This is a genomic window from Pontibacter sp. FD36, from assembly GCF_015686655.1.
Taxonomy (GTDB): Bacteria; Bacteroidota; Bacteroidia; order Cytophagales; family Hymenobacteraceae; genus Pontibacter.
In genome coordinates, this window is sequence record NZ_JADPMP010000003.1 from 115,344 (window position 1) to 230,686 (window position 115,343).

Annotated in this window: 94 protein-coding genes and 1 tRNA gene (2 of these 95 cut by a window edge); 48 read left to right on the forward strand and 47 right to left on the reverse strand. The window is 50.3% G+C overall.

All coding sequences use genetic code 11. The features are described 5' to 3' along the window. Positions 1–913: the 5' portion of an efflux RND transporter periplasmic adaptor subunit gene (locus I0P70_RS05210; protein WP_196115177.1), read on the reverse strand. The gene continues 341 nt to the left of window position 1, outside the view; 913 of the gene's 1,254 nt are visible here — the first part of the coding sequence; it begins with the start codon at positions 911–913; the stop codon falls past the left edge of the window. Positions 914–1,203: 290 nt separating this feature from the next. Here I0P70_RS05210 and I0P70_RS05215 point away from each other — a divergent pair, with 290 nt between their 5' ends. Together I0P70_RS05215 and I0P70_RS05220 are read left to right on the forward strand one after the other, a co-directional pair. After that, positions 1,204–2,583 carry a sigma-54 dependent transcriptional regulator gene (locus I0P70_RS05215; protein WP_196115178.1) on the forward strand — a complete coding sequence of 460 codons (1,380 nt, stop codon included), beginning with the start codon at positions 1,204–1,206 and terminating at the stop codon, positions 2,581–2,583. Beyond that, positions 2,573–3,952: a PAS domain-containing sensor histidine kinase gene (locus I0P70_RS05220; RefSeq protein ID WP_230392011.1), complete on the forward strand. Its 1,380-nt coding sequence runs from the start codon at positions 2,573–2,575 to the stop codon at positions 3,950–3,952. Before I0P70_RS05215 ends, I0P70_RS05220 begins: the two co-directional genes overlap by 11 nt. 124 nt (positions 3,953–4,076) lie before the next feature. On the opposite strand, the gene trxA is transcribed toward I0P70_RS05220, so the two are convergent. Beyond that, the gene (gene trxA / locus I0P70_RS05225; RefSeq protein ID WP_196115180.1) at positions 4,077–4,382 is read right to left on the reverse strand and encodes a thioredoxin; all 306 of its coding nucleotides are present in this window, start codon (positions 4,380–4,382) and stop codon (positions 4,077–4,079) included. A 244-nt stretch (positions 4,383–4,626) separates the two neighbouring features. On the opposite strand from trxA, the gene I0P70_RS05230 reads away from it, so the two are divergent. Next, the gene (locus I0P70_RS05230) at positions 4,627–5,862 is read left to right on the forward strand and encodes a lipase family protein (RefSeq protein WP_196115182.1); all 1,236 of its coding nucleotides are present in this window, start codon (positions 4,627–4,629) and stop codon (positions 5,860–5,862) included. A 794-nt stretch (positions 5,863–6,656) separates the two neighbouring features. Here I0P70_RS05230 and I0P70_RS05235 read toward each other — a convergent pair. Next, the gene (locus tag I0P70_RS05235) at positions 6,657–7,454 is read right to left on the reverse strand and encodes a bifunctional 2-polyprenyl-6-hydroxyphenol methylase/3-demethylubiquinol 3-O-methyltransferase UbiG (RefSeq protein WP_196115184.1); all 798 of its coding nucleotides are present in this window, start codon (positions 7,452–7,454) and stop codon (positions 6,657–6,659) included. Positions 7,455–7,565: 111 nt separating this feature from the next. On the opposite strand from I0P70_RS05235, the gene I0P70_RS05240 reads away from it, so the two are divergent. From I0P70_RS05240 to I0P70_RS05255, 4 genes are read left to right on the forward strand one after another with little or no spacing between them, the layout of a single operon-like run. Next, a complete protein-coding gene (locus tag I0P70_RS05240; protein WP_196115187.1) occupies positions 7,566–7,877 on the forward strand; it encodes a hypothetical protein in 312 nt (103 codons plus the stop codon). Then, a complete protein-coding gene (locus I0P70_RS05245) occupies positions 7,877–8,536 on the forward strand; it encodes a hypothetical protein (RefSeq protein WP_196115189.1) in 660 nt (219 codons plus the stop codon). The genes I0P70_RS05240 and I0P70_RS05245 overlap by 1 nt, the downstream gene beginning before the upstream one ends. Further along, a complete protein-coding gene (locus I0P70_RS05250; protein ID WP_196115191.1) occupies positions 8,533–9,363 on the forward strand; it encodes a sensor histidine kinase in 831 nt (276 codons plus the stop codon). The genes I0P70_RS05245 and I0P70_RS05250 overlap by 4 nt, the downstream gene beginning before the upstream one ends. Positions 9,364–9,373: 10 nt before the next feature. Beyond that, on the forward strand, positions 9,374–9,799 hold the full coding sequence (locus tag I0P70_RS05255; RefSeq protein WP_196115193.1) for a response regulator transcription factor: 426 nt from the start codon (positions 9,374–9,376) through the stop codon (positions 9,797–9,799). Positions 9,800–9,837: 38 nt separating this feature from the next. Here I0P70_RS05255 and I0P70_RS05260 read toward each other — a convergent pair whose 3' ends face one another. Further along, complete coding sequence (locus tag I0P70_RS05260) at positions 9,838–11,094, reverse strand: MFS transporter (RefSeq protein WP_196115195.1); 1,257 nt, start codon at positions 11,092–11,094, stop codon at positions 9,838–9,840. Between the two features lie 582 nt (positions 11,095–11,676). On the opposite strand from I0P70_RS05260, the gene I0P70_RS05265 reads away from it, so the two are divergent. Beyond that, positions 11,677–11,967 carry an HNH endonuclease gene (locus I0P70_RS05265; protein WP_196115199.1) on the forward strand — a complete coding sequence of 97 codons (291 nt, stop codon included), beginning with the start codon at positions 11,677–11,679 and terminating at the stop codon, positions 11,965–11,967. On the opposite strand, the gene I0P70_RS05270 is transcribed toward I0P70_RS05265, so the two are convergent. Beyond that, positions 11,964–13,481 carry a nicotinate phosphoribosyltransferase gene (locus I0P70_RS05270; RefSeq protein ID WP_196115201.1) on the reverse strand — a complete coding sequence of 506 codons (1,518 nt, stop codon included), beginning with the start codon at positions 13,479–13,481 and terminating at the stop codon, positions 11,964–11,966. The genes I0P70_RS05265 and I0P70_RS05270 overlap by 4 nt on opposite strands. Positions 13,482–13,678: 197 nt before the next feature. Here I0P70_RS05270 and I0P70_RS05275 point away from each other — a divergent pair, with 197 nt between their 5' ends. Then, positions 13,679–14,746 carry a DUF6687 family protein gene (locus I0P70_RS05275; protein ID WP_196115203.1) on the forward strand — a complete coding sequence of 356 codons (1,068 nt, stop codon included), beginning with the start codon at positions 13,679–13,681 and terminating at the stop codon, positions 14,744–14,746. A 245-nt stretch (positions 14,747–14,991) separates the two neighbouring features. After that, the gene (locus I0P70_RS05280; protein ID WP_196115205.1) at positions 14,992–15,840 is read left to right on the forward strand and encodes a universal stress protein; all 849 of its coding nucleotides are present in this window, start codon (positions 14,992–14,994) and stop codon (positions 15,838–15,840) included. 72 nt (positions 15,841–15,912) lie between these two features. On the opposite strand, the gene I0P70_RS05285 is transcribed toward I0P70_RS05280, so the two are convergent. From I0P70_RS05285 to I0P70_RS05345, 13 genes are all read right to left on the reverse strand, one after another. Further along, on the reverse strand, positions 15,913–16,311 hold the full coding sequence (locus tag I0P70_RS05285; protein ID WP_196115208.1) for a hypothetical protein: 399 nt from the start codon (positions 16,309–16,311) through the stop codon (positions 15,913–15,915). Positions 16,312–16,355: 44 nt separating this feature from the next. After that, a complete protein-coding gene (locus I0P70_RS05290) occupies positions 16,356–17,192 on the reverse strand; it encodes a thermonuclease family protein (protein ID WP_196115210.1) in 837 nt (278 codons plus the stop codon). A gap of 123 nt (positions 17,193–17,315) precedes the next feature. Beyond that, positions 17,316–19,358: a tetratricopeptide repeat-containing sensor histidine kinase gene (locus I0P70_RS05295; RefSeq protein ID WP_196115212.1), complete on the reverse strand. Its 2,043-nt coding sequence runs from the start codon at positions 19,356–19,358 to the stop codon at positions 17,316–17,318. 223 nt (positions 19,359–19,581) lie between these two features. Next, positions 19,582–23,232, reverse strand: a complete 3,651-nt coding sequence (locus tag I0P70_RS05300) for an SbcC/MukB-like Walker B domain-containing protein (protein ID WP_196115215.1) — start codon at positions 23,230–23,232, stop codon at positions 19,582–19,584. 61 nt (positions 23,233–23,293) lie between these two features. Further along, entirely contained in the window at positions 23,294–24,265 is a 972-nt protein-coding gene (locus I0P70_RS05305) for a hypothetical protein (RefSeq protein ID WP_196115217.1), read from the reverse strand. 70 nt (positions 24,266–24,335) lie between these two features. After that, positions 24,336–25,562, reverse strand: a complete 1,227-nt coding sequence (locus I0P70_RS05310) for an exonuclease SbcCD subunit D C-terminal domain-containing protein (RefSeq protein ID WP_196115219.1) — start codon at positions 25,560–25,562, stop codon at positions 24,336–24,338. Between the two features lie 270 nt (positions 25,563–25,832). Continuing rightward, the gene (locus I0P70_RS05315) at positions 25,833–26,255 is read right to left on the reverse strand and encodes a hypothetical protein (RefSeq protein WP_196115221.1); all 423 of its coding nucleotides are present in this window, start codon (positions 26,253–26,255) and stop codon (positions 25,833–25,835) included. A gap of 77 nt (positions 26,256–26,332) precedes the next feature. Further along, positions 26,333–26,728, reverse strand: coding sequence for a rhodanese-like domain-containing protein (locus tag I0P70_RS05320; protein ID WP_230392012.1), 396 nt, complete (start codon positions 26,726–26,728; stop codon positions 26,333–26,335). Between the two features lie 123 nt (positions 26,729–26,851). Further along, positions 26,852–27,160, reverse strand: a complete 309-nt coding sequence (locus I0P70_RS05325) for a helix-turn-helix transcriptional regulator (RefSeq protein ID WP_196115223.1) — start codon at positions 27,158–27,160, stop codon at positions 26,852–26,854. 152 nt (positions 27,161–27,312) lie between these two features. Next, complete coding sequence (locus I0P70_RS05330) at positions 27,313–28,821, reverse strand: catalase (RefSeq protein ID WP_196115225.1); 1,509 nt, start codon at positions 28,819–28,821, stop codon at positions 27,313–27,315. A gap of 119 nt (positions 28,822–28,940) precedes the next feature. Next, a complete protein-coding gene (locus tag I0P70_RS05335) occupies positions 28,941–29,891 on the reverse strand; it encodes a YeiH family protein (protein WP_196115227.1) in 951 nt (316 codons plus the stop codon). Positions 29,892–29,968: 77 nt separating this feature from the next. Then, positions 29,969–31,117, reverse strand: a complete 1,149-nt coding sequence (locus I0P70_RS05340) for a BamA/TamA family outer membrane protein (protein ID WP_230392013.1) — start codon at positions 31,115–31,117, stop codon at positions 29,969–29,971. A gap of 639 nt (positions 31,118–31,756) precedes the next feature. Next, positions 31,757–32,890 (reverse strand): BamA/TamA family outer membrane protein, encoded by a 1,134-nt coding sequence (locus I0P70_RS05345; protein ID WP_196115229.1) that lies wholly within the window; start codon positions 32,888–32,890, stop codon positions 31,757–31,759. A gap of 229 nt (positions 32,891–33,119) precedes the next feature. Between I0P70_RS05345 and I0P70_RS05350 the strand changes: the two genes are divergently transcribed. Beyond that, a complete protein-coding gene (locus I0P70_RS05350) occupies positions 33,120–36,149 on the forward strand; it encodes an amidohydrolase family protein (protein ID WP_196115231.1) in 3,030 nt (1,009 codons plus the stop codon). Positions 36,150–36,240: 91 nt separating this feature from the next. Then, entirely contained in the window at positions 36,241–37,572 is a 1,332-nt protein-coding gene (locus tag I0P70_RS05355; protein WP_196115243.1) for an amidohydrolase family protein, read from the forward strand. A 62-nt stretch (positions 37,573–37,634) separates the two neighbouring features. Here the strand turns inward: I0P70_RS05355 and I0P70_RS05360 are convergent, their stop codons facing one another. The 3 genes from I0P70_RS05360 to I0P70_RS05370 are packed head-to-tail and all read right to left on the reverse strand — an operon-like array spanning position 37,635 to position 41,218. Then, complete coding sequence (locus I0P70_RS05360) at positions 37,635–39,740, reverse strand: ComEC/Rec2 family competence protein (RefSeq protein WP_230392014.1); 2,106 nt, start codon at positions 39,738–39,740, stop codon at positions 37,635–37,637. Continuing rightward, positions 39,740–40,168 (reverse strand): GNAT family N-acetyltransferase, encoded by a 429-nt coding sequence (locus I0P70_RS05365; protein ID WP_196115246.1) that lies wholly within the window; start codon positions 40,166–40,168, stop codon positions 39,740–39,742. The genes I0P70_RS05360 and I0P70_RS05365 overlap by 1 nt, the downstream gene beginning before the upstream one ends. Positions 40,169–40,189: 21 nt before the next feature. Then, the gene (locus I0P70_RS05370) at positions 40,190–41,218 is read right to left on the reverse strand and encodes a PhoH family protein (RefSeq protein ID WP_076422318.1); all 1,029 of its coding nucleotides are present in this window, start codon (positions 41,216–41,218) and stop codon (positions 40,190–40,192) included. 98 nt (positions 41,219–41,316) lie between these two features. Here I0P70_RS05370 and I0P70_RS05375 point away from each other — a divergent pair, with 98 nt between their 5' ends. The 4 genes from I0P70_RS05375 (at position 41,317) to I0P70_RS05390 (ending at position 43,333) form a co-directional block, all read left to right on the forward strand. Next, positions 41,317–42,093 carry an S-adenosyl-l-methionine hydroxide adenosyltransferase family protein gene (locus I0P70_RS05375; protein WP_196115249.1) on the forward strand — a complete coding sequence of 259 codons (777 nt, stop codon included), beginning with the start codon at positions 41,317–41,319 and terminating at the stop codon, positions 42,091–42,093. A gap of 164 nt (positions 42,094–42,257) precedes the next feature. Beyond that, complete coding sequence (locus I0P70_RS05380) at positions 42,258–42,548, forward strand: putative quinol monooxygenase (protein ID WP_196115252.1); 291 nt, start codon at positions 42,258–42,260, stop codon at positions 42,546–42,548. Between the two features lie 148 nt (positions 42,549–42,696). Next, positions 42,697–43,227, forward strand: a complete 531-nt coding sequence (gene hscB, locus I0P70_RS05385) for a Fe-S protein assembly co-chaperone HscB (RefSeq protein ID WP_196115254.1) — start codon at positions 42,697–42,699, stop codon at positions 43,225–43,227. Between the two features lie 22 nt (positions 43,228–43,249). Further along, positions 43,250–43,333: transfer RNA gene (locus tag I0P70_RS05390), tRNA-Leu, on the forward strand. A 111-nt stretch (positions 43,334–43,444) separates the two neighbouring features. Here I0P70_RS05390 and I0P70_RS05395 read toward each other — a convergent pair. After that, a complete protein-coding gene (locus I0P70_RS05395; RefSeq protein WP_196115257.1) occupies positions 43,445–44,851 on the reverse strand; it encodes a P-loop NTPase fold protein in 1,407 nt (468 codons plus the stop codon). Between the two features lie 570 nt (positions 44,852–45,421). Here I0P70_RS05395 and I0P70_RS05400 point away from each other — a divergent pair. The 10 genes from I0P70_RS05400 (at position 45,422) to I0P70_RS05445 (ending at position 69,187) form a co-directional block, all read left to right on the forward strand. Beyond that, positions 45,422–46,477, forward strand: a complete 1,056-nt coding sequence (locus I0P70_RS05400) for an acyloxyacyl hydrolase (protein WP_196115260.1) — start codon at positions 45,422–45,424, stop codon at positions 46,475–46,477. Between the two features lie 341 nt (positions 46,478–46,818). Then, the gene (locus I0P70_RS05405) at positions 46,819–47,271 is read left to right on the forward strand and encodes a hypothetical protein (protein WP_196115262.1); all 453 of its coding nucleotides are present in this window, start codon (positions 46,819–46,821) and stop codon (positions 47,269–47,271) included. A 46-nt stretch (positions 47,272–47,317) separates the two neighbouring features. Next, a complete protein-coding gene (locus I0P70_RS21445; RefSeq protein ID WP_196115264.1) occupies positions 47,318–47,704 on the forward strand; it encodes a LytTR family DNA-binding domain-containing protein in 387 nt (128 codons plus the stop codon). A 120-nt stretch (positions 47,705–47,824) separates the two neighbouring features. Further along, entirely contained in the window at positions 47,825–48,499 is a 675-nt protein-coding gene (locus I0P70_RS05415; RefSeq protein WP_196115267.1) for a type II CAAX prenyl endopeptidase Rce1 family protein, read from the forward strand. A gap of 301 nt (positions 48,500–48,800) precedes the next feature. Further along, positions 48,801–49,394 carry a PAS domain-containing protein gene (locus I0P70_RS05420; protein WP_196115270.1) on the forward strand — a complete coding sequence of 198 codons (594 nt, stop codon included), beginning with the start codon at positions 48,801–48,803 and terminating at the stop codon, positions 49,392–49,394. Positions 49,395–50,130: 736 nt separating this feature from the next. After that, positions 50,131–57,399 (forward strand): T9SS type A sorting domain-containing protein, encoded by a 7,269-nt coding sequence (locus I0P70_RS05425; protein WP_230392015.1) that lies wholly within the window; start codon positions 50,131–50,133, stop codon positions 57,397–57,399. 968 nt (positions 57,400–58,367) lie between these two features. Next, the gene (locus tag I0P70_RS05430) at positions 58,368–65,789 is read left to right on the forward strand and encodes an Ig-like domain-containing protein (RefSeq protein WP_196115275.1); all 7,422 of its coding nucleotides are present in this window, start codon (positions 58,368–58,370) and stop codon (positions 65,787–65,789) included. A gap of 5 nt (positions 65,790–65,794) precedes the next feature. Further along, the gene (locus I0P70_RS05435; protein WP_196115278.1) at positions 65,795–66,790 is read left to right on the forward strand and encodes a PorP/SprF family type IX secretion system membrane protein; all 996 of its coding nucleotides are present in this window, start codon (positions 65,795–65,797) and stop codon (positions 66,788–66,790) included. Between the two features lie 12 nt (positions 66,791–66,802). Continuing rightward, positions 66,803–68,041: an OmpA family protein gene (locus I0P70_RS05440; protein WP_196115280.1), complete on the forward strand. Its 1,239-nt coding sequence runs from the start codon at positions 66,803–66,805 to the stop codon at positions 68,039–68,041. A 204-nt stretch (positions 68,042–68,245) separates the two neighbouring features. Next, positions 68,246–69,187: a DUF808 domain-containing protein gene (locus I0P70_RS05445; RefSeq protein WP_196115284.1), complete on the forward strand. Its 942-nt coding sequence runs from the start codon at positions 68,246–68,248 to the stop codon at positions 69,185–69,187. A 78-nt stretch (positions 69,188–69,265) separates the two neighbouring features. Here the strand turns inward: I0P70_RS05445 and I0P70_RS05450 are convergent, their stop codons facing one another. From I0P70_RS05450 to I0P70_RS05465, 4 genes are all read right to left on the reverse strand, one after another. Beyond that, the gene (locus I0P70_RS05450; RefSeq protein ID WP_196115286.1) at positions 69,266–70,483 is read right to left on the reverse strand and encodes a PepSY domain-containing protein; all 1,218 of its coding nucleotides are present in this window, start codon (positions 70,481–70,483) and stop codon (positions 69,266–69,268) included. A 79-nt stretch (positions 70,484–70,562) separates the two neighbouring features. Beyond that, positions 70,563–71,780: a DUF4374 domain-containing protein gene (locus I0P70_RS05455; RefSeq protein ID WP_196115288.1), complete on the reverse strand. Its 1,218-nt coding sequence runs from the start codon at positions 71,778–71,780 to the stop codon at positions 70,563–70,565. Between the two features lie 26 nt (positions 71,781–71,806). Next, positions 71,807–74,212, reverse strand: coding sequence for a TonB-dependent receptor (locus tag I0P70_RS05460; RefSeq protein ID WP_196115290.1), 2,406 nt, complete (start codon positions 74,210–74,212; stop codon positions 71,807–71,809). A gap of 349 nt (positions 74,213–74,561) precedes the next feature. After that, positions 74,562–75,455 carry a LysR family transcriptional regulator gene (locus tag I0P70_RS05465; protein WP_196115292.1) on the reverse strand — a complete coding sequence of 298 codons (894 nt, stop codon included), beginning with the start codon at positions 75,453–75,455 and terminating at the stop codon, positions 74,562–74,564. 102 nt (positions 75,456–75,557) lie between these two features. Between I0P70_RS05465 and I0P70_RS05470 the strand changes: the two genes are divergently transcribed. Further along, positions 75,558–75,815 (forward strand): hypothetical protein, encoded by a 258-nt coding sequence (locus I0P70_RS05470; RefSeq protein WP_196115294.1) that lies wholly within the window; start codon positions 75,558–75,560, stop codon positions 75,813–75,815. 491 nt (positions 75,816–76,306) lie between these two features. Continuing rightward, the gene (locus I0P70_RS05475) at positions 76,307–77,521 is read left to right on the forward strand and encodes an ATP-binding protein (protein WP_196115296.1); all 1,215 of its coding nucleotides are present in this window, start codon (positions 76,307–76,309) and stop codon (positions 77,519–77,521) included. A 66-nt stretch (positions 77,522–77,587) separates the two neighbouring features. Here the strand turns inward: I0P70_RS05475 and I0P70_RS05480 are convergent, their stop codons facing one another. From I0P70_RS05480 to I0P70_RS05495, 4 genes are all read right to left on the reverse strand, one after another. Further along, positions 77,588–78,364, reverse strand: a complete 777-nt coding sequence (locus I0P70_RS05480) for a metallophosphoesterase (RefSeq protein WP_196115298.1) — start codon at positions 78,362–78,364, stop codon at positions 77,588–77,590. A gap of 91 nt (positions 78,365–78,455) precedes the next feature. After that, entirely contained in the window at positions 78,456–78,758 is a 303-nt protein-coding gene (locus tag I0P70_RS05485) for a hypothetical protein (protein ID WP_196115301.1), read from the reverse strand. A 24-nt stretch (positions 78,759–78,782) separates the two neighbouring features. Beyond that, positions 78,783–79,034 (reverse strand): hypothetical protein, encoded by a 252-nt coding sequence (locus I0P70_RS05490; RefSeq protein ID WP_196115303.1) that lies wholly within the window; start codon positions 79,032–79,034, stop codon positions 78,783–78,785. Positions 79,035–79,068: 34 nt separating this feature from the next. Next, positions 79,069–79,308: a hypothetical protein gene (locus I0P70_RS05495; protein ID WP_196115305.1), complete on the reverse strand. Its 240-nt coding sequence runs from the start codon at positions 79,306–79,308 to the stop codon at positions 79,069–79,071. An 85-nt stretch (positions 79,309–79,393) separates the two neighbouring features. Here I0P70_RS05495 and I0P70_RS05500 point away from each other — a divergent pair, with 85 nt between their 5' ends. Continuing rightward, complete coding sequence (locus tag I0P70_RS05500; protein ID WP_196115307.1) at positions 79,394–79,687, forward strand: T9SS type A sorting domain-containing protein; 294 nt, start codon at positions 79,394–79,396, stop codon at positions 79,685–79,687. 35 nt (positions 79,688–79,722) lie between these two features. Here I0P70_RS05500 and I0P70_RS05505 read toward each other — a convergent pair whose 3' ends face one another. Next, positions 79,723–80,493 carry a class I SAM-dependent methyltransferase gene (locus I0P70_RS05505; protein WP_196115310.1) on the reverse strand — a complete coding sequence of 257 codons (771 nt, stop codon included), beginning with the start codon at positions 80,491–80,493 and terminating at the stop codon, positions 79,723–79,725. After that, entirely contained in the window at positions 80,490–80,948 is a 459-nt protein-coding gene (locus I0P70_RS05510; RefSeq protein WP_196115312.1) for a hypothetical protein, read from the reverse strand. Before I0P70_RS05510 ends, I0P70_RS05505 begins: the two co-directional genes overlap by 4 nt. Positions 80,949–81,136: 188 nt before the next feature. On the opposite strand from I0P70_RS05510, the gene I0P70_RS05515 reads away from it, so the two are divergent. From I0P70_RS05515 to I0P70_RS05535, 5 genes are all read left to right on the forward strand, one after another. Then, entirely contained in the window at positions 81,137–83,335 is a 2,199-nt protein-coding gene (locus I0P70_RS05515; protein WP_196115314.1) for a M3 family metallopeptidase, read from the forward strand. A gap of 214 nt (positions 83,336–83,549) precedes the next feature. Next, positions 83,550–84,683, forward strand: coding sequence for a hypothetical protein (locus I0P70_RS05520; RefSeq protein ID WP_230392016.1), 1,134 nt, complete (start codon positions 83,550–83,552; stop codon positions 84,681–84,683). A gap of 17 nt (positions 84,684–84,700) precedes the next feature. After that, a complete protein-coding gene (locus I0P70_RS05525; protein WP_196115316.1) occupies positions 84,701–86,356 on the forward strand; it encodes a BCCT family transporter in 1,656 nt (551 codons plus the stop codon). Positions 86,357–86,365: 9 nt separating this feature from the next. Next, positions 86,366–87,241, forward strand: coding sequence for a universal stress protein (locus I0P70_RS05530; RefSeq protein WP_196115319.1), 876 nt, complete (start codon positions 86,366–86,368; stop codon positions 87,239–87,241). Between the two features lie 122 nt (positions 87,242–87,363). Next, positions 87,364–87,714 carry a hypothetical protein gene (locus tag I0P70_RS05535; protein ID WP_196115322.1) on the forward strand — a complete coding sequence of 117 codons (351 nt, stop codon included), beginning with the start codon at positions 87,364–87,366 and terminating at the stop codon, positions 87,712–87,714. A 368-nt stretch (positions 87,715–88,082) separates the two neighbouring features. Here I0P70_RS05535 and I0P70_RS05540 read toward each other — a convergent pair whose 3' ends face one another. Then, complete coding sequence (locus I0P70_RS05540; protein WP_007655342.1) at positions 88,083–88,376, reverse strand: hypothetical protein; 294 nt, start codon at positions 88,374–88,376, stop codon at positions 88,083–88,085. A 212-nt stretch (positions 88,377–88,588) separates the two neighbouring features. Between I0P70_RS05540 and nuoL the strand changes: the two genes are divergently transcribed. From nuoL to I0P70_RS05565, 5 genes are all read left to right on the forward strand, one after another. Then, on the forward strand, positions 88,589–90,772 hold the full coding sequence (nuoL, locus tag I0P70_RS05545; protein ID WP_196115324.1) for an NADH-quinone oxidoreductase subunit L: 2,184 nt from the start codon (positions 88,589–88,591) through the stop codon (positions 90,770–90,772). Positions 90,773–91,021: 249 nt separating this feature from the next. Next, positions 91,022–92,767: a NuoM family protein gene (locus tag I0P70_RS05550; RefSeq protein WP_196115327.1), complete on the forward strand. Its 1,746-nt coding sequence runs from the start codon at positions 91,022–91,024 to the stop codon at positions 92,765–92,767. 59 nt (positions 92,768–92,826) lie between these two features. Then, positions 92,827–94,335 (forward strand): NADH-quinone oxidoreductase subunit N, encoded by a 1,509-nt coding sequence (locus I0P70_RS05555; RefSeq protein ID WP_196115330.1) that lies wholly within the window; start codon positions 92,827–92,829, stop codon positions 94,333–94,335. Between the two features lie 16 nt (positions 94,336–94,351). After that, positions 94,352–96,244: an amidophosphoribosyltransferase gene (locus I0P70_RS05560; RefSeq protein ID WP_196115333.1), complete on the forward strand. Its 1,893-nt coding sequence runs from the start codon at positions 94,352–94,354 to the stop codon at positions 96,242–96,244. Positions 96,245–96,429: 185 nt separating this feature from the next. Continuing rightward, a complete protein-coding gene (locus tag I0P70_RS05565) occupies positions 96,430–97,344 on the forward strand; it encodes a YihY/virulence factor BrkB family protein (protein ID WP_196115336.1) in 915 nt (304 codons plus the stop codon). A gap of 8 nt (positions 97,345–97,352) precedes the next feature. Here the strand turns inward: I0P70_RS05565 and I0P70_RS05570 are convergent, their stop codons facing one another. Beyond that, positions 97,353–97,553, reverse strand: coding sequence for a hypothetical protein (locus tag I0P70_RS05570; RefSeq protein ID WP_196115338.1), 201 nt, complete (start codon positions 97,551–97,553; stop codon positions 97,353–97,355). Between the two features lie 106 nt (positions 97,554–97,659). Here I0P70_RS05570 and I0P70_RS05575 point away from each other — a divergent pair, with 106 nt between their 5' ends. The 3 genes from I0P70_RS05575 to I0P70_RS05585 are packed head-to-tail and all read left to right on the forward strand — an operon-like array spanning position 97,660 to position 99,313. After that, a complete protein-coding gene (locus tag I0P70_RS05575; RefSeq protein WP_196115341.1) occupies positions 97,660–98,115 on the forward strand; it encodes a GNAT family N-acetyltransferase in 456 nt (151 codons plus the stop codon). Positions 98,116–98,171: 56 nt separating this feature from the next. Continuing rightward, entirely contained in the window at positions 98,172–98,600 is a 429-nt protein-coding gene (locus I0P70_RS05580; protein WP_196115344.1) for a carboxypeptidase regulatory-like domain-containing protein, read from the forward strand. A gap of 44 nt (positions 98,601–98,644) precedes the next feature. Continuing rightward, positions 98,645–99,313: a hypothetical protein gene (locus I0P70_RS05585; protein WP_196115347.1), complete on the forward strand. Its 669-nt coding sequence runs from the start codon at positions 98,645–98,647 to the stop codon at positions 99,311–99,313. Between the two features lie 62 nt (positions 99,314–99,375). On the opposite strand, the gene I0P70_RS05590 is transcribed toward I0P70_RS05585, so the two are convergent. The 7 genes from I0P70_RS05590 to I0P70_RS05620 form a co-directional block, all read right to left on the reverse strand. Then, positions 99,376–99,624 carry a hypothetical protein gene (locus I0P70_RS05590; protein WP_196115350.1) on the reverse strand — a complete coding sequence of 83 codons (249 nt, stop codon included), beginning with the start codon at positions 99,622–99,624 and terminating at the stop codon, positions 99,376–99,378. 12 nt (positions 99,625–99,636) lie between these two features. Further along, positions 99,637–100,380 carry a hypothetical protein gene (locus tag I0P70_RS05595; protein ID WP_196115352.1) on the reverse strand — a complete coding sequence of 248 codons (744 nt, stop codon included), beginning with the start codon at positions 100,378–100,380 and terminating at the stop codon, positions 99,637–99,639. Next, on the reverse strand, positions 100,377–100,769 hold the full coding sequence (locus I0P70_RS05600) for a GntR family transcriptional regulator (RefSeq protein WP_196115355.1): 393 nt from the start codon (positions 100,767–100,769) through the stop codon (positions 100,377–100,379). Before I0P70_RS05600 ends, I0P70_RS05595 begins: the two co-directional genes overlap by 4 nt. Positions 100,770–100,784: 15 nt before the next feature. Continuing rightward, positions 100,785–101,561, reverse strand: a complete 777-nt coding sequence (locus I0P70_RS05605; protein ID WP_196115358.1) for a hypothetical protein — start codon at positions 101,559–101,561, stop codon at positions 100,785–100,787. After that, positions 101,545–102,399 carry an ATP-binding cassette domain-containing protein gene (locus I0P70_RS05610; RefSeq protein WP_196115360.1) on the reverse strand — a complete coding sequence of 285 codons (855 nt, stop codon included), beginning with the start codon at positions 102,397–102,399 and terminating at the stop codon, positions 101,545–101,547. The genes I0P70_RS05605 and I0P70_RS05610 overlap by 17 nt, the downstream gene beginning before the upstream one ends. Before the next feature lie 222 nt (positions 102,400–102,621). Then, complete coding sequence (locus I0P70_RS05615; protein WP_196115363.1) at positions 102,622–102,852, reverse strand: hypothetical protein; 231 nt, start codon at positions 102,850–102,852, stop codon at positions 102,622–102,624. Positions 102,853–102,881: 29 nt separating this feature from the next. Continuing rightward, positions 102,882–103,838, reverse strand: coding sequence for a CvpA family protein (locus tag I0P70_RS05620; protein ID WP_196115366.1), 957 nt, complete (start codon positions 103,836–103,838; stop codon positions 102,882–102,884). A gap of 176 nt (positions 103,839–104,014) precedes the next feature. On the opposite strand from I0P70_RS05620, the gene glgX reads away from it, so the two are divergent. Both glgX and I0P70_RS05630 read left to right on the forward strand, forming a co-directional pair. After that, positions 104,015–106,156, forward strand: a complete 2,142-nt coding sequence (gene glgX, locus I0P70_RS05625) for a glycogen debranching protein GlgX (RefSeq protein WP_196115369.1) — start codon at positions 104,015–104,017, stop codon at positions 106,154–106,156. A 25-nt stretch (positions 106,157–106,181) separates the two neighbouring features. Further along, positions 106,182–106,463, forward strand: coding sequence for a GNAT family N-acetyltransferase (locus tag I0P70_RS05630; RefSeq protein ID WP_196115372.1), 282 nt, complete (start codon positions 106,182–106,184; stop codon positions 106,461–106,463). A 68-nt stretch (positions 106,464–106,531) separates the two neighbouring features. On the opposite strand, the gene I0P70_RS05635 is transcribed toward I0P70_RS05630, so the two are convergent. The 5 genes from I0P70_RS05635 to I0P70_RS05655 form a co-directional block, all read right to left on the reverse strand. Further along, positions 106,532–106,813, reverse strand: coding sequence for a hypothetical protein (locus I0P70_RS05635; protein WP_196115374.1), 282 nt, complete (start codon positions 106,811–106,813; stop codon positions 106,532–106,534). 212 nt (positions 106,814–107,025) lie between these two features. Next, complete coding sequence (locus I0P70_RS05640; RefSeq protein ID WP_196115377.1) at positions 107,026–107,559, reverse strand: YceI family protein; 534 nt, start codon at positions 107,557–107,559, stop codon at positions 107,026–107,028. A gap of 99 nt (positions 107,560–107,658) precedes the next feature. Beyond that, on the reverse strand, positions 107,659–108,144 hold the full coding sequence (locus I0P70_RS05645; RefSeq protein ID WP_196115380.1) for an META domain-containing protein: 486 nt from the start codon (positions 108,142–108,144) through the stop codon (positions 107,659–107,661). Positions 108,145–108,260: 116 nt separating this feature from the next. Further along, positions 108,261–109,142, reverse strand: coding sequence for a hypothetical protein (locus I0P70_RS05650; RefSeq protein WP_230392017.1), 882 nt, complete (start codon positions 109,140–109,142; stop codon positions 108,261–108,263). Between the two features lie 145 nt (positions 109,143–109,287). After that, positions 109,288–109,974 (reverse strand): VOC family protein, encoded by a 687-nt coding sequence (locus I0P70_RS05655; protein WP_196115383.1) that lies wholly within the window; start codon positions 109,972–109,974, stop codon positions 109,288–109,290. Positions 109,975–110,131: 157 nt separating this feature from the next. Between I0P70_RS05655 and I0P70_RS05660 the strand changes: the two genes are divergently transcribed. The 3 genes from I0P70_RS05660 (at position 110,132) to I0P70_RS05670 (ending at position 113,690) form a co-directional block, all read left to right on the forward strand. Beyond that, positions 110,132–111,799, forward strand: a complete 1,668-nt coding sequence (locus I0P70_RS05660; protein ID WP_196115386.1) for a catalase — start codon at positions 110,132–110,134, stop codon at positions 111,797–111,799. A gap of 100 nt (positions 111,800–111,899) precedes the next feature. After that, positions 111,900–113,312, forward strand: coding sequence for a 23S rRNA (uracil(1939)-C(5))-methyltransferase RlmD (rlmD, locus tag I0P70_RS05665; protein WP_370583178.1), 1,413 nt, complete (start codon positions 111,900–111,902; stop codon positions 113,310–113,312). 6 nt (positions 113,313–113,318) lie between these two features. Continuing rightward, positions 113,319–113,690 carry a hypothetical protein gene (locus I0P70_RS05670; RefSeq protein ID WP_196115389.1) on the forward strand — a complete coding sequence of 124 codons (372 nt, stop codon included), beginning with the start codon at positions 113,319–113,321 and terminating at the stop codon, positions 113,688–113,690. A gap of 182 nt (positions 113,691–113,872) precedes the next feature. On the opposite strand, the gene thiL is transcribed toward I0P70_RS05670, so the two are convergent. After that, a complete protein-coding gene (gene thiL / locus I0P70_RS05675) occupies positions 113,873–114,898 on the reverse strand; it encodes a thiamine-phosphate kinase (RefSeq protein ID WP_196115392.1) in 1,026 nt (341 codons plus the stop codon). A gap of 192 nt (positions 114,899–115,090) precedes the next feature. On the opposite strand from thiL, the gene I0P70_RS05680 reads away from it, so the two are divergent. Next, on the forward strand, positions 115,091–115,343 hold the 5' portion of the coding sequence (locus tag I0P70_RS05680) for an SDR family oxidoreductase (RefSeq protein WP_196115395.1). 557 nt of this gene lie beyond the right edge of the window; only the first 253 of its 810 coding nucleotides appear in the window; it begins with the start codon at positions 115,091–115,093; the stop codon falls past the right edge of the window.

The following is a 115,343-nucleotide window of genomic DNA, read 5'->3' on the forward strand; positions in this document are numbered from 1 at the left end:
ACACCTTAGCCACTTTTAGTTTATAGTTCTGTCCGTTGAAGTCGAAGTTGCCCTCCAATCCAGGATATATGCGGGAGATGTAGTGCTCATCAATAGAGGCTCTCACCTTGTAGCCGCTCATGTCGTCTACCTGTCCAATGTTCTCGCCGGCGCCTTTAGACTCACCAACCTGGGCTTTCAGCGTAGAAAGCTGGCCGGATATAGGGGCTGTCACATACAAGCTGTTCAGCGTGTTGCGGGCCATGTTAATATTGGCCTGCATTCTTCTGATGGATTCATCCAGCTGGCGCAGGCGGTCATCCAAAAGTTTTGCGTCCTGCTTCACAGAGCGGTCACCAAGGATCTTGCGTTTTTTGAGGTACTCGTACTCTTCTTTCGATGCCTGGAATTCCTCCTGCGAGATCACCTTTTCCTCAAACAGTACTTTGTTCCGGTTGTAGGCCCGCTCAGCTGTTGCCAGGTTGTATTCAATCTCGGCCAACTGGTTCAGCTGCCTGATCTGCTCCTGCTTCATGGTGATCTCAGAGTTCTGACGTTCATTCATCAGGTCGTAGAGCTGCGTTTCACGGGTCATGAAGTCGATCTGGAGCGTTGTGTTGGAAAGCTTCAGAATAGTATCTCCTTTCTCCACCATGCGACCGTCATCGGTATAGATCTTCTCCACACGGCCGCCTTCTGATATGTCAAGGTAGAATGTTTTGAGAGGCTCCACCGCGCCATCGATGGCGATGAACTCTTGAAACACGCCGTTCTCTACGGTGCCTACGGTTATGCGCTTGCTGTCAACGTTGAGTTTAGAGGAGTGTTCTGCAAAAAGTAGGTTGTATAGAATCACCACCAACAGCAGGGCAGCACCGGCTGCAGCAGCGATTTTCTTAGGAGTATATTTTTTCTTTTCTATGACGCGATCCATAGTGGGGAAAGAGTTTCTGTGTAATGCTGCACAAGGATTGCCAATAAATGTGCCATTGTAATTAAAATGCTGTATAACAGTGTTTTGTGAATTGTTTGGCTGGCGATATCGAGCTAAACTGTTCGGTATCGTACACTACTTTGTCTGTATGCGAACACTTGAACACACGAGTAAAAATACACTGTTTTTCTCTTTCTGAATTTACGGCGGGACACAGGGGGATAACTTTTGGTATTCTGAAACAGAAAGTATTTCTTTACCCCGAAGAATTTGTAAAGTCCTTGCAGCCCATGCGGAAAACCGATTGTAAAATACTGGTGGTAGATGACGAAGAAGACATCCTGTTGGCAAGCAGATTGCTGCTCAAGCAGCACTTTGCTACGGTGGTGACAGCTTCGGATCCCTACAGCATTCCGGCTTTGCTGCAGGAGCACCGTTTTGATGTGGTGCTGCTGGATATGAATTATAGCACCGGTGCCACCTCCAGCAAGGAAGGACTGCACTGGCTGAAACAGATCCTGAAACTGGCACCGGCAGTCAAGGTAATTCTGATGACGGCCTATGGCGATATTGAACTGGCAGTGCGTGCCCTTAAAGAAGGGGCCACCGATTTTGTCTTAAAACCCTGGCAGAACGATAAGCTGGTGGCTATCCTCAAGACTGCCTGCCAGCAGAATAGGGGAGTGGGCAAACGCAGTGCGGAAACAGCCGAGCAAAACCAGACCGCCTTCCACTATGCCGGTTTTATCGGCGTATCACCGGCCATGCAGCGGGTATACCAGACGATAGAAAAAGTAGCCGGTACAGATGCCAATGTGCTGATACTCGGAGAAAACGGCACAGGCAAGGAAGTAGCGGCACGTGCCCTGCACCGTAAGTCGAAACGGGCCGATAAGGTCTTTGAGAAGGTAGACCTGGGAGCTATTAGTGAGACACTTTTTGAAAGCGAGTTGTTCGGCCATGCCAAAGGCGCCTTTACCGATGCCAAGGAAGAGCGCATGGGGCGGATGGAGGCGGCGAATGGCGGAACCTTGTTCCTGGACGAAATAGGCAATCTTTCGCTCCCACTTCAGGTCAAGCTCCTGTCTGTGCTGCAAAACCGACAGGTGATCCGGCTCGGTACCAACAAGCCTCGCCCCATCGATATCCGCCTGATCTGCGCGACCAACATGCCGCTTTACGACATGGTGCGGGATGGCACTTTCCGGCAGGACCTGCTTTACAGGATGAACACCGTAGAGATATACCTGCCCCCGTTGCGGGAGCGTCGTGAGGATATCCGGTTGCTGGCGGAGCACTTCCTGCGCGTGTACAGCCAGAAATATGAACGTGAAGGACTAGGTATAGCACCTGGCACCATTCGCCGGCTGACCGAGTACCGCTGGCCGGGCAATATCCGGGAGCTCGATCATGCCCTGGAGCGAGCCGTGATTTTGTGTGACCAGCAGGAACTGCAGCCGGAGGATTTTTACTTTGCCCCGGACGATGTATCGGCTAAGGTCACCGGTCAGGAGCCTGTTTTGGAAAACGACTATACCTTGGAGGCATTGGAAAAAATGATGGTGCAGAAAGCCCTTGTAAAACACGCCGGCAATATTACCCATGCAGCAAGGGAACTCGGTATCACCAGAACAGCTCTTTACCGCCGAATAGAAAAACATGGTTTATAACCGCTTCAGAGTTAACCTACTGTTGCGGGTGATGCTGTTGATCATCAGCATTGTCGGCATCACACTGGTTCTATACCGCACTGAATGGTACATGACAGCCATTTGCATGGGATTGTTGCTGCTTTTTCAGCTCTATGACCTGGTGCATTTTGTAGAACGAACCAACCGCGATATTTCAAGCTTTCTGGAAGCTATTCAGCACTCAGACTTTACACATCGCTTCGCAATAAAAGGTGGCAATCCGACCTACAAGGAGCTTTATCAGTCGTTTAACGATGTAGCAGATGCCTTCCAGCGCATCAAAACGGATAAACAGGTACACCACTTGTACCTGCAGGCGATCGTGGAGCACATTGGCGTAGGTATCGTTTCTTTTGAGGAGAATGGGCGTGTGGAGTTGGTCAACCATGTGTTGAAAGAAGTACTGCACACGCCTCACCTGGAGCACATAGAATCGTTGGGCCGCATCAGTGAGGAGCTGGTGGAAACGTTGCACAGCATCGGTCACAACGAGAGAAGGCTTGTTAGCCTTCAGGTACGGGATGAGCAACTGCAGCTGGCCCTGCATGCCACTATCCTGTTCTCGCAGGGGCGTACCTTGAAGATTGTGTCGTGCCAGAATATCAAATCAGAGTTAGAGGAGCAGGAGTTGCAAACCTGGCAGAAATTGATCCGGGTGCTCACCCATGAAATTATGAATACCATCACACCGGTCATCTCCCTCACGGCTACAGTTTCGGATTTGGTAGAAGAGGAGGTGGTCGCAAAGGCTGTAGCTGGAGAAATGCCAGAGGAGGAGGCGCTGGAAGATATACAGGCGGGATTACGCACGATTGAGAAACGAAGTACCGGGATGCTCCACTTCGTGCAGAACTATCGCCGTCTGATGCGGGTGCCCACGCCAGAAGTTCAGACCGTTAAAGTAAAGGACCTGCTCAAAAATGTACAGACCCTGCTGCAACCTGAAATGGAGGCCAGGCAAACGAGGCTCTCCATCTACCTGCGCCATGAGAAGGCTGAACTGCAGCTAGACCCGGAACTGATCGAACAGGTGCTGATCAACCTGATCAAGAACGGGATGGAAGCATGTCAGCAGTCAGCAAGCCCCTGTGTGGAAGTGATTGCCTATCAGGAAGAGCAGGACAGAGGTCGCTTTCGGATCGATGTGCAGGACAACGGGACTGGGATTGCTCTTGAAGACCTGGATAAGATTTTTATTCCTTTTTTTACCACCAAAAAGCAGGGCTCAGGTATAGGTCTCAGCCTCTCTAGACAAATCATGCGCCAACATGGAGGCACTATACGTGTCAGCAGCCCCCCAGGCGGTCCTACCACCTTCAGCCTGATTTTTCGAATCAATGATGAGTAGTGAGTAATTAAGAATGGTTTGGAAAACGTTGAGTGGAAGTGCCAAGCAGCTGAAGCTTAGGTATATCAGCTTCCGCTACTCTTTTATTACAAATTAAAAATTACTCACTACTCATTATTAACTCCTACAGGTTCTGCTGAATGATTTGGTTTAGCTGATGTCCCGGCACGGCACCGGCCTGTTTCCAAACTACCTGACCATTTTTGAAAAGCATAAAAGTAGGCACACCCTGCACACGGTACTGCTGAGCGGCAGCCTGATTCTTATCCACGTTTATTTTGATGACCTTCAGCTTCCCTGAAAACTCCTTGGCTAGCTGCTCCACTACCGGGTTCATCATTTTGCATGGGCCGCACCAATCGGCATAAAAGTCCACGAGTACCGGCATGCCCGGGCTTTTGATCAGTTCAGCGAATGATTTCTTTGCCATAGCTCTATTGTTTAATTGTTTTTACGAGGTGCAAAGCTAAAGGATAAAACCCGCAGACACTAAAAAGCTGCAAGGAGGCTAGCAAAGGTTCCCAATTTCCTTTCGAGTAATAACACTGCAAATTACACCAGGGACGCGGCATTTAGATGCAGGGTAGAGGGTGCTATACCTGGTTTGTCCACTAACCGGGAACTATACTAAGTGCGGTGTGATTATTGTACTGACAAGTTTTTCCCTGATTAACATGACGAATCTAAAATATAAGCTGAGGCATTGGTTCAGCTCCCTGGCGATTGCCATCATATTGGTAACAACCACCTTCCCACTCAACTCATGTAGCAAAAGTGATGCGGCTGTACCTGAAAACGTCGCGGAGCGCGAACTGCTCGTGTCGTCAGAGAAGGTAGGCACCCTGCCGGCCGCCATGCTCAAGCAACTGGCAGGTGCCTATGCCGGCAGCTTCCAGAATCAGATCAAATATGATGTAGCGATTTACAAAGTAAATTACCGCACCACTTTTCAGGGCCGCGAAACAGTAGCCTCCGGCTTAGTCGCTCTGCCGATGAACCTAACGTCGCCTGCACCTGTGCTGAGTGTGCAGCACGGCACGATCTTTAAACACGATGAGGCGCCCTCTGCCATGAGTGGTGGCCTTACTGGTTTTGAAGTGTTTGCCTCCGGTGGATATATCACACTTATACCTGACTACCTGGGTTTCGGGGCTTCTAAACAATTACTGCACCCTTACTATCACCAGCAGTCTTCAGGTATAGCCGTGGTCGATATGATCAAGGCGGCCAAGTCGCTGTACGCCCAGGAAGGTATGACTGATAATGGGCAATTGTTTCTGGCGGGCTACTCTGAAGGCGGCTACGTAACACTGGCTGCACAAAAAGAAATAGAAACTAATCCACAGCACGGCCTGAAAATCACTGCCTCCGGTGCAGGAGCCGGTGGTTACGACCTCACTGAGATGCTGACCGATGTAGTGGCGGGCAAGCCTTATACCTATCCAGCCTACCTGGCTTATGTGCTGATGAGCTACAACAAGACCTACCAGTGGAACCGTCCGCTTTCTGATTTTTACCAAGAGCCTTACGCTACCCGACTGACTGGTTTATTCAACGGCCAGCATAGTGGCAGCGCCATCAACAAGGAACTGACTACTCAGACGGAGAATCTGTTTGCAGCTACTTTTCTGGAAGGGCTCCGTGGGAATGGGGAAGAGGAGCTCAAAAAGGCTTTGCAGGAGAATAGCTTTAATAATTGGGTGCCACAAAGTCCAACGCGATTGTACCATGGCACCGCCGATGTGATTGTGCCTTATGCTAATTCTAAGCAGACGTATGAGCGGATGAAAGCAGCGGGTGCTCCGAATTTGGAGCTTATACCTATTCAGAATGGTAATCATGGGAGCAGTTTGATTCCGATGCTTACTGATTTGATTCCCTGGATGCAGTCGTTTAGAGCGAATCCTTAATAGTAGTTTAAGCTACTTCTTAGTCATTTCTCAATTCTTTATCATTTTAAATTTTTGTCATTTCGAAAGAATTGAGAAATCTGGATGGTTTCAGCCTTTTGGAAAATGGTTTTGCTGGTGTAGTGACTTGTGCTATTGCATAGTTGGCTTTTCGCCTGTGCGGCGGGCACTGTTTGCCCTGGCCGGGCGGGCCTTACTTTTTGTCTTGACACAAAAAGTAAGCAAAAAAGTCAAGACCCTCCAAACTCGCTGAACGCTCGAACAGTGGAGTGTCATTTTGTGCACTTGGCACTGCTGATTGTTTCATAGCCAACGTGCGAGTTAGTCTTTCAATGCGTGTCGGCTTGGTCTTGCTATACCTGCCAGTGGTGTGCTGCAGTCACTACAAGGCTTATATAAAGGACTGGCAGTTATAGGCTCCCCTCCTTGGATAAGGAGGGGCAGGGGTGGTTGGACACCCGCATCTGGAGCACCAACTTAAGCCCCAATATTTGTAAACTGAAAAAGCCAAATTCCCCCTCTAAGGGTAGGCCCATTTCATTTTGCTTTTTTTGTCATCCCGTAGGGATCTTGGTGAAGAGAGCCCATACCCCCACAAGTAGCAGCGGCTTATCACCCATACGACCAAGTTTCTTGACAGAATGACAGGGATTTTTGAACAAGGTTTTATAGAATTAAAAATCCCCCTTGTGGCATACATATGTTCAATATGTCTGCTTTCATGCAAGTAAAAGGCGCTTCGTTCAGCCAATCCGGCCAGCGAAGCGCCTTTTTTTATTCAACCGGAACAGAACCTATACCTTGGTACACTTCAGCGAGTACACCATCGGAATCATATTCTGCATATGCTTGATGCGCCAATAGCCGTCGGGGCCTTGCACGGTGTGGCTGAAGCAGTTGTAAGGGGAGTAAGGGAATTCGTGGAATAGCTCTAGTTTCAGGCCTTGGTTCATCAGTGCTGTGATCACTTCGCTCAGGCTATGGTTCCAGGAGTATTCTTTGTACTGGATCGGGGCGTCCCGATCGGCGTAGGTGCCTGTGCTTTCCTCTACAATTGGCTCTGGGGTGTTGTGGTAAGGGTACTTTACCTGCGTGAAGTCATTGTCGAACATCCATACTACCGGGTGGAACTCGGCCATGTAGAAGATGCCGCCCGGTTTCAGGAAATGCGCGATCACTTCTGCCCAGCGGTTTAGGTCGGGTAGCCAGCCGATCACCCCGTAGGACGTGAACACTATATCAAACTTCCCCTGCAGATTTTCTTTCAGATCATATACATTAGAACACACAAAGCGGGCGTTCAAGCCAAGCTCGTCGTTAAGTTTCTCTGCTTCTTTTATGGCTTCGTCCGACAGGTCTATACCTGTAACTTCGGCTCCCAGTCTGGCCCAGGAGAGGGTGTCCTGACCGAAGTGGCATTGCAGGTGGAGCAGACGCTTGCCAGCCACTGGCCCCAGCTCTTCTAACTCTATGGCGTTGAGGCTGGACTTGCCTGCCTTGAAACTGGCGACGTCATAAAAAGCCGAATCTTTGTGCACAGCTGTGCGCAGGTTCCAGGCTTGTCTGTTCGCTTCAAAATATTCCTGTTCCATCCCCTCTTTTTGTGAAGTGTAAGATTAATTAAAAGATAAAAATACTATAAATTGCTTAATCTAAAATTCTATATATTTACATTTAATCTTACCTACGAACAAAACGACTACATGAAGATCACAGGAAAAGAGGGCGGGCCAATTGACCGTGCTCAGGCAAAGAAATGGACAGAAAGATATAGGTCAAGTGGCAGAGGGAAAACCAACTCACATTTGTTTGGATCGGAAACAGTAAAGCAGCTTCTTGATCAGGAGGGATGTGTGGCAATGAGAATCTATTATGCTTTAGATGATAACGGAGAGCAGCAGTTACTGTTGGTAGGTACCGATACTGAAGGAAATGATCTGACAGAAGGCCTGATTCTGGACTTATCTAGTCCATGTCCTCCGGATTGTTCAGTAAATAGCGAGTTAGCCGGTTAATGGACTTTTTTATCGGACATATTTATCCTTGGTTGAAATGGGTTGCTGTGCTGAGCCCTCTATTACCTTTTGTAATAGGTATATGGTTGATCAGAAAACATAAGAGCACGAAATTCATGCTGCTCTTTTTGTTTATAGCTATAGGAGTGTTGACAGAAGCTGTATCGATGATTACAGTAATGTTAGGGACCAAAAATAATCATTGGCTAGGGTATGTGTATACCTTGTTGGGCTTTAGTGTGCTGGCTGCGATATTTTATTACAGTTTTGATAAGCCTTTGTTAAAAAGAGCCATTATTAGTGGGGTAGTAGGGCTATGTGCCTTACTTTATTATGATGCCGTTGTTATAGAAGGAATAACGAAAATGAACTCAGTATCAAGGATAGCGGCAAATGCAATGCTGATTGTACTGGCCATCACTTATTTTTATAAAGTTGCAAACAACACCAAAGTCGTTTACCTAGACCGGGACCCCATATTTTTACTGAGTTGCGCGATCCTTATTTATTACGCAGGCACCAGTATGTCATATGCCATTTTTAACGATGCACTGGCTATCTCATACGACACAGCACGTATCTGTTTAGCCATCATTATGGTGTTGAATGTACTGTTTTATATCAGCCATGCATTTATATTAAGGAGGATGGCCGCATGATAGAAACTTTAACCCCGTTGCTGATTATCACGCCGGTTCTGCTAGTACTCGCTATTGGTATTATTGTGTTTGTGTTTGCGTACCAGCGGCGCATGCTGCAGCACCAAGAACACCTGCGTGAACTGCAGGAATTGCGTCAGCGACAGATGCTGGAGGCAGCCCTTGAGGCACAGGAAGAAGAGCGCCGCCGTGTAGCCCGTGACCTGCACGACGAGGTGGGCGGTATGCTGGCTCTGATCCGGCTCAACATAGGCCAGGTAGAGCGAAAGTGTGCTGAAAATGAAGCGGCTGCCGAAACGGCTCATCGCTCCAAAGCATTACTCGATGAGGCCATCCAAAGCGTACGCCGCATCTCACATGACCTGCTACCCGTCGGACTTGATAAGATGGGATTAGTGCAGGCCATCAACAGCCTAGTGCATTCTGTGCCACCGGATAGTGGCCTGGAAGTGAAGTTTACCCACAATCTTGAAAATTTTCGGTTGGAAGCCCGGCAGGAATTGCTGCTGTTCCGTATCCTACAAGAACTCGTAAACAATACCCTAAAATATGCAGAGGCTACGCAGATCACCATCAACCTGCATCGGGAAGACGATAAGCTAACACTGCGTTATACTGACAATGGCAAAGGGTTTAACTACGACGCCACCTTGGATACAGGAAGTGCAGGCGGTGGACTAGGCCTGAAAAACCTGCGGAGCCGCGTGGACCTGCTGACTGGTGCTATTAACTTCTTTTCGAAGTTAGGAGCTGGCATCAAAGCTGAAATAGTGATCCCTGTTGCATATATTATAATTATTATTTATAACTTTGGTTTGCTAAACTAAGCTTTAATGTATGGAGCTGCAGCCACTTACGCTAGCGATCGCTGATGATCATACCCTTTTCAGGAAGGGCGTAATCGAAATTCTAAAGAATTTTGAGGAGATTACTGTGATAAGTGATGCTGCAAACGGTGTAGAGCTGCTGGAAAAGATTGAGGCCAACCTTCCCGATATCATCATGTTGGACCTCGAAATGCCTGATATGGATGGTATTGCCGTGGCCCGTTACGTACTGAGTAAATACCCCAAAGTAAAGATTCTGATCGTGTCGATGTACGGGGAAGAGGAGCTGGTAAGAAAACTGCTCGAAGAAGGCGTACACGGTTATCTGCTCAAGAGCGCCGACCCCGAGGAATTGCGGGAAGTACTCCAAATGCTCCGAAATGGTAAGACACACTACCCGGTTTTCTCTCAGAATTTTTTCACGCTATTGCGATAATAAAAAGCCGCCCTTATGAGCGGCTTTTTTCATGCCTGTCAGCCAACTGCCCGGATACGGCTGACCACCCACACAGCCACAAGCGTGGCCACACTTGCCATGATGCCCACCCAGTTGAAGTGAGTTAAGGTGCCATTGGCCGTTTCCTGCACGATGAGTCCACTCACGAAGGCGGCTATACCTGCGCCCAACTGCTGCACCGACGAGTTGATGCTCATGAAGCTGCCGCGCAACTCCGGCTCAACGCTGGAAGTGATGAGCGACATGGCCGGCACAAAGCGGGCTCCGAAAAAGATGAAGAAGATCGTGGACACAGTGAGCGCCAGCACCATACCTACAGGCGGCAGGTTGGTGATCAGCACGATCGGGATAATGGAAAGGATGGCGGCCCATCGAAAGATAAACTGCTTCCCATACTTATCCGCCAGTCGGCCCGCCCACTGAGAGGTGAAGACCGTCGCCAGTCCTCCGAATAAATAGATGTAGCTCAGGTCACGCTCCGTAAAGCCTACATTGGCTACCATATAAGGGCTGATGAAGGGCACCACCAGGAAGCCAGCCATCGTGAGCGTAACGGTAAGTGCCATTGCCCACTGCAGGTTTGGCTGCACTACCATCGCTTTGAGCGCTCGGAATGGATTGCCACGTTTTGCATTGGTCAGGTGCCCGCGCATGGCTGGCAGAAAACGCACCGCCACCAGCAAGATAAGCAGACTCAAGCCCACAAGCAGGTAAAACGGAGCATGCCAGCTCATCTCACTGGCCAGGTATAGCCCGATCGGAATACCGGCAATAGATGCTACTGAAAATGCCGCCATTACGCGACCGGTAGCCGCACCACGGCGCTGCTCAGGTATAGCATCGCCAATTATGGCTAGCACCAACGCACCCAGTACACCACCAAATCCGCCAGCCACGACCCTGGCCAGAAGTAAGAGCCCATAGTTAGGGGCAATGGCGCATCCCAGTGTTCCTATGATAAAACCCAGGTATAGCGCCAGCAAAGCATGCTTGCGGTCAAACCGATCGATGAACAGGGCACTCACAAAACCAGCAATGGCCGCACTAAAGGTATAGGCCGACACCAGCAGGCCAAACTCACGAGGCGATATGCTGAACACCCGCATCAGCTGCGGCCCCAGCGGCATCATGATCACGAAATCCATCATATGTGTGAACTGGATTGCCGCCAGCAAAAAGATCAGCAGTCCCTCCCGGATCTGCACTTTAGGCACTAATGGCTCCTGCACAGGAGCACTTATCGAAGCAGGATTGTTATCCTGAAATCTATTCATAGTTTAAACATTGAAATCAAAACAGGGCGCCAATGTACAAATAATTTGCGACCGCTGAGAGGTAAATTTTATTTCTGTTTATGCTTCACAATGGCTCTCCAAATGAAGCCCTGATTACTCAAAGAACTTTGGGTATACGTGATTTGCTCACCGAGCGCCTTACTCCTTCAGCAGATCCTTTAATTGGTATGTTTCTCTGAGAAAATGTCAACAGGAAGTGAGCAATTGCAGCAGGGCGCAAGGATTGTAAACTTGCGAGCGGAACAAATGTTTTATGAAAGTGTGAGGGTATGATTTGTAAATAGGCGGTGCTGTTGAGAAAGAACCAGTGCATCGGGCAAGACTTAAGTCCAAGTGCTTGGAAATTTAATACGGTAATCGAATTCTGAGGGCATGGCTGCAAGGTTCCAGCAAAATGATCTTCTCAATGGGATAATCTCCGTTTTAGTATTCCTGACTGGATTTCCAGGAACTGACCATGATAGTCAGAACATAATAGACCTTGTGCTCTGAAGAGGGGTGTCAGAGCGATTCAATCTTTTCAGCTGTAACTGAGAGCACCTGTGAAAAGTAAAATCTTGTATGGCAAAGAAAGAAGAGCAACTGATTTGCGAACTATGTGGCCGGGAGGTACAGTACCTCACCAGGCACCACCTCGTGCCCCGCGAGGAGGGAGGCCGCTACGGAGCCACAGCCGAACTTTGCCAGCCCTGCCACAGCACCCTGCACCTGACCTTCAGCAACCGCGAACTGGCCACCCTGTACAACTCCATCCCCGCCCTGCAGGAAGCAGAGGATATGCAAAAGTACCTCAAGTGGGTGCGCAACAAACGTATTGAGCGCATCTCCAACAGACGCAGCCGCAGACGCTAATCTGATTGCTTCTGTTGCATCAGCCGGTCTTGTATGGCAGCCTCCCCTTTCTCGCGTATGGCCAGCACCAGGTCAGTTTTGAACTGGTGGAAACTTGCCTCCAGACCGGCTGGATAGCTGTGGGGGTTCAACAGGCGGCGGATGCTTTCGTGCAGTTTGCTGAGCTCTTCTTCGCGGTGTTTGCGGATGGTTTTCAGGTCGGGCAGTTCCGCTACAAGCTTCCCTTTGGTAAGTACAGGTATAAGCAGGTCTTTGTAAAGGGTGTCCTCTGGTACTGACTTGCGACGGGTGTTGTCAAGCGGACTCACGATCAGTACTTTTTCAGGCAGAGGTATCGCTTCGTTGTAAATCATATCTGCTATAAAGCCCTGCTCGTCGAAGTAGCGACGTACCTGCTGTATACCTGGGTTGGAAGTTTTCTCAAGTTGCTCCGATAGTTTCAGGCTGTAACTCCATTCCCTATTTTCCTGCTTGAAGGCAGCTAGTTTGTACACCCCGCCAAGCGCCGGCTGATCGTATGCCGTCACCAGCTGCGTACCGATTCCCCACACATTGATCCTGGCACCTTGCTGTTTCAGACTGTTGACAATGCTTTCATCCAGGTCGTTGCTGGCCACAATATTGGTATAGCCCATACCTGCTTCGTCGAGCAGCTTGCGGGCCTCGATGCTCAGGTAAGTCAGGTCGCCGGAATCCAGCCGAATGCCGTTAAGTTTGAAGCCGGTGGGCTCCAATTTTTTAGCTACCTCTATGGCGTGGCGCACACCTTCCAAAGTATTGTAGGTATCCACCAGGAACACAGAATCGTTCGGGAAAGCCTGCCCGTAAGCTTCAAATGCTTGTTCTTCGCTTTCAAAAGCCTGCACCCAGCTGTGGGCATGCGTGCCTCGCACCGGTATGTCAAAGAGTTTGCCGGCAAGCAGGTTAGAGGTTGCATCTATACCTCCCACGTAAGCAGCCCGGGTAGCAGCCAAAGATCCGTCTATACCCTGGGCGCGGCGCATACCGAATTCAATCACAGTGTCGCCTTTGGCGGCGTCTTTTATGCGGGCTGCTTTTGTGGCGATCAGGGTCTGGAAGTTCACGATCGTCAGGAGGGGCGTCTCCACCAGCTGCGCCTGCAGTAATGGTCCGCGAACCCGGATAAGTGGCTCGCTCGGGAACACGACGGTGCCTTCCGGTATGGCATCCACGTCGCAGGTAAAGCGCAGGTCACGCAGATAGTCCAGGAAAGCCTGCTCGAACAACGGTTCGCCCTGACTACCGCGCAGGCTGCCCAGGTAGGCCAGGTCTTCCGCCGTAAACTGCAGTTGCTGCAGGTACTCCACCGCATGCGCCAGTCCAGCTGCCACAGTGTAGCCCCCCTTGAAGGGTGACTTGCGGAAGTAGAGATGGAACACGGCTTCGCGCTCTGCTATACCTTCTTTCCAGTAGCCATAAGCCATGGTGAGCTGATACAGGTCGGTCAGAAGTGAAAGGGAGCTGCGGTAGAGTTGCTGGAGGGTATTGTACATGTTTGCTTGTGATAAGATAGTCAGTAGAAAGAACGAAAGAGGGCACAATTGGATGTGGTACCTATGCGCTACGAGTGCTCCTTCCCGTCAACCTGGGGATGAAGAAATTGCTCAACCTGAGAACCCGGTCATTCTTGTCCTGTTTTGTTGAATGCCCGAATTTAAAGGATGACATCAGATTTAGCTATATTTAGCGCATGATAAAGCGACAGTTTATACCTTTTAGCGAAGTAAAAGATAAAAAAGCCATCATTGTGGACAGCATGCACCCTAACGGACTGGTGCTTTCGCACTGGCGCGGCGCTCCCTCGCCGACTGAAGTGCGCGACGATACCAGCGCTGCCATGGTGCTGCACGCCCTGCGGCTTAACCTGCCCGGTCTGGAGCTACATTACGTCACCGCCAACCATTTCGACGTCGACGGATTTGTGGGCGTATGGAGTCTGCTGAATCCAGAGCTGGCGCTGGAAAACGAGGAACTGCTGCGGCTGATGGCCCACATCGGCGACTTCCGTGAACTCGACCTGAACCATCCGCTGGCAGGGGAGGCGCTGAAACTAGTCTGCTGGCTCAATACCCGGGAGCGCGACATGTTCTATGCCCCTTTTGCAGCAGACGAGTCCGAAGAAAAAGAAGCGAAGCGCTGTGTGGAGAAGTTCAGGTATTTCCTGCGCGAGTTCGGCCGTGTGCTCCAGGATCCTGATTGGGAAAAGCCGGTCTGGGAAGAGGAGGTCGCGGATGTGCTGCTGGGCTACCGCGATATGTACAAGCCCGACACCAAACTACAGCGCTACCCTGATTTGGGCCTGATCGTGATCGACACCCAGCGTCCAGTACACTACTATGCCCTTTTCAGCCGCACCATCGGTTTCGACATCGTGCTGAGCTGCTACGAAGGCAACCGTTACGAGCTGGAGTACAAATATACCACCTGGGTTGATTTCGCCTCCCGGCCGACGTTGCCCCGTATTAGCCTAAAGCCACTAGCGGAACAGCTCAATGCCCTGGAAACATCCGGCTATACCTGGACGGCAGACAACCTAACAGAAACCGGACCGCTGCTGCGCCTCGAAGGAAAGGACCTCTCGCGTACGGAACGCTACGACCACCCAACCACCCGCGAGATTTACGCCTCGTCTATACCTGCTGATCAGATGAAGCAAGTAGTAGTAGATTACTTCCGGGAGAAGTACGCAGATATAGCCCCGAAGCACTTTTGGACCTGGGATGAAGTAAAAGGACTGAACAAGGAGATAGGCAAATAGGACAGCAGTTCTCTGCAGGATTGGTCTATAGCTTTTGTCATCCTGTAAGAATCTTGGTAAAAGTGGGCCCTTGCCCCCGCAGATAGCATTGGCTTAACCTCCCAGGTATAAGTCAAAGGGGCGAAAGGGATTTTGCCGGAGGTGATGCAGGTCATTTTTATTATCGGGATTAAAGCACATTTTTGCTTCGATACGTATACATAGTAAATCTTTGATATAGACGCCTTGCGCAACTACCAGACACCATGAAAAAAATTCTTTGCCCGACCGACTTTTCTAAAACAGCTGCCAAAGCCCTGGACTACGCTGTGCTGATCGCCCGCCAGTCCGGAGGCCATCTGACCCTGCTGCATGTCGTTCACCTGCCAATTGTGGATACTTCTGAAACCGCCCTGGTGGCCAGCGAACTGCTGGGTGAGCAAATGCGGGATGCTGAAGAAAGACTGGTAAACCTCTGCCGCGAAATAGAGGAGCAACATGGAGCAAACCGGGCTGGGGAATTTACCTGCGACTATATCTTGAAAGAAGCGCTGCTCACCGATATAACGGAGCACCTCACCAAAACCAGCGGCTACGACTTAATCGTGATGGGTACCACTGGTGGTGGCAATGCCCTGGAAGAACTGCTGATCGGCAGCAATGCAGAGGCGGTAATGGAACAGGTAAAATGTCCGGTGCTGTCTATTCCGTCCACGTCAGAGTATCCGCGCATCAGTAAGATTGTCTATGCCTCTGACTACGCGCAAGATGATATTGCAACCTTGCGTGAAGTACTGGATTTTGCCAGCATGTTCGGAGCCAGCGTAGAGGTAGTGCATGTGAACAAAGAAGGGCGCACAAGCGGCGACAAGAAAGACCGTTTTGTGCAGGAGATGGAACATGCGTTTCCAGGCGCACCGATCCGTTTTGAAGAAGTAGTGAGCAAACACCGCACCGACGGTATAAAGGAATACTACGACTCTTCAGGAGCCGATATGGTTGCCATCCTGCGACGTGAAAAAGGTTTCCTGCGGGAGCTCTTCTCACAAAGCCTGGCCGAGAAAATGACCTACCAGGCAGCAGTGCCTTTGCTGGTATTGAAAGGAAGAAAATAAGGTATACAGTACATAAAAAAAGCGGCAGCCTCTTTCGGGGCTGCCGCTTTTTTTATGTACTGTCAGTTATCTCTAATTATCGCCAAGCCCTGTTTCCATGCGCACGGCACTTTCATCAAATACGTAAGCCAGGTCGGCACTGCAGGTTTCGCAGTTGTAGCGGTCAAAAGCTTCCACGGCACGCGGCAGTGTCAGGTTACGGAAAGTACTTGCGCAACTAACCAGTACCGGGCAGTCGTGCTTTTGGTGAAACAGGTCATCCGTTGGGTCCATACAAATGTAGACGCGTTTTTTCTCCACTCCCTTAAAGGAGTAGTTTTCAGGCTTTGGTCGGCGAGCCTGCTGTGTCGTGTCAGCAGTTGCAGTTGTCTCCTGTGTTTCAGCTTGCTCTGTTTGTGCATTGTCGGGTGACTGGCAGGCAGCCAGTGAGATGAGCAGGCCACACATACCTGCCAGAGTTTTCTTTAACATAAAGTGATGCGTTGAATAGAATGCGGAACCCAAATTAAGCGGAATTATTTAGGGCTGCAAGTTTTATCGGCCCGTCGGTTGTGTTGGCGGATTGCCTCGGCTTCTGTCACTGTCAGCACCTGCTCTTTGCAGCGCTTCAGCACGGAGCAGTCCTTGCTATAGTGATACACAGCAGAGCCGGAGCTGTCGCAGAGGTATACCTGTCGTTTGGTGGCCCCGGCAGGTATAGCGGCTTTGCTGTTGTCCACGGGCTCAGGTTTCTGCTTGCGGAAATCCCAAGGGGCTACTGGATTCGGGTCTTGCCAGAGGCCTCTTTTAAAGCGGCGGGCATCGGCCTCCAGGTTGGCCAGTGTTTTGTCTTTGGAGTAGGCGGTATAGTGCCAGGCAAAACCTTCGCGCACCAGTTCCTCGTTCAGGTTGCGGCCATCAGGCAGTATGATCGTGCCCACGGTGCGGCCATAGCGGTCTTTGTTATGTTCGATCAGGCGAACGTTTTTACCGAAGGCCAGGTCTGAGGCAAATTGCTTGGCCCGTTGTCCGTAGGCCTGGTTCTTCTCGGGTGTGTCGACTCCCAATAAACGTACTGTGATGGTCTGCCCGTTACGTAGCAGCTCAAAGGTGTCACCGTCTTTTACACCGACTACACGGTCACCAGGTATAGCAGGTGTTTCTTCCTTAGGCGTAGCATGGGTGTTGTCAGATGGAACCACAGCCGGTCTCTCCGGTTCATCGGATGGGGTCGTGGTGGTTGGCTCCACAGGATGCTCAATGGCCCCACGGCGCTGGCGGAATTCTTCGCGTGCTTTTTCGTTGTCCTGCTTGCAGCCGGGGGCAGCCAGCAGACTGGTGAGTGCGAGCAGGTATAAGATGAGCTTGTTCATGGGGCAAAGGTGCTGCTATTCTCCTTTTACCGCAAACAGAAGTATTTGTTTTTATTACCTGCCGCTGCAAAAAAAGGCTGCCTCCTGTCAAAACAGCCTTGACTAAGCTTTCCTGTAAAAGCACTAGGCTAATTGCAGCTGTTCGGCTGTTTTTTCTTCTGTCTCCTCTGAGCTAGGTGGCGTGTTGATTTCGTCTTCCTCTGCTTTCACAGTGTGGGGTAGGGTAAATAGGAAAGTACTGCCCTTGCCCGGCATGCTTTCTACCCAGATCGAGCCGCCGTTGTGCTCCACAAAGTCTTTGCATAGCGCCAGGCCCAGTCCGCTCCCTTTTTCGTTAGCGGTGCCCCGGCTGGAGTAGCTGCTGCCTCCAAACAGTTTCTTCTGCACTTCCTGTGTAATACCTATACCGGTGTCTTTCACCGATACCAGCACGAAGTCATTTTTCAGCTTCGCAGTAAGTGTCACGGTATCACCGGCCTTACAGAACTTGATGCCGTTGGAGATTAGGTTTCGCAGCACCAGGCGAACCATTTCCTTGTCGGCGCAGCCTGTCAGGTTGGGGTCGATCTTGTTTTCCAGCACGATCTCTTTGCTGCTGGCGACCGGCTGTAACAAGCGGATGTTCTCGTCGGCTAACTCACGCAAAGGCAGTGGCTTGGGGTCAGCTTCAAAGCCTTCCATCTGTGCCCTGGCCCAGTCAAAAAGGTTGTCGAGCATCCACAGCACGTTTTGCTGCCCTTTCACCAAGCTGTTGAAAAGCCCTGCCTGCTTATCGGCGGGAACTTTGCCCATGGCCATTACATGCAGCAGACCCTTGAGCGCCACTAGTGGGCCACGCAGGTCGTGCGCGATCACGGAGAAGAGTTTGTCCTTAATGGTGTTAAGCTGGGTGAGTTTTTCTTTCTGAATGTTGAGCTGCTGGGCCTGCTCCGTCAGGGCTTTCTGATGCTGGTTCAGCGCCCCGTTCTTATGCATGATCAGCTCATTCTTTTGAGTGAGCAGTTTATTGATGCGACTCTGGTGCTGCCTTCCCCTGAAGAACACATAGGCCATGGCGCATACCAACAGCAGTAGCGCAATAGTGAAGTACTGCACGATACTGCGTTGCTCCAGCTTGCGCAGGTTCAGCTCCTGCTCTGCCCGCAGGAGCAGGTTTTCCTTGTCCTTCTGGGCTGTTTCGTATTTCACGCGTTCCTGTGCAATGCGGTCTGCCGCCCGTTCGTTGTGCAGGCTATCGTTATAAGCCATATGCAACGTCAGGTAATGGTGGGCCATTTCGTAATTGCCCATGGCTGCGTAAATGCGGTCCAGAATGGCAGCGTTCTCCTTGAGTACATATTTGCCTTCGTAGGCTTTGGCAAGCTCCATGCTGGCTAAGGCGTTGTCGAGTGCTTTCTCGTATTTACCGGCTTTGAGGTAGGATTCGGCCTTGCCCCGCAACACATACACCTCGTCGTGCGGACTACCCAGGTTATTGGCGATCTGGTGTGCTTTATTGAAATAGGTGAGGGCCGTCTGGTAATCGTTCTTGCCATTGTAGGCTTCCCCGATATTGATCAGCGAGATCAGAATTCCCTGCTTATCGTCCAGGCCTTCCTGAATCGGGAGTGCTTCGCGGTAATAGACCAGCGCCAGGTCATACTTTCCCTGGTCCAGGTATACGCCGCCTATGTTGCTCAGGGAACTGCTCATGCGCAGTGTGTCCTGTGCCGTAGTGGCAAGTGAAAGTGACTTTTTGTAGAGCGGAAGCGCCTCTTTGTGATTGTGCTGGTCGGCATACACGTTGCCGATGTTGTTGTAGCTGGCACTCAGGTCTGAGGGGTCACCCAACTTCTCGCGAATGCGAAGCGCCATGTAATAAAACTTAACGGCCTTGTCGATATCGCCGAGCAGGTAATGGCCTGAACCGGTTTCATTATAGGCCTGTGCCAGCAGTTTGTCATCGCCTGCCTTCTGGGCCAGGGCTACTGCTTTGTTGCCATAGGAAATGGTGGTTTTCGGGTTGATGCTTTTGTGCACCTTGCTCAGTTCGCAGTACAGCTCTATCTTCCGTGTCACATCTTCAGTCTGGTCCAATTCAGTTTTCAGATCCTGTATCAGGATCTTTTGCTGTGGCTGCGTAAGACTTATGAGTAGGAATAGACGAGTCAGTAATAGTAGAAGCATAGGTACCTCTCTACAGTTAGAATTACCGTAATGAATTCAGTATTAGTGAGCAATATAAGGATTTAATGTTTACAAATGCTAATCTGAATCCGGGAATATAAAGGCACTTTAGAAAAATGCAATTAGCTTTTAAACGAAGTGCTGCTACTCGTCACAGGAGGGCGCAACTGCCCGTTTCAGGCAATTGTAATCCTATGTTATGAAAAACTGCTGAAAAGCAAAATCAGCTGACCACGTGCACCGTACTCACCCCACCCGGCTTTTTGGTAACCACAATCTGGGTACTGATGCGCTCTTTCAATGCCTCCACGTGTGAGATGATACCGATCGTTTTGCCGGCGGCATGCAGGTTGTCTAGTGTCGTGATGGCAGCCTCCAGCGTGTCTGCGTCAAGCGTGCCAAAGCCCTCGTCGATGAAGAGGGAGTTGATCTGGGTGCGGCGACCGGCCAGGTCGGAAAGGCCAAGGGCCAATGCGAGACTTACCAGGAAGCTTTCGCCTCCGGACAGGGTGTTCATCGGTCGCACTGCCTCTGCCTGGTAGGTGTCCACTATCTGCAGCGCTAGATCCTCGTCCGGGGACTTAAGGATACGGTAGCGGTCGTTGAGCTTGAGCAGGTGCCGGTTGGCCAGCTCTACCAGGCGGGCCAGCGTGAGTCCCTGCGCAAAGCGGCTGAATCTGGATCCGTCGGCGGAGCCAATGAGGTCAGCCAGCTGGCTCCAGCGGTGGCATACCTGCTGCTGTGTTTTCAGTTGCTCTGCCAGCTCTCTGTTCCTTTCACGCTGTTGGGTGTCCTGCTCCAAGATTTGCTGGTGCCGTGCCCGCTGCGAGATCAGCTCCCGCTGCAAGGCTGTTTTATGTTGTTGCTGCTCTTGCAAGGGTTCTATACCTTCGTCAGTCAGCTGTTTTTGCTGAAGCTGCTCCAGTTCGTGCTGCACATCGCTCAGGCTTTTGCGGAGCTCGGTCAGGTGCTTTTCGGTCTGTGCCTTTTGGTTGGCCAGCCGGTCAGCTTCGTCACGGTGCAGCAGCATCTGGCTCAGCGCTTCGATCGTTTCAATGCCTTTCTGGTGCAGCACGTGCAGCAAGCCTTGTCGCAGCTCTTCCAATACTGAACTGGTCTGCTGGTGTTTTTGGTGACATTCCGTTTGGCGGGCACGTGCTTCCTGCAGCTCCTGCTGTTTCTGCAGTTGGCTGCGACGTGCCTCTTCCGCCTTTCTGGCCCTGGCGCTCAGCTCCTCGTTCGCCAGTCTACGCTCTTTGTCCGGGTCTTTGTCGCCAAACAAGGTATAGCGCTCACTCTTAAGTTTGGTCAGCTGTTCGTGCTCTTCCTTCAGGTGCTGCCTGCGCTCTTCCAGCTCTTTAAGCTTCTGCGTTTCGTTTGTCCTGAGGTTCTTCACCAACTGCTGCAATTCAATGTAACGTTCACGCATACCCTCCAGCGCCTGCTGCTTCTGGGTATAGGAAATTGCCTGCTGCTCTAAAGTCTGCAGGAGGTTGTAACGCTCCTCCGCTTTATAAAGCAGTCCAAAAGTGGCTGCAAAGGATTGGGCGGTTTCAGTGTGCGCCTGTTGTTGCTCCTGCTCATCAGCCAGGTTTGCCTGCAGTCTTTGGAGCTGTGTGCTGAGGAGTTTGTCAGATGCCTGTAGCTGGTTCAGGGCCGACTGGGACTGTACCTGTGCTTCGCGAACTTGTTGCAGCTGCTGGTTTATACTTTCCAGCTCACGGCTCAGCGCCCGGGCCTGCGCCAGTTGCTGCTGCAATGCCGTGGCGGTTTCCTGCTGGGTATGCAACAGTTGCACTAATTGGTCTAAGTTGCCTATACTTAGCTCCTGTGCTATACCTTCGGCCACTTGCGCAAAGGTATGGCTTAGGCGCTGTACTTCTGTTTCAGCCTCCGTCTTGGCTGTTCTCTCCAACTGCTGTTTCTGCTCCAGGGAGCTGAGTTGTACCTGTAGCTGCTGCAGGCTTCTCTCCAACTCTTTTACCAGTTCCTGCTGCTTATCACGCTTCTGCACTTCCTCGGGCAGGTCAAAGGTATAGCCATCCTCAGCGAAAGGGTGGTGGGTGGAGCCACACAACGGGCATGGCTCGTCCTGTGCCAGGGTATGGCGAGCTTCCTCGTACTGCTGAATCTGCTGCTGTAACTGCACGAGTTTCTGGAGAGCCTGCAGGTGCTCGTTTGCCTGGCTATACCTGTTTTTGTCCTCCTGAAGGCTGTTGTCAGTTTCTTTGTACTGCTGCTGTAACTGTATTAGCTGCTCGTTGCTGAGGTGGAGTTTTTGCTGTTGTAAGGCATGCTGCTGCGCCAGTTCATGCAGACGCTCAAAGCGGGCCAGCAAAGCAGGCTGAGACTGTGCAGACTGCTCCAGTTCTTCCATGCTTTTTGCAGCAAGTATACCTTGCAGGGCATTTAACTTTTCCCCTTTCTGCTGCTGCAACTGATCGTGTAAGGCCTGCTGTTTTGTTTGCTGTTCCTGCAGCTCGGTCAGTTGCCTGGTTTCCTTGGTTTGTTGCTGACTCAGTTCCTGCTGCTCCTGTTGGTTGCGCCGGATGCGCTGCTCTACCTCCTGCAGGTCGCGCAGCGTTGCTTTGAACTCAGGCAGATGCTCTTTCAGATCCTGCAGTCTGGCATTCTGCTCCAGCCAGTTCTTTATACCTGTCGCCTCCTGAGTGAGCTTTTCCAGTTCAGCTTGCCTGGCCTGCAGTTGGGACTGCTCCTGTTGCAGTTGCTGCTCAAAAGAGACATAGCTGCTTTTATTCTTGGTGTAAGCATCACGAATGCTGTTGAGCTGATGGTCAAGCCGAACTACCTGCGTCAGCACAGGGTCCAGTTTCTGAATGACTTCCTCCTGTTGCTCAAACGCTTTGGTGGCTTCTATTGCAATTTTTCCGGCTGCCTCGAGTTCGGTCTCCAGCGCAGGCACCCGTTTTTGCAGGGTCTGCAGCTGCTCCTGTGTTTCGAGCACCTTGCTGTTGGTACTACGGATCTCGGCTAGTTCACCCACAAACTGGTGGGCCTGCTGGTGCTGCTCGAGCTTTACAAAGTCGGGTTGCAGCTGCTGGAGTTTCTGCACTTGCACTTCAAGGGCTTGCTGGTGCTGGTGCTGACGTGTTTGCAATTGCGCCACCTGCTGAAGCCACTGTACCTTGGCCTGCAGCGTAATCAGGTCTTGCTGCAGGATGTTTTCCTGTGCCGACAGCTCTTGTATATTCGCTTCGTAGGCTGCACGCTGTTCTTCGGGCAACAGCTGCGTGTGCTGGAGCAGTTGCTCCAGGCTTTCGTATTTCAGTCGTTCCTGCTTGGCCTTATCAAACGCGAACTTCGATATGTCGGAGTAAATACCGGTATCGGTGATTTTTTCCAACAGGCTGCTGCGCTCGTTTGGGTTTGCCTTGAGGAAGCGGGCAAAATCTCCCTGCGACAGCATGACGGAACGTAGAAACTGGCTGTAGTCAAGTCCGCAGATCTCAGCCACCATGGCGGGCACTTCGCTCGGCTTCAGGTCCAGCAGTTCGTCTTTATCAAAGTCGTACAGTTCCATGTGCACAGGCTGTATCTTGCCATCCGCCTTACCCCGGCTGCGACGCAGGTGCCACTTGGAGCGGTATACCTTGCCAGCAGCCTCAAACTCCACCTCCGAATAGCACTCGGCCGTGTGACGCGTCATCAGCTCCAGCGGACGCTCATTGCTGTGCCGGTGCGCCAGTCCGTAAAGCCCCACCGTGATCGCATCCAGGATGGTTGTCTTGCCCGCCCCGGTCGGACCGGTAATAGCAAATAACCCCGCATCCGCCAGCGGACTCTGGTCGAAACGGATCTCGTGCTCACCTTTGAGTGAGTTGAGGTTCAGGAAGCGGACTGCGAGGATTTTCATGGGTGCTGCTGTTTAATAAATAATGCTCTGTTTAGGTATGGCGCTGGGCAAAAGCCTGCTGCTATTGGAAAACCGCTTTGGTGCGGATAGCTTTCTGCTTATTCTGTATGCTGATTATCAGATGCTCGAAGAGGGCATCATCAAGCAGGCAGGACTGATAGCGGTATACCTTAAAATCGTTGGTGGTAATTCGCAGGGATGTTTCCTGGTTGGCAATACATTCGGTAACGGCAGAATAGATGTCAGAAATGGCAAATGTCCTTTTCTTCCAGGGGAGTAGGTAGTTTCGGATCAGGATGTGATCTTCGGCCAGCAGGAAGTAATGGCTTTGCACTGCAAGCATGAATAGAAACAGGCTCGATCCTATCATTGGGATCAGGGACACAATCCAGGGTGCTATACCTGACAGAGGAAGGTATAACGCTGCGCCAAATCCAAAAAGTGAGAAAGAACCAAGTAAATAATAGTTGAAGGAAGTGTAAGGTGACTGCCGATACTCCACATAACTTTCTGTGCTGAATTGCTGTGTCTGCTTTTCTTTGTGTTGCATAATGGCTGAAAAGGAACCGGTCTTTCCTTTCAGGTAGTCACTCAGGCTGGCTAGGTTCAGACGTAGCAGACTGCCGTTTAGGTAATGACCTGCAAACAGGGTGTACTTCCTGCCGTTTTTCAGCGTGATAGTGGTGGCTATCTCCTGATAATAAAAGAAGAAGAAGTATGTATCATGAAAAGCCTGCAGATCGATCGAGTCAATCTCATGTAATGCAATACCAGCTTTCCCAATGTACAATTGCTCTTCATTTACGCTAACTTTAGGAGAGTGAGAGATCATGAACTGTACGATATATCCCATGAATGCCAAACAGATAGCGGGCATGATGATGGTAAATCCAGCTTCACTGAAGGGGGTACCAGTACCAATGTTTTCAATCAGTTTGTCTAATCCTGCGGCTACCATTCCGATAAATGGAATATACAGGAGCAGGCCAAAATAAAATCTGTAGTTGAACCTGGTTGTAAAAGTCTGTTGCATAGATGTGGAAGGTGTACGAAATGTTAGTCGAAACCAATTCTTTAAAAAGCAGATTGAAGGGTACGCTACTTTACACCTCCTCCTGCCGCATCAGCTCCAGCAACTCCGAGAAAGTAGTCCGCAACTCAGTGTGGTCGCTCTCCGGAAAGGCGCTTTCGCAGCGCTTCATGAAAACTTCTTTTTCGCTCAAGGTATGGAGGTCTACTTCTTCGCGCACTTCCTGCTCCAGGGTTTTGCGAACTGTCTTGATGAGGGGCGGACGGTGGATCAGAAGTTGCAACTCGTCACTTTTCAGTTGCAGGACTTCTTCCAGTTGCTGATTCAGGTCAGGTATAGGGGCATCTAACTCAACCTGCAGTTCGGCCCAGGCTGGTAGGTTATAACTGCTGTTATCGTAGACTTCAATTTTCTGTTTTACTTCTTCCAACGATCCTTTAAAGCGTACCAACTTACGGCACACAGGTATAGCGATCTCCTTCAGGTCAGTGAGCTGCCCGTTTTCAAAGTCCAGCACATAGACTACTTTTTTGTCCGTCACTTCGCTGAAGCTGAGCGGAATAGGGGAGCCTGAGTAGCGGATGTGATGCGCCTTGTTGACTTGCTGCGGACGGTGCAGGTGACCCAACGCCACATAGTCAAATTCCTTTGGGAACTGGTCTGCTCCGATCTGGCCGAGGTTGCCCACGTGAATCTCCTTTTCGCTATCGGATGCGGAGCCGCCGGCGGCAAACAAATGACCCATGGCCACCACGGGTATACCTTGATCTTTGTAAGGCTGCACATGAGGTACAAAGGCAGCGTAGTGGGCAGCTATACCTTGCTTGATGCGCTGCTCACGTTCTTCGTAACTCTCACCGGCTACAGAAAGGCGTACGTCGCGGTCACGCAGGAAAGGCACGGCACACACAGCCAGCTCCAGTTGACCCTTTTCGTCCCGCAGTTCGATCAGTTCATCCAGCAGGTCAGCCGTAGCACCGCCTATCACTTTTATGTTAAAGCAGTCGAGGAGTTCTTTGGGTGCATTGAGCGTAGAAACAGAATCATGGTTGCCGCCCGTGATGATGATATGGCGGCAGCAGGTAGCACATACCTTGGTCAGGAAGTTGTAGTACTGGCGCAGGGCTGTATTGGAGGGGGCACCGGTGTCAAACACATCGCCGGCCATCAGGAGTACCTCAACCTTTTCGGCTTCAATGGTTTGCAGGAGCCAGTCCAGGAAATGCTGGTGTTCTTCGGTTCGTTCGAGGTTGACGAGTCGCTGGCCGAGGTGCCAGTCTGAAGTGTGTAGTACGCGCATATCCCTATTCCTTTCTCCTTTGCACCACAAGTTACATTAAGGTATACCTATACTGCAAGTTTGTGATATAATTTTTTCCGGATCAGGTATAGCGGTTTTGCTATATAAAACCGGTTTAGCAAACGAATAGAAAGTAGAGCAATCTGGCAGCCAGGGGAAGTAAGGAATATAAAGCGGGTCAATCCCGGATACGGAAATAGAGGGTGGTACGAGCGAATGACAGTAAGTTGGCAGACCAAAATCCAGGGATCAGGTATAACTGAAGCTGTCTTATTCGTTGATCCAGGCCAGTGCGTCCTTCTGGCTGGAGAAGTTCTTGAATAAAAATTGGTTGATGTTCTGGGCCTCTGCACGGGTGGCAACAGCTTCGAGAGCTAACTTAGCGAACAGGCTACTAGGCAGCACTCTGGCCAATTTTTGAAGCTGGGTCTGAGAAAGCAGTTCGTAGAAGGTGGTGGACATCCACTCTTTTGTGGGAGCATCCAGCATGGTCAGGCGCTCGGCATTGGCTACTGCTCTGGTGATCCCTGTATCGCGAAGGGTTTCATAAAGTTTAGTGCCTCCCGCAATCATTTCGTCCTTGTTCACAGCCCGTTGCCACTCTGCCAGCAACAGATTATTCTCCCTATCAATCTCTATCTTATAGAAATCAGAAGAATATAATGTCTGGAATGGAAATGGTTTTAGCAGCATCGAGTCAGATAAATCATGTAAAGATACGCATAAATGCTAGCTGACGTTCATGCTGCTGTACCAAATACATAAAATAATTACTCTTTTACCGGCAGGCCGGCGGCTTTCAGGTCCGAATAACCCCCTATGTTATAGACGTTCTTAAATCCGGCTTCTTCCATGAGTTTGGCTGCTTTCCCGCTGCGGTTGCCACTGGCACAGTACAGGTAGTAGGTTTTGTCCTTGTCCCAGGTCTGCATCTCCTTTTCAAACTCCCCGCTCAGGAAGTCGGCGTGCTGCGTTTTCTGGAGGTGTCCTGCCTCAAACTCAGCAGGAGTGCGCACATCAACCAGCATAACTTCTTGGTTGTCGATCTTTTCATGGTGGCCTTTATATTCTGTGGCAGAAATTGTTTTGACTGTGCCGTCGCTCTGTTGGGGGCTGGTGCAGCTCATCAGACTGGTAGCTAATAGGGTTATTAAGAATAGTTTCATAAGGATAACGGATTAACCTGTGTTATAATAAACGAAAGGGAGCAGTTTTTGGTACTCCTACACGTTCGGTTTCCAAATCAGGGAGTAATTATATGAAAATAATTTCATTTCTGAATATGGTACTTACTGTGTGGACTTGCAGCCTTTGATGCACGCTATGATATTGGAAATGCTGGAGTCGGTGAGAAAGTAGAACACATTTTTGCCCTGTCGGCGGGTTTCCACCAATCCTTTGTCACGCATATTGGTGAGGTGATGCGAGAGTAAAGACTGTTCAATTTTCAGCACTTCCTGTAACTGGCTTACGGTGAGCTGGTCTTGCTGCTCCAGTAGGTCAATGATGCTGATGCGCACCGGGTGGGCCACGCATTTAAGCACATAGGCGGTTCGCTCCAGCTTCTTTTTGTCTACCCTTACTTTCAGGTCGGTCATGCAGGTATAAATAATAGGTAATTGGAATACATGATCATTTATTCATGTATAAAATTTAATACAATTTTAATCCGCTTTAGGTTCCGGCTCTAAAACAGAAAAAGCCGGCACAGGGCCGGCTTTTTCATAGCACAAAATAGAACGTGTCAGTATTAGTTGGCGTGTACGCTGCCGCCCGCGAAGGAGCTCACATCCACACCCAATCCCTGCGCTATACCTAGTCCAAGACCGATGTCGGCGCGGAAGAAGTGACACAGCTGACGGTTTATAATCTCTGCCCGCTTCGGTCCGTCTATACCTTGCATGGCTCCCACGATGTTGCTGATGGTGTTTTGCTTTTCCTCCGGCGTCATCAACCGGAACAAGTCACCCGGCTGTGTATAGTGATCGTTCTCGCCTTCGGCGTTGCGGTCATACCAGTCGGCCACCACATTCGTGCCTAGGTTCTGCGCTGGCTCCTTGTAGCTTTCGTCCGCCTTTATGTTATCGAAGCTGTTTGGTGAATAGTTCGGGGTGCTACCGCCGTTTCCGTCCACACGCATCGCTCCGTCGCGCTGGTAGTTATTCACCGCAAACGGACAACGGTTCACCGGAATCTGCTCGTAGTTAGCCCCGATGCGGTAGCGGTGCGCGTCTGGGTACGACAGAATGCGGCCCTGCAGCATGCGGTCAGGCGAGAAGCCAATGCCGTCCACGAGGTGAGCCGGTGCGAAAGCGGCCTGCTCTACGTGAGCAAAATAGTTATCCGGATTTTCGTTCAGTTCCAGCACACCCACATCGATCAGCGGATAGTCCTTCTGCGACCATACTTTGGTCAGGTCAAACGGATTCCACTTGTAGGTTGCGGCTTCGGCCTCCGGCATGATCTGCACTTTAAGCGCCCAGCGCGGGAAGTCGCCGCGGTCAATTGATTCCACCAGGTCACGCTGCGCCTGATCTGGGTCCTGACCTTTCATGACAGTGGCCTCGGAGTCAGTGAAGTTCTGGATGCCCTGCAGTGTCTTGAAGTGGAATTTCACGAAGAAGCGCTCGTTTTCCTTGTTGATGAACGAGAAGGTATGGCTGCCGAAACCGTGCATGTGGCGGTAGGAAGCCGGTGTGCCTCGGTCGCTCATCAGGATCACCACCTGGTGCAGGCTCTCCGGGTTTAGTGACCAGAAATCCCACATCATGGTCGCACTTTTGGTGTTGGTGCGTGGGTCACGCTTCTGGGTATGGATAAAATCGGGGAATTTCTTCGGGTCTTTGATGAAAAACACGGGTGTGTTGTTACCTACCAGATCCCAATTACCGTCTTCGGTATAGAACTTCACGGCAAAGCCACGCGGGTCACGCTCCGAGTCGGCACTGCCTTTCTCACCGCCCACGGTGGAGAAGCGCAGGAACACGCGTGTCTCTTTGCCAATCTCGCTGAACAGCTTGGCTTTGGTGTATCTGGTGATGTCGTGGGTAACGGTGAAGGTACCGTAAGCACCGGAGCCTTTGGCATGCACGACACGTTCTGGTGTACGCTCGCGGTTGAAGTGCGCCAGTTTCTCGTGCAGGATGAAATCTTCGAGCAGGATCGGGCCACGAGGACCGGCTGTCATACTGTTTTCGTGCTCGTAATAGGGTTTGCCAGAGGCAGTGGTCAGTTTCTGATATGGATTCTCGTTGCTCATATAGGTAAGGGTTTTTGAGATTTCTGCTGAATTGATACCCCAAAAGTATAGCCCTATTCTATATAGTTCAAATCGATTAATTTTATGATGTGATAGATTGTGTTTATAAAGTGGGTTTGTTAGCCTAAACCGTAGATAATTGCCAGCGACGAAGTCGAAATAATCAGCCATAGGATCACTCCTTGCCAGAAGGGTTTTGGACTAATGGCTCTTAAAGCGCTCAAACTGATGTTGGCACCTATCAAAAAGAGACTGAGCAGCAATCCTTTCTTTGCCAGCATAACGATGGAAGAAGAAACGATCTCCATGGCAGGTATAAACGTGCTGATCACGGATGCCAGCACAAAAAGCAGAATGAATGTCGGGATGCTCAGCTTCTTTTTTCCATCCTTGAACATCAGACTCGAGATCAGGACTAGCGGAACGATCCACAGCGCCCGGGTTAGTTTGAGGGTGGTGGCAATCTGCAAAGCTTCGTCACCGAAGCGAGTGGCGGCACCTACCACTGAACTAGTGTCGTGAATGGCGATGGCCGCCCAAATGCCGAACTGCTCCTGAGACAACCCAAGTGCCTGCCCGATGGGCGGGAAAACGAACAGTGCAACAGCATTGAGCACAAACACGATCCCCAGCGCCACCGATATCTCCTGATCGTTGGCCTTAATGGCCGGGGCTACCGCCGCAATGGCGCTGCCGCCGCAGATGGCCGTGCCCGAGGAAACCAGGTGCGTAAGACGGGGAGGGGTATAAAAGAGTTTGCCAAGCAGCAGACCAATGACCATGGTAGCGGCCAGCGACGCTAAGGTATAGACAATGCCCATTAGTCCGGTTTCAGCTACCTGGTACAGGTCGATGCCGAAGCCCAGGCCTACCACCGCAGCCTGCAGAAGGTACTTTGAAATTTTCCCGGTATGCGCCTTAAATGGATTACCCAGCAGCAGACCAACCACCAAACCAGCTCCCAACGCCATCGCCGAGTTGAGCAGCGGCGTGAACAGGATCAGGAGTACAAAAGCAGCAAAGATCGTTTTCTGGAGCAGGGGAGAAGGCAGCGGGAAAAGTTTGGGCATGCTTGTAGCGGCGTTTGGCTTATCGCAGACAAATCTACGCTTCTTTCCAATTTAAGTATGTGACTTTTGTCGCATAACTAAAAAGCCTCTCCGATCATCACATAGAAATTCATGCCTTCGCGCCCATACCCGATATCTGCCCGGATGTTGAGCTTTTGCTCCGGGTTAAGGGCATAGCGCAAACCCGAGCCGATGGAGTATTTTAAAGTAGAGAAACTAACGTCTTTCGGCTTGTCAAACACATCGCCAACACCTGCAAATGCTGCCATGCCAAAGCGCCAGAACAATGGGAAGCGGTACTCCAGCTGCGTGCCGGCAAAGTTGTCTTCGAGGAAGCGGTTTTTGGCGTAGCCTCTCAAAATGCGATCGCCACCGGCCATGGCCATGCGCATCACAGGTATATCACCATTGTTGAGGTTGAAGCTTGTGTTGTGTGCCAGAATGTGGTTAGGCTTCAGCTCGAAATACTTTCGGAAGTCGAGGTTGAAATTGTTGTAGCCGAAGTCCCCGCAAAAGATGCTGCCAAAGCGATAGCCGGACATCTCGAGGTAAGTGCCGCTGCTGGCAAAGGCTACGTTATCTCGACTGTCGAGCAGAAAAATCAGTCCCAACCCGCTGTTTACTCCTCCCTGATAACCCGGAATCCTTTGCGTGAGAAGTTGGCTCTCGCGATCCTGGTTGATAGGGTTGAGCTGGAGGTCGTAGTAATTGGCGATCTGAAAATCAGGACCCAGAAAAGTTCTTACGCCCAGTTTCTTCAAAGCTGCCAAACGAGCGCTTACATAATCGTATTCATAGATTTCCTCGTCAGATAGGGGCATGTCGTTGCCGATGCCATAGAAGCGGTCGGTATATACCCGGTGACGCAGTTCACCACGCAGCAGTAATTTTTCGTCACGTGTAAAAATGGTCCAGTCGAGTAACTGGTCGGTTTGTTTGCGCAAGGTATAGTCGACGATCAGTCGCATCTGGGAGAGGCGGGTATAGCCCTCATCTTCGCTGTTCTTCAATTTGAAAAAGCCAAGCAGTGCTGCGCCAAATCCCAGCCGGGTGTCGGGAGTATAGTAGAGAACCGGAATCGGGATCAGCCCCCGTGTTTTCTCAGCTTTGGGAGGTGTGGTGTCAGGTAAAGCGTCAGCCGGATGGTCTTGCGCCAGCACACGGTTAGTCGCGCCCAATAGCAGACAGAGTCCCAGCAAGCAGCTGGCAATTGCATGTCGTTTCATAAAACCAGCAAGGTATAAGGTGAGGGGCGGGTTCTGTGTTATAACAGGTATAAATCAGGACTTTGCCTGTAGAAATGTAATGAAGTTTAGGGGGTTTTTGCTAGTGGTACGAGGGAATTTTTTGTCTGTTCAGTGGAGGTGTGTGCAATTGCTGTTACAGGTATAGAGGGGTATGGCGCGAGCGTCCTTGCTTGTGTCAGGTAGGGTGGGGCCTCCGGCCTAGGTATAACCGCGACTGTTGCAGGTATAGCAATGTGACTTGTTTCATTGCTTCGCCTGTGGGGCGGGCAGGGTATGCCCTGGCCGGGCGGGCCTTACTTTTTGTCTTGACACAAAAAGTAAGCAAAAAAGTCAAGACTCCCCAAACTCGCTGAACGCTCGAACAATGGGTAGTCGTTTGGGCGCACCTGGCACAGCTATTTGCTGCGTAAGTTCAGTGCGAGTTAGTTTTGCTGTACCTGCCAGTGTTACGTGACAGTAGCTACAAAACTTATACCTTTGAATTGGCAGATACTTAAGTCCCCCTTCGAAGGGGGCAGGGGGATGACAATCGTTCTCAATTCCCCTCTTGAAATGGGTAGGGCTGTGTTAATCGTGCATGGGAATCCAGTAAATCTTTTAATCCTGAAAATCCTGACCCTAGAATGCTTCTCCGATCATCAGGTATACATTGAACCCTTCCCGGCCGTAGCCAACGTCCACACGGGTGTTCAATTTCTGGTCAGGGCGGATGGCGTAGCGAAGGCCAGTGCCAATGGAGTATTTGATCGTGGACAGGCTGATGTCTTCTGGTTTGTCGAACACGTCGCCTATACCTGCGAAAGCGGCGGCTCCTAGTCGCCAGAAGAGCGGGAAGCGGTACTCTACCTGTGAGCCTACAAAGTGGTCGTCGTGGAAGCGGTTACGGGCGTAGCCTCTAAGTAACTTGTCGCCGCCGGCGGTGGCCAGGCGCTGTACCGGCACATCTCCGTCATTGAGGCGCAGCATGGTGTTGGTGGCCAGTACGCGGTCGTTGCCAAGACCGTAGTAGCGATTAAATTCCAGGTTGAAATTGTTGTACCGGAAATCGCTGCCAAAAGTCTTACCGAAGTGATAGCCTGAGATCTCCAGGTAAAAGCCTTTGCTCGGGTAAGCTGTGTTGTTGCGGTGGTCGATCAGAAAAATCGCGCCCAGACCTACATTGCGGCCTGTCTTGTATCCGGGTATTTGCTGGGAAAGCAATTGACTACCCTCTTCCAGTTCCACATTATAATATTCCGTGAACTGCAAATCAGGACCCAGAAAACTACGGAAACCCACGTTTTTGAGCACCGCTATTTTCGCGCTGATCATGTCATAGTCATACAGTTCACGATCCTCTTCTCGCGTATCGTTGCCGATGCCGTAGAAGCGGTCGGTATAGATGCGGTGCCGCAGTTCGCCGCGCAGCATCAGGCGCTCCTCTCTGGTAAAGATGTTCCAGTACAGCCATTGGTCGGTCTGCTTGTTCAGGGTGTAATCCACCACCAGTCGGGCCAAAGAAAGACGGGTGTAGGTGGTGTCGGTGTAGCTGCGGAGGCGGAAGTAACCCAATAATGAGGCCCCAAAGCCAAGACGTGTGTCCGGAGTATAATAGACCACAGGCGCAGGTATAAGCCCTTTGACGCTGCGTCGCTCCGGCTCTGGCGGATTCGGTGTTTTTTCTTCGGTGGTGTGCTCCTGCGCCAGGGCAGTTATAGGTTTTAGCAGTGTGAATAAAAGCAGTGGGAGAATGAAGTATAGGTATAAGCGCATGCAGGCCTTGGTTCTATAGGGGTTCAAAATATTAGGAGTACATACGTAAAGTACTCTTTCAGGTATAAACCAGATGAGAACGGTCTTGTTTTGTTAATGTCTATACATTGAAATAGATCTATTTATGGTGATTGTGAATATTTTAACAGCTTTACGCGTGGAATTTTAGACAGAAGATGGCTATATTGTATGTTTAAATCTAAACTACTCAATCACCTTAATCTGACACATGAGAAAAATCTTAACCATTGCAGCCTGTCTCGCTTTGGGAGCAGCAGGTAGTGCGATGGCGCAGGAGACCTTTCCGCGCAATGGCGTGTATGATGAACGCAGCGGTCTTGTCGCGCTCACCAACGCCACCATCCACACCGATTACAAAACCAAAATCGAAAACGCTACGCTCCTGATCCGCAATGGTAAGGTGGAGGCTGTGGGCACCAAAGTGCAGGTACCTGCCGGCGCCGTGGTAGTAGACGCCAAAGGCAAGCACATCTACCCGGGGCTGGTAGATATGTTCACCAGCTATGGTCTGCCAGAGGTGAAAGTGGAGCGCCGCAGCTGGATGTCACCACCGCAGGAGGAGTCCACGAAGCAAGGGGCTTTCAACTGGAACCAGGCCATCCGTCCGGAAACCAATGCCGTGGAACTCTTCAAAGTAGACAAGAAGCAGGCGGAGGAAATGCGCAAGCTGGGCTTCGGAACCGTACTGGCCGTGCACCGCGACGGCATAGCCCGTGGTACCGCCACGCTGGTAACACTGGCTGACAAGCGTGAAAACGAAGTGATCCTGTTGGACAAGGCAGCAGCTGCGCTTTCGTTTGAGAAAGGCTCTTCGCCGCAGGACTACCCGAACTCGCTGATGGGCTCTATCGCACTCTTGCGCCAGACCTACCTCGATGCGCAGTGGAATAACCTGAACCCGGGCCGTGAGCAGAACATTTCGCTGGCCGCTTTTACGGGTGCCAACAACTATCCGCAGATATTCGAAGCCAACAGCAAACTGAACTTACTGCGTGCCGATAAAGTAGGCGATGAGTTCAGAAAGCAGTACATCATCAAAGGTGGCGGCGACGAGTATCAGATGATCAAAGAGATCAAGGCGACCAATGCCCCGATCATCGTGCCTCTTAACTTCCCGGAGGCTTACAATGTGGAAGATCCTTATGATGCCCGCCGTGTGCCACTCGATGCTATGAAGCACTGGGAAATGGCCCCATCCAACCCGGCAGCTCTGCAGAAGGCAGGTATACCTTTCGCCTTCACGACTGCCGACCTGAAAGACAAAAAAGACTTCCTGCCAAACCTGCGTAAGGCCATCGAGTACGGTCTGTCAGAAGAAGAGGCCCTGAAAGCGTTGACTGCCACGCCGGCCCAGCTCCTGAAAGCTGACAAGCACGTAGGTAGCCTCGACAAAGGCAAACTGGCCAATTTCATTATCACGAGCGGCAACCTGTTCGCCGAAGACAATGTGATACTGGAGAACTGGGTGCAGGGCAACCAATACAAGATCACAGAGGTGCCGGCTGACTATAGAGGTGTGTATACCTTGAAAATCGGGCAGCAGCCGGAGCGCAGACTGCAGATTGCAGGCACTGCTGAGAAGCCGGAGCTGAAAGTGATCGGTCAGGATACTGTAACGGGTAAGATCTCTGTTAGCGGCAACCTGGTAACCCTGTCGTTCAACAAAGACAAGAAGAGCAAAGAAGCCATCCGCCTCAGCGGCTGGTATGCTGATAAGAACATGCAAGGCGAGGGCCAGTTGCCGGACGCAACGCCGGTGAAGTGGAACGCGAAGTTCTCTGAAGCCATGACCGAGAAGGCAAAGAAAGACGCGGCCAAAGAAGCAAAACAAGCACTGGAGCTCGGCAACATGATCTATCCGTTCCAGGCTTTCGGTCAGGCTGAACTGCCAAAGCAGGAAACGGTGCTGATTAAGAATGCGACTGTATGGACCAACGAGAAAGAAGGCATTCTGCAGAATACTGACGTAGTGCTGAAAAATGGCAAGATCGCGAAAGTAGGCAAGAACCTGAGCGAATCGGGTGCCCGTGTGATCGACGGCACTGGCAAGCACCTGACAGCCGGTATCATTGACGAGCACTCGCACATTGCGCTGCAGGGCGTGAACGAAGGTACGCAGGCGGTAACTGCTGAAGTACGCATGATGGACGTGGTGAACCACGAAGATCCGAACATCTACCGTCAGCTGGCTGGTGGTGTTACCACTTCACAATTGTTGCACGGCTCGGCTAACCCGATCGGTGGTCAGTCAGCTATCATCAAGCTGCGCTGGGGCAAGAGCCCGGAGGAGCTGTTTGTAGAGAATGCCGATGGCTTTATCAAATTCGCATTGGGTGAGAACGTGAAGCACTCCAACCGCGCTCCTTCGCACAATGTACGCTTCCCGCAGACCCGTATGGGCGTGGAGCAGGTATACGTAGATGCTTTCCAGCGTGCGAAAGAGTACCAGCAGACCTGGGCCAACTATAACAAAATGTCGAAGAAGCAGAAAGCTGCTGCTGGTGAGCCGCGTCGCGACATTGAGTTGGAGACACTGGTAGAGATCCTGAACGGCAAGCGCCATATTACCTGCCACTCTTATGTGCAGTCCGAGATCAACATGATGATCAAAGTAGCCGATCAGATGGGCTTCAAAGTGAACACCTTTACGCACATCCTGGAAGGTTATAAAGTAGCTGACAAGATGCGTGACCACGGTGCCGGCGGATCAACCTTCGCGGACTGGTGGGCTTACAAGATGGAAGTGAAAGATGCGATTCCGCAGAACGCTGGCATCATGCACCACTTGGGCGTAACGACAGCCATTAACTCTGATGATGCTGAGATGGCCCGCCGTCTGAACCAGGAAGCTGCCAAGAGCGTGAAGTACGCTGGTGTGAGCGAAGAGGACGCCCTCAAAATGGTGACCCTGAATCCGGCCAAACTCCTGCACCTTGATGACCGCATGGGTAGCATCAAAGTAGGCAAAGACGCTGACGTGGTACTGTGGAACAACAACCCGCTCTCTATCTACGCTCGTGCTGAGAAGACTTTTGTGGATGGCATCGCTTACTACGACCTGGAGCGTGACACGCAACTGCGCACCGAACTGGAGAAAGAGCGTATGCGTCTGGTGCAGAAAATGCTGCAGGCCAAAACATCCGGCGCCAGAACACAGGCTCCTCCAAGAAGCAGAGCCGCTGTGGTACACTGCGAGGACGTAGAGCACCACGAGGAAGAGGAGTATTTGGCTTACTAAATTGTTAAATGACTAAATTGCTGTTTGGGGATTGTGAAAATCGCGCTGCGAGTCAACAATTTAACAATGCAGCAATCTAACAATACAAAAGATGAAAATTCATAAGAGATATATTTCAGCGATCGTAGCATTTATGCTGAGCGTGCCTGCCTTTGCGCAGGTGCCGGTGCCGGCTGCGAAGCAAAGCAAGCCTGTGTTGCTAACAGGCGCCACCCTGCATGTGGGGAATGGCAAAGTGGTAGAGAATGCCGCCGTTGGTTTTGACAATGGCAAGATCACCTACGCTGGTCCGCTGAGTGGTGCGAACCGCAACGGGCACGAAGTGATCGACGTGGCCGGACAGCACATTTACCCGGGCCTGATCCAGCCAAACGCACAACTGGGTCTGAACGAAATTGAGAGTGTGCGAGCTACACTAGACATGCGCGAAGTAGGGCAGTTTAACCCGAACGTACGTGCTGTGGTGGCTTACAATACCGACTCTGATATTGTGCCAACCATTCGTGCCAATGGCGTTTTGATGACGCAGGTAACACCGGTGGGCGGAACCATTTCCGGCTCGTCTTCGGTGGTGCAACTGGATGCCTGGAACTGGGAAGATGCCATCGTGAAAGCCGACATAGGTATACACCTGAGCTGGCCAAACATGATCATCAACACAGGGGGCGCCCCGAACCCGCGCATGGCCAACATGGGGCAGCAGCGCGAAGAAGCCATTGCTGAACTGGGTCAGTTGCTGCGCGACGCCTCGGTATACAAGCAAGCTAAAAACGAGAAAGAGAACCTGAAGCTTACTTCACTGACGGGTCTGTTCGATGGTTCCAAAAAGCTATACCTACATGCTAACTATGGCAAAGAGATCATCGAAGGCGTGAACTTCGTGAAGCAGCACGGCGTGAAGGACATCGTGGTAGTAGGTGCCCGTGACGCGGTTGCCGTAGCCGATTTCCTGAAGGCAAACAACATTGCTGTGATCTACTCAGGTGTGCATGCCCTGCCTTCCCGTTCTGACGAGGATGTGGACATGCCTTACAAGACGCCATACCTATTGCAGCAGGCTGGTATACCTTTCGCGCTGGACTACGACCTAAGCACGCACGGTATCCGCAACCTGCCTTTCATAGCCGGTACTGCCGTAGCGCACGGTCTGGATAAGGAGCAGGCATTGTCGGCGATCACGCTGAACACCGCTAAGATTTTGGGTGTAGACAAAGAGGTTGGTTCCGTAGAGGTTGGCAAAGACGCGACCATCGTGGTTTCAGCCGGTGATATCCTGGATATGCGCACCAACAACGTAACACACGCCTTCATCCAGGGCCGCAAGATCGACCTGAACGACAAGCAGAAGTACCTGTATGAGAAGTTCAACGGCAAGTACCAGACTGAGCAGCCTGTAACAACAGGTCCAAAAGCTCAGAAATAAAGATTTATTTTCTCTCACCTTAAATAGAAAAGCGCTGTCCTGCTGGGGCAGCGCTTTTTGTTTTACAACTCCACTAACAATGCTCCCTGCTCCGTCACATCATAAAATGCTATCCCTGCTGCTGCTAATTGTGGCTTCAGGCGCTGCAGGTACCAGGGTGCATTGGAGGCGTCGAGCACGAGTTGCTTGAAGCGGAAAGGCTGTAGCTCCTCTGGCTTTACACGGACGTTCTGCGTGAGCAGCAGGTAATCTACTTCAAAGTCCGGCAGCGGCTTCACTTTAATGGGCTTAGATACCACCAGCAGGCGCTTGCCTTGCCATACCAGCAGACTGTTGCTGTCGGGCAGTACTACGTGGCTTATACCTGTCTTTGAAGCATCTGCGAAGGTACAGGTAGCGGCTTGCGACACACCTTTGTGCCAGAGGTAGGGTTGTATGTTGAAGGTATAATTCTGCGGAGCGAGCGGTTGGCTGCTCACAATAGTCGCCTGTTGCCCCTGCAGAAAGCTGAAAGCGGTGGCATTGCGCATGTTGTATACCACCAGACTACGCTGGTCGCGCTGAGCCGCCATCTCCATGACCTCCTGCACCGCCAATACCGCCACAATTACAGTTGCCAGGGTAAAGTAGCGGAGCTGTTTGTAGGCGAAGAACAGGATAAGCAAGAGCAGCAAGGTATAGAGTAGCCAGGCTTGGGAGACGCTGATGTCGATGCCGTTGATGACAGCCTGTGGCAGCTGGTTAACCCGCAGGTTGAATTCGTTCATGCTCCAGGTGATAGCAAAGTGTACTTTAAACAGCAGCGAGCTGAGCAGCGGCACCCAGGAAAGGAACAGAGCAGCTACACCAGAATAAAGCACCAGTGTAGCGGCAGGCACCACCAGCAGGTTGGCCAGCCAGAAATAGACCGGAAACTGGTGAAAGTAGTATAGCCCCAGCGGGAAAGTAGCCAGTTGCGCTGCCAAAGCCGCTGTAAAGAGTGCCCATCCCTTATCCAGAATCCTGTTTTCGAACTCCAGCAGCTTGTAAAATCTTGGTTGCAGGTATACGATGCCGAGCAGCGCCAGGAACGAGAGCTGAAAGCCTACCTCCAACAGGAAATAAGGGTTGTACCACAGCAACGCAAAAGCGGCAATGGCAAGGGTGTTGTAGATGTTGTGCTGCCGCCTGGAGACCATCGCCAGCGTGATCAGGCTGAACATGAAAGCAGCCCGCAGCACGGAAGGGGAGAGGCCTGTAATGAAAGCGTAAAGCCAGAGCACGCTCAGGATGACAGTGGCATAAACTACCCGTTGCTTAGGCGTTCGCTTGAAGCCAGCCAGCAGAAAGGCCAGAATGCCGTAGATCAGCCCGACATGCAGACCCGACACCGCCAGCACGTGCATGGTGCCGGTCTGGGCGTAGGCATCGCGGATGGAATTGTCGAGCTCGTCTTTCACACCCAGGATCAGGGCAGAGGAAATGCCATACTCCCGTCGCTCGTCGATAGACTCTTTCAGCAAAGCGTCGAGTTGGCGGCGCAGGTAAATACTGAAGTACAGCAGCGGGTTTGATGGGTCGGATTCGACTTTTTGAAACTGGTGTGCCTGCAGGAATTGACGGTGGTGAATCTGCTTGTTCGCCAGAAAGGCGCGGTAGTCAAACTGGTTCGGATTGGCGGGCGGCGCGACAGGTAGCGGTGTGCCTTTGATCAAAAGCCGGTCGCCGTAGGCAAGCTCGTACTCCTGCTGTGAATCGTGGGGCACAGAGAGTTGCACCTTGCCTTCGGCGGATTGCCACTGTCCGTTTACCTGCACCTGCTCTACCTGCAGCACCGTGTTCTGGTAACCAGGTTTTTGCACCACGTAATCATCCACCACACCGACGTAGTAAGCGGGCTGACCAGGCAAATTGCGCAGGTGCTGCGGGTGATGCGAATCAATGTGCAGGTGCGTGGCCCACATGCCAGCGGCCGCGAAACAGAGGAGCCCGGCTATACCTGCCAGCGTGTTGGCCTCTACCGTTTTCGCCTTCCGTGCGATCAGGTATAGCGCCAGGTATAAGGCAACAAAAAAGGCAAAGAGCTCCGGGCTATACCTGAACTCTTTGCCTGTATGCAGGTACACGAGTATACCTGCTATAAAGCTAAAGGTAATGCGAACGAATGGGTAGGGAGCCCACCGTTTCATCAGCCCTTATACACCATTTTGTAGTGCTGTATGTCGCACTCGGTGAACATATCACCTTCGGCAACAAAGCCGTGGCGCTTGTAGAAATTAACAGCCGGTAACTGCGCATTCAGGTATACCTTGCTGTCCGCATGGTCTGCCTGTACGTCCCGTAGCACGGCCTGCAACAGCGCAGCACCTACCTGTCGGTTGCGGTAGCTGGCCAGCACAGCAAAGCGCTCCAGCTTTATACCCTGATCAGTCTGTCGCCAGCGGGCAGCCCCACAGGCTATACCTTCGCAGGTGGCCAGGTAGTGACGGGCAGTCGATTCAAACTGATCACGCTCCGCCTCACGCGGTACCTGCTGCTCTTCTACAAATACCTGTTCACGTATGTTGAACGCGGCAGACCTATCCTGCTCGCGCTCAGCACGTATTACCTCAATCATCTTGTGTTATCAGATCAGCAGCTATACCTTCTTTTTGCGGCCATTCACTGAAACAGGCTTGCCTTCTTCGGCGGCTTCAGCTTCCAGCTTGGCAGACAGACGTGCCTCGTCAGCCTGTGTATAGGCGTCCACGATGTCACGCACCAGGCGGTGACGCATCACGTCCTCCGGCTGCATCTCGATAAAACCGATACCTTTCACATTGCGCAAGGTATGCAGGGCATCGATCAGGCCAGACTTTTGTCTGTGCGGCAAGTCAATCTGCGAGCGGTCACCGTTGATCATCACCTTCGAAGTCGGGCCCATACGGGTCAGGAACATCTTGATCTGGGCCGGCGTCGTGTTCTGTGCCTCGTCCAGCAACACAAAGGCATTGCTCAGGGTACGTCCACGCATGTAAGCCAGCGGTGCGATCTCAATGATCTTGCTTTCCTGGTAGTATTTCAACTTTTCCATCGGGATCATGTCCTCAAGGGCGTCATAGATCGGGCGCAGATACGGGTCCACCTTCTCCTTCATGTCACCTGGCAGGAAGCCCAGGTTTTCGCCGGCTTCCACCACAGGGCGGGAGATGATGATCTTCTTTACCTCTTTGTTTTTGAGCGCGCGCACGGCCATAGCCACCGAGATGTAGGTCTTACCGGTACCCGCAGGCCCCAGCGCAAACACCAGGTCATTGTTTTCCACCAGGTCTACCAGCTTTTTCTGGTTTGGTGTTTTGGCCTTGATGATGCCTCCTTTGCTACCGTACACGATCACATCCGGCGAAGTCACGATTACCTCCTCATCCGTAAAAGGATCAGAAGAAAGGTATCTATTTACGCTGTTATGCGTAATCTTCCCGAACTTGTGATAATGATCGATCAGTGAAGAAAGAATCTCGTGTATCTTGGTTATCTCAGGCGTCTGGCCCTGAATTTTAATTTCGTTACCTCTGGATATGATCTTGCTGCTCGGAAAAGCGGCTGCAAGCTGCTTGATATTCTGATTCTCTGTCCCCAGAAAATCGATAAGAGAGATATTCTCTAATGTTATTACTTTCTCTACCAAATGTTTATGTTATATATAGTACGTTGGTAATATATTCTGTAAATTAGCTAAAATTGTTACATATAGATTACAAATCTACTCAAATTATAGTTCGCTCTATGGCTGTAATTACGTTTACCTCAGACTTTGGCTACACCGATCATTACGTGGCTGCTGTAAAGGCCGCCATGCTGTCCCTGCAGCCTCAGGCCCATATCGTGGATATTTCCCATGGGATCGAACCATTTAACATCCCGCAGGCCGAGTACATCATCGGTTCGGTGTTCGGGGAGTTCCCGGAAGGCACGGTGCACCTGGTGGCTGTAGACACGCACGGTTGTAAACAGGGCAAATACCATGCTGCAAAGTACAAGGGCCACTACTTTCTACTCGCTGACAACGGGCTGCTTTCGTTGCTGACAGACGGGGAGCCGGAAGTGGTGGTGGAGTTGCAGACGGACGAGGAACTGCTTCCTTTCCCAGCCAAGAATCTGCTGGCTCCTGCTGCGCTATACCTGGCCAAAGGCGGCGACATCGACGTGCTGGGCGAGCGAACCACCTCATATAAGCAGCTGCTTAACCGCCAGTTGCGACTCAACGATCACTCCATAACAGGGCACGTCATTCATGTGGACCGCTATGGCAACCTGATCACTAACATTACCAAAGACAGTGTCGAGACCATTGCCCATGGCCGCACCTACACCGTGCATTTCGGCCGCGAAACGGTAGGCCGCATCCACCAGAACTATACCCAGGTAGAAGACGGCGACTGCTGCTGCCTCTACAACCACCTCGGCCAGCTCTGCATCGGCATCAACAAAGGCAACGCCGCCGAGCTGCTCGGCCTTGACTTCGACTCGCAGGTAGATGTGCGCTTTTATCCGGGAGCTTAGTTTTGGGTTGAGTGAATGAGTGATTAATTAATTTATTTTTGATGGAGAGGATAGGTGACTAATTTTGATTAAAAATTTGGTCAGTTATGAACAATCTAAAATACGCTTGCTCGGAACTCACTAAATCACTCATTCACTCAACCACTCATTCACTAACTCACCCCATGTTAATCCGCATTGTACGCATGACCTTTCAGCCAGAGAAGACAGCCGATTTTCTGGAAATTTTCCGCAACTCAAAAGATAAGATCAGGGCTTTTGACGGCTGCAACCATGTAGAACTGCTGCAGGACCTGAACCACCCCAATATTTACAGCACCTACAGCCTATGGGACTCCGAGGAGCACCTCAACAACTACCGCGACTCCGAGCTCTTTGGGCAGGTATGGAAAGCCACCAAGGCGCTGTTTGCTGATAAGCCGCAGGCTTGGTCGCATGTGTCCGTAAACATTTAGCGGTATCTAACCAATAGGTATAGCCGTGTTGTGTAGGATAGTTTAAACAATCCAATTGCTTTTCCTGTACCTTTGCCAGATATACCTGCCACTGATAACCGTTCAGCGTATACCTGATGGATTTAACTTCTAAAGATTTCTACTAACTATGAATTACTTCGAGTTTTACCATATACCTGAGAGTTTCCTGCCCGACGAGAAAGCGATCAAGCGACGCTACTACGAGCTGAGCCGCGAGTACCACCCAGACTTTTACGCGAACGAGGACCTGGGCACGCAGCAAAAGATCCTGGAGCTCTCCACGCTCAATACCAATGCCTACAGTACCCTCAGCGATGCCGACCTGCGCATGCAGTACATCCTCAAAGAGCACGGTCTGCTGGAGGAAGGTAAGAACGAGCTGCCGGGCGATTTCCTGATGGAGATGATGGAGATCAACGAGGAGCTGATGGAGCTTGAGTTCGACTTCGACGCCGCTAAGCTGCATGAAATAGGGGAGAAGAGCTCGGGTACGATGGCTGCTTTAGAAAATGATATCCTGCCGGTATTGCAGCGATACCCTGACCTTCATGGAGTTACCAAAGAAGAGGCCCTGGAGGAGGTAAAAACCTACTATTTGAAGAAAAAATATTTGTTGCGTATTCAGGAAACTTTATCTAAGTTTGCAACCCGTTCCTGATAGTCGATCAGGTAGGATTAATGCCTTGGTGGCGGAATTGGTAGACGCGTTGGTCTCAAACACCAATGAGGTTACACTCGTGCCGGTTCGACTCCGGCCCAAGGTACAAGAGCCCTGCAGATGTGAGTCTGCAGGGCTTTTTTGTTTTTCGGGGATGGTGTAGGGGACGGAATATTTTATTTTCCTATTTGATATTCCGTATCATTTTTAGCTCTTTTTATAGCTGAATGTTAGTAGTTAGATCTATCTTATTCATGAAATGCCCCATATCTAGATGACTGACATTTCTTGTTCTTTCAAACCTTTCAAAAGATTCTAAGAATTCACCGTCTTTTTCAGGATTTATAGTTGACTTTAAAAGTAATTTCTTTTCTGAACTATCATTCTTGTATATACGGCTTGTATCATACGAACTATAAAGATGATTATTGTAATAAAGTACTAGTTGTGCTTCAATCCACATTAAAGACCTTTCTCGCTCTCCTGTTATGTTCTTCTTTACAATTCCTTTAAAATGTTCTTGTAATTCCTCTAAGCTTAGCGATTTACTTTTTATTTGATTGTACAGCTTTTCATTTGTCAACTTTATGTAGGTCAGAAGTAAAAATACAATAGGTATTACATACTCAAGGGTTTTGAAACTTCTTAAAGCAAGCCGTGCATGGGCGAATATTTTTTCTTGTTGCCTTAAAGAAATTGCTGTGCCATCAAATAATATTTCTGATACTTGCAGGAATTCATTCTTATCGGAACCAAGTTCTCTATTGTTCTTTCTATGGTCTGATGCAAAAAAACTATCAAATTCAAAGTATTCGTATAGATACTTATAATATATGCCTTTTTCGGGTTCTGGAATTGAATACTCTATGTCAATGAATCTCCTTAAATAATCATCAGTATCAATATACTCGCTTCCATAGACTCCACGTATGGCATTTCCTAACTGTGTTTTATCGATTGACAGTACAAACACAATATTAGAAACTGAAAAGAAGTGCTTGATTTGTTCAAGAATCGAGACAGCATAATTGGGGCGGCAACGGTCCAACTCATCTACGAAGAATATGAGCGGTTTACCTTTATTAGTTTTATGGATAAATTCTGATAGGCTATGGCGAAATTCTTTTACACTATCTTTTTTATTCACATAGTCTTTAACTTCATTTTCGAAGATATCGGTTATACTTTCAGAGACTCCTACGACTGCCTCATTTAAAAGCTTTATGTTGATATATCTATCGGCAACTGCTGCAACTATAAGCGGGACAATGTTTTTGGATAAAGGTGCAGCATTTTTTAATACTTTTTTAAAATGGTCTTTAGCTGTTTCCTTTGTTATCGCCTTCAATTCCCCCATAAGAGCAATTAGAGGATTGTCCTCAAAGTCATTCTCCCAAGCGTTAAAATAGATTGTTTGTAATGATTGGTTTTTTAAATCTTGCTCCCACATTTTAATAAATGTAGTTTTCCCTGTCCCCCATTTATTATTGATGGCTAAAACAAAACCTTTAGGGTGGCTTTCTATTATACTATTTAACACATTAGCATATTTAGCTCGACCAAGTTTACAGTTTTCAAATGGGTTTTCTGGATTAACAATTAGCTCATTATGCTTAAGGGACATCTTCTATTTATTTTATGATTAGGTCTAAGGAAGCTATAAAACATTGATTATACCGATGGTGAGAATACCAAAGCGAGTGTTAAGTACATAGAAACATCAGTGAATCTGGGAGTTGTGAACATTTAGCTATTCCTTTTAGTGTTAACACTAAATGATCTTGATAGGCTTCTAATCTTTCTGGATACAGTAATTTATATATCAATATATTAAAACTATTTAAATTATAAGCTACAATATCCAAAGCTTTATGCTGTACCTGTTAAATTTTACACAACTTGATAAGTACTTCTTTCATCTCTTCTTAGCCTTTCTATAAAGTCATAATCAGTATAAAAAGCTGATGTAGACTTTGAGCAATTCCATACCTGACATCTTTACACGGCTTTATTTTAATAACAAGCTTTTCTAGGCTTTTCTGTACCTTATTGAATAGCTTTGTTTTCCCGGGAGGGTGCAGGCGACTGGCCTCGCTAGCCCTACCTACTGTAGTTATCACCACACTCTATGAGGCACCCTTTACAAGTTTTGGCGCTATGCCTGTTGTTTACTTTTTGCTGTTCCGAAGCTGTATTGGCCCAACCCTCTGAAATAACTGCTTCCACTAAAGCCCCGTGGTCAGTTGGGGCCAATGCTTATTACGGTACTCTTTTTCGTTACAGAAGCGGGCTGTCAGTGCTTAACTTCACGCACCCTTACGCGGTCGAGGTATACGCCAATAAACATACCATTGGCAAGCATAACTGGGAGAGGCAATACAATCACCCACAGGTAGGCTTTGCGCTATCATACTACAACTATGGTGTTCCGGTCGAACTGGGAGAAGCGGTTTCGTTGACAACGTACCTGGATAATACGCTTTTACGGTTTAAAAAAAGCAGTCTGCGCTTTAACCTCGGTACTGGCTTGGTGTACTCCACCCGCCACTATACACCCGGTGTAAACGAGCAAAACATGGCTATTGGAAGCAAGTTTACCTTTGCGCTTCGGGGAACTGTACGCTATGAGTTTCCAATAAAGGAGCATATATACCTGAACCTTAACTTAGCTTTCCGGCATTTTTCCAACGGCGCTCTCAACAAACCAAATAATGGCATGAATTTCCCCTTAATAGGTGTGGGCGTGCGGTACCAGCCAAGGGAAGTTAGGCTGCTGGATGTGCCGGACACCACGGCTGCTCTTTTGGACAAGCGGCTCCGTCTTAACCTGAGACTGGCAGGCGGCGTGAAGGAAGTATTGAGGATAGATGAAAAACATCCCATGTACAGTCTCTCGGTATACGCCAGCAAAAGACTGTCGCAGAAGAGCGCGCTCTTATTCGGTGCTGATGGCTTCTACAATACGGCAGTGCGGGAAGAATTTATAAACAAGAGTCAGCCTGTACCAGACGAAGTGCTGGACCAGTCGCTGTCAGGCGTGACTGTCGGCCACGAGCTGCACCTGGATAAGCTGTCGTTTGTTTTTCAGTTGGGGCGCTACGTGCACCAGCCCTACGGTTTATACCCCAGCTACTACCAGCGGTATGGCCTGAAGTATAGCCTCCATCAAAACGTTTCTGCCGGCGTGATGCTTTTGGCGCATACCCGTTCTGCTCATGTTATTGAGTGGGGCTTTGGTTTGCATCTGTGATGGGCAGGACGTGCAGCTTAAAACCTAATAAGCTCCAACTACTGATCAGGTCAATCAGGCCTGCATAAACACAAGTTAGTTGAGACAGTATACTGGCGTAAAACTTCTGCATACGTCTCTCGGAAGATGTTTTCAGGGTGGGTTTATTTTGATCAAATAATAAGGGAGGTATTTTACATCCATAGACCTATTTAGTAAGCTCTCGGCAAACAAGGCAGTATCACAATACAAGTTTAAGTACACTAGTCGGCATAAGGTATTTTCCTCAACCGAACTCTAACCAGCTATAGGAAAGTATACTGTTGCAGCCTATATTTAATAAGGTTTTAAGCTAGTTCACAATGCAGGCTGTTAATCATATTAGGAGGTTCCTGAGCAGGAGGGTGTACGTCCTGATCATTGCTGTCTTGGTGTTGGGAGTGGTACATTTGCGGTCGAGTGAAAACCTGCCTTTCGGCCCTGATTACGTTTTCCCGCTTCAGGACTTTCTGGTTCATTTTCTGGGCACACTCTTTCTGTGGGAGATACAGATATGGAATTTCAAGCACCTGTATGAGCGGAAACTCTATGAAGAGGGTTTCTCTTTGAGACTGATATGGCAGGTGCTCGCCATTAATATGTCCTTCACCGCATTATTTTATACGGTGTTCGCGCCCAGTGTTACCGTCTGGATATACAAAGTACCCTTTAGCGTCTACGCCTTCGTAGTCGGTCTTTTGCTATCGCTTCTGTTTTCGCTATTGATTAATATGCGTTTTCCTGAGCTTGCAGGTATACAGGTACTGGCAATTTAGGTCGCAACAAGCACCTGCTTCTGTTTCGGCGAATCCAGCTCGTGCTGTGCCCGAATCTTCAGAAGAGGCAGATGCCTTCCATAACTATGTGTATGTAAAAACGGGAAACGAGGAGCTGCAACTACCTTACCGGGAGATAGCCTACTTTTATACCGAACAGAAAGTTGTTTTTGCCATGACCAGAGTGGGCAGAAGGCTTATCACCCAGTACACACTGGCCGAGTTGGAAGAGTTGCTGAACCCTGCTTTCTTTTTTAAGATCAGTCGTCAGGTCATAGCACACAAGCAGTCCATCAAGTCAGTGCGCAAAGATGCCAATTACAAACTCCTGGTACTTTTGGAGGCAAAAGGACAGCCTGTAAAGGAAGAAACGATAAGTCGCTACAAGGCCGCTGAATTCAGAGAGTGGTTCAGGGGAGAGATGCACCACTAAACTGGCTGACCATTCAGGCAAATATTACCTACCATTCAGTCTAAAACAGCTCAGATTCTTCGGAATCAGCATTTTTTTATTTCTCCTTTGGGTCATTGTTTCACATCAAAATTTAAGACAATGATCACAAATGTAAAAACCAAAAGCCAGCCTCAAGTAAAAACCAAAATTCCGGTAGCGACCGTTTCAGGTGTTGTATTGGCCTTGCTGGGGCCTACTATGCTCGTGCTATTGGCCAGCTACCTAAAACTCGGCTTTATTGGTTCCGAGCTCTTCTTTTGGGGCCTTACCTTGGCCATACTTATTATTGTGCGTGTGTGGGAGCGCAAGCCTTTTTCCTCTATCGGCTTTCAGCGATTTACACTTAAAGATGCGGGTTGGGCTATCGTGTTTGCAGCGGCCCTATTCCTTTCCTTTCCGGTAATCTATGGAACACTGATCTGGTTGGAGGTGCCGGTAGCGACAGAAATGTTCAAAGCCATAGGGGCGCTGCCAGTGCCAATACTTTGTTTATTGGCCTTACGCGCAGGTGTAACGGATGAGATTTTAAACAGAGGCTTTCTGATAGAGCGCTTGTTGCTGATCACCAACAACAAAGTAGTTGCAGCGGTACTGCCACTTTTGATCTTCATAATGTCGCATTTGGCATGGGGAGTGGCGCACTTGCTTTTCGTGACGGTAGGGGGGATCTTGCTGACGCTGCTATACTTCTGGAAGCGCAACCTATGGCTCAACATCATTTGTCATTTTGTAGTAGATTTATCACTCTTCCTGATCATGCCCTCGCAATACTAAAAGAAGTGACTCGCGCATTAATACAACAACAAGGGTAATACGAGCTCATGATTTTGAGACAGATGCTGTTTCTGTCTTTCAGCAACCGTCAAAACCCAGAAGTCCTGGTTTTCATATTCAGTCAGCAAATTCCTTAGCACCTTAAGGCTGCCTGGCAGTAATAGCATTCCGAAAAGAGGTTGTGAAATGGGTAACGCTTACTTAAGAGTGGAGAAAACCCTGCTCGCATAGTAGCAGTCTATGTATTGAAATAATTTTGAGCCTTCACTATTTTAGACCAAAATTCTTTTAGTTTTGTTAGATGACGAGTTTTGAAGAAACGAAACAGCTGCTGGAGAACTCCACCTTCTACTACATTATTACCACCAATATGGAGGGAAGGTATACCTATGTGAACAACTGCTACAACAATGCCTTTCAGGGCATTCATGGCTGTATTATCGGGCAGTCCTATGAAGTTACGATGCACCCGGACGATACTAAAGTCTGTGCAGAGGTTGCTGCCAAATGCTTTGCGCAACCCGATAGTACCTTCCCGGCCACGATCCGCAAACATGATGGCAAAGGTGGCTACCTGATTACACAGTGGGAATACAAGGCTTTGTTGGACGAAGAAGGTAATCCTGCCGGCATGTTCTGCCTGGGTTACGATATAACTGATTATACGGCATCTCATGAGCAACTCAAGGACGCAAAATCCTTGCTGAAAGAGATTGCTTTTTACCAGTCCCATATAGTCAGAAGACCTTTGGCAAACATCATGGGGCTGGCTAAGGTGCTGGAGCATATGGAGCTGGATCAAAACCTTCAGAATATCTGTAACATGCTCATCGATAACTGCCAGCAATTAGACGCTGTCATAAAAGATGCCGCATCCAAGCAAAATAACAGCTGACCGAAAAGTTTCGCCACTTACAATCATGCCTCTGCGTACCCGTGCGCTTAGGTAAAGCGTGTTTTCCACTGCACCCAGGTTTCCAATAGCTGGCATTCATGTCTCTGCAATGATACTAATCCCTGCTCCATTACAACCTTTCCCTGCAACCTATCCTATTCATTGTTTAACCATCGATTTGCAATCTTTATCTCTCGGAAAATTTATACTGACTTGTTGGAACTATTTGTTTTGTACAATGATTTCCATTAGCAAATTAGCAACATATAGCTAGCCTGCTAAACTTTACTCTGTGCAGTTTGCTAGGTATTAATAGCACAGATAAGTTAACTTCAGAGATTAATTTTTTTAGGACTGTAACTCTTATGAGTTACAGGTGCTTGTTGTCTCGCGTAGAACAATGTAAGTTGGATTATACTTCATTTTAATCTTATGTATAATCATGCTAATGTTATAGCTTTACAAGTTGCACGAGTTTAAAAATGTGTAAAAATGGTTTGTTGAGGGCGCGTACTGAAAATTGTATATGATATATCTCATTTTTTTGCGCTCGCGAAAAGAATTATCATTGTGGTATAATTCTTTAAGGGTTTTAAAATTGAAGCAGGCGGGAATTTGCACTTTTATGTTTTGGTAATAAGGCGATCACTGTTGTGTGTAACCCGGAAGCAAACAGATCACATCATACTGAATAATTAATAACAAAAGTATCGTTTACCTATAATCAACCGTGTGTATGGGAATACCTTTACCCTGCTGGAGTGCAATTCGTGCTCCGTTCAAAATTTCTGCCTTTTTACTTTTGCTGTTGTGCCTGCAGGCAGTTGATGCAACGGCCCAAACCAAAACCGCTGCCTGGACAGGAGAAGGAACAACGCGATGGATTTTGTGGCCATTTTGGTCCGATCAGGTAAATACTACCGACTGGAATAATTCGGATAACTGGTCGCCACGCAGTGTGCCGGATGCCAACACCGACGTTACTATTGGCAGAACAACAAACCAACCCATAATTGCGGTCAGCAATGCCGTTACGGTGCGTTCTTTAACTATAGCCAGCGGGGCTAGTCTTAATGCCCGCAACCTGCTGCTAAAAGTTACAGTAACCGGTGATTTCTCTATTAATAGCGGTGGTACGCTCACCAACAACGGCTCCGACATGGTTGTAAACGGCAACTGGACCAACAATGGTACTTATGCCGAAAACCGGATCACCATAGGTACTACCACTTATTACCCAACAATAGAGTTTGGTGGCATAAATAAGTCGATCGGTGGTTCCTCAGCCAATGCCTTCAATTACCTGATCATACGAGGTACTATAACACTGGGTAACAACATCAATCTTACACCCTTAGCAAGTGTGTTATCCAAGTTTGAGGTGTTAGGCACATTTGATCCGGAAGGGCATAAAGTAACGTTCACATCCGCTCCTTCTAATGGCTTTACACTTGGCGATGGTGCGGTGCTCAAGGTAAAAGCGACTACCTTAGAAGGCAATTATTCCCTTGCTGGCGGTGCTGCTTTTCCTACCAGTATGTTCCCGACCAGCGTAATCGATTATGCGGCTGCCGGTAACCAGACCATCCATGCAGCTACTTACCAGAGGCTACACATAAGCGGTGGCGGAGTGAAAACGCTGGCACAGACAGACAATACCACAATAGCTGCAAATTCTGCGCAGACGCAACTGAATGTGCAAGCCGGCACCCTGGATCTTGGTAGCCGCTCGCTTAACAGGACAGGGACAGGTGCAGTGGCTGGTGGTGCTCTTACAGTAGCAAACGGGGCTACTTTAAAGATAGGCGGCACAGGTACATTCCCGTCGGGTTTTGCTAGCCGCGACCTAAGCATAAACAGTACTGTTGAGTACAGCGGCGCTAACCAAACTGTGACTAATGAAGCTTACGGTAATGTAACCCTGAGCGGATCCGGAACCAAAACAATGCCTGCTGCCAACATGACCATTGGCGGCATGCTAACGGGTGGCGGCAGTGCAGCCTTTGCCGCAAGAGGCAACATGGCTGTAAATGGCGATGTGGTATTAAGCGGTAGTGCTACCTTTAGCGGCGGAAACTTTACCCACACCATTGGGGGCAACTGGACAAACAATGCTACTTTTTCGGGTGAGGGCAGTACTGTTATACTGTCCAGAGCAGGGAAATCAATCATCAGAACGGTAAGTGGCGCTGCTTCCTTCCATAACCTGACCATAAGCGGCGCAGGCACCAGCATTTCTGCACCTGAAGTAAATGTGAGCGGCGATCTGGCTACTACGGGAGCCGGCACTTTTGCGCATGCCAGTGGCGGCAAGCTAACCATGACGGGCACCGCTAAGAGCATTAGCGGCAGCAGCATAACCCTCCAGGATTTCGTTATAGATGGTTCCGTGAGCACCATTACTTCGTTTGAGATCCAGGGAAGCCTGACTGTGAATGCAGGCAAGTCTTTTACGGCAACTGCAGGAGCGATCAATATGACTGGTACTGCAAAAACGATCGGTAACGCCGGTGTCCTTACGTTGTTTGGCCTAAGAGTAAATGGTGTTATCGGAACGACAAGCTCCTTCCACATCAAATCAGATGTAAGTGGGGCGGGCAATCTTAGCGCCACTGCAGGTACCATCAACTTTTCTGGCAACTCTACCTTTAACGGCAGTCACAATTTATACCATGTTACCGTATCGGGCAGTTTGCTGCGCATGGCTGCAAACGCGAACCTGGGTATAGCCGGCAATTTCACTGCAGGCCCAGCTTTTGATGCCTTTACAAACAGCCCCAACACGGTTATGTTTAATGGGGCGGCATCACAGACTATACCAGGGGTAGTTTACCATCATATCGCTTTTGCTAACGCAGGCAGCAAATCAGCTGGCGCGAGCATCACTGCCAACGGCAACCTGAGCATCGGCAATGGCGCAACCTTTTTAGCAGGCGCTAACAGCCACACCATAAACGGCAACTGGGTTAACAATGGGGCATTTACTGCGGGCACAAGCACCATTATACTGGTGGGCGGTGCGAACACGACCATGGCCGGGCCTACCACCTTCAATGCCCTTACCTTGCAGAAGGCATCTGCAGGCAATACTGTTACGTTAATCACAGATATCACCGCCGGAACACTCCACATGAACAACGGTCTGCTCATAACCGGAGCAAGCCAGATATACCTGACAGGCGACCGTACCGGCAGCAGCTGGGTAGTAGGCAAATTAACCAGGACCCATTCTTTTGAGGCTGGCAAAGCCTACGCCTTTAATGGGCCATATACGCAGTTGAGTTTCGCAACTGCAACGGGTGTTTCGGGTGTGTCAGTTAACCTGCAGTACCAAACAGTTGCAGGTTTTCCGTCCGGTGCGGCCCTTAACGGTACCTATACCATCGCTGTCCCTTCAGGCACCTATTCAGGGGCCACCCTGCAGTTGCAGTACCTGGACTCAGAACTGAACGGCAACACAGAGGCAGGCCTGCAGCTCTATAAGCGGATAAGCAACGTCTGGACTCCGATGGGCAAAAAAACGAACAACGTCGACCAGGATTGGGTAAGACAGGAAGCCTTAGCTGATGTAAACGGCATCTGGACGCTTTCTTCCACAGTCAGTGTGTACAGATGGAAGGGCGGCAGCAGCACGGCATGGGAACTAGCGGCCAATTGGGAAAACATTACAGGCACAACGCCAATGCCAGCGGCTGCGATTCCGGGCGAAATGGATATCGTGGAGTTGGGTGGCATAATACCTGCTTTCCAGCCACAGATCAACTCGGCTGCAAAAGTGAAAGTTGTTCAGTTTAGAGGAACCGCTCCTATAACACTGGATCTTGTTTCTGGAAGCCTGGCTGTAGAGGGTAACCTGGCAGCCACCGGCGCCGGAACAAACGTGCAGCACCGGATTACTACTGGTAACCAGCCCCTGAACATTGGCGGTTACCTGACGCTTAATGATGGTAGCCAGGGAAATAGCATCAGCTTGCTAATGGGCTCTGGTACTACAACGATCACCGGCGACTTAAATCATGCAGGTACAGGATTTATAGCATTGGGCAGCGGACACATTAAGTTAAGCGGCAATTATAACTTTAGCAGCCCCCTCGAATTCTTTGACAAGGGAACAGGCACGTTCACATACGAAGGCTCAAATGCGCAGGTGATTGGGGTGGTGTATTACAATAACCTGACCATTGACAAGCCGTCTGGTGTTGCAACGCTTGTGGCCCCTGCCGAAGGATGGGTAGCCGGAGATATTACTGTAAACAGTGGCCGTTTCTCTATACCTGGCGGAAATTATAATCTGGAAAAGAATGTGATCCAGAATGGAGGTGTGCTGGAAGTAGGCAATTCTGAAATTACCGTGATGGGGAACTGGACAAAGCGTGGAGGTACTTTTGAGGCCAATACCAGCCACATTACGCTGCAGGGTAGCCACCTGGAAGCTGCTTCGCCGCTAACCTTCAACAACCTGACCGTAGCCAAAGAACCCGGAACAACAATGACGGTAACAGGCAACGTGCTCGTGAACAATATCCTGGATTTGCAGAGCGGCACAGTAGACCTGGGAACCGGTACGCTGAACAGAAGTGCTGCAGGTGGCAGGTTTATAATGGGCGGCCAGGCTGCCTTACTCCTGAGTGGCAATAACTTCCCGGCCAGGTATAACAACATGATACTGCACCCGCTCAGCACGGTGAAGTACCAGGGCAACACAGCCCAAAATATCACGGCTACTACCTATGGCAACCTGGAGATCGAAAACGGAAGCACAAAGACCCTGCTGGGAGCTACCAAGGTGGCTGGCGACCTGACCATTTACAACGACGCATCTTTGAACGCGAACGAACAAACGCTGACCCTGCACGGCAACTTTAAGCACAACGGTGCTTTCTCAGCCGGCGCGTATACGGCGCCAAATCCGCCAAGTGGCACGCTGGTACTGGACCGGGCTGATGGCACAAACAAAGTGATTTCTGGAAACACCCTGACACTAAACAATCTGGTCGTAAAAGCCGGCGCTAATTATACTATAACAACAGACCTGATAGTAAACGGAAACGTGGATATAAATGGCAACCAGCAGATACACCTGGATCCATCAGATAGAGATAAAGGCTTTGACTTAGCTAACAACGGTTTACTTAATACACCTGACGTAAAAGTATACCTAGCTGGCGACATGACAAACGATGGTATATTGGTAGGAGCGGGTTTACGAACGTTTGTGGGTACACGTGTACAGCATATTCGACTTAATGCTCCACTTATACCTGATGACCAACGCAGAGCTGCAACCATCGTGTTTGATGGCAGCGAGCCTCCTGTTTTCAATTCTAAATCTGATGCAGAGTTTGCTGATCTAATAATCAAGAACACAGGCGGTGTTAGAACAAGTATGAACTGGCGTGTATACGGTACATTAACTGTGCATGAAGGCGCTGCTTTTGATGGAGGCATGTTGACCCATACTATTCACACAGGCATTAACAACAGCGGTACCATCGTCAGCGAAGGTATTATCCACTTTGATGCTACTCCTGTTGGGCAAAACACAGGTAATCATACCTTTAACTTTGGTGCAAGCGCAGATGCATTCCAAAGTATGGGCACGCTACGCGTTAGCGGAACAGGCAAAGTTGTACCAATGGGTATGTTGCCTGCCTCTTTTAACAACCTGGTACTCGACAACTCTCACCAAGAGGGCATTGATATGGCAACCCTGACGGGCAATGACGTGCACGTGAAAGGAAATGTGGTAATAGGAAGCAGCACAGTCTGGCACGGAAGCAACAAGCGCTATACCCTGGAAGGTGGTGTGAACAACGACGGTATAGTAGAAGCCAAAGCAGCCGACTTCACCTTTATGGCATTAAAAGTGGGCCCGGATGGTAAGCCTGAAATTGCGCAGGTGAGCGGTGCAGGTACAGCCACTGTTCAGAATTTTATAGTGGGCGACAACGCCCGGGTAAACCTGACACAGGAAGTCGTAAATATCTATAAAGACTTTGTGCACAACGGGGCTGATTTTGACGGAACTAAGACAGAGCTTAAGTTTAAGGGTGCTGCTCCGGCTACGATCATCGCAAAAGGAAATCAACCGATCAACATTCAGCACGTGCACATTGCCAAAGAAAACGACGTTGCTGTAACACTGCGCGCGCCATTGGAAGGCATAAGTACTCTCATGGTAGAAAGTGGCGTTTTTGACACACAAGAACAGACTATAGCCACAACAGAAGAAGTTACAACGGATGCGTTAAGTAATTCATCCTATTTTTCGATCGACAAAGGGGCATCTTACAGAGTAGCTGGCAGCAATACGTTTCCGGAGTTTGTAAGGTATAAGTTTGATCCGGAAAGCACCGTGGTGTTCGAGGGTGGCGACCAGGCGGTAAAAAGTATACAATATGGCAATCTGCAACTGCTGAATGCGGGCACGAAGACGTTTGCCGGCGATACTGCCCGCATAGCCGGAACACTAACTGTTGCCAGGGATGTGGCCGTGGTTGCCCCTCGGGTAGTGGAGTACAATGGTGCCCTGGCACAGACTGTGGCCGCTCTCAATTATAATAACCTGATACTGAGCAATAGCGGTTTTAAAACACTGGATGCCGGCACAACAGGTATAGCGCAGCAGTTTCTGCTGGCAGATACTACGGGGTTGAATGCTGCCGGAATCGGCGTAACGGTAACATACAATGGAGCCAGTCCACAGCAAGTGCTGCCAACCAATTACTACAATCTGACACTGCGCAACGCAAGTGCCAAACGTTTTTCGGAGACCACAGGTATAGCCGCTGCCTTCAGTTTGCTCGAAGGAGCAACTGCAGATCTTACCGGTGAAAATACAATATCCTTTAACGGTAACCGGGCACAGCAAATACCAGGGCTAGACTATTATAACCTAACTTCAGCGGGCACAGGTGTAAAAACACTGGCTAGTGATGCCTCAATAGTGAAGGAATTAACACTGACGGCAGGGGAGATTAGAACTGGCAACAATTCGATAACCCTGGGAGAAGAAGGTCGCATTTCAGAGATCGAAACCGCTTTTGTAACGGGCGCTGTTGTAACGCAACGCGAACTGACTACCGTACGGGAAGACTTTGGCGGCATGGGGCTGGCGATTACCCCGAGAGCTGGCGCACCTGGCCTAACAACAGTCATACGCAATACGGGGACGGCCGTGGGGGCAAACCAGAACAGTATTATGCGCAATTTTAGAGTGCTGCCATTTGGCTCTAACACCAATCTGAACGCGGTTGTCGAAATGGCTTACTTCGACCATGAGCTAAACAACGTGGACGAAGGAATGATGTCCTTTTATACCTCAAATGATGGCAGTAACTGGAAGCTTAGAACGGAAGAACAAACCAAAACTGAAAACCTGGTGTCCATGTTCGGTGAGCAAACCTTACAGCGGCAATATACCTTGGGAGGGACCATCACGCCGCTACCAGTAGAGTTGATGTACTTCAAGGCTGTACGTTCAGGTCCTGACGCACTGCTTACTTGGGCAACGGCTTCGGAGCAGGATAGTAAGGGATTTGCGGTAGAGGTATCAATAGACGGGTATAGGTTCAGGCAGCTTGGTTTTGTAGAAAGTGGGAATGGGAATACTGTTTTAACGCAGAAGTATAGTTACACCGATAAAGAGAACGGCAAAACAGGCGTGCGTTACTACCGACTGCGACAAGTAGATCACAATGGTGACGAGAAAATCTACAGCCCAAAATTCGTAAATTTTGGCTCGGTAGAGAAAGTTAATGTTGTTGCTTATCCGAATCCGTTTAACACCAGCCTGACACTCTCCATTGCTACACCTGATGCAGGTATAGCCCGTATTAACATGTATGACACAGTTGGCAAACTGCTGTTGTCGGCCGAGCAAAGCGTGCAGGGAGGTTCTACGCACTTACCACTTAAGGTTGATGCGCTTAACCAAACAGGTATGTATGTGCTTACGGTAGAACTCAACGGTACCGTGCACCGTCTTAAGCTACTGAGAAAGTAAATACCTATCTTAGGTATACAAACAAAAGAAGGAGGCCGTGTATGGCTTTCTTCTTTTGTTTTTGCCCTGAAGCTACACCTGCTATACTATGGAAAAACAGCTGCCTGCCCTGGATCAGTTTCTTGCAGGAGCTGCTTGGCTTTATATAACAGATCGTATACCTCCCTAAGGGCTAATGTTTTATTGAGTAGAGCGCGGGCATTCTTTATAATTTTTATGCTATATTTTTCAAAGAAAAAAAAGAATGTGCTGCCTCTGAAATTATTGGAGATTGGCTGAAGTGCTTTTTTAGTAGAATTTATCCTTTCTATGTTAAAACATCATTGAAGCTTGTTTTATAAGTACTTAGTCGATCATCCAGTATTAATACTTATGGATTAATGCTTGCTATGGAAAAAGCTAGATAAGTTTCCAGATTATAATATTCTAATTTGATCAATATATAGTTAACAAGCTATATGTCAAGTTTCTAAATTTGCTGGTATAACATCGGATTTGTATTGACAAAAATCTACCAACCCAGCTAATTTATGAAACCCAGTATTGCTTTCACCGGCTCAGCAAGGAGCGGGACAGGCTTTGACGTTTTCAAATCTTATTTGAAAAGTCTGTCATTGCTTCTTTTCGTTTTGGGAGGGCTCGCTCTATCGCAAGTTGCCCATGCTCAAACTCAATTCACGCACGATTTCTCAACCCCTGCAGTCTTAAGTGGTAAGACAGATTCATGGCCCTGGAATACGACTGCCACGATCAACGTGGGGGGAGTAGAGTATGAGCTAACCGGTTTAATTAATAATAGCTGGGAGAACAAGAATGATGGCGGCGCTAATAATAGTGCCAGCTTGCACTTTAATACTGCTGCTACAACCAGCTTTACTATAAGGCGCAAAGACAACCAGAAATTCAGGTTTTATAGCCTATGGCTTACTTATACTTGCTCTAGCGATGGATTATATTTACCTCCTCATTTGAGAGTAGCCTATAATGAGACTACTTTGCCGCAGGAAGAATATCAGGAGCGCAACCGGCAAGGCCTAGTTGTATCAAATGATGTGGAGGTCAGGTCTGTCACATTTATGTTTTCAGGGCTTCTTGAGCTAAATATAGACAACCTTGTAGTAGGTCCTGTCGGAACCGCCTTATCCAGTAATGCCAATCTCTCCAACCTGGCCCTCTCAGGCACTACTTTGTCACCGGATTTCAATGTCAATACAACCAGCTATACAGCTAGCGTAGCAAATGCAGCAACATCGGTTACAGTAACCCCCACCAAGGAAGACGCCAATGCAACTGTCAGTATCAACGGAACCGTGCTGGCCAGTGGCGTGACCTCCAAAGCAGTTAATCTGAATGTTGGCTCCAACACAATCACTGTAGTTGTCACCGCGCAAAATGGTAGCACTAAAACCTATGCAGTTACAGTAACACGTGCTGCTCCTTCGCTTGCAGCTCCTACCACTCCAGACCTGTCGAGCGCCAGTGATTCAGGACTGAGCAATAACGACAACATCACTAATGATAACACGCCTACCTTCGTAGGAACAGCAACTTCCAACACAACTGTAAAGCTGTATGCCAATGGGACTGTGGTCGGTACTGCAACAGCCAATGGATCTGGTAACTGGACAATAACAACCAGTGCTCTGGCAGAGGGAGCCTATACCATCACGGCAAAAGCAGCAGATGGGGCAGGAAACGAGAGCCCTTCTTCAGCTGGATTGAGTGTAACGATTGATACAACGGCGCCTAACACCACCATAGTCAGTGGCCCAGCCGCTGTTTCAAACTCAACCAGCGCCACTTTCACCTTCACAAGCACCGAGGCTGGCAGCTCCTTCCAGGCAAGCGTAGACGGCAGTTCATTTGCCTCCGCTGCCTCGCCGCTGACAGCGACGGGATTGAGCGATGGCACGCATACACTACAAGTGCGGGCTGTGGATGTAGCCGGAAACGTGGACCCTACCCCCGCAACCCATACCTGGAGGATAGATGCGACAGCTCCGGTCGTGACAAGCATCACCCGTCACAACCCGGCAACTGAAAACACGAACGCAACAACCGTTACCTACCTGGTTTCTTTCAGCGAGTCCGTTACGGGCGTAAGTGCAGATGACTTCACCCTGAGTTCCATGGGAATGGCAACAGGGAACATTGTAAGTGTAAGCGGATCGGGAAATAGATACGAGATAACTGTCTCTGACATTAGTGGAAGCGGCGCCATGCGCCTGGATATGAATGCGAATGGAACCGGCATCACGGATGTGGTCGGGAATGGACTTCGTGGAGGCTATACCTCTGGCCAGACGTATACAATAGATACGACAAGTCCAGCCGTTGCCTCTGTGTCTGTACCTGCCAATGCTACCTATAGCGCAGGTCAGCAACTGGATTTCACGATCAACTTCACTGAAGCCGTAACAGTAGCTACAAATAACGGGACCCCAACGCTGGGCCTTACTATAGGCGCAGTTTCCCGACAGGCGGTTTACCTGGGCGGCTCCGGCTCGTCAGCGCTGAGTTTCCGCTACACGGTGCAGCCAGGCGATCAGGATATGAACGGCATCACCCTTGGAACCATTACACTGAATGGCGGAACGTTAGCCGATGCTTTTGGCAATGCGGCAATCTTGTCACTGAACAGTGTGCCATCTACAGCCGGTGTTTTAATAGATGCCGTTGCGCCAACCATCACATCTATTAATCTACCCAACGACGGTACTTATAATCTGGAACAAAAGGGCTATTTGCTGTTCAGTGTAGAGTTCAGCGAAAACATGCTGCGTACACAAGGTTCTTATCTGGAGTTACGTGTGGGCACGGAAATCCGGAAGGCCACCCTGGATTGGGCTTTTGAACGCGCTGCTTATTATGCCTACAAGGTTCAGGAAGGGGAGCAAGCGGCAGGTCTGGAGGTACTGGCACTGAAAACAGATGCTACGATGCCGACCGATATGCAAGGCAACACACTAGAGATAAGTGCCACGTTTCCCATTTCGCGCAGCAATGTGCGTGTAGATGGTATTCGCCCACTTCTCATGGGGTTAACGGTGCCAGCAGATAAAATCTACAAGCAAGGCGAGCATCTAGACTTCACAGTACGCTTCAGTGAGAAGGTAGAGTTGAGTGAGGCAGGGCCAATATTTGGTCCCTTGAGCGCAAGCGCAGCAACTGAGGAGATGCCGGAAATGCCTGAGCTACCAGAGGACGGGAAACCCTTTATTCCACTGAAGATCGGAAACAAAGTGGTGCTGGCGCTTTATAACGGAGGAAGCGGCACCGAGCAGATAGCTTTCCGCTATACCGTACAGGAAGGGGAACTGGACATGGATGGAATTGAAGTTGCCCCAGGGATTGTGGTGGCCAGTAACATTATACCAGGTCCTAGACCAATGGGAGCCTTGCCTACCGGAATATTCACCATTACCGACCTGGCGGGTAACGAAGCCTCTGATCTGGAGTTTGATGAGGTGCCTGTTACCACTGGAGTGCTGGTAGATGCCGTGTTTCCGACGCTGCAGTCTGTCAGCATAACCTCTAACAATAGCAACACTACACTGGCAAGAGCAGGAAATGTGATCACGCTGCATTTCGTGGCAAGTGAAGCCATCCGGCAGCCAACGGTGCTGATCGCAGGCAATGCGGCAACAGTAGTGGCTGTGTCGGGCCAGGAGTATCGCGCGACCTATACCATGACTGCTGCCAGCAACGAAGGCAACGTACCGTTCAGCATCAACTTCAGCGATCTGGCAGGCAATGCAGGCGCAGCTGTCAGTGCCACCTCCAACTCGAGCCGTGTCACCTTCGATAAGACAGCACCGGCCGGAACAACTGCCATCAACGGCGGAGCTGCCTATACCGCTTCCTCGCAGGTGGCGCTAAGCCTTACAGCAACCGATGCGCTGACTGGCGTAACGGGTATGCGCTTCTCTAACGATAATCTTGCATGGGGTGCCTGGATGCCTTTTGCGGCAAGCCATACCTGGACCTTGTCTTCCGGTAACGGCATTCGCACGGTATACGCGGAGTTGCGCGACGGTGCCGGCAACATTGGTGCCGCCGAGGCGCAGATCATAGTGGACAATGTGCCGCTCACCCTTACACTTTCCAGCGATGTAGGAACCGCTATCAACATATCTTTTGAGGTCCTCTTCACGTTCAGCAAAGCCGTAAGCGGTTTTGCACTTGCAGACCTGACACTACTGAATGCCACGGCTTCCAACCTGATGACTGCTGACAATCAGGTATACAAGGCGACTATAACACCTGCCTCTGAGGGAGAAGTAAGAATCAGCGTGGCAGCAGGTGTTGCGGTCGATGCAGCGGGCAACCAGAACCTGGCCTCAACTGAACTAGTTCGAAATTTCGACGCCACAAGACCACAGGTAACGGTCGCCAGCACTGCCACCAGCCCAATTAATACAGCTTTTACAACACAGTTTACTTTTACAGAAGAAGTAGCAGGATTTGATTTGTCGGACATCACTGTCAGCAACGGAGCTGCCTCTGATTTTGTAAAAGTGTCCGCTACAACCTACACAGCTCTTATTACGCCAGCCGCTAACGGCGAAGTGACAGTTGCCGTAGCAGCGGGCATAACAAAGGACGCAGCTGGCAACGATAACCTGGCTTCCAATGTGCTCAGAATTTCTTTTGACACAGCTAAGCCTACTGTAATACTGGCTTCTACTGCAACGGCTGCGGTAAATGCGCCTTTCAGCGTGAGCCTCACTTTTAGCAAGGATGTGACTGGTTTTGCTATCGGTGATATTACCGTAACCAATGGTGCAGCCGCTGATTTCGTGGTAGTCGACCCGAAAACCTATACTGTGCAGGTGATACCTGCTGCGAATGGGGAGGTGAGCGTAAGCGTGGCTGCCAATGCAGCCCAGGACGGCGCTGGCAATGGCAATGAAGTTTCGAATACGCTTACCCGCCGCTATGATATCACGCGACCAACTGTGGTTATCCGAACAAGCGCTTCGGGTCCTGTCAATAGTGCGTTCTCCATTGCGATGGAGTTCAGCGAAGATGTGTCAGGCTTTACCGCGACAGGTATAGCCGTTACAAATGGTACACTTACACAATTCAGCCAGGTGGACGGACGCCGCTTCAGTGCGCTGATAACTCCTTCGGCAGCGGGTGAGGTAACCGTACAGGTACCTGCCAACGCGGCGAGCGATGCAGCCTCGAACGGCAATTTAGCTTCCAACACGCTTGCCCTGGTGTATGACGCCGATCGCCCTGGCTTGGTGCTGGCAAGCACTGCCCCGGATCCGATCAACAGGTCTTTCCAGGTGAGCATCACCTTCACCGAGCCTGTAACAGGATTCTCTACGCAAGGTATAACGGTAGCTAACGCCACGCTTTCCGGTATGACCACAACTGATAACCAGCAGTATACCGTCGAAGTTAGCCCAGCGGCAGACGGACTGGTAACACTTTCAGTACCGGCTAATGTAGCCCAGGACGCGGCAGGCAATGGCAATACGGCTTCTGGAACGCTAACCAGAACCTTCAATGCGACCAGACCGACACTTGCCCTGTCAACCACTGCCACAAACCCGACCAATGCTGCTTTTGAGGTGACCTTCACCTTCAGCAAAGAAGTGACTGGCTTCGAAGTAGGAGACATTGCGGTGAGCAACGGAGCGGCCTCAGCCTTTGCACAGGTTTCCGCACAGGTATACACTGCCTTGATTACACCAACTGCCGAGGGCGAAGTGATCGTGAGCGTGACTGATAATGTGGCCCGCGATGCAGCTGGCAACGGCAATGAAGCAGCTACAGCCCTGAAACTGAATATTGACAAGTCACAGCCAACCGTTGTGCTGGCTTCCGGTGCACCTGAGAAGCTGAACGCAGCCTTCGAGGTAACCATCACGTTCAGCGAAGCGGTAACCGGATTTACAGGCGCTGATGTGACGCTTGTAAACGGTACGGTGACGGCCTTCTCGGTCAAGAATGAGAAGGAGTATACCCTGCAGATCACGCCACAGGCGAACGGAGAAGTGCAGGTATCCCTTGCAGCCGGAATGGCGAAGGATGCAGCCGGTAACCTGAACCTTGCCTCTGAGCAGCTCACCCGAATCTACGACACCACAAGGCCAGTAGTAGAAGTGTCCACAGAGGTGACAAGCCCAATCAATGCTGCCTTTACTGTGCGCCTTACCTTCTCCGAATCTGTAGAAAGCCTTGCGTTGACTAACATCTCCGTAGAAAACGGAAGCGCTTCTAACCTGACCAAGGAAAGCGCCACGGTATACACCGCACTTGTGACACCAACTGCAAATGGTTTAGTCACCATCTCCGTGGATGAGAACGTGACCCAGGATGCCTTCGGTAACGGTAACCTGCCATCTAGTCGCCTGCAGCTAAGCTACGATGTGACACAACCAACGCTGGTGCTTTCCACGACGGCAGCGGATGTGGTGAACAGCCCATTTGAGGTAACCTTTACCTACAGCAAAGCCGTGACAGGGTTCGACGTGCAGGATATTGCCTTGACGAATGGTTCGGCTTCAGCTTTCAAGCAAGTATCTGCTCAGGTATACACCGCCCTGGTAACCCCAATGTCGGATGGCGAAGTAGGTATAGCGGTAGCGGCTGATGTAGCCCGCGATGCTGCCGGAAACGGTAACCAGAAAGCCGATGCACTAACCAGAATATACGATGCCACCAAGCCAACGCTTGTGCTGAGTACAGAAGCCAATAGCCCAATAAACGCTACCTTTGACGTCGTGTTTACTTTCAGTGAGCCAGTTTCCGGTTTCACCCTGGCAGACATCGAAGTGGCCGGCGGTTCTGTGTCGAACCTGGCACCCGTTGTAACCGGCAAGGTATACACCGCCACGATCACGCCAACTACAGAAGGGGAGGTAGCCATAAACGTTGCTGCGGATATGACAGAGGATAGAGCCGGTAACGGTAACCTGGCTTCTAATACACTGCGTTTGCAGTATGACAAAACACATCCGGCAGTCGCACTGACAACCACTGCTCCGGCCCTGACCAATGCCGCTATACCTGTTTCGATTGCATTCAGTGAACCGATAACAGGCTTCGATTTAGCCGATATCACCATCACCAATGGCACTGCGTCTGACCTGACGAAAGAAAGTGAAACCAGGTATAGCGCTCTTGTAACGCCTGCCTTTGACGGAGAATTAAGCATCAGTATTGCCGAAAACAAAGTAGCGGATGCTGCTACGAATGGCAACACAGCCTCTAACCAGCTGACCCTGACTTACGACGGCTCGGCACCTGCCAGCTACGCCATCGCCTGGGGAGCTGCCCGCGTGGATGTGTCGAACCTGGAGGAAATGACACTGCTGCTCTCCGGAGCTGAACCGGGTACTGCTTATACCTACCGCATCACAAGCGGTCAGGAAAGCACTGTGGTAACCGGCACGGGAGAGGTGGCGGAGGAGAGTTTAAGCATTGCGAACCTTGACCTGGAAAAACTTAAGGATGGTACGCTGACCGTGCAGCTATACCTAACAGACAAGGCCGGCAACAAGGGAGCGGAGGTAACGGCGCAGGTAGTTAAAATTACCCGCAACATCGCTTCCGTGACAGCCCCGGACATGATCCAGGTGCCGATCCGCACAAAGTTTGAGCAGGTTCAGCTGCCAGCCACTGTAGCGGTTACCTACTCTACCGGTGAGACAGCACAGGTGAACGTACGTTGGGAAGCCGGCGCCTACGATGGCACCAAGGCTGGGCCGTATGTGCTGACTGGTATACTGGAACTGGCTGACATGACCACTAACCTGAGCAACCTGACCGCTAAAGTGACAGTGGAAGTGCAGCCGAACAAAGTGCCGACTGCACTTGCCTTCAGCGCTACCACCTTCAAACCAGAGGCCACGGCTGACGAGGTGATTGGTACCCTGACTACCACCGACCCGGACGATACCGAGTTTGTCTATACCCTGACGAGCGGCGAGGGCGATACGCATAATGCACTCTTTGAGATCCGTGGCGATCAGGTATACCTGAAGTCAAACAAAGGGCTGTCAGGTATGACAAGCTTCTCCATCCGCGTGCGCAGCACAGATCCATACCTGAACACGATTGAGCGCACCTTTACGCTCACCAAGCAGGCCTATGACCGCACGGTGGACCAGCTCAAGATCGTGAACGCCTTCTCTCCGAACGGCGACGGCATCAACGACAACTGGACCATACCTGAGCTGCGATTCTACAACGAGGTCTACATCAAGGTGTTCGATCGCTCCGGCGTACGTGTGTTCGAAACTACCAACCCGGAGAAGGGTTGGGACGGACGCGGTCCGAACGGACAGATCCTAAAAGGCCCTTTCCTTTTCACCGTGGAGGTGAAGGACATCAACTGGGTGAAACGTGGCGTGGTGACAATCCTTAGCAAGTAATCAACATGAAAAAGTTAATCCTATCTATATTATTCGTTGCTTCTGCTCTGGGCGTGAGTGCCCAGAACAGAAAGCACATTGCCAACTTTCAGCTGTTTCAGCAATACTACAACCCCTCGCTGACAGGCTACGAGGGCTCTATGCTCAAGGGCTTCCACCGCAACCAGTGGACAGGCTTTGAGGGAGCGCCCCGAACCTACTTCGCCTCCGCAGAGCTGGACCTCGCGGACCTGACTGCCTGGCGAAAGAGTGACTTACTCCGCACCCGACAGGACGATTACTACAACCGCCAGGTTGGTGCCAAGCATGCTTTCGGTCTGTCGGTGCTGCAGGATGAGTTCGGACCCTTCTCCGAAAGCCAGGTGCAGTTGGGCTACGCCTCGCGGGTGCGCCTTTCAGAAAGTCTAAGTCTGCGTTGGGGTGGGGCCATCGTTTACAATGCCCAGCGCCTGGACGGCAACAGGCTGACGGTGGACAACGAGAGCGATCCTGAGTTTCAGGGGGTGCTGGGCCAGCGCCTGCGCCAGGGCAAGCTCGACCTGAACCTGGGCTGGACGTTGACGGCTGATAACTTCTACATTGGGTATGCTATGCAGGACGTGACCAAGGGCGGCATCGTGTCAGGAGGAGATGAGTTTCTGCAGGATCTCTACACCCGCAAGCACCTGCTGCAGGCAGGCTACCGCACCGCCCTTTCCGATGAGTTCGGGCTGGTGGCCAATGCCATGCTGCAGTACGATGACAAGCTGAAGGAGAGTGCCGAGCTGCAACTCAAAGCGATCTACCAGAACATGCTCTGGCTGGGAGGCAGCTACCGCCAGGATCTGGCCTGGAGCGCCACCGCCGGTTTGCGCCTGAATCAGTTCCGCATTGGCTATGCCTACGAGATCCCGATTCAGAACGCCCGCCACGTGAGCCGGAGCACCAACGAGATCTCCCTCACCTATAACCTGATTCCGGTGAAGTATCCCAAGTACGGAAGACAAGTGACTATCTGGTAAAGCAAGGCTAACATGAAGAAGATTATATATACTATTGGATTGATTTTAGGAGCCCTGACAGTGGGTCAGGCTCAGACGAAACTTCAGGAGACGAATGCTGAAATGGCCGGCGTGGCCTTGTTAGGAGAGGACATGCTGCTCGTGACCAAAAAAGAGGGTGACGGCCAGTACCTCTACACCGCCCGTCTCGGAGAAGCAGAGGCCACGGAGCGGGCCATTGCCCTGAATGCCGGCCGCATCAACGCCATTGTTGGAGGTGACCTGGCGGCAGGAGAGGTGTTTGTCTACCACAAGTCGGGCAGGAAACAGGAACGGATAACTAGGTATAAGTGGATGAACGGGGAATTTGTGAAGGGTGAGGAAGTGCGTGTTCCCCGCCTGCGCAACCACTCTTATAACCTGGGCCTATACCTGACGGAGGACCAGCGTCAGCTCTATATTGCCGCCGAACTGGCAGGCTCACAGGGCTACGACGATCTATACCTGAGCGAGTGGAACGGCAAGTCGTGGTCACGCCCGCGCAACCTGGGCAAGCAGGTCAATTCCGACCAGGCAGAGTTCGCTCCTTTTGTGCGCAACGATTCACTGTATTTTTCCCGTCAGGAGGGAGAGGCCGCCTACATCTACGGAGCCGCTCTGCAGAACGGTCAGCCGGGAGAGGCTGTGCGCCTGCCAGGTGTGGTAAATGGGAAGGAGACGTATAACGCCTACTTCAGCAAGCGTGCTGACTATACATTGTGGGTGGCCGGAACTAGCAGAGAGACGCCTCGCTACGTTGCTTACATGCTAGGCGATAGGGCTGAGCCAGCTGTCACAGCCACTGTCGAGGAGGCTGAGCCAGCTCCAGTTGAGAAAGCTGTTTCTGAACCAGTTGTAGAGAAAGAGCTTAAGCAAACAGTGGAGCCCATCTCTGAGGAACCGGGCGTTAAAGCTCCCGTGCGAGCCGCTACACCTACGCTGGTGCTCTACAACGAGTTTAACCGGGTGCACCTGAGCCTGAGCGAACTGGCCGGTTTGTCCCGCTTCCTGCGTCTGCAGCCAGAAGGAGCATCCTTTGTGATAAAAGGCTACTCCGACGGCTACGGGGAGCCTGCGGCAAAGCAGCGTGTGAGTGAGCAGCGTGCTCAGAGCGTGAAGGCCTACATCCAGCGTTACTTTGCGGACAAGGCCTTCAGGGTAGAAGTGGAGGGCGAGGTACTCCCGGGCAAAGGCAAAGCACACCGCAAGACCGAACTATACCTGGTGCAGTAGTACCTGACCATAAACATGCAAAACATGATAAAGGAGGCCCCTGCCTAAAAGAGGGGCCTCCTTTTTTTATCAGTTCTTAAATCCTCTCTAGCACAATCCCATTTCTTTCGCTTAAATTACGACCTTGTATCAGCCTGCTTTGGAACTTCATGCGTACAAAGCAGGCAATATGAACTCAACTCACCTTAAACTAAAGAATACACCATGGCGACAGGACTTCTTGCGCTTTTAGACGATGTGGCAGCGCTGGTGAAAGTCAGTGCGGCAACCTTGGATGATGTGCCCACACAGGTGGCGAAAACCACCGGTAAAGTATCCGGCATTGTGATCGATGACACGGCCGTGACGCCTAAATATGTGGTGGGCCTCGACCCGAAGCGGGAGCTTTCCATCATCTTTCAGATCGCTAAAAAGTCGCTCATCAACAAAGCGATCTTTCTGGGGCCGGCCGCGCTGGTGCTGGGCTACTTTTTACCCGTCGTTATACCTTACCTGCTGATGATAGGGGGTGCTTTTTTGTGCTTTGAGGGCTACGAGAAAGTACACTCCATGTTCAGCAAAACACACGAACCAACCGACGAGCCTACAGAGGAAATGGACATCATCACCCCACAGGAACTGGAGAAACAGCGGGTGAGCGGTGCAATTAGAACAGACTTTATCCTTTCGGCTGAGATTATGGCCATAGCGTATGCTACGGTTGCTGAGAGTCCGCTGGTGAACCAGATCGTGGTGCTGTTTGCGGTGGCAATCTTCATCACCATCGCCGTGTACGGCTTTGTGGCCCTGATCGTGAAAGCGGATGATATCGGCGTACACATGGCGCAGGACAAGTTCCACCCGACCACCCAAAAGATTGGTCGCGGCATTGTGAAGTCCATGCCTAAATTTCTGACCATACTTGGCTACGTAGGTACTGCTGCTATGCTGTGGGTAGGGGCCGAGATCATTGCGCACGGACTACCATTTATGCACCACCCCATGGAGATTCTGGATCACTTGTTCCCCGATGTACCTATGCTTGGCTGGCTGGTAAAGGTACTGGTGCTGGCTTTGGGTGGTTTGCTGCTGGGAGCTGTAATTGCGCAAATTGTGACCCTTGGCAAGAAGCTATTCAAACGCCCGGCCGAAAAGGTAGCTCACTAAGACACCCGTTTTATAAAAAGCAGAAAGGTCGCCCTGGTAGAGGCGACCTTTCTGCTTTTCCAGATAAAGGGTAGGCTATCAGGCCCGGGCCGTTTTGGCTAGCTTGGGCCTTTCCTGTCCATCCTTCGTCTTTGGTTTCTTTTTCTTTTTATTCCACCACACTAGGAAGCCGGTGACCGGGAGGCTGGCGCAGATCAGGCTGATAAAGAAAGCCAGGATCTTACCCGGCATTCCCAAGACAATGCCCACGTGCATGTCGTAGTTGAGCATCACCAGTTGGTCTGCCAGACTGGCCTCTGAGTACCTGTCACCCTGCACGCGGTACGGCTCCAGGGTATGCTGGTCGTAGTAGTATTCGTTCCGGTTATACCAAGTGCCAAAGTCCTGGTAAGCCGTGAGCTCAATGGCATCCTCTTCGTCTTCCAGAATCGGTGTCATATACCAGCCCTGCGCATTCGGCTCCAGAGCCAGTGTTTTGTACCAGGCTTTGTCCAGCATCGAAACCGTATCCTCAGCAAACATACCTGCTTTGGAAACGTCAGAGTGTGGGTGATGGTGACCAGGCTTCTCTTCGCCGCCCGAGGTAAGGTAGTACAGGCCGTTTCCGAACCACTCAAAGCTCCAGACCAGACCCGTTACGGCCAGCACAAAAGCCAGGATCAGGCTGTAGAAACCCACCACATTGTGCAGGTCATAGTTCACCCGCTTGAACTTGCCATTCCATTTGATCTTGAAGCTCTTGTTAAGCTCAGCCTTATTCAGTTTTTTAGGCCACCACATCACCAGACCAGTGAAAAGCAACACCACAAAGATCAGGGTAGCTATACCTACCACCGGGCGTCCAATATCGTAAGGCAGCCACAGGGCGCGGTGCCCGTCTATGATAAAATGAAAGAAGTCAAATTGTCCGTCCCCGCTGGTCTGCTTTTTCAGAAACTCGCCTGTGTAGGGGTTGATGAAGATAGCGGTGAAGCTCTTACCTCCATTTTCGAAACCCATGTAGCCGACTGCGGCAGCTCCTTCTTTGTTGCTGTAGGTAAGACCGGTCGGCTTCTGGCCAGGCATGTAGGCCTGGGCTGTGTCCAGCAGCTGACTTGGGGGCACAAAGGGTTTATCCTGCGCTTCTACAAATCGCCAGGGCTCCAAAGCATCTTTAATGTCCGGCTCAAAAACATAAATACAGCCCGTAATGCTGACAATGAACACCACAATGCCCGATGCAAGGCCAAGCCAGAGGTGCAGCCAGTCATTCACCCGCCTCAACACACTTTTGCCGCTGTTCTTCTTGCTTTTCATCTTATTCAGAAAGGAATTTTAAAGAGAAAATACCCGCTCCATCGTGCGCTGATGAAGCGGGTATAAGAGTCAATGTCTGTTAAAGCTTGGAGATACCTGCCACAAAGTTAGCTTCTACTTCAGCTCCTTTGGTAGCGGTGTAGGCTTCAGTATCTATTCTGTACACAAAGATGCTATTGCCTTCCGGAACGCTCATGTACACATACTTACCGTCCTGCAATGCTGCCAGTCTGCGACCGCTGCCTGCGTGCTCCGGCAGGCCGTCGATGTAGCGAAGGGTTTTGCTGTTCAGGTCGATGATCGCTGATCGCAGTGGTCCGTCAGTCCAGGCTGCCTGCTGGTTTCTGGCAGCTGTGTTGACCTCAACAAATGCTATACCGTTGCCCAAGTACTTCAGGTGTGAAATGGTTTTGCCTCCGGTCAGCTGCTCCACATCAAAGAAGTAAGTCTGGTCGAAGGTAGTTTCGCCGTTCTTGATACGCAGGATGCCTGGCTTGTTGGTCACCTGGCTGTAGCCGTTTGCCGGATTGGTATGCGACAGCGCATAGACATCTCCCTTCTCATCTTCCGTCAAACCTGACTTGGTGTTAAAGCCACCGATCGGACCGGTGCGGGTATCTTCTATCACTTTCTGGAATTCTAAGCCCGGGTACGAGAAAACTGCGATCTGCGCCTTGTCAGTATGCGGGGTTGCATACGTGGTCGGGTCGCTGATGTAGTAGCTCAGGTATAGGTTGTTGCCACTGATGGCCATACCTGAATAAGAGGGCGTCTTGAGGTTGGTGATGGCAGAAACAAGGTGCTGCTTGGTGGCGGTAACCGTTACCGTGTTGGCGCTGAAGGTATGGAACTTGATCACGTCGGATGTCGATGCCATTTCCACGCCTACCAGGGTATTGTCGTCAGCCTTGATAATATCAGACAGGCTGTTTGGGAAAGAGACGTTGCCGATCTGCTTCAGTTCGCCGGCTTCATTCTTAGAGATACCCACCACATTCACGTCATCCAGGCCGCCAATGCTGTAAATTGTTTTGCCGATCTGCGTGAAGTCGTAGTAACCCGACTGCTCTATACCTTGTCCTTTGGCTGAGATGTTTCCGGTCATTAAATCACCAAAAGGAACAGTATAGTAAGTAAAGATTCCGTCGCTGCCTCTAACAGCGAGTGACATGGCAAAAGAGCTGTCCGCGTCTGGTGTCGGGTTTTCGTCATTACTGTCGCAGGAAGTGAACAGGAGGGCAGAGCAAAGGCCCAGGACTGGCAATGCCAGTTTGCTGGCGTATTTAAATGAAAACATATGAATTGTTTGGATTTAGATAATAGTTAAAGGACATATCGGAATTTCAGGTAAAAAGCACGACCAGGTTTCTGCAGATAGTATTTATCGTAAAGCAGGGCATCGGTCAGGTTGCGGCACTCGATCGCGACGTTGTACCTGCCCTCCCGGAAACTGCCGGAGAGTTCGAGGTTGTGCGATGACTGTGTCGGGATTACTTTCTTAGAGTCTCTGGACCCCAGTTCTGCCCAGCTCAGGAAGTACTGCTCCACGTAATTGTAATAGTAGTTAACATTCCAGACAGCGCCCGGTACCAGCACATCCCTTAAGGTAAAACCGGCATTGGCGTTGCCGAACATATAAGGGGTGTTGGGTAGTCGGAAGCCTTTCTGAAAGTTTCGCTGCCACCCGGTGTTGGTATAGGAATCGTTAAAAACTAAGTCAGCCTGGTCGGTGATATCCTGGAAGGTGAAGTTGCCGCCCAATCGCAGCATGTCGCGCCACTGATAGCGCAGACTGCCTTCCACGCCCAGCGTTCTTGTATCGCTTAGGTTGTCGTAATAGGTCTGCGGACTGGCCACTCTTACTACCTGGTAGATCAGATCTTTTGCCTCGCGGTAAACAAAGCTGCTCTCAAGGTTAAACTGGTGATCCTGACCTAGCTTAAAGCCATAGGCAGCCCCGGCGTTGAAGTTGTCGCTCTGCTCCGGACCCAGGTCAGGGTTTGGCTGCACAAAAAGTCCATCTCCAAAAATCTCGGTTGCCCAGGGCATGCGGTAGGTATGTTCGTACGACGCCTTCAGCTGCAGGTCCGGCAACAGGAAATAAGTAGTAGCCAGGCCATAGCCGAAGTTCCGCTTGCTCGATTCCAGGGCCTCGGTGCGCTGGGTTTCAAGGGCGAAATCATATTGCTTGCTTGTTCTGGCATGCAGAAAATACGCTTTGCTGAACAACGTCGTGCTCCACTTCTCGTTCAGGTCAAACTTGTAAGCCAGGCCCAGCACTTGCTTGTTGAGCGATCTCGGAAACTGGTTCTCAATTCTGTCCGGGTTCTCAGAGTCGAAAGCCTTGCGGCGGAAATAGGAGTAGGCGTAGTTGAATGCCAGTGAATGTTTGGGACTCAAGGTATAGCCCGCATTCAGCTGGCTGTTAAAGTCATTGTCGTCAAAAGTTGTGTAGGTGCGGAGCAGCTCCCCGTTGTTGGAACCAGGCGTGTAAGTAGCTTGTCCCAGCCAGTTGTAGGTAACGCCACGCAGGGTGTCGATCACTTCACTTTTGGTGATGTTGTAAGCTGTGTAAAGACTCACATTCAGTCCGTCTACCAGCAAATCATCTTTGCTGTATCGAAGGGTAGGCACCACTGAACGGCTATTGCGCATGATGCCACCGTACACGCTGTTCATGGTCGCGCCGGTCTGCACCTGTTTGTCGTTGCCGGAGGCGATCACGCCAAAGAGGAGATTGTCAGCGTACTTTTTATTGACCCAGCCTGTTTCCAGCTTCACAGTGCCGGAGTGGTAGCGGTCGTGGAATCGCTCTACCTCGGTTGTGTCGATGATGTTGCTGCCCTCCCTGATCGGAACCAGTACCCGGTAGTTGTTATCAGAGTAGTTGTAGTTCACATTGCCTCTGAAGGTATAGCCATTAGCTGGATTGGTATAGGCGCCATTCAGTGACAGACGGTGTGTGTAGAAAGAACCTACTGAATAGGAGGCGTCCAGGAACTTAGCTTTCCGGTTGGTGATGATGTTGACGGCTCCGCCCAGTGCGTCCGTACCCAGCCACACCGGAACCACCCCTTTGTATACCTCGATCCGATCGATGGAATTGACAGGTATGTCACTCATTTGCAGCGAAGAACCAAAGTTATCCATCGGAATGCCATCCAGGAAGAATTTTACCTGATCACCTGAAAAGCCATTGAGTGAGAAACTCAGATTCGAGCCCAGACCGCCTTCTTCGAGCACACGCACACCCGCCACCCGGTTCAGCACTTCTTTGGCGTCTGAGGTACTGTTTTGCAGCTCCCTCGTAGAGATGGCGGTAACGGCATAGGGCTGCTCGTTTACCTCTCGGGTGGCAGACTTGCCAACAATCTCCACGCCCTTCATTTCAAAGGTTTTCTCGCGTAGGCTGATGTTTAGTTCTAAGGTTTGAGATGGCTTGAGCGATATGCTTTTTTCCTGCGTCTCAAAGCCCAGGAAGCTGATCAGCAAGGTATAATCACCTGGGGATACATTGGTTATTTCATAACGGCCAGCGGCATCTGTGGTAATACCTTTTTGAGCCTCTTTGAGTACCACGCTTACGCCTGCCAGCGGTTCACCGGCGGATGTACGTACGCTTCCGGAGATGACTGCTTTGGTCAGCTCCTGGCCCCAGGCTGCGTTAGTAAAGCATACCAGCACCAGAACTTGTACAATCGCACCGATTATTTTGATAAACTGCTGCAATGCCTGTGTTATTTAGAATAATTTTAAATTGAGGCAAAGCTATGACAGAAAATTTAAGGTTCAAAATTATTTAGATTAATTCTAAACAATAATCATGTGCTCAGTATCAGCAGTAAATATTTCAATATATAGCAGTTTGTAAGTGTCCTGGAGGCTGAATGGCAGGAAACACAAGAGGGGGATGAGTTTATAGGATCGCCATTACGCATGGAGAATTAGCCACAGGCGATGAGTTGAGTGCCTGTGCTAAGGTATAGCTCAGAGCAGGCACCGAATTTCTGCATCAGGATGATGTGCTCTGCAGGTAAACGAAACACGCTGCCTGATCAGAATGATTTCTGCGCAGGGACTAGATGTACATATGCATATACTTGTGCGCTGTTTCAGATACCAGTTTCAGGATGTTTTTCAGGACAGGGCTATTGTCATTCTTCCGCCAGGTGACATAGAGGTTCATCTGGTAAGGCAGTTTGATAAAGCGCACATTGGGCAGAGCGCTGAAAGAGTAGGAGTAGGGCAGGATGGTCACGCCGAGCCCCTTGGATACGAGCCCCAGCACCATACCTCCGAAATCTGTCTCGATGCGCACATCAGGTGTGAAATGATGGTCTTCGAATATTTGACGTAGTCCCGCGGTATAAAACGTCGTTTGAGCCAGATTAGACAAGATAAATTTCTCGTTTTCCAGGTTGTGCAGTCCTGTGAAGTTCTGCTCGGTGAGTCGGTGACTTTGCGGCACGGCCAATGCATAAGGCTCCGAGTAGAGGCACTGCGACTGCAGCGCAGGATTCTCGGCAGGATCACGGCGGAAGGCCAAGTCCATCTGGTAGTTGAGCAGCAGTTGCTCAAAGCTGATGTCAGTGGGCTCCACCAACTCCACTTTCAGTTCGGGCAGGGCCTGGGAGATGCTGGTGATCAGGTCTGGCATAAAGCCATAAACGATGGAGCCGGGATACCCGATACGCACCAAACCAAAGGCACCCTCGTGTATTTTCCGGGCCTGCAGGTGAATGCGGTTTATCTCATCGAGCAGCGGCAGCCATTGGTCCCGCAGAAAAGCACCGGCCTCGGTCAGCTTTACGCTCCGCTTCGTCCGCTCAAAAAGTTGTACTCCCATTTCATCTTCCAGCGCCTTGATCTGCCTGCTGAGGGCAGACTGCGTGATGAACATGCGCTCGGCTGTGTTCCAGAAGTGCAACTCCTGCGCCAGTGCCAGAAAGTACTTAATCTGTTGTAGCTCCATCCGCTGTGATTCGTTTTTTGCATTAGTCAAGCGAATAAAAGCATTTTTAAGCCCATTTGCACCAGTTTAATTTGCAATCAACAATTATTAGTAACCAAAGCTATGCTATCACTACGAAAATACATGGGAGAGGCGGTCGGTTGGACAGGCGCTTTCTTTTCGCTTTCGGCCTTTAGCCTGAACAGCATGGGCCTTACTCACGGACAGTCGCTGGAGTATCTGGGGATGAACATCGTCGGATGTTTTTTTATGATTCTGTATGCTGCATCTAAAAAGGCGCATGCAAGCTCGGTGCTGAACACGATCTTCCTGCTTGTCGCCGTGATTGCTTTAGTCAGAGCTTACTTCATGCAACCTTAGCCAGTGTTTCTAAACAGTCAGCATTTATAGGCTCCCCGGAGCAAGCGATCCCTGCAGATGAAAATCTGCAGGGATTTTTTTTTTGTTGACCGTACTGGCCAAAGCTGCTTCGCATATGCTTGTCCACTAGATGTCTGGTGTTCTTGTTAATCATTGATTAACAATTGTTTATAAACGTAAAATGTAGGTATGGACTGCTGTTTTTTTATAACCCAAGGCAACCCTTTTAGATGGAAGTCCGTGATGGGAGCGCAAATTCTGGAACAGTGAGCAAGACAGAAAGCAAAGTGTTGGACGTGCTGCTTCGTCAGTGTCTGAAACAGGAACGCGGAGCGCAGAGAGAGCTGTACCGGCTCACCCTGTAACAGAGGGACGACTCATTTCTGCCCGGTTTTAATTCTGTTTTAACTATTTTTTTTTAATTTTAAAGAATTAAGAAGCAGCGGTTTCAGCATTTAGAAAATCCGCTAATCAGAAAAAGGCTTTTCTATATGATTGAAATCCAAGACAACCTCCTGAAAGACTTGGAAGCCGTAAGGCAAATCCCCATTGTCCCAAACATGCTTGAAACGGTCTGTCAGCTTACAGGAATGGGCTTTTCGGCAATTGCACGTGTAACAGAGGATAGATGGCTGGCTTGCAGCGTGCGTGATCAGGTACATTTCGGACTAAAAGAGGGCGAAGAACTGGAGATTGCCACCACCCTGTGTAATGAGATCAGGGATCATCGACAACCCATCGTTATTGACAATGTAGCAGAAGATCCCATTTACAAGGAGCATCATACTCCCAGGACCTATGGCCTCCAAAGTTACATCTCGGTTCCCATCATTCTGAAAGACGGTACTTTTTTCGGGACACTTTGCGCTATAGACGCAAAGCCTGCCAAAGTGAACAACCCTAAGGTGGTGAATACTTTTAAGATGTTTGCCGACCTGCTGGCCTTCCACTTGCAGAGCCGTAGCGTACTGGAGCGCAGCTACGTTGTTAACCTGGAACTGCAGCGTAAAAACAGCATGCTGCGGGATGCCAACTTTGATCTGGATAGCTTTGTGTTCACCGCCTCACATGACCTTAAGTCGCCGGTGGCCAACATCGAAGGCCTGATCTCCATACTCTCAGACGCTGTAGAGAAGAATGAAATGGACCGGGAGGAGATCAAACAGATCACTGCTATGATGAAGGCCTCCCTTAAGCGATTCTCTACCACGATCAGGGATCTGACCACCATTGTAGAGCTTGACAAAACAGGTGCAGACGAACAGGCGGCGGCTCTTGATCTCTATGATATCATGGAATCTGTAAAGCAGGATCTGCAAAGCCTCATTGTCGAGTCGGGTGCAGAGATTGAGGCTATCGCTACGGATAGTCGATTAACGGGCTTTTCATTAAAGAATTTTAAGAGCATCCTCAGCAACCTTGTCAGTAATGCCATTAAGTACCGCTCTCCTGACAGAACGCCAAAGGTAATTGTGAAACTCGAAAAGTCTGATGGCAAATCTTATTTGTCGGTGCAGGACAATGGACTAGGTATACCAGCCAAAAAACAACACAATGTTTTTACGATGTTCAAGCGCTTGCATGACCATGTGGAGGGCAGCGGCATAGGTCTGTACATTGTAAAAAGAATGGTGGATAGGGTGCAGGGAGAGATAAAGGTTGAAAGTGAATTAGACAAAGGCACGACTTTCACAATCGTTTTTTAAGGGGCAAACTCCTTTTGTTTTGGAATGAATAGGGAATGGTCGCCTCGTGCCTTGGCAATGAAAGTTTCAGCAACCTTTACGCAGGTTCTCAGCATAGGCGTTTGGCAGCTCTGACTCCTCCACTGCTCTGGCAGCTTTCTCGTGATCGTAGGCAAAGCGAATAAACTCTACTTCTATACTGTCCTTGTTCAGCACCGAGCTGTGCTCGTCAATGGTCAGCATCACATAACCTCCCCGGTTGTCAGCGTCTTTGGGTTTTCCCACCGAGCCAATGTTGATAGCGTGTCGGAAATGGCTCTGGTCTCCCTCACCTGAGTTAAGAATGCGGTGGTAGGGCTTATGGGTATGGCCGAAACACATGATATCGGCGTCAGCGTCCTTCATAATGCGCAGCAGGCTTTTTTCGTCTCGGTCCTCAAACAGGTATTCGTTGATCTTGCGGGGACTACCATGGACCAGCAGTAGGTTCAGTTTATCGTTGTTCAGTTGAAACTCCACTTTGATGTGCGCAGGCAAAGTGCGGAGGTAGCGCCGTTGCTCAGGCCTGATGATCTTGTTAGTGAAGGAGATAGAGACTGCGCCATTGGCTTTTTCCTCCTCTGTTTTATAGGCGCAGCCGCAGTCGTCGCTCTCTCTGCCAATGCCAAAATCATAATTGCCGGCTATAGTAGGGATGTTTCGTCGGCGTATCTCATCGATCACCTCGTTTGGCCAGATGTTATACCCTACCAGGTCACCGAGGCAGTAGATAAAGTCGGGTTTGCGGGCCTCTACATCTGCAAAAAAGGCCTCTAAGGCAGGCAGGTTGGCGTGTATGTCACTGAAGAGCGCTATTTTAGTCATCGTATCGTATACGTAGAAGTAATATTCATTGCAATATTACGATTAATATGAAGCTGTAGCAAGATCTGAACATTACCTTTTTGTAAAGCGCCTAGCTTCGCTCGACTACAATGTACCTGGCTGAGAACCCGTTCTGTTTGTAAAGCAGCTGCAGGGCGGTAATAAGGGAGGCTATACCTGTGGATTTGGTTTGATGACCACCAAGCGGGCGGAGGTAGTTCTGAAAGCCGCTCCCTGGTAGGCGCATCACGATACGCCGGGCGTCTGACTCCTGTACTTCGGTGAGGGCCTTGGCAAGCACTACCTGGCGCATGTAGGGGAGAGCCGACTTCATGCTGCGGTAATCAGAGAAGGCGTAGAGGCGGCAGTAGGAGCTAAGCTTGACTGAATTCACGCCTCAAAAATAGGGAATAAATCTTTACCAGCACATCATATCAACCAGGTTGATCTTATTGGTGTAGGGCTCAAGTGCCCGCTTCGTGGCAAGCCCTCTGATCAATCCGATGATATTGGTTTCGGGGTTGCTCCATACTTCAGCAAAGAACTCGCCCATGTCATAGAGCTGTATGCGATAGCCCCGGCGACCCCGTTCAGCCAGATAAGTCCCGTGTGCCCATATCATCTCCAATCTGCCAGCCAGTGTGTGGGTGTTAAAAAAACTGAGACTCATACTGTGCTAAAAGTATTCGGGTGAAAAAGCAGGTTTAATCGTTGCTGGGCTCGTCAGGGTTGTCATAATCCCAATAAACTTCGATAGTAGCAGGCTTATCCAGGTAAGCAGGTATAGGCGTGTAGATGATTAGTTCCCATCCAACTTTCTGCATGTCCTCCCGATGCAAACGCCTTGCCTGCCACATCAACCGCTCGTGTATTTCCTGTCCTACTGGGCGCCGACTCCCTATATACGGGCTCCCTTCTTCGAATTTAAATGTGGTAGTATGCATAAACTACAATTTTTACAGCTATACCTTATACTACGTAAGTTGTTATGATTTGAAGCTGGGTTTTTGAAAATTTATCTGAGGGTATGTGGAATGCTATTTAGCTGAATCAGTCACTGGTCTTCCGGATGCCATCACACTCAGGGCATTCCCAAGTCCTTTTGATAACTACCTGCAGGTACAGGTTACTTCGAATGAAGAACAGGGGAGCGTCATTGTCCTCTACAATGCACAGGGGCGGATTATCCGGTCGCAGGCAAACACTTTGAAAAGAGGAATTAACACCATCTCACTGACGGAGCTTGATCTGGCGAGCGGCATTTACTTTCTGAAAGTCACAACGGCTGATCAGCAGCAGGTGCTGAAACTTGTAAGTGAATAATTGCTATGAACCTGCCTGTGTGGCAAAATAAAGGTCTAATTGCCTTCAGTCTTTTCAACCTTCTCAAACAGCATAAAATGCTGAATCGGCAGGAAATCTTCCTGACGCTGCAAACGGAATCCATTTGCTTCCAGCTCTTTTTTGATCTGCTCGGCTGTCATCTTGTGCAGTGCCCTGATGCGTACATCCGGGTCTTCGGCTTTGTACTCCAGCAACAGCAGTTTACCGTCAGGCTTCAGAGCACGATGGATGGCCTGTAGTATCTCTTTTGGGTAGGAAAGTTCATGGTACACGTCTACCATCAGGGCAATGTCAATGCTACCATCCCGCAGATTCACTTGTTGGCTGTCGCCCTTTACCACCACCACGTTATCTGCTCCTTCATTACTTCGGCGCGATGTCAGAGATTTAATGAACCGGTCCTGCACCTCAACCGCGTATACCTTGCCATCAGGTACTTTGGGCGCTATCTGGAAGGTATAGAAACCAGTGCCAGCCCCAATATCAGCCACCACAGTATTGGGCTCCAGGTTCATGTTTTCGATGGTGCGTGGTGAGTTCTCTTCTTCCTGACGTGTGTCGCGGTCGAGCCAGTTGCCCCCAGTGGCGGTCATGATAGCAGCGATTTCCCGGCCCATGTATACTTTTCCTGTACCTCCTGACGACGGCCTTTTATAGGTATAGCCATCGGTTTGCGTGCTGGTGTCAGGTTGCTGGGCCTGGCAGGCGTGGCAGCTACTCAGGCACAGGGCGATCAGGAAGGTAAATAGAACCGTGGAGCCTGGAAATCCTGGGTGTTTTATCATACCGTATACTTTTCTAGTCGCTGGGTCAGGTCGTCTATCAACTGTTCCGTCCACTTCTCAGCCACAAGTTCGTAATCACCCACCTCCCAGTTTTGCAAGTAGTCTTTTTCGAGCCACACATTGTCCTGGTTCGGGCCAATGGTATAGAAGTTCCGGTCCAGTTTAAACAACAGGTCTTTGGTCAGATCAAAATTGTCGGCGCCCACCCGCTGAAATCCTTCCAGCCGCAGTCGCAGCCCCATCTGGTTCACGTTTCCCTTGTCCAAGCTGATCTCAGTCTTGGCATCAGAGCCTGGTTCGCGCGTCCAGGTGTCAACTAATTTCTCTAATTTGAAGTCATGAAAAAGCGGAATAACATCCGCCAGGTGCTGGTGAATGTGCTGCGCCAGTTCGGGCAGAACAGTGTCATAAAGCTTACGTAAAGCCTGCTTGTCTTTGATTGGGGATCCTTGCATGGTAAAGGGGTATTCAGTCCTTCTTATACGAGCAGGCTGCAGTTTTTGCCACCCCGTGAGAAGGATACTTTACAAACGTATGCAGATGGCATAACAGGTATAGCGGTGAGGCCAAATAATTGCTGAGTGGGTCATGTGGGCAATTTTTTGTATCTTGGGCTGAAATTTTCTCATTCATATAAAACTCTATGAAAGACCAAATCATATTAGCCGGTAAGGCATCCGGTGTCGCGGTCCTGTTAGCGTTGGCAAGCTGTACTTCGTCGCAGACGCCTCAGACTCAGGATACGCAGGTGACAACCCAACCGCAACAGGCCGTTGAAACCAACCCATTGCTGCAGGAGTGGACAGGTCCATACGGTGGCGTGCCTGCCTTCGATAAGATGAACCTGGCCGACCTGAAGCCAGCTATGGAAAAGGCCATGGCGATGAACCTGGCCGAGATTGAAAAGATTGCTAACAACACACAGCCTGCCACCTTCGAGAACACGATCGAAGAGATGGAGCGTGCCGGCAAGGAGCTGAACCGCGTGTTCACCTACTACGGTATCTGGAGCAGCAACGTATCTACTCCTGAGTTCCGTAGTGTGCAGCAGGAGATGGCGCCGAAGATATCTGAGTTCAACTCGAAGATCTCACAGAACGAGAAGCTGTTCCAGCGCATCAAGGTGGTGTACGACAATGCCCAGAAAAATCCGCTGCCAGCAGATCAGCAGCGTGTCGTGGAATTGGTGTATAAAGGCTTTGAGATGGAAGGCGCTAACCTGAGCCCTGAGAAGAAGAAGCGTTATGCCGATATCAACAAGGAGCTTTCGACACTTTACACCAAATTCTCTAACAACATCCTGGCGGACGAGGAGAAGTATGTGGTATACTTCACCAAAGACCAGCTGAGCGGATTGCCGGAGTCGTTTGTGAAGGCTGCTGCCAAAGCTGCCGCTGATCGTGGTAAGTCGGGTGAGTACGCCGTGACCAACACCCGCTCTTCCATGGACCAGTTCCTGACTTACTCTGACGAGCGTGCGCTGCGTGAGAAGGTATGGAAGAACTACTACTCACGTGCCGACAACAACGACGAAAACGACAACAAGCAGAACATCGTGGACATCCTGAAACTGCGTCGCGAGCGAGTGCAGCTGATGGGTTACGACAACTATGCTCAGTGGAGATTGCAGGACCGCATGGCTAAGACGCCTGAGGCCGCGATGGACCTGATGATGGCGGTATGGCCATCGGCCATTGCCCGTGCTAAGGAAGAAGTGGCTGACATGCAGCAGCTGGCAAACAAAACCAGCAAAACCAAGATCACCATTGAACCTTGGGACTACCGCTACTACGCTGAAAAAGTACGTCAGCAGAAGTACGACCTGAACTCAGATGAGGTGAAGCAATACTTAGAGCTGGGTAACCTAACACAGGCGATCTTCTTTACAGCGGGTGAGCTGTTCAACTTCAACTTCACGCCAGTGAAAGAGGGTTCTGTGCCTGTATTCCACGAAGACGTGAAGGTATGGGAAGTAACCGACAAAACGACTGGTGACCACATCGGTCTGTGGTACCTCGATCCATTTGCGCGTCAGGGCAAGCGCTCCGGTGCCTGGGCTACGACGTACCGTGCCCACACAACATTTGATGGCAAGAAGACAGTACTTTCTTCTAACAACTCCAACTTCGTGAAGCCTGCTCCGGGTGAGCCAGTGCTGGTATCATGGGATGATGCCGAGACGTTCTTCCACGAGTTTGGCCACGCATTGCACTTCCTGGCCTCTAACGTGAAGTACCCGACGCTGAACAGCGGCGTGCGTGACTACACTGAGTTCCAGTCGCAGTTGCTGGAGCGCTGGTTGTCTACTGACAAAGTGATCAACCAGTTCCTGAAGCACTATAAAACAGGTGAGCCGATGCCGAAAGAGCTGGTGGCTAAGATCGAGAAAGCCTCTACCTTCAACCAGGGCTTCGCGACGACTGAGTTCCTGGCATCTGCCCTGATGGACATGCACTTCCACCTGGCTGATCCGAACAACCTGGATCCTGACAAGTTCGAGAAAGAAACCCTGTCTAAGCTAGGTATGCCGAAAGAGATCGTGATGCGTCACCGCTCACCACACTTCGGACACGTATTCTCCGGCGAAGGTTATGCCACCGGTTACTACGGATACCTGTGGGCCGACGTGTTGACCTCTGATGCTGCTGAAGCATTTGCGGAAGCACCAGGCGGGTTTTACGACGCTGAGGTTGCCGCCAGACTGGTGAAGTACCTGTTTGCTCCACGCAACTCCATGGACCCGGCAGACGCTTACCGTCAGTTCCGTGGCCGCGACGCCAAGATCGATGCACTGATGCGCGACCGTGGCTTCCCGGTACCGGGCCAGCAAGGCAAGAAATAATTTAGTCGGTAAGGCCTACCTACGCCTTATCAGACGGCATATAAACGGCCGGGGTCATTGCATAGCAGTGGCCTCGGCCGTTTTGTTTTACAGAGGTATAGCCCCTCCTATGATCCCTTGGCAACCTTTAATTACCTGCACCGTCATAATTGTATTGTACGTTAACTGACCGCTGATCCTATTGAGAAAAAAGTTACAATACTGCATACTTCTGTTGCTGCCATTACTGCTTATTTTCAGCAAGGTAAGTCTGGCACAGGCGCCTGAAGAGAAACCTGAGGACAAACCTATGCTCAAACTGGGAGGGGCACTGCGTTTTAACTACAATCTCTCTACCTGGAAGAAAGATCAGCTGGAGCGGGGCGGTGACTTTGGCTTCGATCTCTTTCGCATCAATGCAGAAGCCGCTTACAAAGGCATTAAACTCAATGCCGAGTTTCGCCATTACTCACAAGCCTTTGGTGGCGCTTTCTTAAAGCAAGGCTGGTTCCAGTACGATTTCGACGAAGGCTCCCAACTGCAGGTCGGGCTTAATCAGGTTCCTTTCGGCATCCAGCAATACAACTCCAACAACTGGTTTTTCAACATGACCTATTATGTCGGTTTTGAGGACGACCACGACATGGGCGTGAAATACATACGCGACACCGGACTGTGGAAGTGGCAGGCGGCTTATTATAAGAGTGCCGAAGAGTTTGTGTTTGGGTTGGCTGAACCGAGTCCTAACCGCTACTCTTATGACGTGACGGGCCGCAATAAAGAGAACAACCAGCTTGACTTCAAACTGGTGCGCCGGCTCGGCGACAGCCTGGCACACGAAATAGGCTATTCCCTGCAGGGCGGGCTGCTCTACAACATCGATACCGAGCGTAACGGTACACGCTACGCAGGTGCGGTGCATTACGAATACAAATCATCCTATAGCCCCTGGAACATCAAACTACAAGCCATGCTTTACCGCTTTCAGCCAGCCTACGCAGATGGTGCCGACCTTAACTTTGTGGAGATGGGCGCCTATGGCGCCAATTATAATGTGGCGAACCGGGGGGAGATCTACACGGCAGGTATAGCCTATCACATACCGATCGAAACCAAGCTTCTGCAAGGCATAGACCTATATAATAATTATGGGTACTACAACAAGCGGGAAAGCGACTATGAAAACGCACACATGAACGTGTTGGGTGCGCTGTTTACTGCAGGACCCATGTACATTTACACCGATGCGGCATTTGGCTACAACCATCCCTGGCTGGGGCCGGAGTGGACAAATGCCTTCACCACCGGAACTCCAGGTGATACAAAGTGGCATATGCGCTTCAATATCAACATGGGGTATTACTTCTGAGACTTAAACCGAACAGCATGAGTAAAGTTAAGAGCCATATTAAGAAATCATTTGGACTGGAGGTAAATGGCCCTGTTTTCTGGTCATCTATCGTGATCCTGATCATCATTATTGCGCTTGTACTTATTTTCAGGAAAGGGGCAGAGACCTTTTTCGCCGCTGCGCAGACGGCGGTAACGGCTAATGCAGGCTGGCTCTTTATATTGAGTGTCAACTTGTTTGTGGCTTTCTGCTTTTTTATCGCCTTCGGGCGGTTTGGGAGCATCAGGTTAGGCGGCAAAGATGCAAAGCCGGAGTTTTCAACCTCTGCCTGGTTTGCCATGCTTTTCAGTGCAGGTATGGGTATAGGGCTTCTGTTCTGGAGTATAGCTGAGCCGATCAACCACTTTCAAACGCCGCCGATGGGCGAGCCCGGTACACCGGCAGCTGCGAGACAAGCCATGAACTTTACGTTTCTGCACTGGGGTCTCCATGCCTGGGCGATCTATGCGCTGGTTGCCCTGGCCCTGGCTTTCTTTACGTATAACCGGCAACTGCCGCTTACGGTGCGGTCGGCCTTCTATCCCTTTTTGGGCGAGCGTATCCACGGCATCATTGGCCACGTAATCGACATCCTGGCAGTAATCGCGACTTTGTTTGGTTTGGCTACTTCGCTAGGATTAGGTGTAAAGCAGGTGGCGGCCGGTCTTAACCATGTGTTTCCGGTCATCACAAACGATATCACGACCCAGATCATCCTGATCGCAGTCATCACAGGTATAGCCACTGTTTCGGTGGTAACGGGTGTGGATAAAGGCGTTCGTATTCTGAGTGAGTGGAACATCCGCATTGCGCTCCTGATTTTGGTAGCTGTACTTGCGCTAGGTCCTACGGTTTTTATTCTGAGCTCCTATGTGCAGAACACGGGCTATTACCTGGGCAATTTCCTGCAGCTCTCATTCTGGAACGAAGCCTTCTCAACGAATAACTGGCAGGGCTCCTGGACCGTGTTTTATTGGGCCTGGTGGATTTCCTGGGCGCCGTTTGTCGGCATATTCATTGCGCGGGTTTCAAAAGGACGTACCATTAAAGAGTTTGTGCTCGGCGTGCTCATAGCCCCATCACTGCTTTCCTTCCTCTGGATGACCGCTTTCGGGAGCACCGCGCTGCGCGATATATTGTCCGGGAACACCGCCATAGCCGATGCCGTAGCTGCTGACATCTCTACAGCCCTCTTCGTGTTCTTTGAGCAGCTTCCTTTTTCAACTGCACTCTCCGTGATCGGCATTCTGCTTATTGCGGGCTTTTTCGTTACCTCCTCTGACTCCGGTTCATTGGTGGTCGTGAGTCTTACTTCAGGTGGTATCCCTAACCCGCCGGTAGGTACGCGCATCTTCTGGGCGCTGTCAGGAGGGGCTATTGCGGCGGTGCTGTTGCTGGGAGGCGGCTTGCAAGCTCTGCAGACTGCCGTTATTATAACAGGGCTGCCCTTCGCTATTATTCTGTTGCTGATGTGCTATAGTCTGTACCGGGGGTTAAGCGAAGAACTGGAGGAAGAGTTGAAACTGGGACAGGCGAGTGAGCGGAAGGCTTATCAGCAATTGGTGGCTGAAATGCTGGCCAAGAGGGCTCAGAAACAACATGCGCCCAAAACAGCAGGAGGGGAGAGTAATCCAAATAAACCATTAGAATAGAGAAGCGCTATGATTGCAATTAATGCCATGATGGTCTGCCTGGACCTTAGTGATATAGATGAAAAGTTGGTCGCTTTTACACGCGCGATCTGTGAGCGGCTGCCTGTTGACAAGGTATACTTCGTGCACAATATCAAAACCTCCGAGCTAAGCGAAGACTTCAGAGAGTGGTTTGGCGAGGTGGACCTGGCAAGTGAGATCGAGGGAAACATATCCGATATCGTAGCCGAGCATTTTGCCAGTGCCGCCCCTCATGAGATTCTGGTCAGCGAAGAGCCCAACACAGAGGTTATCCTGGCCGATCTAGTCAAACGCTATAAAGTAAAGCTGACGTTGTTGGGCAAGAAGTCGAAAGGGAAGAGTACGAATGCATTAGGCACCAAGCTGTTGCGTATCCTGCCGTGCAGTATACTGGTGTTCCCGGAGACTGGTACGTTCAACATTGAAAAGGTGCTGATTCCCATCGATTTCTCCAATACCTCAGTGCATGCATTAAGGCTCAGCAAGAATCTGTCAGATCAGTTAGGCTTGCAGCTCGAGATCATGCATGTGTACCGCCTGCCAAGTCAGTTCTTTCCTCTGATCTCGGAAGAAAAAGCTGTGAAAAAGGCAGAGGAAGTGGTCAAGGAGAAGTTCAATGTCCTGCAGAAGCAGCATCCGGAGATAGTCGGTATACCTTATACCTTGGTGAGAGCGGCTAATAAGAGTGTAGCTGAGCGTATTAGCCTTCATCTCGAAAAAGGAAGACATGGCATGCTGGTGTTGGGCCTGAAAGGCAATAACCCGATTCCGTCCCTAAGTCTTGGGAGTGTACCCACCGAGATCTACAACTCAGATATTAACGTGCCGCTGTGGCTGGTTTACTCTGAGGAGGTGATAAAATAAATTCGATGCGGGATTGCCTGTATAGGACTGTAACAGCTTTTTCAAAAATAATTTCAGTAATTAGGATCTGTTTCGTAACCTTTCGATAACATGGCCGTTATTTCTGAGATTAATAAGCACCAATGACATTAACAGAGCAGGATATGTTATCCGGTTTACATTGTGTGCTTCCAGATTACCGATTGCCAATTATGGATGAATTCTCTCTATTTACCAGCAAGCTGCAAACTTGCGATCTGATTGTATTGACAGAAGCGGACGAAACCCGAACATATTGTCGTTTCTATGCGAATGGCCTTTATCAGGACAGAATGTTTATATCAGATGTCTCTGTAAAAGAAAACCTGACACTACTCAGCAGTGAGGAAGATGTGATCGATTGGAATGGCGTGCAAAATCTTCGTAAAAAATATTGTGAAGCGCTGCATTCAAGCGAAGGTATAAAGCCGGAAAGTTCAAGAGAGCCAGTCTAGCGATCGGACATCCAGGCTTTTTTATTGCTCTCAGAAAAACAGCCCCCAAAGCGTGTTTCCTGGATGATTATAGCTTATAAAAAAGCAAAGGCTCCTTTGTGGGGAGCCCTGCCTCTTCAAAGGATTGCCACATAGGCAACCTTCAACTTTTAGCCGCTGCAAATATAGAGATAATTATACCTATATCCGGTGCTATTGGTGAAAAAAAATAATATTTTTGAACTTTCCTGTTGTAATGTTATTTAATCTGACTTGGGTGATGCTTAAGGGTTGAGATTAAATCAGTAAAGAGCAAGGAAATATAACAAAAAGAGGGAGCCTTGGCTCCCTCTTTTTGTTTCTCATGCAGAGATTATAGTAGACGCTTCTTACTTGTCGTTTTGATAGCCAACCAGCTTGATCATTTTGTTGTAGTTACCCAATAGTAAGAAGGAAGGAGCCCACTGTCCTACGAACAAAGCTTCTTCGTCTTTCTTCATAATTTTCAGTGTCGCTGAAACGGCCATAGAGCCCAATGCTGCCCATAGGAATACATCTGATGGGATACGGGAAGTATAGTCTTCGATGGCTGCAGCCACTGGTCCTTCTTTATGCTGTGGATTAGTTCTGTCAGCTTTGTTTTTCAAATCCTGTGCGTCTCTTTTAAGATCTTGTGTGTCCATAGTTCTTATTTTGTTTAGATGGTACAATACCATACAGAACGAAATAGAACCATGATTGTTTGCAAAAATTGAAAAATATGGGGTATACGCAGCTAGGGAGGGCCATCAGACACTATATTATTGCAACAATATATGTAAATTGGCAGCCTGAAACAGAGGAAGGCCACAGGTTGCCCTTTTCCCGAGATCGAACCCAATAGATAGCCTATATTTTGGAGCTTTCCGCACTTCTTGAACCGCTGGCCGGCACGCCCCAAACCTATCTGGCATTGGCAGTGCTCCTGCTGCCGCTGCTTGCCTTTGCGTTGCTTTACCTGGCGGGCAGTAAGCTGCCCCGTCAGGGCGACTGGTTGGGGATCGGTGCCACTGGGCTAGCCTTTGCATTTTCGATCTACCTCTATACCCAAACCTGGAACACAGAAGTTTACCATAGCCGGACCACCTGGTTTAGTCTGCCTAGTGGTTTTATAGCGGACTTCACAGCAGGTATACTACTCGATAACCTGACGGTGCTGATGCTGGTCATCGTTACCTTCATTTCCATGCTGGTGCAGCTCTTTTCTGTGGGTTACATGCACGGCGACAAGGGGTATAGCCGCTACTTCGCCTACCTGGGCCTCTTTACTTTTAGCATGCTGGGAATTGTGCTGGTCGACAACCTGCTGCTGCTCTTTATGTTCTGGGAGCTGGTCGGGCTGTCCTCTTACCTGCTCATCGGCTTTTGGTATGAACGGCCTGCTGCCATTGCGGCCAACAGAAAAGCATTTTTAGTTAACAGAGTTGGTGACATCGGCTTGCTGCTTGGTTTGTTTGCCTTCTATACCTATTTCCGAACCTTTGACCTGGAAGCCTTGCGCACCATGGTGGGAGCAGGGGAGTGGCTGAACGGCACCTTTGTGACAGGCTATACCTTGCAGGGAATGGCCTGGTCTGTTGAGCTGAACCCTTTGTTTCTGACGCTTGCCGGGCTTGGCCTGTTTATGGGCTGCGTGGGTAAGTCGGCCCAGTTTCCGCTGCAGGTATGGCTACCCGATGCCATGCAGGGCCCGACGCCGGTATCCTCGCTGATACACGCCGCAACCATGGTGGCGGCTGGCGTATACCTGGTGGCACGCTGCTACGCTTTCTTCACAGTGGATGCCCTTACGGTCATCGCTATCGTAGGTGCTATCACGGCCCTGCTCGGTGCTGTTGCGGCGCTCACGCAATACGATATCAAGGCGGTGCTGGCCTTCTCCACGATCTCACAGCTGGGCTATATGGTGATGGGTATGGGCACGGGAGCGCACGATGCTTCGCTCTTTCACCTGACTACACATGCTTTCTTTAAAGCGGCTCTTTTCCTCAATGCCGGTATCATCATCCATGCCATGCACCGCGGCTTGCATCATACGCACCAGCCAGTTGCTGTCGATCCGCAGGATATCCGCAACATGGGTGGCCTGCGCAAGGCCATGCCGCTCACCTTCTATACCTACCTGCTGGCTGCTGCAGCACTGGTCGGGTTGCCGCTGTTTTCCGGCTTCCTTTCGAAAGATGCCATCCTTTCGGGCAGTTGGGCATGGGCACAGACGATGAGCCAAACCAACGGAAACAGTCTATACTTTATAGTGCCAGTAATTGGCTTTACGGTAGTGCTGCTGACGGCCTACTACATGGGACGGCATTTGTGGTTCATGTTCTTCGGAACCTTCCGGCTACCATTCGATGTGCAGGCGCTTCGGCTAACGGCAAGCCAGGAGATAGAGCGGGTAATGCTTATACCTGTGCTGCTTTTGGCAGTGCTCTCGCTGGGTTTCTTCTTTTCGATCAACCCGCTTTCTTTTGCCGGAAGCTGGGTGATGCAGGGCATTAGTCTGCAGCAGTTGTCTCAGGAAGGTGCTTTGCTGGCCAACAGTTTGGTGGAAGCCGTGGTGGTGCAGGACGCTGCCAACGGTACGACGCATCTTGTGATCGGACTGCTCTCCGCTTTGCTAGGGATAGCAGGTATAGCCCTGGCTGTTGGCAAGTATAAAGACAAAAGCAGTGAGGCACTCAGGCTTGAGCAGCCACGAGGAGCTTTAGCACGACTCTCTTATCATCACTTTTACCTGGATGCGGTGTACAGCAGGGTGCTGGTGCAGCCGGTGCTGTGGATGGCCCGTATGCTCTATCGCTTCGATAAACGCGTGATTGACTATACCCTGGAGTATGCCAGCAAGTGGTTGGTGGTGTTCTCCAAGATCGTGAAGTGGTTCGACAAGTGGGTCGTGGATGGCAGTGTGTGGCTGATCGGGGCAATGGCAAAGGTGCTGGGCCGCTTCGGGCGCGGACTCCAGAATGGCAAGGTGCAGTCTTACTATGCTTACTCCCTTTTCGGATTTATTCTGATAATACTATACATCATGCTGAATTGATGTTAATTTCGCAATCTGGATTTACCGGATGATCGGAACCGCAGGACGAAAGACATACCTGCGGGCTTCATACGAAGTGCTGCTTCCAGTTTGTAAAGTAAATTACGCAAGTCTATACCCATGCTTAGGACGAGCTGAGGCTGAAAACAAATTTATACCTGGTCTGGCACCAGGAAAAACATACCAGTGCAGACATGGGCTCGCGTAGTCATGTGTCTTGATACGTGATACTTGTGTCGTAACATATTGATGAATTATACTCTTTCCAGCCTTATTTTTCTTCCCTTGCTGGCAGCGCTTGTGGTGTTGCTCCTGCCGACCCGCATGCAGCAAGGTATAAAAGCTGTAACGCTGGGTGGCACTGTACTGCAGCTGGCCGTAGCCGTGTGGCTATACCTGAGCTTCGATGGCGCTTCTGTTGCAAACGGTCAGACGGGCTACCAGTTTGTGGAGAAGCTTAACTGGATCGGGTTTTCACTGGGCAATCTGGGGCGCTTCCAGATCGAGTATTTTGTGGGAGTGGATGGCGTAAGCATCGGCATGGTGCTGCTCACCGGTATTGTCGGGATGATCGGAGTGATCTCGTCCTGGAACATTGCCAAAAACGTGAAGGGCTATTTCCTGCTATACCTGCTGCTCATGACCAGCGTAATGGGATGTTTCCTCGCCCTCGACTTCTTCCTCTTCTACCTCTTCTTTGAGTTCATGCTCCTGCCGATGTACTTCCTCATTGGCATCTGGGGTGGTCCGAAACGGGAGTATGCCGCACTTAAGTTCTTTATCTATACCCTGATCGGTTCCCTCTTTATCCTGGTCGTAATGATCGGGCTCTATACCTCTGTGATCGATCCGGAGGCGACGGCGCAGCAGATGGGCTTGGTAGGGGAGAACGTACCCGCAAGTCTGGACCTGATCCGTCAGGTACAGCAGATGCTGCAGCAGGGTACGATCGCTCAGGCGGATTTGGTGCGCACCTTCAGCATCCCGGCCATGATGGAGCCGGCTAACTTTATACCGGGTAGTCTGCTGCATATTTTCTCTGGGGTTTCGCTCTTTGATCTCCCGATTCGTTTTGTAGCCTTCCTACTGGTGCTGGCGGGTTTCCTGATCAAAGTGCCTTCGGTGCCGGTGCATACCTGGCTGCCTGATGCGCACGTGGAAGCGCCTACTCCGATCTCGGTGCTGCTGGCTGCTATCTTGCTGAAAGTGGGCGGTTATGGTTTGATCCGTATCGTGTACCCTGTTTTCCCGGATGCTGGTGCTTACTTCTCGACCTTTGTCGGCGGACTGGGTGTGCTCTCTATTATCTATGGAGCCCTCTGCGCGCTGGCCATGAACGACCTCAAAAAGCTAATTGCTTACTCGTCGGTATCGCACATGGGTTTTGTGCTGCTGGGGCTGGCCTCGTTGACGAATGAAGGCGTGAATGGTGCGATTTACATGATGTTCAGCCATGGGCTTATCTCAGCGATGCTCTTCCTGGTAGTGGGGGTGATCTACGACCGGGCGCACGACCGCATGATTCTGAATTTCCGGGGACTTGCCAAGCGGATGCCGGCTTATACGGCCTTTGTCGTCATAGCCTTTTTTGCATCGCTGGGCTTGCCGGGCTTCTCTGGTTTTATCGCCGAGCTGCTGGTGCTGCTGGGTAGCTTTAGTGCACCGGAGGCAACGGGCATGCTACCGCGCTGGATGGCAGTCGTGGCCGTGATCGGTCTGCTGCTCTCGGCGGCTTATTACCTGTGGGCACTGCAGCGCATGTTTTTCGGCAAGTATTGGATCTTCCCGGAACTGCGCGAAAAGGCCATTATTTCAGACCTGACCAGTCGTGAGTATCTGATGCTGGTGCCGCTGGCCGTGCTAGCATTTGCATTCGGCATCTTCCCGCACCTGCTGCTCGACAAAACAGGTATGTCGGTAACAGGCTTCACGGAACTGGTGCTGCGAAACGGACAGGAACAGCTGAACATTTTACAAGCGATTTTACACAGATAAAAGATGCGCCTGGCGGGATGTCCCTTCAGGCGTCTTGACTTAATACCTTATACCTACACGTGGAAGAACAGGCAGCATACCTCACCCAGGCCATCGACAGCATATTAGCTGGAGCTGGCTCACTGCTGCCCGAACTGCTGCTGGCCATTTTCTTCCTGCTGCTGGTCACGCTCGACCTGTTCAAATCCAAAACGATTAAACGACTGCTGCCCTGGGTGGCACTCACTGGCTTGTTCTCGGTGCTGGTGCTGCTGGTACTGGATCGTAATCTGGCGGAGGTGCAGTTTCTGAATCTGCTGCGCTCTGATGGCATTGCCCGCTACGCAGGTATACTCTTCAGTTTGACAGGCATCTTCACGATCCTGCTCTCCCTGCAAAACCCCAAAATTGAGAAGCGCAAACAGGGCGAAGGCCGGGGCGAGTTTTATGCCCTGATCCTGATGCTGGTATTGGGGCTCAACCTGATGGCAAAATCGGTTAACCTGCTGATGGTTTTCCTGGCGATCGAGGTCGTTTCTATTGCTTCCTACATTCTTACCCTTACGCTAAAAGAAGAGAAAAGAGCCGTAGAGGCAGGTCTGAAGTATGTGCTTTACGGTACGCTCTCGGCCGGGGTGATGCTCTATGGCATGTCCTTTTTCTACGGCCTCACCGGTTCACTCGACTATACCCTGGTATCGTTCTGGCGCAGTCTGCTCGATGCCAGTCCGCTGATGGTGACGGTGGCGGCGATACTGGTGTTTGCGGGTTTCCTATTCAAAATATCAGCCGCTCCTTTCCACTTCTGGACGCCGGATGTCTACCAAGGAGCACCGATGCCGATTGTGGCACTCTTTTCCACCGGTCCTAAAATGGCGGGCATTATCGTGATCTTGCGCTTTGTGGCCGCCTTTGCAGACCCGAATGTTGCCAGTGCCTTCTCCGATGTACAGCTGTTTTTAGGTATAGCCGCTCTCGCAACGCTGGCGGTCGGCAACTTCACGGCACTTTGGCAGCGCACGCCACGCCGACTGATGGCTTTCTCCTCCGTGTCGCATGCTGGTTTTCTGCTGATGGCGCTGCTGGCTTTTGGCAGCGACTATACCGTGAGCGTGCTGTTTTATATGACCGTGTTGGTGTTTATGAACTTTGGCATGTTTCTGTTTCTGCAGATGGCCGAGGAAAACTGGCAAGTGCGCACGCTGGAGGATTTTCAGGGAATGGGAGCCCGCATTCCGTTTGCCGGCGTTCTGGCGCTACTATACCTGCTGTCGCTCACAGGACTTCCGCCATTGGCCGGGTTTATGGGTAAGCTGCTTGTTTTTAGCAATGTTTGGGAAGCTTATACTGCCACCGGGCAGCCCATGCTGCTGATGTTGCTCGTAGCGGGCATCCTGCTCACAGGGGTGGCTTTGTTCTACTATATCAAAATACCATATTACCTTTTCCTGAAAAGGAATCATACTGACGAAAATTTAGTTATTTCACTGTCAAATAAGCTGCTGCTGGTTTTATTTGCTTTGCCGCTACTGGTCTTCTTCTTTAAGCCGGACCTGTTGCTGCACTGGATTGAAAAACTGCTGGCCTAGATACTTTTACAACCCTATGAGCGATTCAATTAAGCACGAATGCGGTATAGCCCTGATCAGGCTCCGAAAACCAATCGAATATTACGTTGAAAAGTATGGCACTCCCATGTACGGTGTCAACAAGCTATACCTGCTGATGCAAAAACAGCATAACCGCGGACAGGACGGGGCAGGGGTAGCCAGCATTAAGATAGATGCCGGTCCCGGCATGGAGTATATCAGCCGTTTCCGCTCTGTAAAGACCCGTGCCATCGACAGTATTTTCGGGAAGATCGGCAAGGAGTTCAAGAAGCTGAAAGAAGATAAGCCTGAGAAAGCGCTTGATACAAACTGGGTATGGGAAAACCTGCCTTTTCTGGGCGATGTATACCTGGGCCACTTGCGCTACGGTACACACGGCATCAACAGCGTAGATAACTGCCACCCGATGGTGCGCGAAAACAACTGGCGCAGCCGCAGCCTGGCCGTAGCCGGTAACTTCAACATGACCAATGTGGACGAGCAGTTCCACAAACTGATCGAACTAGGCCAGCATCCGAAGCAAAAGTCTGACACTATCACGGTGCTTGAAAAGATCGGCCACTTCCTGGATGAGGAAAACCAGATGCTGTTCGAGTCTTACAAAGACGAGTATTCCAACAAAGAGATCACTTCTCTGATCGAAGATAACCTGAGCCTGCAGCGTGTACTCAAGCGTGCCTGCAAGGACTTTGACGGCGGATATGCTATGGCAGGCCTTACAGGTTACGGCGCTTCTTTTGTGGTACGTGACCCGAACGGTATTCGTCCGGCTTATTATTATATGGATGACGAGGTGATCGTAGTGGCTTCTGAGAAACCAGCCATCAAGACCGCTTTTGATATAGAATACAGTGAAATCCGGGAGATCACGCCGGGTCACGCCCTGATCGTGGACAAGGCCGGTAACGCGGACCTGAAAGAGATCCTGCCACAGCTCGAGAAAAAATCCTGCAGCTTTGAGCGCATCTACTTCTCCCGTGGCAACGACCCGGAGATCTATGAAGAGCGCAAGAACATGGGTCGCCGTCTGTGTCCGCAGATTCTCGAGGCAATTAACTACGACCTGAAAAACACGGTGTTCTCTTATATTCCGAACACAGCCGAAACCTCTTGGCTGGGAATGATGAAGGGGATAGAGGATCACCTGCGTGCCTACCGCAAGCAAGCTATCCTGAACCAGGAGCTTAGTGAAGAGCAGCTCGACGAGATTCTACAGTTTAAACCGCGTGCCGAGAAGCTGGTGATTAAAGACGTGAAGCTGCGTACTTTCATCACGGACAACGACAGCCGCGACGATCTGGTAACGCACGTGTATGACACGACTTACGAGGTGGTTAAGAAGGGCATTGACACACTGGTGGTGCTGGACGACTCTATTGTACGCGGTACGACGCTGGAGAAAAGTATCATCAAGATGCTGGACAAACTGGAGCCGAAGAAGATCATCATCGTATCGTGCGCTCCACAGATCCGCTACCCGGACTGCTACGGCATTGATATGTCTCGTGTGAAGGAGTTCGTTGCTTTCCGTGCCATGCTGGCTCTCCTGAAAGACAGAGACATGTATTACAAAGTAGATGAGGTATACGACAAGATACAGGCCGTGCAGGGAACTCCAGCCATTATGGAGACCAACTATGTGCAAGAACTTTTCGACCTGTTCACACATGATGAACTCTCGGCAAAAGTATCCGAGATCGTAAAAGCGCCAGAGGTAAACGCCGAAGTACAGGTGATCTATCAGCGCATCGAAGACCTGCACCTGGCCTGCCCGAACCACAAAGGTGACTGGTACTTTACCGGCAACTACCCGACTCCGGGAGGAACCCGTGTCGTAAACCGCGCCTTCATGAACTTTGTGGAGAATAAGGCCGTACGCGCTTACTAACCAGTACTATATTTTGTATCAAAAGCCTGTTCTGCAAAGGACAGGCTTTTTTTATGCCTGTTGATTCATGAGGTATCAAAAAGGCCGCCTGATCATTGTGTTCTGAACAATTCTGCAGTTACCGCCTTTTAACCAAAGCGAGGCCTGGTCGTTAACTTAAAACAAGCCAAACGCTATTACTAAACATGGAGCAAAAACAAAGCTTTTGGGTAAAGATAAAAGAGATACTGAAGGACTCATATAAGAACTTTCAGCGGGACGAGCCTATTGTGTACAGTGCGGCCATTGCCTTTTTCACGATCTTCTCTCTCCCTGCTATTTTGATTGTGCTGACACTGGCCGGCTCTATCTTCTTCTCCGAAGAGACTGTTCAGGCAGAGATCGTCAATCAAATGGAAGATCTGATGAGTGAAGAGGTTGGCAAGCAGGTAAGTGACTTGCTGGATAATGTGACACAGATACCCATTGGGTTCTGGAGCGTCCTGATCGGGGTGGCCGTGGTCGTGAAAAGCGCTACTATTATTTTCTTCATCATGCAGAAAGCCCTGAACTCAGTCTGGCAGATCAGGGTGAAACATGATGTCAACTACCTGAAGCTGCTTCGCCATCGCCTTGTGACACTGGGCATCGTAGCAGGGCTGGGATTCCTGCTAATGACGAGTCTGATACTGGATGCTGCGCTGATGGTGTTCAACGAGGAGCTTTACGACTTGCTGGAGGAGCACCTGACCTCAGCCATAAAACTGATCAAGACTGCTTTTTCAATACTGGTTGTGCTCACTTTTTTTACGGCCATACACAAAATACTACCTGATGCCAAAGTACAGTGGCGGGACGCACTGGCCGGAGGCATCATCACCTCCATCCTGTTTCTGATCGGCAAAGAGGTTATTGACTATATTCTGAGCAGCGTAAAAGTGGTTGGCTTCTATGCTGCTGCAGGATCATTTGTTGTGGTGTTGCTCTGGGTATTCTACTCCTCTGTTATCCTGATGCTTGGTGCTGAAGTAACCAAAGCTTACGCCAACAACCACGGGCGTAAAGTGGAGCCTTCCGAAATTGCAGAGAAGTATGAGAAGGTGAATGGAGGCAGGGAGTAAGGCTTTGATTATTTTGTAAGGTCAGCTATCGCCATGATAGCGAAGGCAACGGTGCCGCCATACACGGCAAATTTGGTGATGGGAGAGGCGTTGGAGAGAAAGGCCGTATGCTGGTTGTACTTGATGACGCCCATGAGCGTTAGGGACAGGTATAGAAATAACGCCAATGGAATGATATTGAAAAGTATCTCGAGGATGTCATTAGCCATGGGTACTGCTCTATTTTGTTGGGTATGTTGCAAAGATAGGTATAAATGACAGGCAGCAGTATCTTTGGGTCTAAACAATACGAATAACTTAAGACCTCCTTGCTTTATGACCCTAACCAAAATCTGCAAAGCCTTTCACGAATTGACTCCGAACGAGCTGTATGACATGCTGCGACTACGCAGCGAAGTCTTTGTGGTGGAGCAGACCTGTGTGTTCCTCGATATGGATGACAAGGATCAGCTATGCCATCATGTGCTGTTTTACAACGAGGAAAAGGTGTTGACAGCCACTTCCCGCTTAGTGCCAGCCGGAGTTTCTTATCCTGATATGATGTCGATCGGCCGCATAGTGACGAGCCAACTGGCGCGTGGTACAGGAGTAGGCAAAGAGCTAGTTGAGATGTCGATTGAGGAGTGCTACCGCTTATTTGGGAAAGCTCCGATCCGGATCGGCGCACAGCTTTATGCCAGAAAGTTTTATGAACGCTTCGGCTTTGAGCAGTCAAGCGAGGTATACGACGAGGACGGTATAGACCATATCAAAATGGTGAAGCAGGTATAGCAAGTAGTTGAAGTATAGTGGTTTCTTATTATCTTGATGTATAATCCCGCCACAATATGAAAACAAAGATATACCCGTATGCTTTGCTGTTGGCTCTCGTCTGCTTGCTAAGCAGCTGCACCAAAGAAGAGGATGACTACATCAGTAAATACTGCCCCGGTTCCTGCACAGAGGTAAGCGGACAGGTGCTGCGAGGCAGTGGGCAGCCCATCAAAAACATGCAATTGCTTGTGACCTGGCAAAACCTGCGACCATTCAAAGGAGGCGGAGGCGGTATTATTCGAAAAAAGGCTGTAGCTTATACTGATGACAGTGGGAACTATACCTTGCGTTTCCTGCTGCGCGATGATGAGATGGAGGAGGGGCACATTGAGGTAGCGCCTCAGGGAAGAGGTTGCAGCCAGGTAAATTGTCAAAGCTATACCTTGTATTGGGATGAGCTGAAGCGCGATACAACCTTCACACACAATTTTCTGATCGACTAAAGCACCTGCTCAGGTGGTTGGACCTCCCTAAAATGCCAAGCTCTATGCCTTATCCGCTACACCGTATTTTTATCTTTCTTGTTTTTCTGTTGGGTCTTTCTACAGTGGCACAGGCGCAGCTGGTTCAACGTGTAGGTTTGCATGTGGGAGCCGCTACTCCAATTGGCGATTTTAAGCACGATCGTTTTGAAGATGAGTACCCGCCCATGGCCAGGAGAGGGGTGAACGTGCAGGCAGCTTATCGGGTGGAGGTAAAGCCTTATCTGGCAGTAGGCGCAACAGCGGGCTTCCGTTTCAACAGCTTTGACCTGAACGCCTTTGCATCACCTGACGATGTGCTTGTACTACGCCGGGAGGCAAGCGGCTGGAAGAGTACCTATGCACTGGCTGATCTATACCTTCAAAGCCCTTCCTCTTCTTTGTTTGGCTTCGTGAAAAGCTCTTTGGGCGCAGCCTACAATAAATCACCCGAGGTACAGGTCGATACCTCCTTCGGCCCGATCCGCCGTACCTCTGATTCGGCTGCAGCACTGGCTTATGGCCTGGCAAGCGGATTCGCTATACAGCAGGGCCGTTTCCTCCTCACCGTGGAGGTTGGCGTGCTCGGCACCCGACCTACTTTCGAAGTTATGGATGCGCAAGGAGGGAAAAGCACTTTGAAGCAGCCGATGCACACGGTTACCTCTATGCTAGGGCTGAGCTATACCTTGTAAGCAGGTATGCAAACAAAAGGCCCGGTCTTAAGACCAGGCCTTCTCCCGAGCAGGTTAGCTTCTTATATTACCATCACAAGCTTTCCAAATGCATCCATCAGTTGCAGCAACCTGTTTGTGAGCGCCACCTGCTGCTCTTCTACATGCTCCGGCATCCCACTTTCAGTTAATGATGCTGTTGTGACTGGCTCTATACGAGGAGCAGTTTCATAGGTCGGGTAGCACAACTCCACGGTACACCTGCTATTGCTGCTGTAGGAAAGGCTTACCAGGAGAAGTCCGCCTAAAAAGATCAATCCTGTTTTTTTCATAGCTACTAAGGATTATTTGCGCAATACTGCCAGTGCTTCTCCGGAAAGCTCTACCTGTGCTTGTTCAGATAAATTGTAATGCAGTGCAGGTATAGACACATTGATCAAAGCCAGATGACTGCGGTTGCCGATCTCCAGGTTTGCCTGCTGTATTTTATTATCTGGATGAATGAGCAGCTTGGACTCACTTCCTGGGCTGGTGCCTGTGACGGCATACAGGTGTTGCAACTCGTTGCCGTCCAGTCGCACCATCACGCCATTGTCCAGCTCAAGCCTGATGCTGTCCTGCTTAAATCCTTTCAATGTTGTGTTCAGCCAATTGGTCGTATTCTGTCGCTGCACGTTTGTCACTGGCTCACCATTTAAGGTATGTGTTGCATTGGCGCGCAGCGTGTGCAGCATGGGAGTTTTGATGATCAGGTGTGGGGAGCCCCAGCCGCGTACACCTTTTTGCTTATCATGGGTCGTCACGTCGATCTGCAGCGTGTTGGCCTCCTGGCTGATCTGTACCACTTCGTCATTGCCTTTATATAGGTATACCGCATGCTCATCGCTTGGCTCTATCACCACACTAATCATATCACCCGCATTCACCTCAATCTCCTCAAAGCTGTTGAAGTCCATGGCGATGTAGTTGCGATATGGGTCCTGGTAAGACTTGGTGTTGTACTCGGCTTTTAGCGCAATATTGTAGGTAGCCAGTGCGCTCAAGAGCACAAAAAAGGCGAAGAGTAAAAGTTTATTGCTGGTTTTCATGGTTTCTGCTCGATTTCTGATTCGTAATTTTCTGTTTTAAAAACTTCGTAGCGCTGCTGGATCTCTTCCAGGTCTATCTCCAGCAAAAAGAGGTTGCGGAAAAACTCCGGCAGGTCCTGCTGCAGAAAGCGCTCCTTACGTTGTGCCTTCACTTTCCTAACTGCATCCGGCGTCACAAAAAAGCCGATGCCGCGCTTGTTGTAGATCACCTCCTGGTTCTGCAACTGCTCGTAAGTGCGCATCACCGTGTTGGGGTTTACCTGAAAGCTCACCGCCAGGTCGCGCACAGAGGGTATTTTGTCTTCTGATGCCCACTTGCCCAGCAGGATTTGGTCGCAAACATGTGCCGCGATCTGCAGGTAGATGGGTTCATTTTCTTTAAATTCCATATGTTATCCTCCCTACTAAACTTGCTTCTCCTTTATTTTAAAATAAGCTACTACCCAACTGATCAGGGCCAGCACGACCAGCAGCAAGACGATGAGTGTTTCATTTCCCTCATAGGCACCCACGTCAAATCGCTTTTCGTTTTCCATAAAATAGGCCGCTGAAAAAGGCCCCGCCGTTACTAGGTCGCGCCCGAGCATGGCCTGTACCCAAAGCTTGTTCAGGTTGTAAAACAGAAGGATGCCTACAAAGCCAGCAAAAGCCGTTTTGATAAAATGATGTTTGTTGAAATAAGCTGAGCCCACTAGCATCAAGGCATTGAACAACGCATAGAAGATCAACAAAATGTGTAGTCGCGGCTCAGAAGTCAGAATGTTTATCATTTCCGGTTCATCGCCAACTCGCGGATCAATGCTGAGCACTATGGTGAGGATCAGGTAATATGAAGGTATAAACAGCAGCAGGTAAATCGGAAACGCGTAAAGCCAACCCACCAGGTATTTTTCGAGCTGCGAGGCGGGTAGGGTCAGAAATGCGATCGCCTTCTTTTTGTCGCCCAGTTGCGCAAACACAGTGCTCGAAAACACCATACCTGCCCCAATCATAAAAAACATGAAGAAGATGGATTGCTCTTCAGACTCCATAGGTGTTGCAGCCAGGTAACTGGCCGTGCCCATGATGATGAACATGGCGCCCAACAGTACTCCTAATGACATCAGGTAGGTCTTGTATTGCTCCACGGTGTGTTTGCGGAACAGCAGGGCAAAGCGGCTCAGATTAAAGTGATTGTTCATAGTGAGGTCTTTGAAGGATTTCGGTTACAGATGTGTTGCCACTGGTGATGGCGTTGAAAAGCAGCTCCATATCCACTTTGCTGTAGTTGCCCATCAGGTTAGGCAATATGGCCTGCTTGCCACGCAGCGCGTCTTCGGCGTAAAGTGCACTTTGAGCTTCCGTTTCAGAAAGGGTGGTAAAAGTGAGACGCTCACTGATCGCATCAAGAGACTCGTTCAGCACGATCTCCCGGTCATGTACGACTACCAATGTGTCGATGAGGCTGTCGAGGTCACGTACCTGGTGCGTGGAGATGATGATACAGCGGTGCTCCGTAAGGGCAGAGGCGATGATGCGGCGAAACTGTACCTTGGAAGGTATATCCAGGCCGTTGGTTGGTTCGTCCATGATCAGAACGCTGGTATTGGTGGCTAGTCCAAAAGCGATGATGGCTTTCTTTTGCTGCCCAAACGACATTTTGTTGAAAACGGCATCCTGCGGCACATCAAATTCCGAAAGGTAGCGGTAAAAAGCTCCTTCGTCGAAGAGGGGGTAAAAAGGGGCGGTGTTTGCCACAAACTGCCTGGCTGTAAGCGAAGGCATGTAAATCTCTTCAGGTATAAAATACAGATCCTGCAGCATAGCGGGATAGCGCTTACCAGCCTCAAAGCCATTCACCTGGCAGCTACCCTCCAGCGGAAAAACGAGTCCCGCCATGTTTTTGAGCAGCGTAGACTTGCCTGCACCGTTTTTGCCCAGCAGCCCATAAATATGGCCCTCCCGTAGCCTGAGGTTCAGGTTCCGGAACAGCAGCGACTTGCGGCTATACCCAAAGCTGAGGTTATTGATCTGTATCATATCTGTTTGTTGTAGTGTATTAGTTACATAGTACACTACAAATGTAGATATTGTTTTATCAATACCAAATTATTTTAAAAAAATATTTAGTGAAGGATATATAAGCTTAAAATCAGCTGCTTGAGTGATTCGCACACCTGAGTGAGGAAAGAGAGCTTAAGGGGGAAAGGCGAAATAGTAAGAGATGAAATTGCCTACGCTGCAACAATGCTGTAGCTATACCTATACCTTAAAAGAGGGATGATGGGAAAGCGCCAGGTATACTTGCTCTGCGTCCTGCTTTTCGAATATTTTCTGAGAGGATCCAAAGTCAAGCACGAGTTTAGCGGTCTGCTGCTCAGTCTCTGGTTTGAAGTAGGCAAAGCACAGTTTGCTGACATCTACCATAAAGACAGCAAGCGTTTTGTCGTTGCCAAGCTGTATGGTTAAAAAGTCGCTGTTCACGTGCTGCATGGCTATACCTTGATCTGCTCAGGTATACGTTAGTTTCTAAACTTCTGTGTGATCATCAGGCCATGCCTCCTGCTTTGCAGCACGCCTATACCTACCCGCCCGAAGCGCACATGCAGGATGTTAGCCCGGTGACCCGGCGACTCCATCAGTCCTTTGTGGGCAATGGTCAGGGTAGGAGCCAAGGCCAGGTTTTCGCCGGCTGCCCTGAACGGAATATTGGCCGCCCGGATCCTGTCGGCGGCACTGGCTCCCTCAGGCGTTATGTGTGAGAAATAGCCGCGCGTGAACATATCGGCAGCATGCCGGCGGGCTACGGTTGTGAGTGCTGTGTCAGCTTGCAGGGGTTGTAAGCCCATGGCGATACGTTCCTGATTCACAAGCTCCAGCATGCGGGCTTCCAGTGCTGGCTTCGGCTGGTAGTCATCGGCTGTGAAGGGCAACTCAATATACTGCCCCGACTCCGGCGCAATGGTAAGTTTGTTGAGGGTGCGCTTCACCACCCGGTCAAACACAGGGGTTAGTTCATCTTCTGCCAGGTGGGTATAGGTTCCGAATCTGCCAGCAATGCTGCTTTCCTGCACATAGCTCTGGAAACGCTCCGGAAAAGGAAAAGACAGCAGCAGAATCGAAATGATTGCGATGGTAATGATGCCGCTCATCAGTCCGGGCATGGTACCAAGCGCTTTGTTCACGTGGTGCTCATGCAATTCGTCCGAGAACTGATCCAGTATGAGCGACCCTACGAACTGGATGAGCATACTTGATAACACCGCGATGATAAAAAAGGAGATGGGCGGGATCCAGTAGACACTCCAGTCGGTGGCGCGGCTGAGCCAGTCGGCGAGGGAAGGGTATAGCCGGAAGCTCAGAATCAGGGTACCCACCCAGCGTACGAGGTCGAGCAGGCTGAAGGCAAAGCCACGGCGCCAGCCCATGTAGGCGCTGAACAGCACAATAAGGGTGAGGAGAAGATCAAGGGCGTTCATTCCAGGTCTTTTTAGTGGTAGTACGGACAGGTGCCATTCAAAGATGACGGGGTCACCGTCCCGGCCTGACCAACAGTTGACAATAAATAAGGTATGGCGTGACTCTTTGTAAGCTTTCTGCGTAGATGAAGAAGTCCTGAAAAGGACATATCAGATACCTAAGTTACAAAATCCTTATGAATATTACCGTATACCCTGGCAATCCCTACCCGCTGGGTGCCACATGGGATGGTGAAGGCGTAAATTTCGCCCTGTACGCCGACAATGCGACTGGCGTAGAGCTATGCCTTTTTAACACGACCGAAGACGAGAGTGAATCGGTGAAGATAAAGATGACCGAGCGTACCCACCAGGTATGGCACGCCTACCTGCCCGAGATCAGGCCGGGACAGCTGTACGGCTATCGGGTGTACGGGCCGTACGAGCCATCCAACGGCCATCGTTTCAATCCGAATAAGCTCCTGATTGATCCGTATGCCAAAGCTATTTCAGGTACGATTAACTGGCACGACTCCCTCTTCGGCTACGAAATAGGCGGTCCTGAAGAAGATCTGAAGATGAGCACACTCGACAGTGCTCCTTTTATACCTTGCAGCGTGGTGGTGGACCCGAACTATGATTGGGAAGGTGTGAAGCAACCCAAGATCCCATACCACAGGTCGGTCATCTACGAAGCGCACGTCAAAGGGCTGACCAAACTGCACCCGGACATACCGGAGGAGATACGCGGAACCTATGCAGCCATTGGTCATCCGGTTACCATCAAGTACCTGCAGGAGCTGGGCATCACCGCTATCGAGCTCATGCCAGTGCATCATTTCATCACCGACCGGCACCTGGCCGACCAGGGATTGACTAACTACTGGGGCTACAACTCCATTGGTTTCTTTGCGCCTGATGTGCGCTACTCGAGTAGTGGCACGCTGGGAGAGCAGGTGGTGGAGTTTAAAAACATGGTGAAAGCGCTGCACCGGGCAGGTATAGAAGTGATTCTGGATGTGGTGTATAACCATACCGGAGAGGGGAACCATATGGGTCCGACGCTGTCATTCCGGGGTGTGGACAATTCGTCTTACTACCGCATGGTGGAGGAAGACAAGCGCTTTTACATGGACTATACCGGCACAGGTAACACACTTAACGCCATGATGCCACCGGTGCTGCGCCTGATCATGGACAGCCTGCGCTACTGGATTCTGGAGATGCACGTCGACGGCTTCCGTTTCGATCTGGCGGCCACCCTGGCCCGTGAACTGCACGAGGTGGACCGACTAGGCTCTTTCTTCGACATCATTCACCAGGACCCTGTTATCTCGCAGGTGAAGCTAATTGCCGAACCTTGGGACATTGGGGAAGGCGGCTACCTGGTGGGCAAGTTTCCGCCGGGTTGGGCCGAGTGGAACGGCAAGTACCGGGACTGCATACGCGACTACTGGCGCGGTGCCGAAAGTATGCTGGGTGAGTTTGCGGAACGCTTTACAGGCAGCTCCGATCTATATCGCGACGATTGGCGTCGCCCTACGGCCAGTATCAATTTCATCACGGCGCACGATGGCTTCACGCTGAACGACCTGGTGTCTTACAACGAAAAGCACAACGAGGCCAACGGCGAAGACAACAACGACGGCGAAAGTCACAACCGCTCCTGGAACTGCGGGGCAGAAGGTATAACGGAAGACAAAAAGGTGATTGAGCTGCGCGAAAGGCAGAAACGCAACTTTCTTACCACGCTGTTTCTGTCGCAGGGAGTGCCTATGCTGGTGGCCGGCGACGAAATAAGCAGAACGCAGCAAGGCAATAACAACGCCTACTGCCAGGATAACGAAATATCCTGGATCAACTGGATCAACGCTGACAAATCACTGCTGGCTTTTACCCAAAAACTGATTGAACTGCGTCGCAACCACCCGGTATTCTGTCGTCGTCGCTGGTTCCAGGGGCAGCCGATCAAAGGAGTGGGCGTTGAAGATATTGCCTGGTTTCAGCCAGATGGCTCGGAGATGACGGAAGAGCATTGGAACCATGACTTTGCCAAGTCTCTGGGGGTGTTTCTGAATGGTCGTGGCCTTCACTCCGTCGGCCCGAAAGGAGAGCAGATCATTGACGATAGTTTCTATCTGATCTTCAACGCTCACCACGAAGACATGGACTATACCATGCCGGAGGCTAAGTACGGCACCCAGTGGACCAAAATACTGGATACCCACAACACGAAGATCAAGGATGAAGGACCTACCGTGGAGGCTGGCGAAACTATACGCATCGGAAGTCGCTCAGTTGTGCTGTTGCATCACCCGGCAGGTCAATTGGTGAGCTGATTAAATCACTTAAAATAAAACAGTAATGGAATTGAATATAAAACACGATAAAAAATACCAGCAATTTACCGCCAACATGGGTAATGAAGATGCTGAACTGGCCTATGCCACCCCTTCAGAGGAAGTAATCGATTTTACACACACATTCGTGCCTGAGTCGGCACGCGGAAAAGGAGTGGCCAACAAACTGATAGAAGAAGGTCTGTGCTACGCAGAAGAAAACGGGAAGAAAGTGATCGCTACCTGTCCGGTCGTGAAAAAGTTTATTCACAAAAATCCGGACTATCAAAAGCTGCTGAAACAATAGCCTGCCTGCACAATCGAATAGAAGGTATAGCCTGCCAGAACAACGGTAAGCTATACCTTTTTTTTGTGTCAGGACTTGTAACGTGCGATGTAGGCAATGGCCGAGAGCACCAGCGGGTGCTTGGCCTGCATCTGCTCTAAAAGTTGTTCCATGACCAGGTAATCGCTAACAGCCGTGCTGATCTCATCGCACAGTAGCAGGTACTTATACCTGATGACACTGATGTAACACTTGTCATCGTTGTGAAGCAGAAAGTTGCAGATGTTCAGGTATAACTCCTGAGCCGCCTTGTCACTCAGCTCAATATTTAAGGTGTCTTTAATTGCTTTTCTGGCGCTTTTCTTTTGCATATTAATAGAAAGTTCATACAAACAGGCATGCCTGATTTGTAGGACGGTCATACAGCCGGTTGAAGCAGGAGCAAGGTTACCGGAAAGGAAATACCGGTAGAGGCGCTTGCCCGTGGTGAGGGGCTAAGCGAACGGGAGTATTCTGTTAAGGTGTTAAGGGAAGTAAAATAGCTGCGCCGGGCCGGGTGTCGCAGACCAGCGCAGTTAACTTATTATTGTTTCACGAGCTGTATCTCACAGTGCAGGCGTATCTCATCGCTCACAACTACACTGCCGGCCTCCGTTACTGCGTCCCACATCAATCCGAATTCTTTACGGTTGACCTTGCCTTCCACGCTGAATCCTGCCTTGGTTTGTCCATAAGGGTCCACCACGGTACCGTGATACTCCACATTGAGTGTAATGGGCCGTGTGGTTCCACGAATGGTGAGTTCTCCGTTCAGTTTTTCAAAACCTGGTTTCAACTCTTCGTAGTCTTTGCCTTCAAATCTGATCTGCTCATGGTTTTCGGCATCAAAAAAGTCAGCTGACTTCAGGTGCGTGTCGCGCTGCTCGTTGTTAGTGCTGATGGAGTCAACATCGGCCGTGAACACAATGCTCTTGGTGTTGTGAAAATCTTCGCCTTCTGTTTCCACTTCTACATTGAATTTTTCGAAATAGCCGGTCACGGTTGTAATCATCAGGTGGCGTACTTTGAACTGCACCTCACTGTGTGCCGGGTCTACGATCCATTTAGTTGTTGCCATAGGTATAAGTGGTTTTAATTTGTTTGACTATATATGGGTGCCAGTGCCTTTAGCATACTGCATCACAGGTAATAGGGTTATAATCTGGTAGTTATTTGCTCAGGGGTTGGGAGGCATGTTGGGTTCTGCGCCTGCTCTGAATGTAGCGATGGCTCTGTTCTGGTAGAAAAGGGTGAGGATTTCGCCGGCAATGCGGTAGGAGTCTGCTTTTTCGAGTACAGCCATCAGGAGGTTCTCCTGCTCAATGATGGGGCACATGGCCCGTGTGGTGCCAAGGTTAGTCAGCTTCAGAGAGCCGTTATTAACGCTATACCTGCCCATCAACCGGTTGCAGCCTGTGTACCCCTTTAGCTCATTCTCTCCAGCCTCGAAGCGGATGTAAGCGGTTCGGTTTTCAGGATTATCCTGAAACTGCTGATCCTGCAAAGAGAGCAGAATCCAATAAGAGCTCTTCAGCTCTGTGTCTCCTTCAACGCCGTACTGTCTGTTCTTCTCGCTAAGGTTACAGGCGTTCAGGCACAGGAGTAGTAGTAAGAGCCAACTGGTGCGTACCATATTTTTCATAGTGTCTTTCGTTAAGGGCATAGGTTTATCGGATGCCTTGTTCAGGTATGGAATTGCATACGCATAAGACCGGAATTAGGTAGCATGGCACCCTAAAGCAGGAAGTCCACCGGTGAGGTGGACTTCGCTTATAGATTTTATTTCTGGTAGCCGCGTACGCTTCGGCCGTAACTCGAAATAGGAGAGTCGGCCGAATAATCCGGACCCGATCTGTAACCATAGCCACGTGGGCTGCGACTTGGAGAGTCATCATGGTCACGGTCACGGAAGCGACGTGTTTCATAGTTGTCATTGCGGCCTTCACGATCCTGATTGCGGTGATCGTAGTTGCTGCCATACTGGCGACCGTAGTCATTGTCGCTGCTGCTACGGCTGTGCTCACCACGGTCGTAGTAGCGGTCGTCCAGGCTTTCTGAATCTTCTATGCTTCGGCGTCCGTCCTGCCGGCCATGCGCATAATTATAGCGCTCGTCCTGGCCGTACTGGTCGAAGCGGCGTCCATGGCCGGTATGGCGGTAGCTGTTTTCCTGGCGGTCATAGCGGCGGTTGGCATGGTCCACATCACTTTCTCTTCGCCAGCCGGTGCCACGGGTTTTATCATAGCCGCCCTGCCGCTCGTAGTTCATGTATGGGTTCGGGTCGCCGTAGCGGTAGTGGTCGCTCTGTGAACTGCCGCTGCCAGAGCCGTAGTTATAATTGTCTTTGTCGCGATTGCTGCCGCCACTGCCACCCCATTCATTTTGGTGCATCTGCCCCTGCGTATGGCGGTCATCCTGATCACGGCTGCTGCGCCAGCTGCTGGCTCCATAGCCACCCACCGGGCCACTACTACCATAGCTTGTGCTGCCCTGGCTGCTTACGTTTCGATACTCGTGGTGCTGGTCCGGCATACCGTAGTAGTTGCCGCGGTTTTCGTAGCGCGACTGGTAATTAGATAGATTGCTTGATTGGTTATACCTGTCGCCGGATCGTCTTCCTTGCTCACGGTAGCTTCTACCAAAATCTTCGTTATGTCTCATAGTTTTATGTTTTATAGATTCATGTTCAACTATGCTTTTTAAACGAGCATCAAGCTGCAGTGTTTGGTTAAGACATCATTTGCATACGCTCAAGTGGTGATTCAACTTGGTCACAGTATGGAAAGGACGAAGTATAAAAGCCAGGCTATACCTGAGGAGTCGCTGCTGCTGGGCTGATCTCGAAAAGAGCGTGCTCAATGCGCCCTTTGCCCGGTGCCTGTACGGACAGACGCAGCGGCAGTGCCTGGGCGGGGTTTTGGGTAGGGAACCAGGGCCTTTGCTCCTGTACCACGATGAACATACCCTCTGGGCCTCCTACAGCTTCAAACAGCGCATTGGCCGATTTCCAGCGGGGCAGTTGCAGCTTCTCGCGCAGTTCCTGCGCAAAGGGTGCTACATCACGCACAGGCAAGCCCACTTCTGCCACACCTATAAGCTGCTCTGGTCCAAAGGGTGCCAGGCTGGCTGGGGCTGTGCGGTGTGAAATAAACTCCAGCAGGTTGAGCTCCGGATCATAAAAATAAAGTGCTTGGGCTTGCCATGCCTCGTGGTATACGACAGGCGAAGTGGAACCGGGTGCATACAGAAAAGCCACACGATCCTGCAGCCATTCGCCTGCTTCCGCAATCCGGTTGCCTGGTAAATTAAAAGCAAGATGGTAGCCACCTACTGGCCGCTCCCGGCTTGTGCGGAAAGTCAGGGTGCTGTGCCCCACCTGCACACTGAAGGTCTGCTGCTCTTCTGACAGCAGAGGTAGCCCCAGAGTCTCGGTATAAAATGCCTTCAGCTCTTCAGGCTGGCGGGTGTGCAGTTCAACAGAAATTATTTTCATCAGATTGTCTCAGGGAGTGATACTTACTTAAGAGATATACGAGAATAAATAACAGAGGACATTTAGAGGGGAGATACCTATTTAGACGAATTTAAACCAACTCTTCATTATTGGTTTCGTTAAATACTATCTGTAAATCTACCAAAATCAACAGGTCATGAAAGAAAAAGAAAGCATGAAAGGCAATGGACAGGATAAGTCAAAGTACTCCAAAGCCGAAAAATCCCGTAACGCCAGCAAAGGCACAACCCTCACTACCCGCCAGGGGCACCCTGTCACTGACAATCAGAACATTAGAACTGTAGGCAACCGTGGACCGGCTACCATGGAGAACTACCACTTCATAGAAAAGATATCGCATTTTGACCGTGAGCGCGTTCCGGAGCGCGTAGTGCATGCCCGTGGTGCCGGAGCACACGGTGTGTTCCAATCGTATGGTACAGTGGGCAATGATCCTATTGAAAAATTTACCCGCGCCAAGGTGTTTAAGAAAGGAAAAGAAACGCCCGTGTTTGTGCGCTTCTCTACCGTAGGTCACGGTACGCACTCACCCGAGACGCTACGTGACCCACGCGGCTTTGCCGTGAAGTTTTATACCGAAGACGGTAACTGGGACCTGGTAGGCAACAACCTCAAGATCTTCTTCATCCGCGATGCCATGAAATTCCCGGATCTGATCCACTCCCAGAAGCCAGACCCTGTAACCAATATACAGAGTGCAGAGCGTATCTTCGACTTCTTCTCCGGTACACCGGAGGCAACTCATATGGTTACCTTCCTGTATTCGCCCTGGGGTATACCTGCCAACTACCGTCAGATGCAGGGCTCGGGCGTGAACACCTACAAGTGGGTAAACGAAGATGGTGAGGCGGTGCTGGTGAAATACCACTGGGAGCCGATGAAACAGGGTATCCGCAACCTGACTCAGAAAGAAGCGCAGGAGATACAGGGTAAGAACTTCAACCACGCTACGCAGGACCTGTATGAGGCGATCGAGCGCGGCGACTACCCGGAGTGGGAACTGAACGTGCAGATTCTGAGCGACGACGATCACCCGGAGCTGGACTTCGATCCGCTGGATGACACCAAGCTATGGCCGAAAGACCAAATTCCGTGGCATCCAGTAGGTAAAATGACCCTGAACCGCAACCCCGTGGACTACTTCAACGAGGTAGAGCTTTCCGCCTTCGGTACGGGTGTACTCGTAGATGGACTAGACTTCTCAGACGATAAAATGCTGCAGGGCCGTACTTTCTCTTACTCCGATACGCAGCGTTACCGTGTGGGAGCCAACTACCTGCAGCTTCCGATCAATGCACCGAAGACCCATGTGGCCACTAACCAGCGCGGCGGACAAATGGCTTTTGACACAGACTTTGCAGAAGGGCAGAACATTCACGTGAACTACGAGCCGTCCATATTAGGAGGATTGCAGCAGGCTGAAAAGCCGAAGGAGTATTCGCCGCGTTATGAAGCGAACCTGGTGCGTCAGCCAATCGACCGACCGAACCCGTTCGGGCAGGCTGGTGAGACCTACCGCAATTTCGAGGACTGGGAGCGTGACGAACTGATCAACAACCTGGGCAACGACCTGGCCAAATGCGATAGCCGCATACAGGACAAGATGCTGGAGTACTTCACGCAGGCCGACGAAGACTATGGCCGCAGAGTGCGAGAAAGCATCGACCGTGCTACGAAGGAGATGAAGAAGATGATGATGGAGCACAAGAAGATCGAAGGCATGGATGGCCCGTCAGGTAATGTAACCGGCGAAGAAGGTGTGCAGGACGCTAAAAAGAAGTCTCACAAAGCGAAGCCTTATTAAGCTGCAAATTGATTAGGTACAGAGAGGCCGCTCCCATGGAGGAGCGGCCTTTTTTTGTTCATTCCCACATCTCCCGAATTTTAGCTAATTTTGCAGTATTGTGAGAAAGCATAAGAAGAAGACTAATTTCGAAATACTCGAGAACATTCGAATCGAGGAGATGGTAGCGGAGGGCAAGTGCCTGGCGCGCCACGACAATATGGTAGTGTTTGTGGGCGGAGTGGCTCCCGGCGATGTGGTCGACCTGCGCATCACCCGCAAGAAGAAGAGCTTCATGGAGGCGGAGGCCATCAACTTCCACAGCTACTCCGATGTGCGTGTGCAGCCATTCTGTGAGCACTTCGGTACCTGTGGCGGTTGCAAGTGGCAGCACATCGGCTACGACACGCAGTTGTACTACAAGCAAAAGCAGGTGCAGGATAATCTGGAGCGCATCGGCAAGGTGGCACTTCCGCCTTTCGACCCGATCCTGGGCTCTGCCAAAGACAAGTTCTACCGTAACAAACTGGAGTTCACCTTTTCCAACTACGGCTGGCTGACCAACGAGCAGATCAAGTCAGGGGAGGAGCACGAGCGCCGGGCGCTGGGCTTCCACATGCCGGGCCGCTTCGACAAGATTCTTGACATCCAGAACTGTTACCTGCAGCCGGAGCCTTCCAATAGCATCCGACTCGCCGTGCGTGACTATGCGCGTGCTAACAATCTGGTGTTTTTTGACAAGCTCCGCATGAACGGATGGTTGCGCAATCTGATCATCCGGACAGCCAATACCGGCGAACTGATGGTGATCGTGCAGGTATATCATGAGGACGAGGAAGCTTTGACAGGCCTACTGGATCATTTGGCTACCACTTTCCCCGAGATTACTTCGCTACAGTATGTGGTGAACGGCAAAGGCAACGAGACTTTTCATGACCTGGAAGTAGTGTGCTACAAAGGCTTGCCTTACATTCACGAGGAAATGGAAGGTATACGCTTCCGGGTTGGACCGAAATCCTTCTACCAGACCAACGGCGACCAGGCCTATGAGCTTTATAAACTCACCCGTGAGTTTGCCGGTCTGAGCGGGAATGAGCTGGTGTATGACCTCTATACCGGAGCCGGAACGATCGCTAACTTCGTGGCCCGTCAGTGTCGTGAGGTCATCGGTATAGAGTATGTGCCAAGCGCCATTGAAGATGCCAAGATCAACTCGCAGATCAATGACATTACTAACACGACCTTCTATGCAGGCGACATGAAAGACATCCTGTCAGATGAACTGATCGAGCGCCATGGCAGACCGGACGTGGTGATCACGGATCCACCGCGTGCAGGTATGGACGAGAAGGTGGTGGCGAAGCTTCTGCAGGTGCATGCGAATCGCATTGTTTATGTGAGCTGCAACCCGGCCACACAGGCACGTGACCTGGAACTGCTCTCTGAAAAATATGATGTAACACGGGTTCAGCCGGTGGATATGTTCCCACAGACGCACCACGTTGAAAATATTGTTCTGTTAACAGCTAAATAAAAGCGAATGCAAAACGATCCTGAATTAAACGGTAAATACCTCGGCACCATTTCCAAAGATTTTGTGGTGGTGGCTGAGACCCTGCGTGAGGCATCGTACCAGGTGCGCAAACGCCATATTTCCAAATACCCGATCTTTGTTTTTGCCCGGACGGAGGTGCCCATTGGTTCGCTCTTTCTAGCCAAAGAAGAGCTGGCACTGGAGTGGAATATTAACGCTTCTTACCTGGAGGACTTTATCAAACACCGCCTGGTGGACCCGGAGAAAATAGAAGACTTCGTGGCAGCTTACAAAGACCCGGACGAGTTCTGCTGCCTCTTTGTGGTAGACGGAGAGAACTTCACCAACTTTGTGTTCATACCTTATCCGGAGGATTAAACTTGCGTTGCAAATTTCGTATCCTGACGCACGGTATCAGTGATACGACTAAGTTGAGTTACTGATATTGATAAAAATAAAAGGGATTAATCAGAAGCAGGAGTAATTCATACCCAACAAAAAAGGAAAGCGGCTTAGCTTTCCTTTTTTGTTTTCAAAGTCATGATACTTGATATGCAGATCTAAAAATGCTGCCAGCCCTGTGCTTGCAGCGGGAAGGACTGTCCGTGTTTGTTGGCCAGATTGATACCTTCACTCTTGTCGGTGATCTTACCGATGATGCTGATGTCGGGGTGGTTCTTCACCTTGTCGTAATCTGAAATTGGCACCGTGAACAGCAGTTCGTAGTCTTCGCCACCGTTGAGGATGCAGGTGATCGGGTCGAGTTTAAACTCCATGGCAGCTTCCAAGGTCTGCTCGTCTACGGGCAGGTTGTCTTTGTAAATCGTGGCACCCACACCGGACTGCGCACAGATATGAAACAGCTCCGAAGCCAGTCCGTCTGACACGTCGATCATGGCGGTTGGCTTGATGTCGCGCTCCTTCATGTCATGGATCACATCCATGCGTGCCTCCGGACGAAGCTGGCGACCCACGATGTATTGTCTGTCTTCGAGTTGCGGTTGCATCTCCGGGTCAGCCATAAATGCCTGCTTTTCGCGCTCCAGTATCTGGAGTCCGAGATAGGCCGCGCCCAGGTCACCGGTCACACAGATCAGGTCGTTTTCTTTGGCACCACTGCGCAGCACCGCATCGCCTTTGGCAACTTCACCAATGGCTGTTATGCTGATCACCAGACCGGTGCGCGAAGAGGTCGTGTCACCGCCCACAAGGTCCACACCGTAGTTCTCGCAGGCCAGGCGCATCCCTTCATAGAGTTCCTCTACGGCCTCCACAGTATACTTGGCTCCCAGTGCGATGTTTACTGTGATCTGAGTCGGTTTGGCGTACATGGCTGCAATATCCGATACGTTTACGGCTACCGCTTTGTAGCCGAGGTGCTTCAGCGGGCAGAAGGTAAGGTCGAAGTGCACACCCTCCAGCAGCATGTCGCTTGTTACCACAATCTGTTTTTCACCTGGCTCCAGAATGGCTGCATCATCACCAATCCCTTTGATAGTAGAAGGCTGCGTGAGCTCGATCTTTTCGTTCAGGCGCTTGATCAGGCCAAACTCGCCTAATTCACTTAGTGAGGTATAGTTACTCATCTTGTTTCTGCTTTATACCTGCAAAGGTACGCAATTTATAAGCTATAGGAGTAATCCACCCATCACGGAATTACTGCACGATATTTACCTTAGAAATAGTAGTTTTGTAACTGGTTCCTGCAAAGAGTGGGAAGCTATCCGAATATTTGTCTGCCTGGCAAAGCGGACAAGGTATAAGTTGATTTGACAAAGATGAAAAATAAAGTAGTACTCGTAACGGGCGGTACGTCAGGTATAGGCAAGGCGCTGGTGTTTGCATTTGGCATGGCAGGAGCGAAGGTAGCCTACTCCGGTCGTAACCAACAGAACCTCGACCAGACCGCACAAGAACTAACGGCGGCAGGTATAGACAACCTGGCGATCAACGCGGATGTGAGTGTGGAAGCCGACTGTGAGCGTATGGTAGCTGAAACCGTTAGCAGGTTTGGCAAACTGGACATTCTGA

Excerpts from the sequence above, each read along its gene's own strand:
- I0P70_RS05365 (WP_196115246.1), bottom strand. The coding sequence starts at position 40,168 with ATGATTGAGGTAATACGTGCTGAGCGCGAGCAGGATAGGTCTGCCGCG.
- I0P70_RS05230 (WP_196115182.1), top strand. The coding sequence starts at position 4,627 with ATGACGAATCTAAAATATAAGCTGAGGCATTGGTTCAGCTCCCTGGCG.
- I0P70_RS05350 (WP_196115231.1), top strand. The coding sequence starts at position 33,120 with ATGAGAAAAATCTTAACCATTGCAGCCTGTCTCGCTTTGGGAGCAGCA.
- I0P70_RS05580 (WP_196115344.1), top strand. The coding sequence starts at position 98,172 with ATGAAAACAAAGATATACCCGTATGCTTTGCTGTTGGCTCTCGTCTGC.
- I0P70_RS05560 (WP_196115333.1), top strand. The coding sequence starts at position 94,352 with ATGAGCGATTCAATTAAGCACGAATGCGGTATAGCCCTGATCAGGCTC.
- I0P70_RS05220 (WP_230392011.1), top strand. The coding sequence starts at position 2,573 with ATGGTTTATAACCGCTTCAGAGTTAACCTACTGTTGCGGGTGATGCTG.
- glgX (WP_196115369.1), top strand. The coding sequence starts at position 104,015 with ATGAATATTACCGTATACCCTGGCAATCCCTACCCGCTGGGTGCCACA.
- I0P70_RS05275 (WP_196115203.1), top strand. The coding sequence starts at position 13,679 with ATGATAAAGCGACAGTTTATACCTTTTAGCGAAGTAAAAGATAAAAAA.
- I0P70_RS05595 (WP_196115352.1), bottom strand. The coding sequence starts at position 100,380 with ATGAAAACCAGCAATAAACTTTTACTCTTCGCCTTTTTTGTGCTCTTG.
- I0P70_RS05565 (WP_196115336.1), top strand. The coding sequence starts at position 96,430 with ATGGAGCAAAAACAAAGCTTTTGGGTAAAGATAAAAGAGATACTGAAG.
- I0P70_RS05550 (WP_196115327.1), top strand. The coding sequence starts at position 91,022 with ATGAATTATACTCTTTCCAGCCTTATTTTTCTTCCCTTGCTGGCAGCG.
- I0P70_RS05540 (WP_007655342.1), bottom strand. The coding sequence starts at position 88,376 with ATGGACACACAAGATCTTAAAAGAGACGCACAGGATTTGAAAAACAAA.
- I0P70_RS05245 (WP_196115189.1), top strand. The coding sequence starts at position 7,877 with ATGGACTTTTTTATCGGACATATTTATCCTTGGTTGAAATGGGTTGCT.
- I0P70_RS05610 (WP_196115360.1), bottom strand. The coding sequence starts at position 102,399 with ATGATACAGATCAATAACCTCAGCTTTGGGTATAGCCGCAAGTCGCTG.
- I0P70_RS05375 (WP_196115249.1), top strand. The coding sequence starts at position 41,317 with ATGGCTGTAATTACGTTTACCTCAGACTTTGGCTACACCGATCATTAC.
- I0P70_RS05355 (WP_196115243.1), top strand. The coding sequence starts at position 36,241 with ATGAAAATTCATAAGAGATATATTTCAGCGATCGTAGCATTTATGCTG.
- I0P70_RS05630 (WP_196115372.1), top strand. The coding sequence starts at position 106,182 with ATGGAATTGAATATAAAACACGATAAAAAATACCAGCAATTTACCGCC.
- I0P70_RS05420 (WP_196115270.1), top strand. The coding sequence starts at position 48,801 with ATGACGAGTTTTGAAGAAACGAAACAGCTGCTGGAGAACTCCACCTTC.
- I0P70_RS05475 (WP_196115296.1), top strand. The coding sequence starts at position 76,307 with ATGATTGAAATCCAAGACAACCTCCTGAAAGACTTGGAAGCCGTAAGG.
- I0P70_RS05535 (WP_196115322.1), top strand. The coding sequence starts at position 87,364 with ATGACATTAACAGAGCAGGATATGTTATCCGGTTTACATTGTGTGCTT.
- I0P70_RS05525 (WP_196115316.1), top strand. The coding sequence starts at position 84,701 with ATGAGTAAAGTTAAGAGCCATATTAAGAAATCATTTGGACTGGAGGTA.
- I0P70_RS05295 (WP_196115212.1), bottom strand. The coding sequence starts at position 19,358 with ATGCTTCTACTATTACTGACTCGTCTATTCCTACTCATAAGTCTTACG.
- I0P70_RS05660 (WP_196115386.1), top strand. The coding sequence starts at position 110,132 with ATGAAAGAAAAAGAAAGCATGAAAGGCAATGGACAGGATAAGTCAAAG.
- I0P70_RS05235 (WP_196115184.1), bottom strand. The coding sequence starts at position 7,454 with ATGGAACAGGAATATTTTGAAGCGAACAGACAAGCCTGGAACCTGCGC.
- I0P70_RS05490 (WP_196115303.1), bottom strand. The coding sequence starts at position 79,034 with ATGAGTCTCAGTTTTTTTAACACCCACACACTGGCTGGCAGATTGGAG.
- I0P70_RS05335 (WP_196115227.1), bottom strand. The coding sequence starts at position 29,891 with ATGCCCAAACTTTTCCCGCTGCCTTCTCCCCTGCTCCAGAAAACGATC.
- I0P70_RS05480 (WP_196115298.1), bottom strand. The coding sequence starts at position 78,364 with ATGACTAAAATAGCGCTCTTCAGTGACATACACGCCAACCTGCCTGCC.
- I0P70_RS05590 (WP_196115350.1), bottom strand. The coding sequence starts at position 99,624 with ATGAAAAAAACAGGATTGATCTTTTTAGGCGGACTTCTCCTGGTAAGC.
- I0P70_RS05655 (WP_196115383.1), bottom strand. The coding sequence starts at position 109,974 with ATGAAAATAATTTCTGTTGAACTGCACACCCGCCAGCCTGAAGAGCTG.
- I0P70_RS05505 (WP_196115310.1), bottom strand. The coding sequence starts at position 80,493 with ATGATAAAACACCCAGGATTTCCAGGCTCCACGGTTCTATTTACCTTC.
- I0P70_RS05325 (WP_196115223.1), bottom strand. The coding sequence starts at position 27,160 with ATGACCGACCTGAAAGTAAGGGTAGACAAAAAGAAGCTGGAGCGAACC.
- I0P70_RS05440 (WP_196115280.1), top strand. The coding sequence starts at position 66,803 with ATGAAGAAGATTATATATACTATTGGATTGATTTTAGGAGCCCTGACA.
- I0P70_RS05450 (WP_196115286.1), bottom strand. The coding sequence starts at position 70,483 with ATGAAAAGCAAGAAGAACAGCGGCAAAAGTGTGTTGAGGCGGGTGAAT.
- I0P70_RS05290 (WP_196115210.1), bottom strand. The coding sequence starts at position 17,192 with ATGAACAAGCTCATCTTATACCTGCTCGCACTCACCAGTCTGCTGGCT.
- I0P70_RS05470 (WP_196115294.1), top strand. The coding sequence starts at position 75,558 with ATGCTATCACTACGAAAATACATGGGAGAGGCGGTCGGTTGGACAGGC.
- I0P70_RS05360 (WP_230392014.1), bottom strand. The coding sequence starts at position 39,740 with ATGAAACGGTGGGCTCCCTACCCATTCGTTCGCATTACCTTTAGCTTT.
- I0P70_RS05395 (WP_196115257.1), bottom strand. The coding sequence starts at position 44,851 with ATGTCCCTTAAGCATAATGAGCTAATTGTTAATCCAGAAAACCCATTT.
- hscB (WP_196115254.1), top strand. The coding sequence starts at position 42,697 with ATGAATTACTTCGAGTTTTACCATATACCTGAGAGTTTCCTGCCCGAC.
- trxA (WP_196115180.1), bottom strand. The coding sequence starts at position 4,382 with ATGGCAAAGAAATCATTCGCTGAACTGATCAAAAGCCCGGGCATGCCG.
- I0P70_RS05670 (WP_196115389.1), top strand. The coding sequence starts at position 113,319 with ATGCAAAACGATCCTGAATTAAACGGTAAATACCTCGGCACCATTTCC.
- I0P70_RS05645 (WP_196115380.1), bottom strand. The coding sequence starts at position 108,144 with ATGCCCTTAACGAAAGACACTATGAAAAATATGGTACGCACCAGTTGG.
- I0P70_RS05600 (WP_196115355.1), bottom strand. The coding sequence starts at position 100,769 with ATGGAATTTAAAGAAAATGAACCCATCTACCTGCAGATCGCGGCACAT.
- I0P70_RS05415 (WP_196115267.1), top strand. The coding sequence starts at position 47,825 with ATGATCACAAATGTAAAAACCAAAAGCCAGCCTCAAGTAAAAACCAAA.
- I0P70_RS05380 (WP_196115252.1), top strand. The coding sequence starts at position 42,258 with ATGTTAATCCGCATTGTACGCATGACCTTTCAGCCAGAGAAGACAGCC.
- I0P70_RS05445 (WP_196115284.1), top strand. The coding sequence starts at position 68,246 with ATGGCGACAGGACTTCTTGCGCTTTTAGACGATGTGGCAGCGCTGGTG.
- I0P70_RS05340 (WP_230392013.1), bottom strand. The coding sequence starts at position 31,117 with ATGAAACGACATGCAATTGCCAGCTGCTTGCTGGGACTCTGTCTGCTA.
- I0P70_RS05570 (WP_196115338.1), bottom strand. The coding sequence starts at position 97,553 with ATGGCTAATGACATCCTCGAGATACTTTTCAATATCATTCCATTGGCG.
- I0P70_RS05330 (WP_196115225.1), bottom strand. The coding sequence starts at position 28,821 with ATGAGCAACGAGAATCCATATCAGAAACTGACCACTGCCTCTGGCAAA.
- I0P70_RS05310 (WP_196115219.1), bottom strand. The coding sequence starts at position 25,562 with ATGCGCGTACTACACACTTCAGACTGGCACCTCGGCCAGCGACTCGTC.
- I0P70_RS05240 (WP_196115187.1), top strand. The coding sequence starts at position 7,566 with ATGAAGATCACAGGAAAAGAGGGCGGGCCAATTGACCGTGCTCAGGCA.
- I0P70_RS05305 (WP_196115217.1), bottom strand. The coding sequence starts at position 24,265 with ATGCAACAGACTTTTACAACCAGGTTCAACTACAGATTTTATTTTGGC.
- I0P70_RS05575 (WP_196115341.1), top strand. The coding sequence starts at position 97,660 with ATGACCCTAACCAAAATCTGCAAAGCCTTTCACGAATTGACTCCGAAC.
- I0P70_RS05315 (WP_196115221.1), bottom strand. The coding sequence starts at position 26,255 with ATGCTGCTAAAACCATTTCCATTCCAGACATTATATTCTTCTGATTTC.
- I0P70_RS05495 (WP_196115305.1), bottom strand. The coding sequence starts at position 79,308 with ATGCATACTACCACATTTAAATTCGAAGAAGGGAGCCCGTATATAGGG.
- I0P70_RS05300 (WP_196115215.1), bottom strand. The coding sequence starts at position 23,232 with ATGAAAATCCTCGCAGTCCGCTTCCTGAACCTCAACTCACTCAAAGGT.
- I0P70_RS05250 (WP_196115191.1), top strand. The coding sequence starts at position 8,533 with ATGATAGAAACTTTAACCCCGTTGCTGATTATCACGCCGGTTCTGCTA.
- I0P70_RS05455 (WP_196115288.1), bottom strand. The coding sequence starts at position 71,780 with ATGTTTTCATTTAAATACGCCAGCAAACTGGCATTGCCAGTCCTGGGC.
- I0P70_RS05465 (WP_196115292.1), bottom strand. The coding sequence starts at position 75,455 with ATGGAGCTACAACAGATTAAGTACTTTCTGGCACTGGCGCAGGAGTTG.
- I0P70_RS05255 (WP_196115193.1), top strand. The coding sequence starts at position 9,374 with ATGGAGCTGCAGCCACTTACGCTAGCGATCGCTGATGATCATACCCTT.
- I0P70_RS05605 (WP_196115358.1), bottom strand. The coding sequence starts at position 101,561 with ATGAACAATCACTTTAATCTGAGCCGCTTTGCCCTGCTGTTCCGCAAA.
- I0P70_RS05640 (WP_196115377.1), bottom strand. The coding sequence starts at position 107,559 with ATGGCAACAACTAAATGGATCGTAGACCCGGCACACAGTGAGGTGCAG.
- I0P70_RS05260 (WP_196115195.1), bottom strand. The coding sequence starts at position 11,094 with ATGAATAGATTTCAGGATAACAATCCTGCTTCGATAAGTGCTCCTGTG.
- I0P70_RS05405 (WP_196115262.1), top strand. The coding sequence starts at position 46,819 with ATGCAGGCTGTTAATCATATTAGGAGGTTCCTGAGCAGGAGGGTGTAC.
- thiL (WP_196115392.1), bottom strand. The coding sequence starts at position 114,898 with ATGAGTAACTATACCTCACTAAGTGAATTAGGCGAGTTTGGCCTGATC.
- I0P70_RS05285 (WP_196115208.1), bottom strand. The coding sequence starts at position 16,311 with ATGTTAAAGAAAACTCTGGCAGGTATGTGTGGCCTGCTCATCTCACTG.
- I0P70_RS05635 (WP_196115374.1), bottom strand. The coding sequence starts at position 106,813 with ATGCAAAAGAAAAGCGCCAGAAAAGCAATTAAAGACACCTTAAATATT.
- I0P70_RS05345 (WP_196115229.1), bottom strand. The coding sequence starts at position 32,890 with ATGCGCTTATACCTATACTTCATTCTCCCACTGCTTTTATTCACACTG.
- I0P70_RS05215 (WP_196115178.1), top strand. The coding sequence starts at position 1,204 with ATGCGGAAAACCGATTGTAAAATACTGGTGGTAGATGACGAAGAAGAC.
- I0P70_RS05620 (WP_196115366.1), bottom strand. The coding sequence starts at position 103,838 with ATGAACGCCCTTGATCTTCTCCTCACCCTTATTGTGCTGTTCAGCGCC.
- I0P70_RS05650 (WP_230392017.1), bottom strand. The coding sequence starts at position 109,142 with ATGAGACATAACGAAGATTTTGGTAGAAGCTACCGTGAGCAAGGAAGA.
- I0P70_RS05435 (WP_196115278.1), top strand. The coding sequence starts at position 65,795 with ATGAAAAAGTTAATCCTATCTATATTATTCGTTGCTTCTGCTCTGGGC.
- I0P70_RS05515 (WP_196115314.1), top strand. The coding sequence starts at position 81,137 with ATGAAAGACCAAATCATATTAGCCGGTAAGGCATCCGGTGTCGCGGTC.
- I0P70_RS05280 (WP_196115205.1), top strand. The coding sequence starts at position 14,992 with ATGAAAAAAATTCTTTGCCCGACCGACTTTTCTAAAACAGCTGCCAAA.
- I0P70_RS05265 (WP_196115199.1), top strand. The coding sequence starts at position 11,677 with ATGGCAAAGAAAGAAGAGCAACTGATTTGCGAACTATGTGGCCGGGAG.
- I0P70_RS05425 (WP_230392015.1), top strand. The coding sequence starts at position 50,131 with ATGGGAATACCTTTACCCTGCTGGAGTGCAATTCGTGCTCCGTTCAAA.
- I0P70_RS05530 (WP_196115319.1), top strand. The coding sequence starts at position 86,366 with ATGATTGCAATTAATGCCATGATGGTCTGCCTGGACCTTAGTGATATA.
- I0P70_RS05585 (WP_196115347.1), top strand. The coding sequence starts at position 98,645 with ATGCCTTATCCGCTACACCGTATTTTTATCTTTCTTGTTTTTCTGTTG.
- I0P70_RS05270 (WP_196115201.1), bottom strand. The coding sequence starts at position 13,481 with ATGTACAATACCCTCCAGCAACTCTACCGCAGCTCCCTTTCACTTCTG.
- I0P70_RS05615 (WP_196115363.1), bottom strand. The coding sequence starts at position 102,852 with ATGCAGCACGTGAACAGCGACTTTTTAACCATACAGCTTGGCAACGAC.
- I0P70_RS05320 (WP_230392012.1), bottom strand. The coding sequence starts at position 26,728 with ATGAAACTATTCTTAATAACCCTATTAGCTACCAGTCTGATGAGCTGC.
- I0P70_RS05510 (WP_196115312.1), bottom strand. The coding sequence starts at position 80,948 with ATGCAAGGATCCCCAATCAAAGACAAGCAGGCTTTACGTAAGCTTTAT.